Source organism: Devosia sp. (assembly GCF_028290625.1).
GTDB lineage: Bacteria > Pseudomonadota > Alphaproteobacteria > Rhizobiales > Devosiaceae > Devosia.
Genome location: NZ_JAQGJM010000027.1, coordinates 166,191 through 278,605 on the forward strand (window position 1 = coordinate 166,191; position 112,415 = coordinate 278,605).

General features: G+C 63.0%; 111 protein-coding genes and 1 pseudogene (2 of these 112 cut by a window edge). 52 read left to right on the forward strand and 60 right to left on the reverse strand.

All coding sequences use genetic code 11. From position 1 onward, the window contains the following. From JWR51_RS15100 to JWR51_RS15165, 14 genes are all read right to left on the reverse strand, one after another. Positions 1-400 carry the 5' end (the start) of an urease accessory protein UreD gene (locus tag JWR51_RS15100; RefSeq protein ID WP_299749061.1) on the reverse strand. The gene continues 467 nt to the left of window position 1, outside the view, so 400 of the gene's 867 nt are visible here — the first part of the coding sequence; its start codon is at positions 398-400; its stop codon lies off the left edge, out of view. Next, positions 397-1,041: an urease accessory protein UreG gene (gene ureG / locus JWR51_RS15105; RefSeq protein ID WP_299749064.1), complete on the reverse strand. Its 645-nt coding sequence runs from the start codon at positions 1,039-1,041 to the stop codon at positions 397-399. The genes JWR51_RS15100 and ureG overlap by 4 nt, the downstream gene beginning before the upstream one ends. Continuing rightward, a complete protein-coding gene (gene ureC / locus JWR51_RS15110) occupies positions 1,038-2,744 on the reverse strand; it encodes an urease subunit alpha (RefSeq protein ID WP_299749066.1) in 1,707 nt (568 codons plus the stop codon). Before ureC ends, ureG begins: the two co-directional genes overlap by 4 nt. Positions 2,745-2,752: 8 nt before the next feature. Further along, positions 2,753-3,448: an urease subunit beta gene (gene ureB, locus JWR51_RS15115; protein ID WP_299749069.1), complete on the reverse strand. Its 696-nt coding sequence runs from the start codon at positions 3,446-3,448 to the stop codon at positions 2,753-2,755. Positions 3,449-3,465: 17 nt separating this feature from the next. Further along, positions 3,466-4,143, reverse strand: a complete 678-nt coding sequence (locus tag JWR51_RS15120; RefSeq protein ID WP_299749072.1) for an urease accessory UreF family protein — start codon at positions 4,141-4,143, stop codon at positions 3,466-3,468. Beyond that, positions 4,136-4,585, reverse strand: coding sequence for an urease accessory protein UreE (ureE, locus tag JWR51_RS15125; protein WP_299749074.1), 450 nt, complete (start codon positions 4,583-4,585; stop codon positions 4,136-4,138). The genes JWR51_RS15120 and ureE overlap by 8 nt, the downstream gene beginning before the upstream one ends. 10 nt (positions 4,586-4,595) lie before the next feature. Beyond that, positions 4,596-6,284, reverse strand: coding sequence for an asparaginase domain-containing protein (locus JWR51_RS15130; RefSeq protein WP_299749077.1), 1,689 nt, complete (start codon positions 6,282-6,284; stop codon positions 4,596-4,598). 11 nt (positions 6,285-6,295) lie between these two features. After that, positions 6,296-7,237 (reverse strand): acetamidase/formamidase family protein, encoded by a 942-nt coding sequence (locus tag JWR51_RS15135; RefSeq protein ID WP_299749079.1) that lies wholly within the window; start codon positions 7,235-7,237, stop codon positions 6,296-6,298. 141 nt (positions 7,238-7,378) lie between these two features. Next, positions 7,379-8,275, reverse strand: coding sequence for a DMT family transporter (locus tag JWR51_RS15140; RefSeq protein ID WP_299749082.1), 897 nt, complete (start codon positions 8,273-8,275; stop codon positions 7,379-7,381). Positions 8,276-8,355: 80 nt separating this feature from the next. After that, a complete protein-coding gene (locus JWR51_RS15145) occupies positions 8,356-9,420 on the reverse strand; it encodes an ABC transporter ATP-binding protein (protein ID WP_366525598.1) in 1,065 nt (354 codons plus the stop codon). After that, entirely contained in the window at positions 9,417-10,526 is a 1,110-nt protein-coding gene (locus JWR51_RS15150; protein WP_299749085.1) for an oligopeptide/dipeptide ABC transporter ATP-binding protein, read from the reverse strand. The genes JWR51_RS15145 and JWR51_RS15150 overlap by 4 nt, the downstream gene beginning before the upstream one ends. Before the next feature lie 17 nt (positions 10,527-10,543). Next, positions 10,544-11,446: an ABC transporter permease gene (locus JWR51_RS15155; protein ID WP_299749088.1), complete on the reverse strand. Its 903-nt coding sequence runs from the start codon at positions 11,444-11,446 to the stop codon at positions 10,544-10,546. A gap of 13 nt (positions 11,447-11,459) precedes the next feature. Beyond that, positions 11,460-12,416, reverse strand: a complete 957-nt coding sequence (locus tag JWR51_RS15160; protein ID WP_299749091.1) for an ABC transporter permease — start codon at positions 12,414-12,416, stop codon at positions 11,460-11,462. Positions 12,417-12,501: 85 nt separating this feature from the next. Further along, a complete protein-coding gene (locus JWR51_RS15165; protein WP_299749093.1) occupies positions 12,502-14,094 on the reverse strand; it encodes an ABC transporter substrate-binding protein in 1,593 nt (530 codons plus the stop codon). A gap of 330 nt (positions 14,095-14,424) precedes the next feature. On the opposite strand from JWR51_RS15165, the gene JWR51_RS15170 reads away from it, so the two are divergent. Genes JWR51_RS15170 through JWR51_RS15185 form a run of 4 tightly spaced genes read left to right on the forward strand, consistent with a single transcriptional unit; the run spans position 14,425 to position 18,894 of the window. Further along, positions 14,425-14,625 carry a hypothetical protein gene (locus tag JWR51_RS15170; protein ID WP_299749096.1) on the forward strand — a complete coding sequence of 67 codons (201 nt, stop codon included), beginning with the start codon at positions 14,425-14,427 and terminating at the stop codon, positions 14,623-14,625. A 3-nt stretch (positions 14,626-14,628) separates the two neighbouring features. After that, the gene (locus JWR51_RS15175; RefSeq protein ID WP_299749099.1) at positions 14,629-16,053 is read left to right on the forward strand and encodes an amidase; all 1,425 of its coding nucleotides are present in this window, start codon (positions 14,629-14,631) and stop codon (positions 16,051-16,053) included. Position 16,054: 1 nt separating this feature from the next. Further along, complete coding sequence (locus JWR51_RS15180) at positions 16,055-17,467, forward strand: amidase (RefSeq protein ID WP_299749102.1); 1,413 nt, start codon at positions 16,055-16,057, stop codon at positions 17,465-17,467. 23 nt (positions 17,468-17,490) lie between these two features. Then, a complete protein-coding gene (locus JWR51_RS15185) occupies positions 17,491-18,894 on the forward strand; it encodes an amidase (RefSeq protein ID WP_299749105.1) in 1,404 nt (467 codons plus the stop codon). Positions 18,895-19,034: 140 nt separating this feature from the next. On the opposite strand, the gene JWR51_RS15190 is transcribed toward JWR51_RS15185, so the two are convergent. Both JWR51_RS15190 and JWR51_RS15195 read right to left on the reverse strand, forming a co-directional pair. Continuing rightward, positions 19,035-19,454, reverse strand: a complete 420-nt coding sequence (locus JWR51_RS15190; RefSeq protein ID WP_299749108.1) for a MarR family transcriptional regulator — start codon at positions 19,452-19,454, stop codon at positions 19,035-19,037. A 219-nt stretch (positions 19,455-19,673) separates the two neighbouring features. Continuing rightward, positions 19,674-20,720: a substrate-binding domain-containing protein gene (locus tag JWR51_RS15195; RefSeq protein ID WP_299749111.1), complete on the reverse strand. Its 1,047-nt coding sequence runs from the start codon at positions 20,718-20,720 to the stop codon at positions 19,674-19,676. 275 nt (positions 20,721-20,995) lie between these two features. Between JWR51_RS15195 and JWR51_RS15200 the strand changes: the two genes are divergently transcribed. The 6 genes from JWR51_RS15200 to JWR51_RS15220 all read left to right on the forward strand — a co-directional run bounded on the left by JWR51_RS15200 (position 20,996) and on the right by JWR51_RS15220 (position 27,026). After that, positions 20,996-22,426, forward strand: a complete 1,431-nt coding sequence (locus tag JWR51_RS15200) for an amidase (RefSeq protein ID WP_299749114.1) — start codon at positions 20,996-20,998, stop codon at positions 22,424-22,426. A 24-nt stretch (positions 22,427-22,450) separates the two neighbouring features. Further along, positions 22,451-23,146 carry a cysteine hydrolase gene (locus tag JWR51_RS15205; RefSeq protein WP_299749117.1) on the forward strand — a complete coding sequence of 232 codons (696 nt, stop codon included), beginning with the start codon at positions 22,451-22,453 and terminating at the stop codon, positions 23,144-23,146. Between the two features lie 95 nt (positions 23,147-23,241). Next, positions 23,242-24,819: an amidase gene (locus tag JWR51_RS15210; protein WP_299749120.1), complete on the forward strand. Its 1,578-nt coding sequence runs from the start codon at positions 23,242-23,244 to the stop codon at positions 24,817-24,819. An 85-nt stretch (positions 24,820-24,904) separates the two neighbouring features. After that, positions 24,905-25,492 carry a HupE/UreJ family protein gene (locus JWR51_RS15215; protein ID WP_299749121.1) on the forward strand — a complete coding sequence of 196 codons (588 nt, stop codon included), beginning with the start codon at positions 24,905-24,907 and terminating at the stop codon, positions 25,490-25,492. A gap of 221 nt (positions 25,493-25,713) precedes the next feature. After that, a complete protein-coding gene (locus JWR51_RS24055; RefSeq protein WP_366525599.1) occupies positions 25,714-25,959 on the forward strand; it encodes a PilZ domain-containing protein in 246 nt (81 codons plus the stop codon). Positions 25,960-26,201: 242 nt separating this feature from the next. After that, positions 26,202-27,026 carry a transglutaminase family protein gene (locus tag JWR51_RS15220; protein ID WP_299749124.1) on the forward strand — a complete coding sequence of 275 codons (825 nt, stop codon included), beginning with the start codon at positions 26,202-26,204 and terminating at the stop codon, positions 27,024-27,026. Positions 27,027-27,193: 167 nt separating this feature from the next. Here the strand turns inward: JWR51_RS15220 and JWR51_RS15225 are convergent, their stop codons facing one another. Beyond that, a complete protein-coding gene (locus JWR51_RS15225; protein ID WP_299749125.1) occupies positions 27,194-27,586 on the reverse strand; it encodes a pyrimidine dimer DNA glycosylase/endonuclease V in 393 nt (130 codons plus the stop codon). 95 nt (positions 27,587-27,681) lie between these two features. On the opposite strand from JWR51_RS15225, the gene JWR51_RS15230 reads away from it, so the two are divergent. Both JWR51_RS15230 and JWR51_RS15235 read left to right on the forward strand, forming a co-directional pair. Continuing rightward, on the forward strand, positions 27,682-27,819 hold the full coding sequence (locus tag JWR51_RS15230; RefSeq protein ID WP_299749128.1) for a hypothetical protein: 138 nt from the start codon (positions 27,682-27,684) through the stop codon (positions 27,817-27,819). Between the two features lie 133 nt (positions 27,820-27,952). After that, positions 27,953-28,063 (forward strand): annotated as a pseudogene (locus JWR51_RS15235) (SDR family NAD(P)-dependent oxidoreductase); the annotation flags it as partial. Between the two features lie 72 nt (positions 28,064-28,135). Here the strand turns inward: JWR51_RS15235 and JWR51_RS15240 are convergent. From JWR51_RS15240 to JWR51_RS15255, 4 genes are read right to left on the reverse strand one after another with little or no spacing between them, the layout of a single operon-like run. Next, the gene (locus JWR51_RS15240; protein WP_299749131.1) at positions 28,136-30,697 is read right to left on the reverse strand and encodes an FAD-dependent oxidoreductase; all 2,562 of its coding nucleotides are present in this window, start codon (positions 30,695-30,697) and stop codon (positions 28,136-28,138) included. 45 nt (positions 30,698-30,742) lie between these two features. Then, on the reverse strand, positions 30,743-31,600 hold the full coding sequence (gene purU, locus JWR51_RS15245) for a formyltetrahydrofolate deformylase (RefSeq protein WP_299749134.1): 858 nt from the start codon (positions 31,598-31,600) through the stop codon (positions 30,743-30,745). 23 nt (positions 31,601-31,623) lie between these two features. Continuing rightward, entirely contained in the window at positions 31,624-32,553 is a 930-nt protein-coding gene (locus JWR51_RS15250) for an FAD-binding protein (RefSeq protein ID WP_299749137.1), read from the reverse strand. A gap of 20 nt (positions 32,554-32,573) precedes the next feature. Next, a complete protein-coding gene (locus JWR51_RS15255) occupies positions 32,574-33,323 on the reverse strand; it encodes an electron transfer flavoprotein subunit beta/FixA family protein (RefSeq protein ID WP_299749140.1) in 750 nt (249 codons plus the stop codon). Between the two features lie 123 nt (positions 33,324-33,446). Between JWR51_RS15255 and JWR51_RS15260 the strand changes: the two genes are divergently transcribed. The 6 genes from JWR51_RS15260 (at position 33,447) to JWR51_RS15285 (ending at position 40,266) form a co-directional block, all read left to right on the forward strand. Beyond that, complete coding sequence (locus tag JWR51_RS15260) at positions 33,447-34,502, forward strand: GlxA family transcriptional regulator (RefSeq protein ID WP_299749143.1); 1,056 nt, start codon at positions 33,447-33,449, stop codon at positions 34,500-34,502. A gap of 108 nt (positions 34,503-34,610) precedes the next feature. Next, the gene (locus JWR51_RS15265) at positions 34,611-35,864 is read left to right on the forward strand and encodes a sarcosine oxidase subunit beta family protein (RefSeq protein WP_299749146.1); all 1,254 of its coding nucleotides are present in this window, start codon (positions 34,611-34,613) and stop codon (positions 35,862-35,864) included. Positions 35,865-35,875: 11 nt separating this feature from the next. Continuing rightward, positions 35,876-36,178, forward strand: a complete 303-nt coding sequence (locus JWR51_RS15270) for a sarcosine oxidase subunit delta (RefSeq protein ID WP_299749148.1) — start codon at positions 35,876-35,878, stop codon at positions 36,176-36,178. Further along, the gene (locus JWR51_RS15275; RefSeq protein ID WP_299749151.1) at positions 36,175-39,168 is read left to right on the forward strand and encodes a sarcosine oxidase subunit alpha; all 2,994 of its coding nucleotides are present in this window, start codon (positions 36,175-36,177) and stop codon (positions 39,166-39,168) included. The genes JWR51_RS15270 and JWR51_RS15275 overlap by 4 nt, the downstream gene beginning before the upstream one ends. Positions 39,169-39,178: 10 nt before the next feature. After that, positions 39,179-39,736: a sarcosine oxidase subunit gamma family protein gene (locus JWR51_RS15280; protein ID WP_299749154.1), complete on the forward strand. Its 558-nt coding sequence runs from the start codon at positions 39,179-39,181 to the stop codon at positions 39,734-39,736. A 20-nt stretch (positions 39,737-39,756) separates the two neighbouring features. Beyond that, positions 39,757-40,266, forward strand: coding sequence for a prolyl-tRNA synthetase associated domain-containing protein (locus tag JWR51_RS15285; protein WP_299749156.1), 510 nt, complete (start codon positions 39,757-39,759; stop codon positions 40,264-40,266). On the opposite strand, the gene JWR51_RS15290 is transcribed toward JWR51_RS15285, so the two are convergent. After that, on the reverse strand, positions 40,263-41,165 hold the full coding sequence (locus JWR51_RS15290; RefSeq protein ID WP_299749158.1) for a GlxA family transcriptional regulator: 903 nt from the start codon (positions 41,163-41,165) through the stop codon (positions 40,263-40,265). The genes JWR51_RS15285 and JWR51_RS15290 overlap by 4 nt on opposite strands. A gap of 197 nt (positions 41,166-41,362) precedes the next feature. On the opposite strand from JWR51_RS15290, the gene JWR51_RS15295 reads away from it, so the two are divergent. Beyond that, the gene (locus tag JWR51_RS15295) at positions 41,363-42,619 is read left to right on the forward strand and encodes an aromatic ring-hydroxylating dioxygenase subunit alpha (protein WP_299749160.1); all 1,257 of its coding nucleotides are present in this window, start codon (positions 41,363-41,365) and stop codon (positions 42,617-42,619) included. Positions 42,620-42,623: 4 nt separating this feature from the next. Next, the gene (locus JWR51_RS15300) at positions 42,624-43,736 is read left to right on the forward strand and encodes a hybrid-cluster NAD(P)-dependent oxidoreductase (protein WP_299749163.1); all 1,113 of its coding nucleotides are present in this window, start codon (positions 42,624-42,626) and stop codon (positions 43,734-43,736) included. An 18-nt stretch (positions 43,737-43,754) separates the two neighbouring features. Here the strand turns inward: JWR51_RS15300 and choV are convergent, their stop codons facing one another. From choV to choX, 3 genes are all read right to left on the reverse strand, one after another. After that, entirely contained in the window at positions 43,755-44,804 is a 1,050-nt protein-coding gene (gene choV / locus JWR51_RS15305) for a choline ABC transporter ATP-binding protein (RefSeq protein ID WP_299749166.1), read from the reverse strand. A gap of 4 nt (positions 44,805-44,808) precedes the next feature. After that, the gene (gene choW, locus JWR51_RS15310; protein WP_299749167.1) at positions 44,809-45,642 is read right to left on the reverse strand and encodes a choline ABC transporter permease subunit; all 834 of its coding nucleotides are present in this window, start codon (positions 45,640-45,642) and stop codon (positions 44,809-44,811) included. 71 nt (positions 45,643-45,713) lie between these two features. Beyond that, positions 45,714-46,640 (reverse strand): choline ABC transporter substrate-binding protein, encoded by a 927-nt coding sequence (gene choX / locus JWR51_RS15315; RefSeq protein ID WP_299749170.1) that lies wholly within the window; start codon positions 46,638-46,640, stop codon positions 45,714-45,716. A 113-nt stretch (positions 46,641-46,753) separates the two neighbouring features. Between choX and betI the strand changes: the two genes are divergently transcribed. From betI to betA, 4 genes are read left to right on the forward strand one after another with little or no spacing between them, the layout of a single operon-like run. Next, positions 46,754-47,347 (forward strand): transcriptional regulator BetI, encoded by a 594-nt coding sequence (gene betI / locus JWR51_RS15320; RefSeq protein ID WP_299749173.1) that lies wholly within the window; start codon positions 46,754-46,756, stop codon positions 47,345-47,347. Next, entirely contained in the window at positions 47,340-48,857 is a 1,518-nt protein-coding gene (gene betC / locus JWR51_RS15325; protein WP_299749176.1) for a choline-sulfatase, read from the forward strand. Before betI ends, betC begins: the two co-directional genes overlap by 8 nt. Beyond that, entirely contained in the window at positions 48,857-50,317 is a 1,461-nt protein-coding gene (gene betB, locus JWR51_RS15330; RefSeq protein WP_299749178.1) for a betaine-aldehyde dehydrogenase, read from the forward strand. Before betC ends, betB begins: the two co-directional genes overlap by 1 nt. A gap of 10 nt (positions 50,318-50,327) precedes the next feature. Continuing rightward, complete coding sequence (betA, locus tag JWR51_RS15335; protein WP_299749181.1) at positions 50,328-51,989, forward strand: choline dehydrogenase; 1,662 nt, start codon at positions 50,328-50,330, stop codon at positions 51,987-51,989. Positions 51,990-52,132: 143 nt separating this feature from the next. On the opposite strand, the gene JWR51_RS15340 is transcribed toward betA, so the two are convergent. Then, entirely contained in the window at positions 52,133-52,390 is a 258-nt protein-coding gene (locus JWR51_RS15340) for a hypothetical protein (protein ID WP_299749184.1), read from the reverse strand. 56 nt (positions 52,391-52,446) lie between these two features. Between JWR51_RS15340 and JWR51_RS15345 the strand changes: the two genes are divergently transcribed. Then, positions 52,447-52,719 carry a hypothetical protein gene (locus tag JWR51_RS15345; RefSeq protein ID WP_299749187.1) on the forward strand — a complete coding sequence of 91 codons (273 nt, stop codon included), beginning with the start codon at positions 52,447-52,449 and terminating at the stop codon, positions 52,717-52,719. 18 nt (positions 52,720-52,737) lie between these two features. Here JWR51_RS15345 and JWR51_RS15350 read toward each other — a convergent pair whose 3' ends face one another. After that, the gene (locus JWR51_RS15350; protein WP_299749190.1) at positions 52,738-54,072 is read right to left on the reverse strand and encodes a HAMP domain-containing sensor histidine kinase; all 1,335 of its coding nucleotides are present in this window, start codon (positions 54,070-54,072) and stop codon (positions 52,738-52,740) included. A 2-nt stretch (positions 54,073-54,074) separates the two neighbouring features. Then, positions 54,075-54,731, reverse strand: coding sequence for a response regulator transcription factor (locus JWR51_RS15355; protein ID WP_299749193.1), 657 nt, complete (start codon positions 54,729-54,731; stop codon positions 54,075-54,077). A gap of 131 nt (positions 54,732-54,862) precedes the next feature. Between JWR51_RS15355 and JWR51_RS15360 the strand changes: the two genes are divergently transcribed. The 3 genes from JWR51_RS15360 to JWR51_RS15370 are packed head-to-tail and all read left to right on the forward strand — an operon-like array spanning position 54,863 to position 58,559. Continuing rightward, the gene (locus tag JWR51_RS15360; protein ID WP_299749196.1) at positions 54,863-55,333 is read left to right on the forward strand and encodes a DUF2271 domain-containing protein; all 471 of its coding nucleotides are present in this window, start codon (positions 54,863-54,865) and stop codon (positions 55,331-55,333) included. A gap of 18 nt (positions 55,334-55,351) precedes the next feature. Then, entirely contained in the window at positions 55,352-57,568 is a 2,217-nt protein-coding gene (locus JWR51_RS15365) for a PepSY domain-containing protein (protein WP_299749199.1), read from the forward strand. Next, complete coding sequence (locus JWR51_RS15370) at positions 57,558-58,559, forward strand: FAD:protein FMN transferase (protein WP_299749202.1); 1,002 nt, start codon at positions 57,558-57,560, stop codon at positions 58,557-58,559. The genes JWR51_RS15365 and JWR51_RS15370 overlap by 11 nt, the downstream gene beginning before the upstream one ends. 2 nt (positions 58,560-58,561) lie before the next feature. Here the strand turns inward: JWR51_RS15370 and JWR51_RS15375 are convergent, their stop codons facing one another. Then, positions 58,562-59,167 (reverse strand): NAD(P)-binding domain-containing protein, encoded by a 606-nt coding sequence (locus JWR51_RS15375; RefSeq protein WP_299749204.1) that lies wholly within the window; start codon positions 59,165-59,167, stop codon positions 58,562-58,564. Positions 59,168-59,306: 139 nt separating this feature from the next. Between JWR51_RS15375 and JWR51_RS15380 the strand changes: the two genes are divergently transcribed. From JWR51_RS15380 to JWR51_RS15405, 6 genes are all read left to right on the forward strand, one after another. Continuing rightward, the gene (locus JWR51_RS15380) at positions 59,307-60,473 is read left to right on the forward strand and encodes an ROK family transcriptional regulator (RefSeq protein ID WP_299749207.1); all 1,167 of its coding nucleotides are present in this window, start codon (positions 59,307-59,309) and stop codon (positions 60,471-60,473) included. Continuing rightward, positions 60,470-61,246, forward strand: coding sequence for an ATP-binding cassette domain-containing protein (locus JWR51_RS15385; RefSeq protein WP_299749210.1), 777 nt, complete (start codon positions 60,470-60,472; stop codon positions 61,244-61,246). The genes JWR51_RS15380 and JWR51_RS15385 overlap by 4 nt, the downstream gene beginning before the upstream one ends. Positions 61,247-61,296: 50 nt before the next feature. Next, positions 61,297-62,313, forward strand: a complete 1,017-nt coding sequence (locus JWR51_RS15390) for a sugar ABC transporter substrate-binding protein (RefSeq protein WP_299749384.1) — start codon at positions 61,297-61,299, stop codon at positions 62,311-62,313. A gap of 118 nt (positions 62,314-62,431) precedes the next feature. Next, positions 62,432-63,427 (forward strand): ABC transporter permease, encoded by a 996-nt coding sequence (locus JWR51_RS15395; protein WP_299749213.1) that lies wholly within the window; start codon positions 62,432-62,434, stop codon positions 63,425-63,427. Continuing rightward, positions 63,424-64,200: an SDR family oxidoreductase gene (locus JWR51_RS15400; RefSeq protein ID WP_299749216.1), complete on the forward strand. Its 777-nt coding sequence runs from the start codon at positions 63,424-63,426 to the stop codon at positions 64,198-64,200. The genes JWR51_RS15395 and JWR51_RS15400 overlap by 4 nt, the downstream gene beginning before the upstream one ends. 22 nt (positions 64,201-64,222) lie before the next feature. Continuing rightward, entirely contained in the window at positions 64,223-64,591 is a 369-nt protein-coding gene (locus JWR51_RS15405; protein ID WP_299749218.1) for a YciI family protein, read from the forward strand. 53 nt (positions 64,592-64,644) lie between these two features. On the opposite strand, the gene JWR51_RS15410 is transcribed toward JWR51_RS15405, so the two are convergent. Beyond that, positions 64,645-65,061, reverse strand: a complete 417-nt coding sequence (locus JWR51_RS15410) for an organic hydroperoxide resistance protein (RefSeq protein ID WP_299749387.1) — start codon at positions 65,059-65,061, stop codon at positions 64,645-64,647. A 141-nt stretch (positions 65,062-65,202) separates the two neighbouring features. On the opposite strand from JWR51_RS15410, the gene JWR51_RS15415 reads away from it, so the two are divergent. Continuing rightward, on the forward strand, positions 65,203-65,670 hold the full coding sequence (locus JWR51_RS15415; RefSeq protein ID WP_299749221.1) for a MarR family transcriptional regulator: 468 nt from the start codon (positions 65,203-65,205) through the stop codon (positions 65,668-65,670). Between the two features lie 130 nt (positions 65,671-65,800). Continuing rightward, complete coding sequence (locus tag JWR51_RS15420) at positions 65,801-68,044, forward strand: excinuclease ABC subunit UvrA (RefSeq protein WP_299749224.1); 2,244 nt, start codon at positions 65,801-65,803, stop codon at positions 68,042-68,044. 131 nt (positions 68,045-68,175) lie between these two features. Here the strand turns inward: JWR51_RS15420 and JWR51_RS15425 are convergent, their stop codons facing one another. The 5 genes from JWR51_RS15425 to JWR51_RS15445 form a co-directional block, all read right to left on the reverse strand. Then, positions 68,176-69,066, reverse strand: coding sequence for a hypothetical protein (locus JWR51_RS15425; RefSeq protein ID WP_299749227.1), 891 nt, complete (start codon positions 69,064-69,066; stop codon positions 68,176-68,178). Beyond that, on the reverse strand, positions 69,063-69,956 hold the full coding sequence (locus tag JWR51_RS15430; RefSeq protein ID WP_299749230.1) for an ABC transporter ATP-binding protein: 894 nt from the start codon (positions 69,954-69,956) through the stop codon (positions 69,063-69,065). Before JWR51_RS15430 ends, JWR51_RS15425 begins: the two co-directional genes overlap by 4 nt. Before the next feature lie 5 nt (positions 69,957-69,961). Continuing rightward, positions 69,962-70,333, reverse strand: coding sequence for a GntR family transcriptional regulator (locus tag JWR51_RS15435; RefSeq protein ID WP_299749233.1), 372 nt, complete (start codon positions 70,331-70,333; stop codon positions 69,962-69,964). 110 nt (positions 70,334-70,443) lie between these two features. Then, entirely contained in the window at positions 70,444-72,111 is a 1,668-nt protein-coding gene (locus JWR51_RS15440; RefSeq protein ID WP_299749236.1) for a TadG family pilus assembly protein, read from the reverse strand. Continuing rightward, entirely contained in the window at positions 72,108-72,536 is a 429-nt protein-coding gene (locus JWR51_RS15445) for a TadE/TadG family type IV pilus assembly protein (RefSeq protein WP_299749239.1), read from the reverse strand. Before JWR51_RS15445 ends, JWR51_RS15440 begins: the two co-directional genes overlap by 4 nt. A gap of 251 nt (positions 72,537-72,787) precedes the next feature. On the opposite strand from JWR51_RS15445, the gene JWR51_RS15450 reads away from it, so the two are divergent. Further along, complete coding sequence (locus JWR51_RS15450; RefSeq protein WP_299749242.1) at positions 72,788-73,447, forward strand: aquaporin; 660 nt, start codon at positions 72,788-72,790, stop codon at positions 73,445-73,447. Between the two features lie 111 nt (positions 73,448-73,558). Here the strand turns inward: JWR51_RS15450 and JWR51_RS15455 are convergent, their stop codons facing one another. Further along, a complete protein-coding gene (locus tag JWR51_RS15455) occupies positions 73,559-74,140 on the reverse strand; it encodes an SH3 domain-containing protein (protein ID WP_299749244.1) in 582 nt (193 codons plus the stop codon). Between the two features lie 95 nt (positions 74,141-74,235). Here JWR51_RS15455 and JWR51_RS15460 point away from each other — a divergent pair, with 95 nt between their 5' ends. The 4 genes from JWR51_RS15460 (at position 74,236) to truB (ending at position 77,416) form a co-directional block, all read left to right on the forward strand. Next, positions 74,236-75,261, forward strand: a complete 1,026-nt coding sequence (locus tag JWR51_RS15460) for a D-glycerate dehydrogenase (RefSeq protein WP_299749247.1) — start codon at positions 74,236-74,238, stop codon at positions 75,259-75,261. 154 nt (positions 75,262-75,415) lie between these two features. Next, on the forward strand, positions 75,416-76,075 hold the full coding sequence (locus JWR51_RS15465) for a hypothetical protein (RefSeq protein WP_299749250.1): 660 nt from the start codon (positions 75,416-75,418) through the stop codon (positions 76,073-76,075). A 31-nt stretch (positions 76,076-76,106) separates the two neighbouring features. Further along, on the forward strand, positions 76,107-76,517 hold the full coding sequence (gene rbfA / locus JWR51_RS15470; protein WP_299749252.1) for a 30S ribosome-binding factor RbfA: 411 nt from the start codon (positions 76,107-76,109) through the stop codon (positions 76,515-76,517). Continuing rightward, positions 76,514-77,416, forward strand: a complete 903-nt coding sequence (gene truB, locus JWR51_RS15475; protein ID WP_299749255.1) for a tRNA pseudouridine(55) synthase TruB — start codon at positions 76,514-76,516, stop codon at positions 77,414-77,416. The genes rbfA and truB overlap by 4 nt, the downstream gene beginning before the upstream one ends. Before the next feature lie 143 nt (positions 77,417-77,559). Here the strand turns inward: truB and JWR51_RS15480 are convergent, their stop codons facing one another. The 10 genes from JWR51_RS15480 to JWR51_RS15525 all read right to left on the reverse strand — a co-directional run bounded on the left by JWR51_RS15480 (position 77,560) and on the right by JWR51_RS15525 (position 88,910). Then, positions 77,560-78,450, reverse strand: a complete 891-nt coding sequence (locus tag JWR51_RS15480) for a hypothetical protein (RefSeq protein ID WP_299749257.1) — start codon at positions 78,448-78,450, stop codon at positions 77,560-77,562. A gap of 420 nt (positions 78,451-78,870) precedes the next feature. After that, the gene (locus JWR51_RS15485) at positions 78,871-79,845 is read right to left on the reverse strand and encodes an ABC transporter substrate-binding protein (protein ID WP_299749260.1); all 975 of its coding nucleotides are present in this window, start codon (positions 79,843-79,845) and stop codon (positions 78,871-78,873) included. A 28-nt stretch (positions 79,846-79,873) separates the two neighbouring features. After that, positions 79,874-80,716, reverse strand: a complete 843-nt coding sequence (locus tag JWR51_RS15490) for an ABC transporter permease (RefSeq protein ID WP_299749390.1) — start codon at positions 80,714-80,716, stop codon at positions 79,874-79,876. 245 nt (positions 80,717-80,961) lie between these two features. Next, entirely contained in the window at positions 80,962-81,834 is an 873-nt protein-coding gene (locus JWR51_RS15495) for an ABC transporter permease subunit (protein WP_299749263.1), read from the reverse strand. After that, positions 81,831-82,634 carry an ABC transporter ATP-binding protein gene (locus tag JWR51_RS15500; RefSeq protein WP_299749393.1) on the reverse strand — a complete coding sequence of 268 codons (804 nt, stop codon included), beginning with the start codon at positions 82,632-82,634 and terminating at the stop codon, positions 81,831-81,833. The genes JWR51_RS15495 and JWR51_RS15500 overlap by 4 nt, the downstream gene beginning before the upstream one ends. Before the next feature lie 125 nt (positions 82,635-82,759). Next, positions 82,760-84,211, reverse strand: coding sequence for a dihydropyrimidinase (gene hydA, locus JWR51_RS15505; protein WP_299749266.1), 1,452 nt, complete (start codon positions 84,209-84,211; stop codon positions 82,760-82,762). Beyond that, complete coding sequence (locus JWR51_RS15510) at positions 84,208-84,726, reverse strand: endonuclease domain-containing protein (protein WP_366525600.1); 519 nt, start codon at positions 84,724-84,726, stop codon at positions 84,208-84,210. Before JWR51_RS15510 ends, hydA begins: the two co-directional genes overlap by 4 nt. Before the next feature lie 91 nt (positions 84,727-84,817). Next, on the reverse strand, positions 84,818-86,068 hold the full coding sequence (locus tag JWR51_RS15515) for a Zn-dependent hydrolase (RefSeq protein WP_299749269.1): 1,251 nt from the start codon (positions 86,066-86,068) through the stop codon (positions 84,818-84,820). A gap of 23 nt (positions 86,069-86,091) precedes the next feature. After that, positions 86,092-87,585, reverse strand: coding sequence for a CoA-acylating methylmalonate-semialdehyde dehydrogenase (locus JWR51_RS15520; protein WP_299749272.1), 1,494 nt, complete (start codon positions 87,583-87,585; stop codon positions 86,092-86,094). Then, positions 87,585-88,910 (reverse strand): aspartate aminotransferase family protein, encoded by a 1,326-nt coding sequence (locus JWR51_RS15525; RefSeq protein WP_299749275.1) that lies wholly within the window; start codon positions 88,908-88,910, stop codon positions 87,585-87,587. Before JWR51_RS15525 ends, JWR51_RS15520 begins: the two co-directional genes overlap by 1 nt. Before the next feature lie 131 nt (positions 88,911-89,041). Here JWR51_RS15525 and JWR51_RS15530 point away from each other — a divergent pair, with 131 nt between their 5' ends. Further along, on the forward strand, positions 89,042-89,749 hold the full coding sequence (locus tag JWR51_RS15530; RefSeq protein ID WP_299749278.1) for a TetR family transcriptional regulator C-terminal domain-containing protein: 708 nt from the start codon (positions 89,042-89,044) through the stop codon (positions 89,747-89,749). Between the two features lie 76 nt (positions 89,750-89,825). Further along, the gene (locus JWR51_RS15535; RefSeq protein WP_299749281.1) at positions 89,826-90,428 is read left to right on the forward strand and encodes a dihydrofolate reductase family protein; all 603 of its coding nucleotides are present in this window, start codon (positions 89,826-89,828) and stop codon (positions 90,426-90,428) included. Here the strand turns inward: JWR51_RS15535 and JWR51_RS15540 are convergent. The 6 genes from JWR51_RS15540 to JWR51_RS15565 form a co-directional block, all read right to left on the reverse strand. Beyond that, positions 90,425-91,132, reverse strand: coding sequence for a glutathione S-transferase (locus tag JWR51_RS15540; RefSeq protein WP_299749284.1), 708 nt, complete (start codon positions 91,130-91,132; stop codon positions 90,425-90,427). The genes JWR51_RS15535 and JWR51_RS15540 overlap by 4 nt on opposite strands. A gap of 40 nt (positions 91,133-91,172) precedes the next feature. Beyond that, a complete protein-coding gene (locus tag JWR51_RS15545; RefSeq protein WP_299749287.1) occupies positions 91,173-91,577 on the reverse strand; it encodes a DUF4260 domain-containing protein in 405 nt (134 codons plus the stop codon). A 97-nt stretch (positions 91,578-91,674) separates the two neighbouring features. After that, positions 91,675-92,307: a LuxR C-terminal-related transcriptional regulator gene (locus tag JWR51_RS15550; RefSeq protein WP_299749290.1), complete on the reverse strand. Its 633-nt coding sequence runs from the start codon at positions 92,305-92,307 to the stop codon at positions 91,675-91,677. A gap of 117 nt (positions 92,308-92,424) precedes the next feature. Further along, complete coding sequence (locus JWR51_RS15555) at positions 92,425-92,889, reverse strand: carboxymuconolactone decarboxylase family protein (protein WP_299749293.1); 465 nt, start codon at positions 92,887-92,889, stop codon at positions 92,425-92,427. 11 nt (positions 92,890-92,900) lie between these two features. Beyond that, positions 92,901-93,407 (reverse strand): Rrf2 family transcriptional regulator, encoded by a 507-nt coding sequence (locus tag JWR51_RS15560; protein ID WP_299749296.1) that lies wholly within the window; start codon positions 93,405-93,407, stop codon positions 92,901-92,903. Between the two features lie 77 nt (positions 93,408-93,484). Next, on the reverse strand, positions 93,485-93,856 hold the full coding sequence (locus JWR51_RS15565) for a DoxX family protein (RefSeq protein ID WP_299749298.1): 372 nt from the start codon (positions 93,854-93,856) through the stop codon (positions 93,485-93,487). Positions 93,857-94,327: 471 nt separating this feature from the next. On the opposite strand from JWR51_RS15565, the gene JWR51_RS15570 reads away from it, so the two are divergent. After that, complete coding sequence (locus tag JWR51_RS15570) at positions 94,328-94,684, forward strand: septal ring lytic transglycosylase RlpA family protein (RefSeq protein WP_299749301.1); 357 nt, start codon at positions 94,328-94,330, stop codon at positions 94,682-94,684. 52 nt (positions 94,685-94,736) lie between these two features. Here the strand turns inward: JWR51_RS15570 and JWR51_RS15575 are convergent, their stop codons facing one another. Continuing rightward, positions 94,737-95,702: an aldo/keto reductase gene (locus JWR51_RS15575; RefSeq protein ID WP_299749304.1), complete on the reverse strand. Its 966-nt coding sequence runs from the start codon at positions 95,700-95,702 to the stop codon at positions 94,737-94,739. A 16-nt stretch (positions 95,703-95,718) separates the two neighbouring features. After that, the gene (locus tag JWR51_RS15580) at positions 95,719-95,937 is read right to left on the reverse strand and encodes a hypothetical protein (protein ID WP_299749307.1); all 219 of its coding nucleotides are present in this window, start codon (positions 95,935-95,937) and stop codon (positions 95,719-95,721) included. Between the two features lie 177 nt (positions 95,938-96,114). Between JWR51_RS15580 and JWR51_RS15585 the strand changes: the two genes are divergently transcribed. From JWR51_RS15585 to JWR51_RS15605, 5 genes are all read left to right on the forward strand, one after another. Further along, the gene (locus tag JWR51_RS15585) at positions 96,115-96,993 is read left to right on the forward strand and encodes a LysR family transcriptional regulator (protein ID WP_299749310.1); all 879 of its coding nucleotides are present in this window, start codon (positions 96,115-96,117) and stop codon (positions 96,991-96,993) included. A gap of 112 nt (positions 96,994-97,105) precedes the next feature. Then, the gene (locus tag JWR51_RS15590; protein ID WP_299749312.1) at positions 97,106-97,657 is read left to right on the forward strand and encodes a hypothetical protein; all 552 of its coding nucleotides are present in this window, start codon (positions 97,106-97,108) and stop codon (positions 97,655-97,657) included. 163 nt (positions 97,658-97,820) lie between these two features. After that, entirely contained in the window at positions 97,821-98,987 is a 1,167-nt protein-coding gene (locus tag JWR51_RS15595) for an MFS transporter (protein ID WP_299749315.1), read from the forward strand. Continuing rightward, positions 98,984-100,165, forward strand: coding sequence for an MFS transporter (locus tag JWR51_RS15600; protein WP_299749319.1), 1,182 nt, complete (start codon positions 98,984-98,986; stop codon positions 100,163-100,165). The genes JWR51_RS15595 and JWR51_RS15600 overlap by 4 nt, the downstream gene beginning before the upstream one ends. After that, positions 100,158-100,619 (forward strand): MmcB family DNA repair protein, encoded by a 462-nt coding sequence (locus JWR51_RS15605; RefSeq protein ID WP_299749322.1) that lies wholly within the window; start codon positions 100,158-100,160, stop codon positions 100,617-100,619. Before JWR51_RS15600 ends, JWR51_RS15605 begins: the two co-directional genes overlap by 8 nt. A 189-nt stretch (positions 100,620-100,808) precedes the next feature. Here JWR51_RS15605 and JWR51_RS15610 read toward each other — a convergent pair whose 3' ends face one another. Next, the gene (locus JWR51_RS15610; protein ID WP_299749325.1) at positions 100,809-102,461 is read right to left on the reverse strand and encodes an MBL fold metallo-hydrolase; all 1,653 of its coding nucleotides are present in this window, start codon (positions 102,459-102,461) and stop codon (positions 100,809-100,811) included. Positions 102,462-102,619: 158 nt separating this feature from the next. On the opposite strand from JWR51_RS15610, the gene JWR51_RS15615 reads away from it, so the two are divergent. Beyond that, positions 102,620-102,967: a DUF1428 domain-containing protein gene (locus JWR51_RS15615; protein ID WP_299749328.1), complete on the forward strand. Its 348-nt coding sequence runs from the start codon at positions 102,620-102,622 to the stop codon at positions 102,965-102,967. Here the strand turns inward: JWR51_RS15615 and JWR51_RS15620 are convergent. Next, the gene (locus JWR51_RS15620) at positions 102,964-103,515 is read right to left on the reverse strand and encodes an ActR/PrrA/RegA family redox response regulator transcription factor (RefSeq protein WP_299728353.1); all 552 of its coding nucleotides are present in this window, start codon (positions 103,513-103,515) and stop codon (positions 102,964-102,966) included. The two genes, JWR51_RS15615 and JWR51_RS15620, sit on opposite strands and share 4 nt — an antisense overlap. A 319-nt stretch (positions 103,516-103,834) precedes the next feature. Then, positions 103,835-105,145 (reverse strand): ActS/PrrB/RegB family redox-sensitive histidine kinase, encoded by a 1,311-nt coding sequence (locus JWR51_RS15625; protein ID WP_299749396.1) that lies wholly within the window; start codon positions 105,143-105,145, stop codon positions 103,835-103,837. A gap of 169 nt (positions 105,146-105,314) precedes the next feature. On the opposite strand from JWR51_RS15625, the gene JWR51_RS15630 reads away from it, so the two are divergent. Together JWR51_RS15630 and JWR51_RS15635 are read left to right on the forward strand one after the other, a co-directional pair. After that, a complete protein-coding gene (locus tag JWR51_RS15630; RefSeq protein WP_299749331.1) occupies positions 105,315-105,800 on the forward strand; it encodes a DUF2852 domain-containing protein in 486 nt (161 codons plus the stop codon). Positions 105,801-106,090: 290 nt separating this feature from the next. After that, the gene (locus JWR51_RS15635; RefSeq protein WP_299749333.1) at positions 106,091-106,828 is read left to right on the forward strand and encodes a SprT family zinc-dependent metalloprotease; all 738 of its coding nucleotides are present in this window, start codon (positions 106,091-106,093) and stop codon (positions 106,826-106,828) included. 6 nt (positions 106,829-106,834) lie between these two features. Here JWR51_RS15635 and JWR51_RS15640 read toward each other — a convergent pair whose 3' ends face one another. From JWR51_RS15640 to gyrB, 3 genes are all read right to left on the reverse strand, one after another. Next, a complete protein-coding gene (locus JWR51_RS15640) occupies positions 106,835-107,290 on the reverse strand; it encodes a GNAT family N-acetyltransferase (protein WP_299749336.1) in 456 nt (151 codons plus the stop codon). An 8-nt stretch (positions 107,291-107,298) separates the two neighbouring features. After that, positions 107,299-110,022, reverse strand: a complete 2,724-nt coding sequence (locus JWR51_RS15645; protein WP_299749339.1) for a PBP1A family penicillin-binding protein — start codon at positions 110,020-110,022, stop codon at positions 107,299-107,301. 265 nt (positions 110,023-110,287) lie between these two features. After that, a protein-coding gene (gyrB, locus tag JWR51_RS15650) for a DNA topoisomerase (ATP-hydrolyzing) subunit B (RefSeq protein ID WP_299749342.1) crosses the window boundary here: on the reverse strand, positions 110,288-112,415 show its 3' portion. Its footprint extends 299 nt past the window's final position; the window shows 2,128 of its 2,427 coding nt (coding positions 300-2,427); the start codon falls outside the window, past its right edge; its stop codon occupies positions 110,288-110,290.

The following is a 112,415-nucleotide window of genomic DNA, read 5'->3' on the forward strand; positions in this document are numbered from 1 at the left end:
CGATATCGATGGTCTGGTCGAGCGCCGCGCCAGGAAACAGGATGCGAGGTTCGGGCAGGTATTCGAGGAACGCCTCGGGTTCAACGACGATATCGACCGCCTCCCGGGCAATCATGCCCGGATGAGCCCTGTGCACTGGAGAAGCACCCTGGGTCGTCAGATGGGCGGCCGCGCCCCGCCCCAGGTGAATACGCTGGGTGAGCCGGTCCTCGCCGTGCAGGGCGCTGCTGCTGGTCTGGATGATGACCGTCCGCATATGGGCGGGAACGGGATCGAGCAGGAAGGTGCGGGTCAACACGAACGGCCAGGCAAACAGCCGCCGCTCCAGCACCGTGCGATCGCCGCGGCGGACGAAGCTCAAATCCAGCGCGGCGGGCCGAAGCGGCACAAGCGCGTTCACGCCCGGAACAACACTTCGCGCTCGATGATGTCGACCACGGCCTCGATGCCCTCGCCGCGCCGACAATTGGTCATCAGCACCGGACGGTTGTCGCGCACGGCGAGAGCTTCGCGGTGCATGCGATCGAGATCGACGCCGACATAGGGCGCCAGATCGGTCTTGTTGATGACCAGCACGTCGGAGCGAATGACGCCGGGCCCCCGTTTGCGGGGGATATCGTCCCCACCGCCGACATCGATGACGAACATCCAGAAATCGGTGAGATCGCGGGAGAAGGTGGAGGCAAGGTTATCGCCACCGCTTTCCAGCAGGATCAGTTCGACACCGGGAAAGCGGCGTTCAAGTTCGTCGGCAGCTTCGATATTGAGCGTCGGGTCTTCGCGGATGACCGTATGGGGACAGGCGCCGGCCTCGACGGCGGACACGCGTGCCGGATCGATCAGGCCGGACCGGCGGATACGCTCGGCGTCCTCTGCGGTGACGAGATCATTGGTGATGACGGCGATATCGATGCCACGCGCCATCAACGCGGGGATAAGGCGTTCGACGAGGGCCGTCTTGCCGGAGCCGACGGGCCCGCCGATGCCGACACGAGCGGCGGAAATACGGGCGGGTTTGGTGGGGGTGAGCATCTGCTTCATCGCAGCATGTACCTCCGCGCCAGGGGAACCTTGGTGGCGGGCGGACACATCAGGAGCTCGCCGTCAGCGCGAACCTCGAAGGTTTGCGGATCGACTTCGACATGGGGCATTGCCGCGTTGTGCACCATATCGGTCTTGCGCAGGCCGCGTACATTCTTGATCTGCACCATCTGCTTGCCAAGGCCGAGCCTCTCGCCCACGCCGGCATTGATGGCGAGCTTGGAGACGAAATTGACGCCGAGATGCTTGGGTGCGTCGCCCAGTGCGCCCCACATGCGCTTCTGGATCATCGGCTCGGCCAGCCCAAGACTGCCATTGCCATCACCCATGGCGGCCCAAACGATAAAGCCAGACTTGATGACCATATAGGGCTTGATGCCGAACGAGGCGCGCGGCCACAGCACGAGGTCGGCCATCTTGCCCACTTCCACCGAGCCGACATGGGCGTCGATGCCGACGGCGATGGCCGGGTTAAGGTTGAGCTTGGCAATGTAACGCTTGATGCGCTCGTTATCGGCCATCGCAGTGGTTTCCTGCGGGAGCCGGCCGATGCGCTCCTTCATGACGCTCGCGAGTTGCCAACAATTGGCGACGTTTTCGGCCAGTCGGCCCATGCCCTGGGTGTCGGTGCCGAAGATCGAGATAGCACCCATATCGTGGAGGAAATCCTCGGCAGCCATCGATTGAGCACGTACGCGGGCTTCGCCAAATACAACATCTTCGGGCGTATTATAGTTGAGCTGATGGGCGATCATGGTCATCGGCACGCCCTCCTCCATCCCATAGCTGGTGTAGGGATTGGTGGGGTTGGTCGAAGAGGGGATGACATTGTCGTAGGAGACGACCTTGAGCAGGTCCGGAGCATGGCCGCCGCCAGCGCCCTCGACATGGTACATATGAATGGTCCGGCCCTCGCAGGCGGCCATGGTGTCTTCGCAAAACCCGAATTCGTTGATCGAGTCGGTGTGCAGATGCACGGCAAAATCATTGCGATCGGCGGCCACAAGACTCTGGTCGATCACCGAGGGCGCGGCGCCGAAATCCTCGTGGATTTTCACCGACATGCCGCCGGCGGCCACGGATTCTTCAACGGCCTCGGCGTTGGAGGCACCGCGTCCGAACAGGGCAAAATTGAGCGGGGAGAATTCGCAGGCCTGAAGAAACCGGCCAAAGGTGGTGGTGCTGCCGCTGCCCACGTCGAACAGCGGGCCGGGACCATTGCCGATCATGGTAGTGGTTCCCCCTGCAAGTGCGTGATCGGATTGCTCGGGGGAGCCCAGGTGGGCATGGGATTCGACGGCGCCGGCCGTGACGATGAAACTGGCTCCCGAGACCGGCGAGGTGGTCTGGCCGACGATCATGTCGGGGTGGATACCGGGCATGATGTCCGGATTGCCGGCCTTGCCGATGCCGACGATGCGCCCGTCGCGGATGCCGATATCAGCCTTGATGATGCCGGCGACCGCATCGATGATGGTGGCGTTCTTGATTACGATATCGAGGATCTTGTCGGAGGATTTGAGGTGCCCGTTGATGCCCTCGCCGTCGCGCAGGTTCTTGCCCGCGCCGATCAGCAGTTCGTGACCGTAAGTGGTGAAATCGTGCTCGATCTCGGCGAAAAGCTCGGTATCGCCGAGGCGAATGACGTCGCCCTTGGTGGGGCCGTAGAGATCGGCATAGGCGCGGCGGCTGATACTGGCCATGATGGCTCCTATGCTCCGAGATAGCCTCGGGCGCGGGCGAGTTCGAGTGATTTTTCCTTGGCGCCTGGGGCGTCGAGCGCGCCCATGACCAGGCCAGCGGCGCCCCGGATCAGGCGGTTGCCATCGATAGGGACAAGGCGGACTGATTTGACCACGCCGGGCTCGAAGCGGATGCCGGTGCCGGAGGGCCGATCGATCTTCATGCCATAGGCGACGGCACGGTCGAACTGCAAGGCGCGGTTGGTTTCAAAGAAATGGGTGTGGCTGCGCACCTGGATATCGCGGTCGCCGGTATTGGTCACATCGATTGTCACAACGGGCAGGTCGGTGAACATCTCGATGTCGTCCGGCGGTGAAATGATCTCACCGGGAACGACCGTATCGAGCAGCGGCTGCTGGCCGCGCTGGATCGGCTCGAACAGCGCCATCACCTTGGTGCCCTCGGCGAACATGCATTCGATATAGAGCATGGTGACCATCTCGGCGACGCCGGGCTCGACATCGTCGGACGTCAGCAGGCGGCTGGCCATGTCGCGAATCTGCGAATAGGGCATGTCCCGGCGGGCCGCGACCAGCACCTCGTCGGTGAGGAAAGCGACGGCCTCCGGATGGCTGAGGCGGATACCGAGACGGCGATTGCGGCGCGCCACTTCGGCAGCGGTGAAGATGATCAGGCGATCCATCTCGGTGGGCGACAAGTTCATCATGGCGGCGCCTCGCGCTAGGTGGAAAACATGCGGACGTGGCGCGAGGGACCGCGCGACACGGCAATATCGATGAGCGGAGTGAAGCTGGACGGCTGGACGTCGGAGTCGGGCGTTTCGGCCAGCAAGGCTTCGAGCACGTGGCGCGCAGTCGCCAGGCTCTGCTGGGCCTCGATATGGCCGATAACGCCGAGACGGACGGCGGCGCTGACGAGGCCGGTGACGAGCGTCCAGCCCGAGAGCAATTGCGCGGCCTCGAATCCGATCCCGGCATCGCGATAGACGATGGCTTGCACGACCGGCAGGTGACCGAGCCGGGCGTCGGCCGACAACATGGCGCGATAGGCGATGGCGAGCGATCCACCCAGGCGAACGGACACGCCAAGCAGGGCGCGGCCGGCGCGGTGCGAGCCGTCGCGCATTTGCGCGGACGGGGTCGCAGCCTCGGCGGTGCGATCGGCAGCAGCGATCGCATCGAGGTCTGCGGCGATGAAGGCGCGCCGCAGCAGAATACGGTCCATGGTGTTCCAGCGGAACGCCAGATGCTCGAATACAAGATCGTCGAGGTCGACCTGTCCAGAGAGCAAATCATCGGCGGACAACCCTTCGACGCCCCAGGAAAAGGCGAAGCCGCCGGCCGGATAGGCGCTATCGCCATATTGCAGGAGGGCCAGGGCCGCTTCTGTATCAAACATGGTCGAGTTCCACGACATCGCCCTCGTCCAGCAGCGGCATGATACGGGCGCGATAGGTGTGGAGCGGGCCATCGAGCAGGATGGCAAGGCAATAGTCCTCGAAGCGGACACGCCAGTGCAAATTGCCGGCGTTCCAGCCGAGCTTGAGCGCGGCAGCTTGGTCGCGCGGACGCAACCGCCAGACCGCCTGCTCGCCGAAACGCGCGATGATGGCGCGCTGCGGATCGATATAGAGCACCGCGCCGTCGGTCAGTTGCTGATCGCGATCCATGCTGACGGCACAATCGGTGCCGCGATCGGTTAGCAGGCGAAAGCGCTTGCGGCTGGCGTCGGCGGGCGGCACGAACAGCAGCTCGATACCGTCGACATGCTCCAGCTCGTGCAGCATGGCACGATAGGTCGGGTCCTGTTCGGTGCCGATAATGCCATGCAGCCTGAGCAAGCGCGTTCTCCTAATGCGTGTTGAAGACCTGCTGATAGGGCACCATGGCGGCGCGCAAGGCCGCTACCTCCGCCTCGGTCGGATTGGTCGGATCGAGAGCGGCCGGCAGGGCACCGAACTTCATCAGACATGCCATCAGCAGCAGGCGGGCCTTGGTCGAGGTCAGGTTCATGCCCGAAATGGTCCAGGCCTCGGGATCGGAGAAGCCTTCGGGATAGCCGCGACCGGTGCGGGCGACGGGAATGCCCGAAAGGCTGGCGACGCGGAGCATCTGGCCGCGCAGCTCGGAGGTGATGTTGCCGTAAGGAACCAAGCCTTCGATGACAAACCCGCCTAGCCGACCAGACGCAAGCTTGTGCTTGATCTGGAAATCCAGGTCCGCCTCGGGCGCCGGATCGTCGCCGAAATTGTCGGCGAAATAGCCACCCTCCTTGATGATCGAAACCGAGGGAATAGCGTCGGCCAGCAACTTGCCGGCGGCATCCTTGATCGGGAAATCGAAAGTCTCGACACCGCCCGAGCCAAGTCGGGTGGCCTTCACCGATGCAGGCAGCCTGCTGATGTTCACGTCGGAGCTGGAGGTATGCTTGTAGGCAGGAATATACATCAGGTATGGCGTGCCCATATGGGTGACCTGGCCCAAAATGCCGCCATGGCCACCGGTCGCCACATAGCCGCCGGGACGGGCATCGACCTTGGCGACCTCGCGAGCGGCGAAAAATTGCTGCTCCTGGATGACGACGGTGCCGGCACGGTTGCCGCCATTACCGTCCTTCCAGATGCCGGATTCGATATAGGTCACCGAGTCGACGATATTGGCGGGACCATCATTGCTGATCTGACCCTGAGGACGCTGTGCGGCGTTGCAGGCGATCGGCAGCTTGGTATCGATCAGCAGGTTGAACCAATAGGCGCTTTCCTCGACCTGGGGAGAACCCTGGGTCCAGATGGCGCCGTCATACTTACCCGACGACATGATGGCCTGCACGTCATTGGTGATCTTGGCCAGCAAAGGCCGCGGCGGTGACTTGGCCAGGTGCCAGGGTTTATAGCCAAAAAACTCGAAGCCCATCTTCTCGGCAGGCGTATCGCCCTCGCCGGTATCGGCGCGCTCGGCATTGGCCTGGCCCTTGGTGAAGCCGCCCGGTGGGGCAACACGGTAGAAATCGACCTCGGCGCGGCCACCGATGAGATTGACCTTGCCATTGGCGTCGATGGAGAGGCGGTCGATCTCCTCAAAACTGCGCGAACCATCGGGGAAAAAGCCCTGGCGGGCGAGTGGGCTGCCGGGATAGGTGGCCTCCTCCTCCCAAGGCTGGCCGTCCTGCTGCATGGCCATGTAGGGCAGTGGATAAAGGCCGTCCTCAGGCGTGAGTTCGATCTCGTAGACGGCCTTGTCGCCGTCGGACTTGCGCTCGGTGCTAAAACTGCCATCGGCACCGATATAGCCGTCGGGCTGGTCGTAGAGTTCGGCGGTATCGGCCTCGAGGGGATGGGCGGAGAACTGTTCGACATAGACCTTGACCGGCGCAGCGAGCTTTTGCGCACGGAGCGGATCGAAGGCGGCGGCATTACCGTTGCCCGCCGTGAGCGGCGGCAGCCCCTTGCGCAGCCGAGCCTTGTTGGAGGTGACCAGCGGCGGGGTATTCTGGATGGTGGCGGTGGGGCCGGCCATGTGGGCGATGCGGATCTTGCTCATGTCTATGTCTCTCAGGCCGCCACGAAGTTCTTTTTGTCCATCATCATGTGGACGCCCTTGGAGCCGTTCACCGTCTGGGTGATGTGCAGGTCACCAGCCAGGCTGCACAGCATGTAGGCGTCTTCGCTCGGCAGGCCGGTCTTCTCGCCGAGCAGCACGATCATGTCGCGCAGGGCGCGAATGGCGCACTGGTCGAGGTCAGGATCCATGCCCATGGTGATGTGATGCGTGGGCGTCTCGGCGCGTGGATAGGTGAAGGTGAGATCGTCGCGGACGATGAATTCGAACTTGCCGCGCAATGCCGTCTCGATGGCGGTGATGCACACTTCGCCATCCCCCTGAACGCCATGGCCGTCCCCGCAGGAAAACAGACCGCCCTCCTCGAACACAGGCAGATAGAGGGTCGTGCCGGCGATCAGTTCCTTGTTGTCGAGGTTGCCGCCTGTGGCTTGCGGCGCAACCGAGTTCATCCGACCCCAGCCCTTGGGCGGCGCCAGCCCCATGACGCCGAAGAACGGCGCCAGTTCCAGTTCCAGGCCCCAGGGCATGATGCCCTTGTTGCGCTCGATATCGATGGGAATGTTGACCAGGCGCCCCTGGGCATAGTCATAGGGCAGCGTGCCAAGCAGCGGGATGATGACATTGAAGCCCCAATCCTGCAGCACGGAGACCTCGTGGATGCGCACTTCGAGCACATTGCCGGGCTTGGCCCCCTCGACATAGACCGGGCCGGTCAAGATATGGGGCCCAACCGGGGTCAGTCCGTTGAGAATGCTGTCAAGCTCGGGCGGAATGAAGAACTTGGTCGGATCGGGCAGCACCTCCTTGTTGCCGGTCACGGTATCGATAGTGACGATATCGCCGCTCTTGACGCGCAGGACCGGCTTCTCGGTGGCGTCGAAATAGCCCCAATGGCAGGTGTCGACGCTGGGTTTAAGGTGATGCTCGGCCAATCTGGTGCCCCTTGCCTGCCGCTATGGACGGCGACCTGCCGGTCGGATGCCGGCTGCTGTTGCGACTATCGCGTCACCACGACAGATAGTCAATATTTCAACTAATGATTTTTCGATTATATCGATGTGAATTACATAAGTCTATGGAAGTGCTGGGACTTCCTGAATTTTCAGCGCTGAGTTGGCGCGAATTGTATAGAGCGTCGTGGCCACGATGATGAGCATGCCGGCGATCAGCGAGGGCTCCAGATGCTCGTCGAAAAACACGAGACCTGCCGCGGCGATCAGCACCAGACGCAAGAAATCTAGCGGGGCCAGCCGGGCGGCCTCGGCATGGCGATAGGCCCCCACCAGTGTCCATTGGCCAAGCGTGCCGATGATGCCAATGGCCAGCAGCGCGAGCCACTCGTTGGGCGTCGGCATTTGCCAGGTCAAGAACAGCGGCACGATCAGCGCCGGCAAGATCAGGATGCCCTGATAGGTCAGCACGGTGCCAACGGATTCGGCGGGATCGAGGCCTCGAACCGACAGGATCATGCCGGCCGAAAGGACGGCGCCGGCGATCGCCAGCAGGACGAAGGGCATGCTGCCCTGCTCGGTCGGACTGAGCATGATATAGACCCCGACCAGGCCGATCAGGGTGGCAGCCCAGGTCTTGGGGGCGACATGCTCTTTAAGGAAAACCGCCGCGCCGATAGTGACAAACAGCGCCGTTGTGAAGCTGATGGCGCTGGCCAGCGCCAGCGGTAGGTAGATGAAGGTGACATAGGTGGCGACGGTGGAGCCCAGCGCGAACACGGCGCGCCAGAGCTGAAGCCGCAGGCTGTTGGTGCGCAGGATGGTGCGTACGCCCCGGCCCGCCTGCGCGAAGATCACCAATTGCATGACTACTTGGCGAGCGACGATAACCAGGACCACCGGCACGGCTTGGCCGACCACGCGGATCAGCACCAGCAGAATGGAAAACGAGACAGCCGAGAGCAGCATCAGGATCGTGCCCTTGAGAATTGGGGGGCTGGCGTTCCATCGATCAAACATGAACATTGCCTTCGCCCGGTCGGTCCGTGGCGTTATCGCGTGTGCGGGACAGGCGCAGGCCGAGGCGGCCGCGCAATGGATCAGGCGGGCTCGACGATGTGTGGGTCGAAAGCCAGAAGGCCGTTGGTGGTGCCGACCTTGAAGCAACGCGCCATATGGCCGCGCGCGTCGGTGACGGGGGGCGGCATGGTCACCGCGCAGTCGGGGCCGGCATATTTGCAGCGTGGCGCGAAGCTGCAGCCATCGGGCAAGGCTCGCAAATCCGGTGGGGTGCCGGCAATGGCCTCGAGCGGGGCACCACGACGCTGGTCCTTGATGGTGGAGGCCAGCATGGCCTTGGTATAGGGGTGCTGCGGATTGACCAGCACGTCGCGCGCCTCGCCATATTCGATGATGCGGCCGGCATACATCACGGCGACCTTGTCGGCGATCTGGGCGGCGACGCCGAGATCGTGGGTGACGAAGATCATCGACATGCCCATGTCGCGCTGCAGCTTGCGCAACAACACCAGCACCTGGATCTGCACCGATGCGTCGAGGGCAGTGGTTGGCTCGTCGGCCAGTAGCAGGCTGGGGCGGCAGGACAGCGCTACCGCAATCATGGCGCGTTGGCGCAGGCCACCTGAGAGCTCGTGCGGATAGGCCTTGAGCCGGCGTTCGGGCGACGGAACGCGGACCAGTTCGAGCAATTCGAGAGCGCGTTTCCAGGCGGCGTCGCGATCCAGCTTTTCGTGGCGCATCACGGTTTCGGCGATCTGATGGCCGATGGTGTAGAGCGGATCAAGCGCGGTCATCGGCTCCTGGAAGATCATCGAAATGGTGGAGCCACGCAACTCGCCCATGGTCTTTTCATTGACCTCGGTGATGTTGTGCTCGCCCACCATCATGGTGCCTTCGATGACGCTGCGCTTTTTGGGATGCAGGCGCAGCAGCGAGCGCATCATCACCGATTTGCCGGAACCGGATTCGCCGATGACGCATAGCACCTCGCCCTTGGCCAGATCGAAGGATACCCCGTTGACGGCCTTGACCGTTGCTTCACGGCTGACGAAGCGGACCTTGAGATCGTCGACATGCACGAAGGGATCGGCGGGCTTGGGATGGCGCCGGATCAGCGCCAGATCGGGAGATTTCATCTCGTTCATAGCGTTACTCCAAGATTGGCCCACATCATCGCATCGGCAGGCTTGGGCGCTTTGGTGTGGCCGGAACCGGCGTGGACCATGTGGCAGGCGGCCAGATGCGTGTCGGGCGTGGATCTGAGCACGTCACCCAGCGCCGGCGCCTTAGACATGCACACCTCCTCGACATGCGGACAGCGGGTATGGAAACGGCAGCCGGAGGGCGGATTGACCGGATTGGGCGGATCGCCCGCCAGCGGCGCGACTTCGACGCGGTCGGCGGGATCCATGCTCAAGCGGCATTCGAGCAGCGCCCGCGTATAGGGGTGCTTTGGCGCATCATAGATCTTGTCGACCGGGCCGATCTCGACCACCTGCCCCAGATACATCACCAGCACCCGGTCCGAGATGTAGCGGACGACGTGCAAGTCGTGGGAGATGAAGATGTAGGTGAGGTTGAGTTGCTCCTTGAGATCGCCGAGCAGGTTGAGGACCTGGGCTTCGACGGACTTGTCGAGCGCAGAGACCGCCTCGTCGAGAATGAGCAGGCGCGGATCGAGCGCCAGGGCGCGGGCGATGTTGACGCGCTGCTTCTGTCCGCCGGACAGTTCGTGCGGATAGCGCTGGCCAAAGCGGTCGGGTTTGAGACCAACCTTGTCCAGCAGCGCGCGAGCCTGTTCCTTGGCCTGCTTGGACGAGGCGCCCTGCACCTTGGGACCGTAGGCGATGGATTGCTCTATCGGCAGCCGCGGATTGAGCGATGAATAGCTGTCCTGAAACACCATCTGCAGCGACCGGCGCAGTCCATCGAGGGCGACGCCGAGCTTTTCGCCAACCGGATCGCCATCGAGGATGAGATGGCCTTCGTCCTTGTCGATCAGATACATCAGCAGCCGCGCCAGGGTGGACTTGCCGCAGCCGCTTTCACCGACGATGCCGAGGGTTTCGCCCTTGAGGACGTAGAAGGATATGTCGTCGACGGCCTTGACCTCCGCCACCTGGCGATTGAGCAGCCCGGCGCGGATCGGGAAATACTTCTTGATGTTCTCCACGATCAGCATCGGCTGGGCAGGACCACCGCGGTCGCGGCTATCGGGACTGGCGTCGATTGCGTCGATCAGATCGGTCATTTTCGGGTTCCTTTCGATCAAGCCTTGACGTCCATGGCCTGGCGTAAGCCATCGCTCACCAGGTTGAAGGCAATGGAGGTGATGAGAATGGCGACGCCGGGGACGGCCGTTACCAGCGGCTCGACATAGATCGACTGCCGCAGGGTCGAGAGCATCAGGCCCCAGTCGGCGGTCGGCGGGGAGACGCCGAGGCCGAGGAAGGACAGGCCGGAGGCAAGAATGATGGAGACCGAGACCAGCGTGGAGGCATAGACCAGGACGGGCGAGAGAATGTTGATCAGCACATGTGTACTGATAATCGATGCCGTGGAGGCGCCACTGGCGCGGGCGGCATCGACGAAGTCCATAGTGCGGACCTGGCTGGTAGCGGTTTCGGCGACGCGGCAAAGCGGCGGGATCAGCACCACGGTCAGGGTCAGCATCTGGTTGGTGATGCCGCCGCCCAGGCTGCCAGAGATGGCCACAGCCAGCAGAACCGATGGGAAGGCGAAGAACACGTCCATGGTACGCATGATCACCATATTGACCTTGCCGCCGTAATAGCCGGCGACGACGCCGAACAAGCCGCCGATGGTGGTGGCGAGGACGACGGGCATAATACCCATCAGCAGCGAAACGCGGCCGCCATAAAGCATGCGGCTGAGGAGATCGCGGCCCTGCTCGTCAGTGCCGAGAAAGTATTTGGGATGGAAGATCGGGCGCAGGCGGTTGGCCATGCTGGATTTGTCCGGATCCATCGGCGCGAGCCAGGGCGCAAACACCGCCGAGAGCACGATCAGGATGATCAGGGCCAGGCAGAACAAGGTGACGTAATCATAACGCAGGCGGTTCCAGACGCTCCCCCAATAGCTGCGCACGCGTTGGGACGGAGCGGCTTGTGTGGCGGGGATCGGGATCAGATTGGCTGGGATATCGGACATGGACTAGCCTCCGTCAGGCGCGTTTGATACGGGGATCGATCACCGACTGGGCAAGATCGACGACGAGGTTGATAAGGACGAAGACGGTGGCGAGCACGAGGATGGTGCCCTGCAGCAACGGGATATCGCGGGTCAGGATCGCCTTGTTGAGGAGGAACCCGGTGCCCGGCCAGGTGAAGACGGTTTCCACCAGCACCGAACCGCCGATCAGGTAGCCAAGCTGCAGGCCCAGCATGGCGACCGCTTGCGGCATGATGTTGCGCACCGCATGGAACATCACGGCCGTTTCGCTGAGCCCTTTGGCCCGCAAGGTTTGCACGAAATCCTGATTGAGGATTTCGGCGAGCGAGGCGCGTGTCGTTCGCGTCATGATGCCGAGCGGTGGCAGTGCCAGCGCAATGATGGGCATGATGGCGAACTTGAAATCTTCCCAATTGAAGTAGTTGAAGGTTTCCGAGCCACTAGCGCCCATGCCTGTGGCCGGAAGCCAGAACATGTTGACCGCGAAGACGATAACCAGCACCACGCCGAGCCAGAAGGTCGGCACCGAGATGCCGAACACAGCGACGGCGGTGATCAGCTTGTCGACGATGCTGCCGGAGCGATAGGCGGCGATGACACCGAGGATCATCGACAGCACGAAGGCCAGCGCCACGGAGATCAAGGCGATGGTGATGGTGTTACCGAAAGCGCGGAACACCTCGGTGGCGACGGGAGCATTATTAGCGATAGACATGCCCAGGTCGCCGCGCAGCACCTTGGCGATCCAGATGAAATATTGGATCGGCAGCGGCTGATCGAGGCCGTAGGCGGCGCGCAGACGATCGGCGTCTTCCTGCGAGGCGGTGGGGGACAAGAGGTTCTGGATGGGATCGCCGGGGGCGATCTGGACCAGGGCGAAGCAGATGACCGTGACCCCAAACAGGATCGGCAGGGTCAGGACGAGGCGCCGGAGCGCGTAGAGCCACATCTCATGTCTCCAATAAGTCGGTTTGCTGCAATCTTCCCTTAGAAGCCGCGGGCGCCAAAGCGTCCGCGGCTGTCATGCCGATCGGTTATGGTGCAACCACGATCGGAGTGAGGTCCTGGAACCAGCTCTGCGCCTGCACGAAGCCCGAGAGCTTGGGCGAGAGGGCGCGCGGATTGAGGTCGTGCACGATGTAGAGCTCGGAGGCATCGGCCACGACGGTCTCGTTCATCTTGGTCAGCAGCGCGTCGCGCTTGACCGGATCGAACTCTGCGATCGCCTGTTCACCGAGGGCATCAACTTCGGGATTGTTGTAGACGCCCCAGTTGCAGCAGTTCGGGGACGCATTGCCGCTCATCCATTTCTTGAGCACGCCCTGCACGGCATCGATCGGGGCCATCGAGAAGTTGATGGCGTTGTATTCGGTGCCATCGGCGCCGGCGAGGAAGACGCCGATCAACGCGTTCCAATCCATCGGGATCAGCTCGACCTGGAAGCCGGCCTCGTCCAACTGTTCCTTGACCAGTTCGTTCATCGGCAAGGGCTGCATCTGGCCGGACCCGGACGTCGATATGCCAACCTTGATGACGCAGGGTATGCAGCCGGCTTCGGTCAGCAGTGCCTTGGCCTTCTCCGGATCGTATTCGTATTTGACCGGGTTACCGTACCATTTCTGTGACGGGATCAGCGTTTGGTCCGCTGCGGTGGCAACGCCTTGCAGCATATCGACCATATCCTGCCGGTTCACCGCATAGTTCGCCGCCTGGCGGACGCGCAGATCATTGAACGGGGGCACGTCCATGCGGAACATGTAGTCCCAGTTATGCGGATAGGGCACGGTGATGATCTGCATGCCGGCACTCTTGAGGCGCGGAATGGTATCGGGCGATGGTGCTTCGACAAAATCGACCTGACCCGAGAGCAGCGCGGCGGCGCGGGTCGAGGCTTCCGGCATCGGCAACAGCACGAGACGATCATGCTTCGGAATCCGGTCCGGATTCCAGTAATTCGGGTTCTTGACCAGTTCGAGCCGCTCATGCGGCGTCACGCTGTCGAACATATAGGGGCCGGTGCCCGAAGGATGGGCGCCGTACTTGACGTAGTCGTTGCCGGCAGCGGTCACTGCGCAGTCCGAGATCATATAATACATCGCCATTTCGTAGGGAAACAGCGAGCTCGGCGCCTTCGTATTGATGGCGATGGTGTAGTCGTCGACCTTGTCGATGCTCTCGATCTGAGCCGTATAGGTGCCCATGCCGCCGACATGGCGCGGATTGAACTGCGGCGCTGTCGGATCCATCACGCGGGCGAAGTTCCAGATCGCCGAATCGGCGTTCCAGTCGCAGCCATCGTGATATTTGACCCCTTCGCGCAGGTGATAGATCCAGCGCTTGTTATTGGCTGGATCGATCTCCCAGCTGGTGGCAAGACCGGGCATGATGTCGGCGGCCTTGTCCGAGCTGGATAAGTCCCACAGCGCCAAGCCGTCATAAAGCGTGTATCCGGCGAAGCGGTAACCTTCATAGCCCTGGTCGGGCGCCCCGGTGAAATCTGGAATATCGGCGGCGGTCATGGCTACGCGCAGAACGGACTCCGCGAAGGCGGATCCGGCAAAGCCGGCGCTGGCAAGTGCAGCAAACGCTGCGGCCTTGAACACGCCTGGCATTCTTGAAGATTTCATCGTGCTTTTCTCCTGCAAGCGGACGCGCCGGGGAAAGGCGCTGGCAAACCACGTTGCAAAGGCCATGCCAGCTTTCGCCCCTACGCCCCACCTCGAGACGACACGATTGCTAAAATGTTCAATATAAAAGGATTTTGGTTTCGCATTGGAGCTATGCACGCCAATACGGCTCCAAAAACATGCTTTGTAGGCAATATGATAGCCGCAAAGTCCTAGCCAATTCGCGCAAAAATTGAGCAACTCGGCTAATATTTTGCCATTCTATATTATCGTTTTCAAATATCAAATAATGCACTATAACGACCTTGGTTCCCCCAAGGATGTTCGCCAATGAGCCAGCCCAGCCCCCTCCCCGATACCAGCGAGATCGAACAGCGCTTGCGCAATGCCGGCATCGTGCCGCCCGCCGATCGGGCGGCAGGCACCTATGCCAGCGCGCAACGCCTGCTGGCGGTGGTGCATTGGTTGCGCCAACCCCGCACCGTCGCCGCCGAGCCCTCCAACACCTTCACCCTCGCCAGCAAGGATTAAGCGATGAGCATTTCCCGCCCCCTCAACCATTTATCCATTGCCGAGGCCGGCAAGGCGCTGCGCGCCGGCGAGGTGACCGCGTTGGCTTTGACAGAGGCTGCGCTGACCCAGATCGCCGAAGTGGATCCCGAGGTGCATGCCTTCGTGCTGCTGACGACGGAGCGGGCGCTGGCCGATGCCAGCAAGGCGGATGCCGCGTTTGCCAGCGGCGTGGACAAAGGACCCATGCAGGGCATTCCCTATGCGCTCAAGGACATCTATGGCACGGCCGGGATCCGCACGACGGCGCATTCGAACCTGCTGCGCGACAACGTGCCCTCAGAAGACAGTGTTGTGGCGGCAAAGCTGGCAGAGGGCGGCGGCGTGCTGCTCGGCAAGGTGGGAACCTTTGAATTCGCCATTGGCGGACCCAGCTTCGACCTGCCGTTCCCACCAGCGCGCAACCCATGGAATCTCGATCATTTTACCGGCGGCTCGTCGTCGGGTTCGGCCGCTGCGGTCGCCGCAGGGATGATGCGGATGACGATGGGTTCCGACACCGGCGGCTCGATCCGCGGGCCGGCCGCATTTTGCGGCACGGTCGGGCTCAAGCCGACCTACGGCCGCGTTTCGCGGCGCGGCGTTTTACCTCTCGCCTATTCGCTCGATCACTGCGGGCCACTGTCCTGGAGCGTCGAGGACAGCGCACTGACCATGCAGGTCATCTCCGGCTACGACCCGCTCGACCCCGCTTCGGCCAAGGTCCCGGTGCCAGATTTCACCGCATCGCTGGGGCAGGATCTAGCCGGGCTCAGAATTGGCTACACCCGCAAATTCTATCTCGAAAACCCCTTCCTCGATCCAGAAGCGACCCAGGCGCTCGATGCTGCGGCCCAGCAGATGGCGGCGCTCGGGGCCTTGGTCGAGGAAGTCGACATGCCCCCCTTCGAGCAGTTCGATGCCGCCTGCCGCGTGATCATGTTCGGGGAGGCCTATGCCATCCACGAAACCGACATCAAGACGCGGCCGCATGCCTATGGGCGCTATGCCTATCAGCACCTGATCTCGGGCGCCGTCCTGTCGGCGGCCGATTATGTGCAGGCGCAGCGGCTGCGGCGCGAACTGACGGCAGCGGTCAACCAGGGATTGCTCGGCACTTTTGATGCGCTATTGGCCCCCAATGCGCTCGGTACCGCCGCGCCGTTCTCGGACTTCGGGCCTGATGCCGGGCGCTGGGGCGGCATGCTCACCGGCCCGTTCAACGTCACCGGCAATCCGGCCCTGGCCCTGCCGATCGGCTTTGCCAGCAACGGATTGCCCCTGAGCGTACAGATCGTCGGGCGGCCGTTCGACGAGGTGACCGTATTGCGGATCGGAGCCGCCTACGAGGCCGTTGCCGGCGTCACCCAGCAGCGGCCGCAATTTGCCCTCCAGGCCAAGGCAGCGTGAGATGCTCTACAATTTGCCCGACGAAGACCTGCACTACGCCTCCCTGGTCGACGTCGCCGGCCTGATCAAGACTGGCGACCTGTCACCGGTAGCGCTGACGCAGATGATGCTCGACCGCATCGCCACGGTCGATCCGGCGCTCAATTCCTATCTCTCGGTGACCGGCGAAACCGCGCTTGCCGAGGCCGAGACTGCCAAAGCGGAAATCGAATCCGGCCGCTATCGCGGACCACTGCACGGCGTCCCGATTGCCATCAAGGACCTGTTCCACACCAGGGGCGTGGCCTCGACCTTTGGTTCGCTCGCCTACAAGGATTTCGTCGCCGACAAGGACGCGACTATCGTGCACCGGCTCAAGATGGCTGGCGCCATCATTCTCGGCCGGCTGCACCTGCATGAGGGTGCGTTTGGCGAGCACCATCCGGCGCTGGGGCGCTGCATCAATCCCTGGAACAAGGATTATTGGCCCGGCGGTTCGTCCTCAGGCTCGGGGGCGGCGACGGCTGCCGGCCTCTGCTTCGGCAGCCTCGGCACCGATACCGGCGGCTCGATCCGCTTCCCGTCGGCCGCCAATGGCGTCACCGGGCTCAAGCCCACCTGGGGCCGCACCAGCCGCTATGGCGTATTTCCGCTGGCCGACTCGCTCGACACCATCGGGCCGATGACGCGCAATGCAGCGGACGCCGCGGCGATGTTCAGCGCCTTCGCCGGCTCCGACCCGATGGACCCGACGAGCCTTTCCGCCCCGGTGCCCGATTATCTGGCGGCGCTCGATGGTGTTCTCGGCGCCCGCGGCTTTCGTCTCGGCGTCGACGAGGCCTATCTAGAAACCGGCGTCGATAGCGAAACCGTGGCGGCGATCAAAGGCGTCATCGCGGTGTTCGAGGCGCTGGGCGCACTCATTGTGCCGGTCAAAGTGCCGGAGCGCCGCGAGGCGACCATGGCGCAAATGGTCATCACCGACACCGAAAGCGTCTATTTCCACAAGCCGGTCTACCAAGCCGACAAGTCATTGTTCGGACCGCAACTGGCAGCAGCGATGGAGCGTGGCCTGGCCTATGATTCCATGACGCTGGCCAGGGCCTACATCACCCAGGATCGCTTCAAGGGTGAAATCGCGCGGATGTTCAACGGCATCGATGCGCTGATCTCGCCGGTCTATCCGGTGGTCGGCGCACTCTACGACAAGATGGACGAGCATCTCGGCGATCTGCAGAACTTTCTCGGCTTCACCTCGCCCTACAATGTCGCCGGTAGCCCGAGCATCACCATGTCCTGCGGCATGGCTTCGGTCGGCATGCCGCTCGGCGTGCAGCTGATCGGGCCGCATCTGAGCGAGGCCAATCTGCTTAAGGCCGCCCATGCCTATCAGCAGGCCACCGACTGGCATTTGCGTCGGCCCCCGATTTCCTGATTTTTACAACGGAGCACGAGTTCATGTCTCTCGACGACATCCATTATCAATCGCTGACCACGGTCGCCAAGCATATCGAGAACCGCGATATCTCCTCGCTCGAGGTGACCGAGGCGATCCTGTCGCGCATCGAAACCTACGATCAGGGCCTCAAGGCCTACACCACCATCACCTCGGATCTGGCGATCGAGCAGGCCAAGAAGGCCGACAGCGAGCTTGCCAAGGGCATCTATCGCGGGCCAATGCACGGCATTCCCATTGCCGTGAAGGATCTCTGCTTTACCAAGGGCATCACCACGACGGGCGGCATGACTATCTATGCCGATTTCAAGCCCGACCATGATGCAACCGTGGTCGCCAAGCTGGCCGATGCTGGCTCGGTGCTGCTCGGCAAGCTGCACATGACGGAAGGCGCCACCCTCGAGCACCATCCAGATATGCCCGAGCCGGTCAATCCGTGGAAATCGGACCTCTGGACCGGGGTCTCCTCATCCGGCTCCGGCGTGTCGGCGGCGGCCGGCATGGCCTATGCGACGATCGGTTCGGACACCGGCGGCTCGATCCGCTTTCCCTCAGCCTGCAACGGGCTGACCGGCGTCAAGCCAACCTGGGGGCTGATCAGCCGCTTCGGCATTTTCGACCTCGCCGCGACCTACGACCATCTGGGGCCGATGGCCCGTTCGGCGGCGGATGCCGCGGTGATGTTGCAGACCCTGGCCGGCTGGGATGCCAAGGACAGCACGACCCTGACGGCACCGATCCCGAACTATCTCGACGAACTCGACGGCATCTATGGCGCCCGCGGCACCAAGATAGGGCTGGATTGGGATTTCGTCGCGACCGATGCCGATCCGGTAACGATCGGCTTTTTCAAGGACGCCGTCGACATGCTGGTCGAGATCGGCGCCACCACCAAGCCGGTCAAGTTTCCCTCGGTCGATGCACTGCTCGAGAACAATATGGCCATGACCATGGCCGAAACCGCGGCGCATCACGACAAGACCTATCCATCGCGCAAGGACATGTATGGTCCGGGGCTCGCCGCGATGATCGATAGCGGCCGCAACGCCACCGCGCTCGATATCGGCAAGGGCATCATCGAACGCTATAAATTCCGCGGCGCCATGATGGCGATGTTCCAGGACATCGATGTGTTCGTCATGCCGGTCTTCCGCCTGGGCACGCCCACCTGGAGCGAAGTGCGCGCCTCCGTGGCCGAGAGCTTCGACAATATCGGCAAGTTCACCTCGCCGATCAACGCCACCGGAAATCCCACCGTGACGCTGCCCTGCGGCTATACCGAAGATGGACGGCCAGTCGCATTCCAGCTCGTCGGCAAGCATGGTTCGGAGGCAATGCTGCTCAAGGTGGCACATGCCTTTCAACAGGCCACCGACTGGCACACCCGCCGCCCGCCCGGGTTCTGAGGCCCGGTCTCCCGACCGCCGGCGGGTAATGACCGCCGGCTTCCTCGCACTCGGCACCAGGTGTCGGGTGCCTTTTTGTGCAACGCCAAAAGCGCCGGTCCGCGGGGACAGGCGCTTGAGCTTGACGGCAAGCTAGCGGCCTACTGGATTAGTTCGCGCAGCAGGTTGCGCAGTTCGGCCGCACCGTCCGATTCGAGCAGTTCGACGATGCGCTGCTCCTGGGCGCTGGAGACGCCGCGCAGGCGCTTGAACAGGGTCTTGCCTGCCGGAGCCGTAAGGATGAGCACGCGCCGGCGATCATGCGGATCGGGCGCACGATAGACCAAGCCATCAGCGACCATCTTGTCGATGATCTTGGTCAGCGTCGGCGGCTCGATCAGCGACTGGCCGGCGATCTCCCCCATGGCGCAGGGTTCGCTGGCATCCAGCACTTCGAGAATGCGGAACTGCTCGATCGGCACGCCACCTGGGCGCAGGCGCTCCTCCAGCTCGTTCTCGAGCTGACGGTTCACGCTGGCAATCATATAGGCTAGCTGATCCTTCATGCGCATCGCGGCCATAGCGCCCTCCTCCTTTGTTTCTTGTTAGTTCCAGTTTCTACCAAATCGCCCGACAGCCAATTCCGAAATTCAAAAACGACATCCCTGCCGGCTGTTACCGTCCAGGCGTCGAATTTGCTCCCCGGCGGAATCGACGATGCGATTCGTAGCACGAGATAGCACCACGACTAGATACTGACAATATTTCATTTTCAATTAATTGCGACGCTGGGGATGAGATTAATGCGTCAGCGAGGCAACCACCTGGAGCGTCACGCCGTCCGCGCGCCCCATATAAACCAATGGCCACTGGCCGACCGGCTTGTCGTCGAGCATATGGCGGGCCGTTGGGCGCGGCATCGGGCGATGCAGGTGATGCGCCAGCGCGCGGCTGTTGCGGGTTTGCAGATCCCGAGCCAGTCCCGCCAGTACGTGCAATCCTTCGTAATATCCGACACTGCCGGCCGAAACTGGCGGCGCCAGCGCCCCGAACGCATCGTGATAGCGTTCGAGGAAGTGGTCGTTGGAGCGCGAATGATGATCGGCGAAATAGCTGGCGGCGGTAAAGAGATTGGCCGATGCATCCGAGCCGATGCCGCAGATCACCGTCTCGTCGACGATCAACCCGAAGCGGAGCATTTTCTGATCAAGCCCCGCCGCGGCGAAAGCGCGGTTGAACTCGACGGAGCTCAGGCCGATCAGCGCCTGGATAACCACCTGCGCACCGCTTTGGGCAATCTGCTTCAGCAGTTCGGAATAATCGGCAACCTTGATCGGCACGATAGCCTGTCCCACCAGATGCGTGCCCTGCTCCCGCATCAGCCGCCGCGTCGTGGTCAAAGCCATCCGGGGCCAGATATAGTCGTTGCCAACGAAGAAAAAGCGCTCGGCCTGCTTCTCGCTGCGCAGCCATTGCAGCGCCGGTGCCATCAATTCATGGTCGGTACTGCCGATCGCGACGGTGGAAGGGCCACAGGCAATTCCCTCGTATTGGGGCGTGTAGATGTAGGGCACCTTGCTGGCCACGCGGCGGCTGACTGCGTCGCGCACGTTGCTCGCATGGCCGCCGATAATGGCGTCGACGCCATCGATGTCGATCAGGGTATCGACTGCGTCCAATGACTCGCGAACGGAAAAGCCGCAGTCGCCGAACACCAGTTCGATCTCCTCACCAAGGATGCCGCCGGCCGCATTGATTTCGGCAGCACCGACCAAGGCCGCGGCGTCCATCGAGGGGGCCCACATGCCGGCGACGCCGCTTCTCGCATGCAACAATCCAACCTTCATCGTCCGCCCCTTCCAGATGAGCCCCGCTTCACGGGATCCGATGACCCCGTCGATCGATAGGCAGGACACGTGGAAAACAATTGCCTGGGCAATAATTTGTGTTTCCGCCTCGATACACTGCAACGCGGTTTCCACCATGTCAAACGCTTGATGCAATTTTCATCTACCGCACAACCTGCCTATTTTGTATGCATATACCACTTCCAATAATATGCTTGCTATTTCGATATTTTCATATTTGACTATCTGAATTGAACGTTAATCGGGAGATTCTGATGGATGCCAGGGCGCCAGCTGCGTTGGGAACGGCCGATGACCTGCATTATCTCAGCCTGACCGCGGTATCGGATTTGATCCGGTCGGGCGCCGTCAGTCCGGTTGAAGTGACCGAGGCCATGCTGGCGCGGATCGAGGCGATCGACGGCGAGCTCAAGAGCTACACCACGGTGTTGCCGGAGCATGCTCGTGCCGCTGCCAAGCGGGCGGAGCAGGAATTGCAGGCCGGCATCTGGCGAGGTCCGCTGCATGGCGTGCCGATCGCCGTCAAGGATCTGTGCGACACCACGTTCGGGCCGACCAGCGCCGGCATGTTCATCCACAAGGATCACATGGCCGCCGCCAACGCCACGGTGATCGAGCGGCTGCAAGGCGCAGGCGCGGTGATCCTGGGCAAGCTGTCGATGACCGAGGGCGCCATGTCCGGCCATCATCCCAAGATGAAGACCCCGGTCAACCCATGGCTGGCCGAGGCCTGGACCGGGGCATCCTCGTCCGGCTCCGGCGTGGCCACCGCCGCCGGCCTCTGCTACGGCGCGCTGGGCTCGGATACAGGTGGCTCGATCCGCCTGCCATCGACCGCCAATGGCCTTGTCGGGGTCAAGGCGACCTGGGGACGCGTGAGCCGGGCCGGCGTCTGGGCCTTGGCCGACTCGCTGGACCATGTTGGCCCGATGACCCGCTCGGTCGCCGACGCCGCAGCCATGCTCGCCGTCATCGCTGGCCATGATCCGCGCGACCCGACCAGCCTAAACGATCCCGTTCCCGATTACCTGGCGGCCCTTGGTGGCTCGATCGCCGGCCTGCGCATCGGCATCGACGAAAACTACATCTTCGGAGATGTCGACCCGCAGGTCGCGGGCATGATGCGCGATACCATCGCCACCTTCCAAGCCCTTGGCGCCGGGCTGGTGCCGGTAAAATTCCCCTCGCTGGCCGGCCTTGGCGACTACTGGATGCAGATCTGCGCCGCCGAATGCGCGGTCGCCCATATGCCGACCTTTCCCAGCCGCGCCGACGAGTACGGCCCGGTATTGCGCGGCATCATCGAGCACGGCCGCTCGCTTTCAGGCGTCGAAGTCGCCGCCGCGCTGCAATACCGCCTCAAGCTCAACGGCGCCGTTGCCCGCGCCATGCTCGATTGTGACGTCCTGCTGGTGCCGGGCATCCCTGGAACGGTCGACGAGGCCACAAAATGGAGCGGCACCGACAGCGCCAGCAAAGTCGGCGACGTGGTCCGCTTCACCGCCGTCTTCGATATGACAGGGCAACCAACCCTATCGCTGAATGGCGGGTTCGATACGCGCGGCGTGCCGATGGGGTTCCAGCTTGTCGGTCGCCATCTCGATGAGGCGCTGCTGTTCAAGGCCGGCCATGCCTTCCAGGCCGTCACCAGCTGGCACAGCCACCACCCTTCCCTGCTCTCGTAGCCACGCCAACCCAAGGAATTTGCCATGCACCAGGTTTCCATTCCCCAGCACATTATCGACCGCGTCCGCGCCGTGCGTGGGCGGGACCATATTTTCGATCACATCGACATGAGCAAGACCGCTCATGTCATTGTCGACATGCAGGTCGGCTTCGTGGCGGAAGGTGCGCCGATCGAGGTGCCGATGACGCGACAGATCAGCGACACCATCAACACCATCTCCCGGGCCGTCCGCCAGGGCGGCGGGGTCAATGTGTTCACGCGTTACACCTACGACCCAAGCGAGAAGCTGAGCTGGGACCATTGGTTCAGGACCCTGGGCGTCACCCAACTCGCTGCCCAGGCCAAGATGGGCCCGGGCATGCCCGATTGGGAGGTCGATCCGTCCATGGAGGTCGAGGGCGGCGACATCGTCGTCGACAAGACGCGTTTTTCGGCGATGATTCCGGGCACTTGCGACATGGACGAGCAACTCAAGGCGCGCGGTGTCGATACCCTGATCATCACCGGCACCCTGACCAATTGCTGCTGCGAGAGCACGGCGCGAGACGCGCAGCAGATGGGCTACAACATCATTTTCATGAGCGACGCCAACGCGACCCTGAGCGACGAAGAGCATCTGGGTACGCTGCTCAGCATGTACACGATTTTCGCTGACGTGATGGACACCGAATATCTGCTCGGCCTGATCGACAAGTCCGCCCAGGCCGAGGCCGCCTAGGCCATTCCCGAACAAGCAGCCGGCGCCGTCCTGGTGCTGGCCGCATTCACTTTCGCCCACGGGATCGCGGGGCGGCACACTTCAAAGGTCACACCATGAATGCTCTAGCCCAGACTGTAGAGGCGGCGGAAATCGACGTCGTCGAACTGACGATCGCCGACGTACAACGGGGATTTGCCGATGGCAGCTTCACTTCGGAAACGCTGACCTTGGCATTTCTGGCGCGGATCGAGCGTTATGAGCCCTATTACAACGCTTTCACGTTCATGAACCCCGGTGCGCTGGCCGATGCCCAGGCAATCGATGCGCGGCGTGCTGCCGGCGAGACGCTGGGCCCGCTGGCCGGCGTTCCGGTGGTGATCAAGGAGGCAATGGATTTCGTCGGCCTGCCCTCGACCGCCGGTTGGGCGCCGCTATCGAGCGCGGCCGGCGGGTTTGACCTGATGCCGGAGCGCGATGCGCCCGTGGTGGCGCGGCTCAAGGCCGCCGGCGCGATTATTCTGGGCAAGACCAATATTCCCGCCTTCAGCCGGGATGGCACGCGCGCCAATACCAGTTGGGACGGCCCCACCTATAACGCGGTCGATCGCGCTATCGCGCCCGGCGCCAGTTCCAGCGGCACGGCGACCGCGATTGCGGGCAGCTTCGCCGTCGTGGGCCTCGCGGAGGAAACCGGCGGCTCGATCCAGAACCCGGGCGCGGCGCAGAGCCTGATCAGCGTCAAGCCGACCTTCGCGCTGATTCCCAATAGCGGCGTGGCGCCGCTGGCCGGCTCGACGCGCGATGTGGTGGGTCCGCATGCCAAGACCGTCACCGACGCCGCGCTGCTGCTCGATGTGCTGGCCGGCTATACGTCCGAAGACCCCAAGACGGTGGCCTCCATCGGCATGATCCCTGAGGCCGGCTATACCAGCAAGCTGAGCCGGACTGCGCTCAACGGAGCGCGCGTTGGATTATATGGCGCCGGCTGGCGCACCAAACCCTTGTCGGCAGAGGCGCAGACCCTCTATGCCGCAGCCATCGCCGAAGTCAAAGCGCGCGGCGCCATCCTGATCGAGGACCCTTTCCTCGGCACCGATTTCTCCAGCCTCGCGTCGGGTGATGAATTCGATCTGCGCGGCCTGGAATCGATGCCGCATGATTTCGAAAATTTCCTGCGCCGCATGGGCCCGTCGGCCAAGGCCAGTAGCCTGGCAGCGCTGGCGGCCTTGCTGGAGGTCAATCCATTTTCGCCCGAGGGTCCGCTTGGCATGCATCTGGTTCAGCCGGTGCTGAAGAAGTCGCTGGAGAACCCGGCGCTGCCGCCGGACTTGAGCGAGTTCCTTGCGGCGCGGGTCGCCTACCTCAAGACGTTCAACAGCGTGATGAAGCAGCACAACCTGGACGTGCTGATCTTCCCGCAGATGTCGGCCGAATTACCGGGCATTTTCGGCACGGAAGATTACCCCGCAACCACGGTGTCGGAAATCAACATTGCCGGACTGCCCGGCGTCACCGTTCCGGCCGGCAAGTTCGCCAACGGCTCGCCCTTCGCGCTGATCCTGATTGGACCCATGTGGAGCGAGGCCGAGCTTCTGGGCTACGCCTACGACTACGAGCAGGCGACCGCGCATCGAATCGTCCCCGCGCTGGAAGAGACTTTCTATGCCGACGCACCGAGGGCCGTTGAATAGCCGCACTACCGAGCCGCCGGGAGCTCCTGCGGCTTCGTCCTTGCAACACCGACCACCATTGGGGCAGCCGCCCCGAAAGGGCATCATGCGCAGACTCCCCATTATCATCGCAGCCTTGCTGGTTCCCACTGCCGCCTTCGCGCATCCCGATATCAGCCATGCGGCCGGGCTGCTGAGTGGCTTTGAGCACCCGCTGGGCGGCATCGACCATGTCCTGGCCATGATGGCGGTCGGTGTGTTCGCCTTCGTGTTGGGCGGTCGGGCGCTCTTTGTGGTGCCGCTGAGTTTTGTCGGCATGATGACCGCTGGTTTCCTGCTTGGCGCCGGCGGCGTCGAACTGCCGTTCGTGGAACTGGCCATTGGGCTATCTAGCGTGATCATCGGGGGTGCGGCCGCCCTGAGCCGCCCGATGTCGACGGCCGGCGCCGCGGCGCTGGTCGGCGTCTTCGCCATATTCCACGGTCATGCCCATGGCGCAGAAATGCCCGCGAACGCTGGTGGAGTGCTTTACGCCGCCGGCTTCGTTGCCGCCACAGCATTACTACACGTTGTCGGTATCGGCGCTGCAGGCGGCAGCTCCAAATTGGTCGGCAAATTTGACGGGCTCGTCGCCCGAATCGCAGGCGGCAGTTTTGCGGTCGGCGGTGTCGGTGTGCTGCTGGGCTGGATCTAAGCGCTATCGAATCTAACCGACCCGTTGGTGCTTGCTTTTTCTGTTAGCCTTCCTGTTCCACCTTCGTCCTGCAAGGATGTTTCTGGACGCCTGTTCGATGGGTGCTCTATCCGCGCGGCAAGTAAGCCCTCGACCGCCCGAGCGGCCTCCTCCATTCGTTCGATAAGAATTTTACCGACCTCGTTGAGCAATTTGAAGTACCGGCATCCTATAAGGGAAGAATGGAACCCGACCGCCGCAGGCAAGTGAGACATCCCGTGAAAATCAGCGCTACGCTGGTTGCTGGCCACGGACTTGACCGCATGGCGGTGGCGATAACCGATATCTCCGACGCAGGGGCCGGCCTCGCATTTAGACCTTCCTCCCCACTCCATGGGGAGATTTACATGCTGATTCCGGACAATACCCTGCAGCCTTGCCGCCTTGTGTGGCACCAGGACGGACGTTTTGGCCTAAGCTTCCTTTAGCGGCCACTGGGGTACATTCAAGGCCAGCCAGCAGTCGCCCCTCACTACGCCCCCCGCATTGGCGCTCCTGCGGGCGTGACGACGATTTTGTCCCCTTGATGTTCCCTGTCCGCGTCGTGTCCGGCAGCGTCCCGCGCGACGATGCCAAGAAGTGGAGACGCAGCTCCAAATAGCGCCGTCCTGCGGAACCTGCCGGCACCTACGACATTGGATGCGCAAAGAAGGTGTGAGGCGACCATATAATGCAGATCAAGGCCGGATTCTCGCTGACCTACGACTGCCCCCAACCGACCCCGATGTTGCTGACCCTGAACATCCACCCATCGCGCCGCGGAGACCTACTCACTCCGCAGTTATTGAGCTTCTCACCGGAGGTAGAGCCCTGGGAATATCTGGATGTTTACGGGAACGTCTGCACCCGAATAACCGCCCCGGCAGGTCAGTTGACGATCTCCACGGAGTTCGAGGTTTATGACGCTGGCCTGCCTGACATTGTGCCCTTGGATGCTCGGCAGCACGATATCCGCGACCTCCCCGATGACACCCTGATCTACCTGCTGGGATCCAGGTACTGCGAGACCGATAAACTAACCAACATCGCCTGGAATCTCTTCGGTCAGTCTCCCCTGGGTTGGCCGCGCGTCCAAGCTGTTCTCGATTTCGTGCATCAGCACATTGCGTTCGACTATCAGAAAGCAGACCGCACAAGGACAGCGTACGGGGCTTACATGGATCGAACCGGAGTATGTCGCGACTTCGCCCATCTGGCACTGACGTTCTGCCGGTGCATGAATATTCCGGCCAGGTACTGCACCGGGTACCTGGGAGACATCGGGGTGCCATTGAACCCGGACCCGATGGATTTCTCCGGATGGTTTGAAGTCTATCTAGGCGGGCACTGGTATACGGCAGACGCTCGCCACAATGAACCGCGAATTGGGAGGATCCTGATGGCTAGAGGGCGCGACGCCACCGATGTTGCGCTGTCCACCCAGTTTGGTCCGGCGATCCTGTCGAGCTTTGCCGTCACAACCTACCAGATGCCTGATACGATCGACCAGCGATGACGGAACATCGACCTATCGTTCCTCGAGGGCCCCTGCCTTCTGAAAGCTTTTTGTTGCCGCGATCGAAACATCCTGAGGCCTAATGACCCGGGTAACAGCGGCACGCTGCGAGGGAGCCCACCAGAGCCCCCACGCTACCGGCTTCCTCGCAGCGCCAGTACGACGAACTACTGAGATTTCGCCCTACTCGCCAATCGTAGCGATATGCGAGCACGGTTGAGTGCAATCGCCTCCTCGGTCGGCTCCCAGTCTTGGCACCAAGCTTCGGGGAAGCCATCGAGCAGCTGGCCTGTGTCGACGAAAAGCGGCTGGTAGCCGCGCGCCTTCATCTCGGCGACAAGGGCAGCCTGACGCCGAGCCAGGAACCCAAGCCGACAGTAGAAAAACCGGACGTGCCCCGTGCCCAGCAGATATTGGGGCGGGTTTCTTGAATCATCGGGCATCTCATTGCGTGCGATAGCCGCACGAACGAGGGCGAAGACCCTGGGGAGTTCTCGGTATTCAGCCACCAGGTGCTGCCCCGAGAGCTCACTGGGTGGAATGCAGTTGATGCGCGTCATTGAACCGTCTTGAAGATAAGCAGCGAAAGCGCGTTAACCCGTGAACCATCTCGGCCGCTGCGGCTTGTGTCAGGAGTGCCAAACAGGAGCTCACCATGACTGATACGAAATCGAAACCAGCACCGCTCGAAACAGAACCCGGCAAGCAGATGGACGATAACATCGATGACTTGGGACGCAAACAAGATGGCTCCAAGCAAGAGCAACCCGGCAAGGCTAAGCCATCGAAATAGCACAGCTAGCGCAGCGGCAACGCGGGTGCTCGGGGCGGAGCTGGACGCGTAGCCGAGCTGGAGGTCCGCCAGCATAGGTGCCGCTTTCCTTCATCGGACCAAGTCAGGTCGCGCGACTTCCTGCCGCTAGTGCGCCTACGGTGCCAGCAAGGCAGCGCTGAACAATCTGTGTGAGGCGCTGCAGCCTGATCTGGCACGCCATGGCGTGAGGCTGTCGGTGATCACTCCAGGCTTCGTCGACACGCCAAATCCCGATTGGAAAAGAAGTCAACGACGCCTTCTCCCCCACAGGATGCCAAGAATAGCGGCAAGAGCTTCAGCTTCTCGGTTTGAGGTTTTCGGGGTCGTAGAGGGGCTTGTAGCCGACGCTGGCGACTTCGGCGCGGTAGGTTTCGCCAAAATATTCCAGGGTCAGTTCCCGGCCCACCTGGCAATAATCCCATGGCAGATAGGCCAGGGCGATGTTCTTGCCGATGGTCGGACCATAGGCGACCGAACTGGTGAAGGAGCGACGGCCAAGGGCGTCGACCAGGGTCTCTCCCGTCGCCGGGTCCATGACTGGCATGATGCCGACCGGGAAGCGAGCCACGCCCTTGCTGTCCACATTATCGGTCATGACCAGCGTGCAGAGCATGGCCGGCTGGTGGTCGCGCTCCTTGTATTCGATGTGCTTGGCCTTGCCGCGGAAGTCAGCTTCCTTGACCTTGGGGCGGGCCAGGTCGGCTTCCATCAGGTTGTATTCGGTCAGGAGGTCGGCGTTCTGCAGGCGCAGGCTCTTTTCCATGCGGCGGGTATTGGCATAGGTCTCGACGCCCACGGCGATGACGCCGGTCGAGCGAAGGGCGTCCCAGACGGCAAGCCCATCCTCGTAGGCCATGTGGAGTTCCCAGCCCTGTTCGCCCACATAGGAAATCCGGAACGCGGTGACCGATTTGCCGGCAATAGTCAGCGGCTTGATCGCCGCAAAGGGGAAGTTTTCCGGCAGCAGGACGCTGGGGTCTTGGAGCAGCTTGCTCAGGTTTTCGCGGGCATTGGGGCCCCAGATGCCGACGGTGATGTACTTTTCCGATACATCGGTAATGGTGACGTCGAGGCCGCGATCCTGGGCAATGCGGCGCATATAGTGATAGTCGCGCGGGCCGGCGTCGGCGCCGTTGACCATGCGAATACGGTCGGCCATGCGGATGATCGTGAAGTCGGCACGGACCATGCCCTCATCGTCGAGGAAGTGGGTGTAGATGCCCTTGCCGATATTGGCGTCGCCGCCGATTTTTGCGGCGCAGAGCCACTCCATCAGCGCGACGTGATCCGGGCCCTCGATATCGCAGATGGCGAAGTGCGAAAGATTGATGATGCCGCAATTTTCGGTCAGTTCGAGATGTTCGGCATTGGACACGCGCCAGAAGTGGCGGTTGTCCCATTCGTTTTCTCGCAACGGAACGCGATCACCGTATTTTTCCAGCAGGTGCTCGTTGGCCGCATAGCCATGCGCCCGTTCCCAGCCGCCCAGCTCCATGAAGTAGCCGCCAAGTTCTTTTTCGCGCTCGTGGAACGGCGAGCGGCGGATGCCGCGACCGCCGGCAAAGGGTTCGCGCGGATGAACCGGCGGGTTGTAGATCTTGCGCGCCGTCTCGGTGCAGCGCTCCTCGATGAATTTCTCCTCCAGCTGGAAGCTGCTGAAGCGGGCGTAGTCGATCTTGTTGTGATCGATCGCGGTGCGGCCGTCGGTCATCCAATCGGCGATGAGCTTGCCCATGCCGGGGCCATCCTTGACCCAGATGCCAACCGCGTACCACAGGCCGCGCACCTTCTGGCTTTCGCCCATTGAAGGGCCGCCATCGGTGGTGGTCTGCAGCAGGCCGTTGAAGGAATGCCCCTCGTTGTAGCCGAGTTCGCCCAGGATCGGCGTCAGCTCCATGGCGCGCTCGAGCGGCTCGATCACCTGCTCCATTTCGAGGTCGCGCTGCGAGGGAGACAGGCGCGCCTGCTCCTTTTCGAGCAACTCGCGCGGATGCACCAGGCGCGGATTGTGCTCCTCGTAATAGCCCCACTCGATCTGGCCGCCTTCGGCAGACTTCGGATCGCCAGTATCGCGCAGATAGGCGGAATTGCCCTGGTCGCGCAGCAGCGGATAGCCGATCTCCGCGCCGGTATCGGCAAAGGCGTTGTATGGGCCGAAAAAGGTCAGCGGATGGTCCACCGGCATGACTGGCAGGTCTTCCCCCGCCATCTCAGCAATCAGCCGGCCCCAGAGACCGGCGCAGACGATGACATGGTCAGCCAGAATCGTGCCGCGGTCGGTGACGACACCCTTGATGCGACCTTCTTCGATGTCGAGCGAGCGGGCCGAGGTATTGGCAAAGCTCTGCAGCTTGCCGGCGTCCACGGCCTGGTCCACCAGCCTGCCGGCTACGGTCTGCGAGCGCGGAATGACGAGGCCCGCATCGGGATCCCACAGCCCGCCCTGGATCAGGCTCTCCTCCACCAGCGGCATCTTCTGCTTGATCTCGGCCGGATCGATCAGCCGTGCCCGCGTGCCAAAGGCCTTGCCCGAAGCCACCTTGCGCTTGATCTCGTCCATGCGGGCATCATCGCCGACGCGGGCGACTTCGAGGCCGCCGACGCGGGCGTAGTGGCCCATCTTGTCGAAGAAATCGATCGAATAGAGCGTGGTCCAGCAGCTCAGGAAATCATGGCTGGTAGCGTAGCAGAAGTCGGAAGCATGGGCGGTCGAGCCGATATCGGTGGGAATGCCCGATTTGTCGATGCCCACGATATCGTCCCAGCCGCGCTCGACCAGATGGTGCGCAATCGAAGCGCCCACAATCCCGCCCAGGCCGACGATAACGACCCGTGCTTTTTCGGGAAACGGTGCCATTTTGAAATCACTCCGAATTGGTGGGCAAGGCAGACGGCTACGCAATCACTGCGTGAAGACGACGGTCCGATGATGGTTGAGCATGACTCGGCCCTCAAGGTGAAACTTCACCGCGCGAGCCAGCACACGCGATTCGATATCGCGACCGGCGGCGACGAAATCTTCCGTCGTCATGGCGTGGCTGACGCGCTCGGTTTCCTGCTCGATGATCGGGCCTTCGTCGAGATCGGCCGTCACATAGTGGCCCGTCGCGCCGATCAGCTTCACGCCGCGTTCGTGGGCCTGATGATAGGGCTTTGCGCCTTTGAAGCTCGGTAGAAAGGAGTGATGGATGTTGATGATCATACCAAACAGCCGGTTCGACAGGTCATTGGACAGAACCTGCATGTAACGCGCCAGAACCACCAGCTCGGCGCCGGTTTCCTTGACCAGTTCTATCAACTGCTCTTCACGCTCGGCCTTGTTCTCCTTGGTCACCGGCCAATAGTGATAGGGAATGCCTTCATGCTCGGTCGTAGCGCGGGAATCCTCGTGGTTGGACACGACACCCGCGACCTCGGCATTCAGCCAGCCGACCTTGATCTGGTAGAGGATGTGCAGCAGGCCGTGATCGAACTTGGAGACCATGATGATGATCTTGGGCCGCCGCGACAGGTCCTCGATCTTGAGTTTCATGTCAAAGCGATCGACGGCCGGCTTCAGGGCCAGCTCCAGCATATCCCTGGTCGTCGCAAGGGGTACCGCAAAGGCAATGCGCAAGAACAGTTGGTTGATCGGGCGGTCGCAGAACTGGTTGGATTCAAGAATGTTGGCGCCACGCGCGGCCAGTGCGGTGGTTATGGCTGCCACGATGCCCGGCTGGTCAAGACAGGTCAGTTTCAGGATGAACTTATGCTCGGTCATCGTGGGTTCCAGTCGGATTGGGGCTAGAGCTGGCGCTCGAGTTCGGGAAGCAGCTCAAACAGGTCACCCACAAGGCCGTAATCGGCGATCGCGAAGATCGGGGCATCTTCATCCTTGTTGATGGCGACGATAACCTTGGCGTCCTTCATGCCCGCCAGATGCTGGATGGCACCCGAGATGCCGACGGCAATGTAGAGGTCTGGCGCCACGATCTTGCCGGTCTGCCCGACCTGCCAATCGTTCGGCGCGTAGCCGGCGTCGACGGCAGCGCGCGAGGCGCCGACGGCCGCGCCGAGCTTGTCGGCAATCGGCAGGATGAACTCGCGGAACTTCTCCAGCGAGCCCAGGGCGCGGCCACCGGAAATGACCACCCGGGCCGAACCAAGCTCGGGGCGTTCCGTCTTGGCGATTCTGTTCTCGAGGAATACGGAAAGCCCGCGATCGGCAACCGCCGCCACCGCTTCGACCGAAACTGCCGCTCCGGTGCCGGCGGCCGCAAAGCCTGCGGTGCGGACGGTGATGACCTTCTTGGCATCGCTCGATTGGACGGTCTGGATGGCATTGCCGGCGTAGATCGGCCGCTTGAAGGTGTCGGTCGATACGACCTCGACGATTTCGGAAACCTGCATGACATCGAGCAGGGCGGCGACACGCGGAAATACGCTCTTGCCCGTGGTGGTCGCGGCCGCCACGAACACGTCATAGCCCCCGGCCAGCGAAACAATCAGGTCGGCCAGCGGCTCGGCCAATTGATTTTCCAGTGCATCGCTCTCGGCCAGCAGCACCTTGCGCACGCCAGCCAGCTTAGCGGCCGCGTCGGCGGCCCCTTGGGCGCCCTTGCCGGCCACCAGAATATCGATATCGCCACCAATCTGCGCGGCGGCGGTCAGCGCACGCGCCGTCAGGTCGGAGACGGTTGCATTGTCATGTTCGGCGAGAAGTAGGATAGCCATGTTTGTGTCCTCGCTCGGGATCAGATGACGCGGGCTTCGTTGCGCAGCTTGTCGACCAGTTCGGCGACGCTCCCGACCTTGATGCCTGCCTTGCGCGTACCGGGCTCCTCGGTCCTGAGCACCTTGAGCCGTGGCTCGACGTTGACGCCGTAATCGGCGGCGGTCTTTTCTTCGAGCGGCTTCTTCTTGGCCTTCATGATATTGGGCAGCGAGGCGTAGCGGGGCTCGTTGAGGCGCAGGTCTGCGGTGACGATCGTGGGCAGCGACACCTCGATGGACTGCAATCCACCATCGACTTCGCGCAGCACCACGGCCTTGTCGTCGCCCAGTTCGAGCTTGGAGGCGAAGGTCGCCTGCGACCATCCCAGCAGCGCCGACAGCATCTGCCCGGTCTGGTTGGCATCATCGTCGATCGCCTGCTTGCCCAGGATGACTAGACGGGGCGCTTCCGCCTCGACCACGCCCTTGAGCAGCTTGGCGACCGTGAGCGGCTCCACGGCACCATCGACTTTGATCAGGATGGCACGATCTGCGCCCATGGCGAGGGCCGCCCGCAGCGTGTCCTGCGCCTGCGCAGGACCGATGGAGACCACCACGATCTCGGTGACCTTGCCGGCTTCCTTGAGACGGATGGCTTCCTCGACGGCGATTTCGTCGAAGGGGTTCATCGACATCTTCACATTGGCCAGGTCGACGCCTGAACCATCAGCCTTGACGCGGATTTTCACGTTGAAGTCGACCACGCGTTTGACGGGCACCAAGACTTTCATTTGCAATCCATTCTGACGGTCTTGCAGGGAGCATTGCGACACTTTTTGCGGCTTGCCCAGAACGTTTGCGTCAATCCTGGATTAGCGATACGACATGGACGCCATGAAAATCGGGGGAATGCGATGGACGTCAGGACGGGCGGTAACCGGACAAATGCGACGTCTGCCAAATCCTTCAGGCCGCGCCCGGAAGGGCTGCGCCTTTCGGTCGGGTTCATCCTTGCCAAGCGCTTCACGCTTTGCGCCTTCGCCAATTTCGTCGATGTCCTGCGCCTGGCCGCCGACGAGGGCGATCGCAGCCGACCCATCATGTGCGGCTGGACCGTGTTGTCCGATACCATGAACGCCGTGCCCTCGAGCAGCGGCATCACCGTGCAGCCCAATGAACGGCTCGGGGACCCGACCAAATTCGACTACATCGTCGTCATCGGCGGCGTCATGGATGACATGTCGGGCCTGGGTGCCGAATATACTGCCTATCTCGAAAGAGCCGCCGCGGCCGGCGTTCCTCTGGTCGGGGTCTGCACCGGCGGTTTCCTGCTGCACAAGGCCGGCTTGATGAAAGGCTATCGTTGCTGCGTCAGCTGGTTTCACCACGCCGATTTTCTCGAACAGTTCGACGGACTTGACCCCGTCTCCGACCAGATCTTCATCGATGACGGTGCCCGGCTGACCTGTTCGGGCGGCGCCAGTTCGGCCCATCTTGCGGCCTACCTGGTGGAAAAGCATGTGGGCCGTGCCCAGGCCAGCAAGAGCCTCCACATCATGATCATCGACGACGCGTTGCGGCCCGAAAAGCCACAGCCCGGCGTGCCCATGGGGATTTCGACACGCGACCCGATGGTCATGCGCGCGCTCCTGCTGATGCAGCAGAACATCGACAATCCGCTGTCGGTGACTGAGCTGGCGCGGCGCATGGGCAACAGCAAGCGCCAGCTTGAACGCCATTTCCGTGCGGCTCTCGGCGCCTCGCCACAAGCGGCGTTCCTGCAGATCCGCCTGACATTGGCCCATCATCTCATCGAGACCACGGACAAGTCGGTCGCGGCCATCGCTGTCGAATGCGGCTTTTGCGACTCGTCACACCTGAGCCGGATGTTCCGCCAGCGCTTCGACAGCACGCCCCACGAGATTCGCAAGAAAACGCCGGGCAAGATGCGCGAACTCGAATTGGCCTGACCGTCGCAGTCGTCCTGTCGTTTACCTGCGACCCGTTTGACGCAAACGTCCTGTCTTGCCGGCCGCGATGTCGCAATGATACCCCAAGTCTGTCGTCCGAGGTGAGCAATGACCCGCTTTTCGTTTCCGTCACTGCTGGCCAATGCCCTGACGGGCAACAAGAACTGGAAACCCCAATGGCCCGATGCGGAGCCCAAGGCCGAGTATGATGTCATCATCGTCGGCGCGGGCGGTCACGGGCTGGGCGCCGCCTATTATCTTGCCAAGGAACACGGCATCACCAATGTGGCGGTGATCGAAAAGGGCTGGCTCGGCGGCGGCAATACCGGCCGCAACACCACGATCATCCGCTCGAACTATCTCTATGACGAAAGCGCGATGCTCTACGAGCATTCGATGAAGCTCTGGGAGGGCCTCACACAGGAGCTCAACTACAACGTCATGTTCTCGCAGCGCGGCGTGATGATGCTGGCGCATAACGTGCACGACGTGCAGAGCTTCAAGCGCCACGTCCATTCCAACCGCCTCAACGGCATCGACAACGAATGGCTGACCGCTGAGCAGGCGCAGGAATTCTGCCCGCCGCTCAATATTTCGCCTGACGCACGCTATCCCGTCATGGGCGCGGCCCTGCAGCGTCGCGGCGGGGTCGCCCGCCACGATGCCGTGGCCTGGGGCTATGCGCGCGGCGCGACCGCGCGAGGCGTCGATATCATCCAGAACTGTCCTGTCACCGCCATTCGCCGCGATGCATCGGGTAAGGTCATCGGCGTCGATACGGCGCGCGGTTTCATCAAGGCCAAGAAGGTCGCCGTCTCCGCCGCCGGCAACACCTCGGTGGTGATGGACTCCGCCGGCGTCCGCCTGCCGCTCGAAAGCTATCCGCTGCAGGCGCTGGTGTCCGAGCCGGTCAAGCCGATCTTTCCCTGCGTGGTCATGTCCAACACCGTGCATGCCTACATTTCGCAGTCCGACAAGGGCGAACTGGTCATCGGCTCGGGCACCGACCAATATGTGTCCTACAGCCAGCGCGGCGGCCTGCCGCTGATCGAGCACACCGTCGCCGCCATCTGCGAAATCTTCCCGATGTTCACCCGCATGCGCATGCTGCGCAAATGGGGCGGTATCGTCGACGTAACCCCCGATCGCTCGCCGATCCTGGGCAAGACCCCGGTGCCGGGGCTCTATGTGAATTGCGGCTGGGGAACCGGCGGGTTCAAGGCCACGCCCGGTTCGGCCCATGTCTTCGCCCATACCATCGCCCGCGACGAACCCCATCCGATCAATGCACCATTCACGCTGGAGCGGTTCACCACCGGCCGGTTGATCGACGAGGCTGCCGCCGCAGCCGTCGCGCACTAGGAGGGCACACCATGCTGCTGATCCGCTGTCCCTATTGCGAAGCTGAACGCCCCGAGGTGGAATTTACCTATGGGGGGCAGGCGCACATTGCCCGTCCGCAGAATCCATCGGCCACGACGGACGACGAGTGGCGCGACTTTCTCTACATCCGCGCCAATCCGCGCGGCATTCACTACGAACGTTGGCGCCACATGCATGGCTGCGGCCGCTTCTTCAATGCGGTCCGCGACACCGTTACCGACAAGTTCGTGATGACCTACAAGGCTGGGCTGCCACGCCCCGATCAGGCTGAACTCGAGGCCGCGCGCTCATGAGCACTTTCCGCATCCCCGGCAAGGGCCGCGTCGATAGCACCAAGCCGGTGCAATTCCTCTTCAACGGCAAGACCTACGCGGGCTTTGAGGGCGACACCGTCGCCTCGGCTCTGCTCGCCAGTGGCGTGCATCTGGTTGGCCGCTCGTTCAAGTACCACCGCCCGCGCGGTATCCTCTCGGCCGGCTCGGAAGAACCCAATGCGCTGCTCGGCATCGACCACGGCCCCGGCCGCGTCGAGCCGAATACCCGCGCTACGGTCATCGAGATTTCGCCGGGGCTGAAGACCATCAGCCAGAACCATTGGCCATCGCTGGAGCGCGATGTCGGCGCGATCAACGATGTGCTCTACATGCTGTTCTCGGCGGGCTTCTACTACAAGACGTTCATGTGGCCGAAGTCCTTCTGGAACAAGGTCTATGAGCCGATCATTCGCGGCACGGCGGGCCTGGGCAAGTCGCCGATTGTGCCGGATCCCGATATCTATGCCAGCCGTTTCGCGCATTGCGACGTGCTCGTCGTGGGCGCCGGTCCCGCAGGTCTGGCTGCTGCGCTCGACGCCGGCCGCAGCGGCGCAAAGGTCCTGCTGGTCGACGAGCAGGCGGAACTGGGCGGTTCGCTGCTGTCGGAAACCGATGCCGGCGTGGATGGCATGACCGGCTGGGCCTGGCTCAAAGCCAGCGTGGACGAACTGGCCGGCATGTCCAATGTCACGCTGCTGCCGCGCACCACGGCCATTGGCTACTATCACCAGAATTTCGTCGGGCTCTGCCAGCGCATCACCGATCACCTCGCATCGGCCCCCGAAGGGACGCCCCGCGAACGTATGTGGAAGGTCCGCGCCAAGCAGGTCGTGCTGGCGCAGGGCGCCATCGAAAAACCGCTGGTGTTCGACGGCAATGATCGCCCAGGTGTCATGCTGGCCGGCTCTGCGCGTAGCTATCTCAACCGCTACGGCGTCAAGGTTGGCGACAGCCCCGTCGTCGTGACCTCGCATGACAGTGCCTGGCTCGCTGCCTTCGATCTGGCCCGCGCCGGCGTCAAGGTCGCGGCGATCATCGATATCCGTCCGGCCGTTCCGGAACATCTGACCACCAGCGCGTCGGCGCTGGGGATCGAAGTGCTCCTTGGCTGGACAGTCACCGGCACCAAGGGCCGCCTGCGGATCTCATCGCTCCGCGCCAAGCCGATCGACGGTGGCGTTGCCCAGGCCCGCGAATTTGCCTGCGACGCGCTGCTGATGAGCGGTGGCTGGAACCCCAGCCTGCACCTGTTCTCCCATACCCAAGGCAAGCTGGAATGGCGCGAAGATGCGCAGGTGTTCTTGCCCGCCAAGCACATCGAACAGAGCCGCTGCGCCGGTGCCGGTAACGGCAATTTCGGTCTGGCCAAGGTGCTGGCCGAAGGCGCAGAGGCCGGCGTCGCCGCCGCCACAGATGCCGGTTTTTCCGGCACGGTTTCGGCCTATACCGTCAGCGACGAACTGGACATGACCGGCGTCAGCAGCCGCGAACTGCCGACCGACAAGAACCCGTCGACGGCCAAGGCTTTCGTCGATTTCCAGAACGACGTTACTGCCAAGGACATCCGCCTGGCCGTGCGCGAAGGCTTCAAGTCCATCGAGCACATCAAGCGCTACACCACCACCGGCATGGCGACCGATCAGGGCAAGACATCCAACATCAATGGCCTCGCCATTGCCGCCGACGCCGTGCAGCGCCAGGCGCCTGCCGTCGGTCTCACCACGTTCCGCCCGCCCTATACGCCAACCACCTTCGGCGCTTTCGCGGGCTACAGCCGCGGTGGCCTGTTCGATGTTACCCGCAAGACCGCGATCGACGCCTGGGCGCAGGAGCGGGGGGCCGTCTTTGAGCCGGTCGCCCTCTGGCGCCGTGCCTGGTATTTCCCCAAGCCCGGCGAAGACATGCATGCCGCGGTGGCGCGAGAATGCAAAGCCACCCGCGACTCCCTCGGCATCTTCGATGCATCCACCCTGGGCAAGATCGAGATTGTCGGCCCCGACGCCGCCGAGTTCCTCAATCGCATGTACACCAACCCCTGGAGCAAGCTGCAGCCCGGCCGCTGCCGCTATGGCGTGCTACTCGGCGAAGATGGCTTCATTCGCGACGACGGCGTTATCGGCCGCCTGACCACCGATCGCTTCCATGTGACCACGACCACGGGCGGCGCCGCCCGCGTGCTCAACATGATGGAAGACTATCTGCAGACTGAGTTCCCAGACCTCAAGGTCTGGCTCACCTCGACCACCGAGCAGTGGTCGGTCATCGCCATCAATGGCCCCAACGCCCGCAATCTTCTGGCGCCGCTGATCGAGGGCATCGATCTGTCCGAAGAGGCCTTTCCGCACATGTCGGTCGCCACGGGCCGCATCTGCGGCGTGCCGACCCGGCTGTTCCGCATGAGCTTTACTGGCGAACGCGGTTATGAAGTCAACGTGCCGGCCCGCTATGGCCGGGCGATCTGGGAAAAGCTGATCGCCGAGGGACAAGCCTATGGCATCACGCCCTACGGCACCGAGACCATGCATGTGCTGCGCGCCGAAAAGGGCTACATCATCGTCGGCCAGGACACCGATGGGACGCTGACCCCCGATGACGCCGGCCTCGGCTGGGCCATCGGCAAGGCCAAAGCCGACTTTGTCGGCAAGCGTTCGCTGGCCCGTCCGGACATGCTCAAAGCCGATCGCAAGCAACTGGTCGGCCTACTCACCGCCGACCCGAAGGTTGTGCTGGAGGAGGGCGCCCAGATCGTGCTCGATCCCAACCAGTCGGTGCCGATGAAGATGGTTGGCCACGTCACGTCCTCCTATTGGAGCGTGTCGCTGGGCCGGTCCATTGCCCTGGCAGTAATCGAGGGTGGCAATGCCCGCATGGGCGAGACCGTTCACATTCCGATGCCGGATGGCACGCTGCGCGCCGAAGTCACAGGCACCGTCTTCGTCGATCCCGAAAACACGCGCCTCAGCGCTTAAGGAGCACAGAATGATGCAGACCCATCATCCTCTGGCCGGCCGCGCACTGCCCGGCGCACAGGGCCGCGTCAGTATCCGCCCGGTCGAGGATTGCACCCGCTTCATCCTGCGGATCGACCCGCAAAACCTCGGTGCAGCATCGAGCGTGTGGGGCGCCAACCTGCCGCCGACCATCGGCGGTCTGGTCTCCGGCTCCGGCCGCATCGCCACCTGCATCGGTCCCGATGAGTGGTATCTCATCGCCCCGCTCACCGAGCAGGACGCCATCGAGAGCGCCTTTGCCGCGCTTTACGCCACCACGATCCACAGCCTCGTTGATGTCAGCCACCGCGAAGTCGGCATTGCGGTCGATGGTCCCGATGCAGTCCTCGCGCTCCAGGCCAGCATCGCCTTCGACATTGCCGCCATGCTGGTCGGCAGTGGTTGCCGCACCATCATCGACCGGGTGCAGATCATCCTGCTGCGCGAGGGCCAGGACAGTTTCCGCGTCGAGGTCTGGAATTCGTTTTCCGACCACGTCTGGAACCTGCTGGCCGGCATTTGCCGCGAAATCGAGCTTGGCGTCTGACGCCTTCAGAAGGAAAACCTATGACGACCGAAGCGCGCGCTGCCCTCGATGCCCTTTTTGCCGAGCTTGGGATCACGCCCATCGCTATCGAGCATCCTCCGGTTCACACGGTGGAGGAAGCTCTGCCCTTCTGGTCTGCGCTCGAGGGCGTGCACACCAAGAACCTCCTGCTGAAAGGCGCCAAGGGCGGCCTCTGGCTCGTCTGCGTCCCCACCGATCGTCGCCTCGACCTCAAGGCCCTGGCGGCCCATGTCGGCGCCAAGAAATTCTCCTTCGCCAGCGGCGAGACGCTGCTTGAGGCGCTTGGCGTGGTCCAAGGCTCGGTCAGCCCACTCGCGCTGATCAATGACAAAGCCAATGTGGTGCAGTTGGTCCTTGCCAAGGACATGCTGGCCCAGCCCCGCATCACCGTCCACCCGCTGACCAATACGGCGACCGTCTCGCTGACCAGCGACGAACTGGTCAAAGTCGTCACCACCACCGGCCACCGCCCGGAAATCGTCGACTTCGACACGCTGGCCAGCGCCTAGGCCGCGGCCTTGCGCTCACTGCTCGGGCTGTGTCCGAAATGGTCGAGATAGCTCTGTGAGAAATACGACGCCGAATTGAACCCGCTCGCCATCGCCACGTCGAGAACGGGCATGCGCGTCTGCCGCAACAACTGGCCGGCGTGGTCGAGCCTGATCTTGATATAGTGCCGGTTGGGCGAGGTGCCCAGATGCTTGAGAAACAGCCGCTCAAGCTGCCGCGGCGACAGCGCGACGCCGCGGGCAAATTCCGCGATGGTCAGTGGCCGCTCGATCGAACGCTCCATCAGCGAGATGACGCGCAGCAGCTTGGGATCGGCCACGCCGAGCCGCGTCCGCATATCCATGCGCTGCCGCTCGCTCGCTTCGCGAATACGATGGTGGATCAACTGGTCGGTCACGGCGCTCGAGACCGCCTCGCCGTGATCGCGCTTGATCAGCGACAGCATCATATCCGCCGCCGCCACGCCACCAGCGCAGGTGAAGCGGTCCCGGTCGATCTCGAACAATTCCTCGCCAATATCGAGGTCGGGGAAATCCGCCCGAATTCCCGGGCGATTTTCCCAGTGGATGGTGCAGCGATAGCCATCCAGCAATCCGGCCTGCGCCAGCACATAGGTACCGGTACAGACCGCCCCTGGCGATGCTCCGAACTTGGTCAGCCGCCGGACCACCGAGATGAGGTCGCGGTGGTCGATCAGTTGCACATCGACGCCGGCGCAGACCACCACCGCATCCATGTTCGGCGCGTCGCGAAACGACTGTTCCACATTGACGCGCACGCCATTGGAGGCCTCTGCGGTGAGCCCGTCCGCTGAGTACAGATGCCACTCATAGAGCTTGCGTCCGGTCGTGCGATTGGCCAGCCGCAGCGGTTCGATCGCTGCGGTAAAAGCGATCATCGAAAACTGCTCGGTGAGCATGAAGCCAAAGACCTGGGGACCAGAACCGCTATGCACCATGACACCCAACAAATATATAATGTCGCAAAATCTAAAGCAGCTGTCGCCCCGCATCAAGACAGCTTGGAAAAAAGCGAGAATTCTGTTCCATCGACAGCGGCCTTGCGCGCCCCATCTCGGTTGAGGAGAGTTCAGTCATGCTCGATAAGGTGCCATCGCTCGAAGCGCTCGTTCACGGACGAAAACCCGGCCACAGCCTCGATGCCCCCTTCTATACCTCGCCCGAGATATTCGAGGCGGATATGGACATGATTTTTTCGCGCCACTGGCTCTATGTCGGCGTCGAACCCGATGTGCCTGAGCCCGGCGACGTGATGACCATCGACATCGGTAGGAGCTCGGTGCTGATCGTCCGTGACGATGATAACAACGTCAAAGCCTTCCACAATGTGTGCCGCCATCGCGGCGCAAGGCTGATCGACGAGGAAAAGACGACGGTCGGGAACCTGGTCTGCCGCTACCACAGCTGGACCTATGATCTCGACGGCAATCTGGTGCACGCGCCGCATATGGGCGCGGATTTCGATAAGTCCTGCAAGGGCCTCAAGCCGGTCAACCTGCGCTCGCTCGAAGGCCTGCTGTTCATCTGCCTCGCCGACAATCCACCGGAAGATTTTGACGAGGTTGCCGCCCGCATGGGGCCCTACATCGCGCCGCATAAGGTGCGCGACACCAAGATCGCCTATCAGAGCGACCTGATCGAGATGGGCAACTGGAAGCTCACCATCGAGAACAATCGCGAGTGCTATCACTGCGAGGCCAACCATCCCGAACTGACCGTGCCGCTGTTCGCCTATGGCTTCGGCTTCTCACCCGAGGAGATGGACCCGCTCGATCTCGAAAACGCGCAACGCTATGATGCTCTGCGCCAGACCAGCCATGCCGAATGGGAAAGCATGGGGCTGCCGTCGCGCGAGATCGAGGAACTCGATACGCGCGTCACCGGCTTTCGCACCGAACGCCTGCCGCTGGACGGCGATGGCGAGTCCCATACCATGGATACCCGCGCCGCCTGCCGGCTGCCGCTGGGGGCCTTTACCAATGCCAAGCTGGGCGGCCTCTCCTTTTGGACCCAGCCCAATTCGTGGCACCACTTCCTCGGCGACCATATCGTGACATTCGCCACGTTCCCGCTCGATGCCGGGCGCACGCTTGTTCGCACCAAGTGGCTGGTCAACAAGGATGCCGTCGAAGGGGTCGACTACGACCTCGCCAACTTGATCGAAGTGTGGACCGCAACCAACCAGCAGGACGCGGCACTGGTCGAAATGTGCCAGAGGGGCGCAATGAACCCGGCCTACGAGCCCGGTCCATATTCGCCAAATACCGAAATGCTCGTCGAGAAATTCCAGCGTTGGTATATCGGCCGCATGGCCGAGCATCTGGGTGCCTGAAGCCATGACCTCGTCCCTGGGCGACGCGAACCGACTTGAGCTTGCGTCCAACGCGTGGGACAGCGAGCAGGATGACACTTTGGTTTGCCGCGCCGTGCGGCAGGAGACGCATGACGTCAAGACCTTCGTGTTGTCCCCTGCGACTCCGGGGCGGTTCAGCTATCAGCCGGGTCAGTTCATGACCTATGCCTTTGACATCGGCGGGGAGACCATCCACCGCTGCTACACCATCTCGGCGGCGCCGACGCGGCCCAACGCCATCTCTCTCACGGTCAAGCGCGTCCCCAACGGACCGGTCTCGAACTGGCTGCATGACAATCTGAAGCCCGGCGTTTCGGTGAAAGCCTTGGGACCGATGGGCAGCTTCACCTGCTTCGCCCATCCAGCATCGCGCTATCTGTTCCTGTCAGGCGGCAGCGGCATCACTCCGCTGATGTCGATGGCGCGGACCTATCACGACCTGGCCGAGCCCAAGGATATTGTGTTTGTCCACTCAGCCCGTACCGTGACCGACATCATCTTCCGCGAAGAGCTGGAACTGATGGCGCGGCTATCGCCGAGCTTCAAGTTTGCGCCGATCTGCGAGGCGGCCAATCCGCTGGCGCCCTATTCCGGGCTGATGGGCCGGTTGTCCCTCGACCAGCTCAAGGTCATCGCGCCCGATTTCATGAGCCGCGAGATCTTCGTCTGCGGGCCGGCACCGTATATGGCGGCCGTGCGCACCATGCTCGGCTCCGCCGGCTTCGATATGGCGCACCACCACGAGGAGAGCTTCAACTTCGAGACGCTCTCGGCGGGGGAAAAGACAGAAGCGATCGAGGGTGAGATCGCCCTCGATGCGCCGGAAGCGGCCAAAACCTACACCGTCGAGTTCACCAAGACCCGCCGTTCCATCGAAGTTCCCGAAACCATGACGGTGCTCGAAGCCGCCAAGCGTGCGGGCATGCGCCTACCCTCGTCATGCACGCAAGGCCTTTGTGGCACCTGCAAATCAAAGAAGGTATCGGGTAGCATCGTGATGAACCATCAGGGCGGTATTCGTCAGCGCGAAATCGACGCCGGCATGATGTTGCTGTGCTGCTCCAAACCCACCAGCAACCTGGTGATCGAACGCTAGGCTGAAACGCACTGCATCTTAGTGCACGCCACTCCCGGCGCGCACTGGCTTGCTGCGCAGAGCAGCGACGACGTTCTGATTGAAGATGCTCCCGACCAGTTGCCCGTCCGCCCCCCTGACACAAACCGATGGTGCCCCCGCGGACAGCTGTTCGATAACGGCGGCAAGCGGACTATCGGCGGGCACCGCATTCACCCCGCTGCCGATTTCCGGCGACATGATGTCCATGGCTCGCAACACGTTGAGCGGGTTCATATGCGCCACGAAGTCCTCGACGTAATCGTCGACCGGGCTGGCGATGATCTCCTGCGGCGTGCCGCATTGCACGATCCGCCCGCCCTCCATCAGCGCGATGCGGTCACCCAGCTTGAACGCTTCGTCGAGATCGTGGCTGACGAAAATGATGGTGCGTTTCAGCTTGGCCTGCAGATCCAGCAGCTCATCCTGCAGCCGCGCGCGAATCAGTGGGTCGAGCGCCGAGAACGGCTCGTCCATCAGCAGGATCGGCGCATCGGTGGCAAAGGCCCGCGCCAGCCCGACGCGCTGTTGCATGCCGCCGGAGAGCTCGCTCACATGGCGCTGGGCCCAGTCGGTCAACCCGACGAGTTCCAACTGCGTGCGCACCTTGTCCTCGCGCTGTGCTTTGGGCATCCCGTCCAGTTCAAGGCCCAGCGCGACATTGTCCAGCACGGTACGCCACGGCAACAGGCCAAACTGCTGGAACACCATGGCCACCGTCTTGCGCCGCAGCCGCAGCAGGTCCTGGCGCGAACACGCCGCCGGATCGACACTCCAGGCGCCATCGTTGATCCGCACCGCGCCGCGCACCACCGGATTGAGCCCGTTGACCGCCCGCAGCAACGTCGATTTGCCGGAGCCGGACAGGCCCATCAGCACCAGGATTTCCCCGGTCCTGACGGTCAGCGAGCAATCGTGGACGCCCAGGATTTGTCCGGTCTCCTTGCGGATGTCATTCCGGGTCATGCCCTTGTCCATCAGCGGCAGGGCCAGTTCCGGATTGGGGCCGAAGACGATATTGACCCGATCGAAGATGACGGCGTCGTCCATGGGTCTACCTCTGTTTGATCCGCAGCATCCGATCGAGGATGATGGCCACCACGACGATGATGAAGCCGCTCTCGAAGCCGAGGGCAGTATTGACCGAGTTGAGTGCACGCACCACCGGCACGCCGAGGCCATCGGCACCGACGAGCGCCGCCACCACCACCATCGATAGCGACAGCATGATCGTCTGGTTCAACCCCGCCATGATCTGCGGCAGGCTATAGGGCAGTTCGACCTTCCACAGCTTCTGGCTCGGCGTACCGCCAAAGGCGTCGACTGCTTCGAGCAGCGCCGGGGGTGTCGTTGAAATGCCCAGGTAAGTCATGCGGATCGGTGCCGGCAGCACGAAGATCACCGTGGCGATCAGGCCGGGCACCATGCCGATACCGAAGAATACGATGGCGGGAATGAGATAGACGAATGTCGGCAGCGTCTGCATCAGGTCGAGCACCGGCTGCGTCGCTTGGTAGAGCCGCGGCCGATGGGCCAGTCCAATCCCGATGGGAACGCCGATCGCCATGCAGACGATGCAGGCCGAAATCACCAGCGTCAGGCTCTCGGTGGTCTCTTCCCAATAGCCCTGGTTGAGGATGAACAGGAACCCGATCAGCACCAGCAGGCACGTGCTCCACTTGCGTTGCAAATACCAGGTCAGCGCGAGAAAAATGGCGATGATCACCAGCGGATGCGGCGCCTGGAACAGCCAGAGCAGCGCGTTGATCAGGCCCTCGGCACCATAGGACAGCGTATCGAAGAACCCTGAAAAGTTGTCCTTTAGGAAATTGAAGACCGCGCTGGCCCATTTGCCGACTGGGATCTTGTTGTCTGTCAGCCAATCCATGCCGCGCCCCCGGTATTGCAGGCTAGAAACAAATCAGCCCGGTCGCAAGACCGGGCCGATGATTGCTTGGCTTAGACGCCGAGGGCCGCTTTGACGGCCGCGACACCGTCGCCACCATCTACCGTCGTCACGCCATCGACCCAGCCCAGGACCACGTCGGAATTGGCCTTCATCCAGGTCATCGTGGCTTCGTCCGCTTCGACGCCGTCATCGAGAATCTTGCCCATGATCTCGTTTTCCATCGGCAGCGAGAACTTGAGGTTGGTCAGCAGCTTGCCGACATTGGGGCATTCAGCTGCATAGCCCTTGCGGGTCACGGTGTTGACCACGCCTTCGCCGCCGAAGAAGTCTTCGCCGCCGGGCAGGTATTTCAGCGGGAACTTGGCATTCATCGGGTGGGGTTCCCAGCCCAGGAACACCACGTCCTTGTTGTCCTTCACGGCGCGATCGACTTCGGCGAGCATGCCCTGCTCGGAGCTTTCCACCACCTTGAAGCCGCCCAGATCGAACTTGTTGGCATCGACCAGACTGATCAAGTAGCCATTGCCTTCATTGCCGGGCTCGATGCCGTAGATGGTCTTGTCGAGCTGGTCGGCGAATTCGTGGATCTTGGAATAGTCGGTCAGGCCCTTGTCATAGGTATAGGCCGGCACGGCCAGGGTATAGATGGTCCCGGTCAGGTTGGTCGCCACGTTCTCGATTTCGCCGCTGTCGAGATAGGGCTGGATCGCGCCGGACTGGGCCGGCATCCAGTTGCCGAGGAAAATATCCACATCATCGCTGTCGAGCGACGCATAGGTCACCGGCACCGACAGCACCTTGACGTCGACTTTGTAGCCGAGCGCTTCCAGGATCTGCTTGGTGGTCGAAGTCGTGGTGGTGATGTCGGTCCAGCCGACATCGGAGAATTTCACCGTGCTGCACTCGGCGGCGTGCGCAACGCCCGCGAGCAGCGACAGCGCGATCGCGCTGGTCAGAGTAAGGCTGGTCTTTTTCATAGTCCGTCTCTCCTGATTGCGGGTTTTGGGCGAAAGTCTTTTTCTTGATTGACGGCTCAATCAAAAGCGAGACAATCACAAATGTAAACTCAAATTGTGAGCAGCCCACGTAAATGCCGAAAATCGGTGCAGAGGCAGTCCGCCGAAAAGCGATGATCGAGGCGGCCATCGTCGAGATCGGCGAAGCCGGCAGCCTCGACGTCACGGTCAGCCAGATCGCGCGCCGCGCCGGCATGTCACCGGCCCTGGCCCACCACTATTTCGGCTCCAAGGACCAAATGTTCCTGGCTGCCATGCGCCACATCCTCAAGCTCTATGGCGAGAGCGTGCGGCACCGCACGATCGGCCTCCGCACGCCGGTCGAGCGCCTCCACGCCATCATCGATGCCAGTTTCGCACCCGACCAGTTCCAGCCCGAAGTCGTCGCCTCCTGGCTGACCTTCTACGTCCGCGCGCTCCAGTCGGAGGAAGCCAGCCGCCTGCTGCAGATTTACGCCAGGCGGCTGCATTCGAACCTTGTGTTCAACCTGCGCCAGATTTTCGACCCCGATACCGCGCAGTCTGTGGCGCAGGGCATGGCCGCCCTGATCGACGGTTTTTACATTCGCCACGCCCTGCAGGATTTCGCCCCGGCCCAGCCCGAGGTGCGCGCGCTGGTGATGGATTATCTAGAACTTTATCTCGCTAGGAACGCAAAGCATGGCTGAGCGGCCCAATATCCTGATCGTCATGGTCGACCAGCTCAACGGCACGCTGTTTCCCGATGGCCCGGCCGAATGGCTGCATGCGCCCAATCTCAAGGCTTTGGCGGCCCGCTCGGCACGATTCGCCCACACCTATACCGGCTCGCCGTTGTGCGCGCCGGGCCGTGCCAGCTTCATGTCCGGGCAATTGCCGCATCGCACCCGCGTCTACGACAACGCCGCCGAGTTCACCTCGGATATCCCCACTTATGCCCATCACCTGCGCCGCGCCGGCTATGCCACGACGCTGTGCGGCAAGATGCATTTCGTCGGCCCCGACCAGATGCACGGCTTCGAGGAGCGCTTGACCACCGACATCTACCCCGCCGATTTCGGCTGGACGCCGGACTATACGCGGCCGGGCGAGCGCATCGACTGGTGGTACCACAACCTCGGCTCGGTGACCGGCGCAGGCGTGGCCGAGATCACTAACCAGCTCGAATTCGACGACGAAGTCGCTTTCAACGCCGTCCGCAAGGTGCACGACCTCGGCCGCCGCCTCGACGCGCGTCCGTGGATGCTGACCGTCAGCTTCACCCACCCCCACGACCCCTATGTGGCGCGCCGGAAATACTGGGACCTCTACGAAGACTGCGAGCACCTGACGCCTGAAGTCGCGCCCATGGCGTATGAGGATCAGGACCCGCATTCCCGCCGCCTGCTCGACGCCAGCGATGCCCAATCCTCGCCACTGACCGACGATGACGTCGCCCGCTCCCGCCGCGCCTACTTCGCCAATATCTCCTACATCGACGACAAGATCGGCGAAGTCCTCGCCGCTCTCGATGGCACGCGCCAAGCCGAAAATACCATCATCCTGTTCGTCTCCGACCACGGCGACATGCTTGGCGAGCGCGGCCTGTGGTTCAAGATGAACTTCTTCGAAGGCTCATCCCGCGTGCCGCTGATGATCGCGGCGCCGCAGCTGCCGCCCGGCCGCATCGACGTACCGGTGAGCACCATGGACGTCACGCCCACGCTCTGCGACCTCGCCGGCATCGCCATGGGCCCGGTGCTGGCCTGGACCGATGGCGAATCGCTGGTGCCCCTCGCCAATGGCGCCGCGCGCTTCTCGCCCGTCCGCATGGAATACGCCGCCGAAGGCTCCATCGCCCCGATGGTGGCCCTGCGGCTGGAGCAGTGGAAATACATCCACTGCGAAGTCGATCCGCCGCAGCTGTTCGATATCGCCGCCGATCCGCACGAGTTGAACAACCTTGCCGCCGACCCGACGCATGCCACCACGGCCGCGTGGTTCGCCGTGCAGGTCGCCGAGATCTGGGCGCTGGCAGCTTATGACGCCGATGTCCGCGCCAGCCAGGCCCGCCGCCACCTCGTCTACGAAGCCCTCCGCAACGGCGACTATTACCCCTGGGATTTCCAGCCGCTGCAAAAGGCATCCGAGCGCTATATGCGCAACCACATGGACCTCAACGTCCTCGAAACCTCCAAGCGCTACCCGAGGGGCGAATAATGCGCGATGTCCAACCCGCCGGCAGCCATTTTGTCGATGGCCACTATATCGATGATCCCGCCGGCCGCCTGATCGAATGCATCTATCCGGCCACCGGCGAAGTCGTCGCGCGGCTGCATTCGGCCACCCCCGCTATCATCGAACTGGCACTCGCCTCCGCAGTCCGCGCCCAAAAGGAATGGGCCGCCCTCCGCCCCGTCGTGCGCGGCCGCGTCCTCCGCAAAGCCGCCGATATCCTGCGCGAGCGCAACCAGGAACTCTCCGAGCTCGAAACCATCGACACTGGCAAGCCCATCCAGGAAACCCTGGTGGCCGACGCGGCCTCGGGCGCCGATGCGCTCGAATATTTCGGCGGCCTGATTGCTTCCGACACCGGCGAAACCATCCCCCTGGGCGGCGATTTCGTCTACACGATCCGGGAAGCGCTCGGCGTCTGCGTCGGCATCGGCGCCTGGAACTACCCCACCCAGATCGCCTGCTGGAAAGCCGCTCCGGCGCTCGCCTGCGGCAATGCCATGATCTTCAAGCCCTCGGAAACTACGCCTCTCGGCGCGCTCAAGCTGGCCGAGATCCTGATCCTCGCTGGCGCCCCCGCGGGCCTGCTCAACGTCGTGCAAGGCTATAGCGACGTCGGCGGCGCACTTGTCACCGATCCGCGCGTGGCCAAGGTCTCCCTCACCGGCTCCATCGGCACCGGCCGCAAAGTCTATGCCGCCGCCGCCGACGGGATGCGCCACGTCACCATGGAACTGGGCGGCAAATCGCCCCTGATCATCTTCGAGGACGCCGACATCGACTCGGCCGTCAGCGCCGCCATCAACGCCAATTTCTACTCAAGCGGCCAGGTTTGCTCCAACGGCACCCGCGTCTTCGTCCACGATGCCGTCCGCCCCACCTTCCTCGCCAGGCTGGTCAAGCGAACCGCCAATGCCATCATCGGCGACCCGCTCGACGAGGCCACCCAAGTCGGCCCGCTGGTCTCCGAAGCCCAACGCAACAAGGTTCTGGGTTACATCGAAACCGGCAAGACCGAAGGCGCCAAACTCCTGATCGGCGGCCGCGTCCCACCGAGCCAAAACTCAGGCTTCTACATCGAGCCCACCATCTTCGCCGACGTTACCGACGACATGACCATCGCCCGCGAGGAAATCTTCGGCCCGGTTATGTCCGTCCTCGGCTTCACTGAGGAAACCGACGTCATCACCCGCGCCAACGCCACCCAGTTCGGCCTTGCCGCCGGCGTCTTCACCGCCGACATGGCCCGCGCCCATCGCGTCATCGCAAAACTCGAAGCCGGCACCTGCTGGATCAATACCTACAATATCACCCCGGTCGAAGCCCCCTTCGGCGGCGTCAAGCTCTCCGGCGTTGGCCGCGAGAATTCCCGCGCCGCGCTGGATCACTATAGCCAGATCAAATCGGTCTATGTCGCCATGAGCCCCGTCGCGGCCGCCTACTAGGAGCCTGCCCATGGAAGCCGACTTCGTCATCATCGGTTCGGGCTCGGCCGGCGCCGCCATGGCTTCGCGCCTCAGCGAGGACGGCAAGCATTCCGTCATCGTGCTCGAATTCGGCGGCACCGATGCCGGCCCGTTGATCCAGATGCCGGCCGCGCTCAGCTACCCGATGAACATGCCGCGCTACGATTGGGGCTTCGTGTCCGAACCCGAGCCGCATCTCGGCGGGCGCACCCTGGCCGTGCCGCGCGGCAAGGTCATCGGCGGCTCGTCCTCGATCAACGGCATGGTCTATGTCCGCGGCCATGCCGGCGACTACGATCATTGGGCCGAAAGCGGCGCCACCGGCTGGGGCTATGCCGATGTCGTCCCCTATTTCAAGCGCATGGAAAACTGGCATCCCGGCCCCCATGGCGGCGATCCCGATCGGCGTGGCAAGTCCGGCCCGCTGCACGTCACCCGCGGCAAGCGCGACAATCCGCTATTTCAGACCTTCGTCACCGCCGGCAAGCAGGCCGGATTCGAGCTCACTGACGATTACAATGGCGAGCAGCAGGAAGGCTTCGGTCCGATGGAACAAACGGTCTGGCAAGGCCGCCGCTGGTCTGCCGCCAATGCCTATCTCAAGCCCGCCCGCAGCCGGCAGAACCTCACCATAGTCCGCTGCTTCGCCCGCAAGATCGTTATCGAAAACGGCCGCGCCACCGGCGTTGAGATCGACCGCAATGGTGTGGTCGAAGTCGTGCAAGCGCGAAAAGAGGTCATCGTCGCCGCTTCTTCGATCAATTCACCCAAACTTCTCCTGCTCTCCGGCATCGGCCCTGCTGCCCAACTGTCCGAACACGGCATTCCGCTGGTCGCCGATCGTCCCGGCGTCGGCGCCAACCTGCAAGACCATATGGAGCTCTATATCCAGCAGGCCTCCATCCAGCCGATCACGCTCTACAAATACTGGAACCTGTTAGGCAAGGCGCTGATCGGGGCGCAATGGCTATTGTTCAAGAACGGCCTCGGCGCCTCCAACCAGTTCGAAAGCGCGGCCTTCATCCGCTCCAAAGCCGGGGTCAAATACCCCGATATCCAGTTCCATTTCATCCCCATCGCCATCCGCTATGACGGGCAAGCGGCGGCCGAGGGCCATGGCTTCCAGGCCCATGTTGGCCCCATGCGCTCGGCGTCGCGCGGTGCCGTCACCCTGCGCTCGGCCGACCCCAAGATCGCCCCGCGCATCCAGTTCAACTACATGAGCGACCCCAAGGACTGGGCCGACTTCCGCCACTGCATCCACATCACCCGCGAAATCTTCGGCCAAAAGGCCTTCGATCCCTATCGCGGCAAGGAAATCCTGCCGGGCGACAAATACCAAACCGACGACGAACTCGACGACCACATCCGCCGTCACGCCGAAAGCGCCTACCACCCCTGCGGCACCTGTCGCATGGGCCGCGCTGACGATCCGATGGCCGTGGTCGACCCGGAATGCCGCGTCATCGGCGTCGAGGGCCTCCGCGTCGCCGATAGCTCGATCTTCCCGCGCATCACCAATGGCAACCTCAACGGCCCCTCCATCATGGTCGGCGAGAAAGCCTCCGACCACATCCTCGGCAAAACCCCGCTGCCGCCCAGCAATGACGTGCCCTGGATTAATCCCCGCTGGCAGACCTCGGACCGCTAGGATCGCCAACCGGCCATGCCTGTCCCGAAACAGCGCTCGGATGCGACGACACTATATTCTGGTGCCGCCTGCTGCTCCGATCGCATAGGCCCATGCCTTTGGTGGCGATAGCTTGGGGCCTTGATGGGGTCCAATCGCCAACGTTACGCGCGCGGCTCGTCGCTGGGCCGATCTCGCCGAGAAAACGCTGCGACGTTCGCCGCCTTTCGGGACTGCTGCACTATATAACCGGCGAGTAGGGATTGGACGGTGAGTTCAGGCGCCACCGAATAGATGACAGGAAGGCGCTTAATACTGCCCCCTATGTTGGCATGAATAATGCCGTCCTCGACGAAATATGTCGCCTGATGCCTCTTGCCGGCCTGCTCGATTTCGACAGCTCGAATTGTGGTATGTTCCATTTTTTGCTTGGTCCTCCCGGGGGGATCATGCTCTCGATGTGCCGAGATTCAAGCGAGTGCTGCTGACATATCATGGCTCAATTCCTGCGGCCGTCATCGCGACCCAGTTGAGCATGCTGTCTGCCTTCCTCGATGATACCGAGGATTGCATCGCAGGTCATGCCGCGCGCCGGCCTGCCGATCAATTCGAACACCTGCTGACAATCACAAGCGATAGCGACCTGCCTGAGGTTGTGGTCGAGGGGCCCCAGCGCGACGATATCGTTCGTACACAGGTCCACTCGCCGGCACGGCCGGCAATGATCGATTTGCCAGCCATGAAGGTTTAACACCGATTGCGAGCCAACCTAGCTTGCTGCCTGGTGGGCGGGGAGCGTCAGTATGGCCTCGAACCCGTCCGTCGCGCCAGTTGCGGGAGAGTGGAGGGCGAGGCCGCCACCTGTCTGCTCCATGATGGAGTCGACGATGGACAGGCCGAGGCCCGTTCCGCTTGCCGATGTGGCGCCACGCACGAAGCGCTCACCGATCCGGGCCAGGACATCGGCCGGAACAATTGGCCCGGCATTGACGACGCTTATCGTGCGGTCCGGCCGCGCCGTAACCTCGACGGGACCATCGAGGGCGCCATGGATCAGGGCGTTTTGAATGAGGTTGCGAACCGCGATGGCGAAGGCGTCCATATTGATCGCACCGACCAGGGCGGTTCCCTCCTCGACGCTCAAATGCACTCGGGCTCCTGCTATCGCCTGGAAGTCGCGCACCACAAGCCGGAGCACCGGCAGCAGATCGATGTCGACATCGGATTGGGCGAAGCCTGCATCCAATCGCGAGAGTTGCAGGAGCATTTCGGCAAGATGGGCCAAATGCCGCAACGCCTGTTCGATCTCCTTGAGGCGCTGGCTGCCGGGGCGGTCTGCGAGTTCGATCGCCAATTGCTGCGTCTGGGCCAGTGCGCCGGCGATCGGGGTGCGCAACTCGTGGGCACTGCTGGCGGCGAAGGAGCGCTCAGCGTTCATGGCGGCGCGCAGGCGCGTCAGCAGGCTGGCCACGGCTTCGGCAATCGGCGCGAGCTCCGTCGGGTGCCCTTCCGAGATCAGCGGCGACAGGTTCCGGCTATCCCGCGAGGCTATGTCCCGCCGCAACCGCTCGAGCGGACGCATGGCAAGGCGAATGGCGAACCAGATGCCCAGCGCGATCAGGGGAATGAGCGCCAGCAGCGGCCAGGTGAGCGCCGCCAGGCTCCTGCCCAGCGCCGCCCGACGATGATCGGTGCGCTCGATGACGACGATGCCATAGCCGAAACGATGGTCGGTTATGGAAAACAGGCGCTCGCCCTCGATCTCCGAGAAGCCGTCGCCGGCAGGGATCGATGTGACGTCATCGGCTAGACCGGCAGACCGCACGACGATTGCCCCCGTCCGATCCCGCACATAGTAGCTGAAGTCCCCCTGGTCTTCGGCTAGTCCCGCGATCTCGAGATCATTGCCCTCGCGGGGTTCGCGCAGGCCGTGGGTAACCAGCGGCAACAGGCGAAACGCGCTTTGCCTGAGGGTTTCGTCAAAGGCGGCATCGAGCTGGCGCTGCATCACGGTGCCGGCGATCGAGGCGGCGCCGATCCACAACAGGGCCGTGCCCGCCGTGAGGCCAATGGCAAGACGCAGGGCAATCGAGTGTGGCGCCACGATCAGGCCTCGACCTGATAGCCGAGGCCACGCGCGGTGCTGACAAAGTCGCGCCCGAGTTTCTTGCGCAGCCGGCTGATATAGACTTCCACCGCATTGCTCTCGATCTCGGCGCCGAAGGCATAGAGCGAATCCTCGATTTCGCCCTTGGTCACAATGGCGCCGCGATGGCGGACCAGCCGCTCGAGCACCGCCCACTCGCGTCCTGTCAGCGTGGCGGGCTTGTCGCCGACGATGACGATCTTGCGGCCAAGATCGATCGAAACCGGACCGATACTGATCGCGGGGGACGGATTGCCCGCATAACGCCGGGCGACAGCGGAGACGCGCGCGCTCATTTCGCTCAGATCGAAGGGTTTGACGAGGTAGTCATCGGCGCCCGAATTGAGCCCTTCGATGCGCACAGCGATCTGATCCTGGGCGGTGGTGATGATCACCGGCACCCGATTAAGCGCCGCCCGCAATTCGCGCAACAGATCGAGGCCGCGCCCGTCGGGCAGGTTGAGGTCGAGCAGAACCAATTCGTAGGCAACGTTGGCCAGGGCCAGCTTGGCCTCATCGATGCGTTTCATCCAGTCGACGCCGTGACCGCTGGCGGCGATATGGTCGCGGATGGCGCCACCCAGCACGTAGTCGTCTTCGATCAGCAATACGCGCACGGTCCACCTCTGCGCCGGGTTTAGCACCGTAACCTGACACCAGGCTGAAGAGATTTCTGGCCCCACTTCAGGGTGGCGTCAGCTTCCCATGACACTTCTGCCGTCCTCGATATCACCTTTGAGGAACTGTCATGAAAAAGCTCGTCGCCATTCTGATGCTGGCCACGGCGATCGTCGCTCCCGAAACCGCCTTTGCCAAGGACCTTTCCATCACCGCGCAGATGGGACCTTACAGCGGGCGGCCCGCTTATCTCGCCATCTATGTCACCAAGCCGGATGGCTCCTATGATTCGACCCTTTGGATCGCAGGGCAAAAGACCCGGTTTTACCAGGACCTGCGCAACTGGTTCCGGGGAATCGCCGCCAGCGGCGAAACGATCGACGGCATCACCGGGGCCAGTGTGGGCAGCGGACAAACTCTCAGCGTAAACGTCACCCTCGCCGATGCGCTTATTGATGCGGGCTACCAGTTGCACGTCGACAGCGCCGTGGAAGACGGCGGCTATTATCCCAACGACGTCGTCCTGCCCTTATCGACCGCCAGTTCGGGCAAGCCGGTTTCCGGCTCCGGCTACGTTCAGTCGCTCACCGTGACCATGTGACTTGCAGAGGTCCCGATCGTGTTGCGCCGTCTGCACTCCCTTCCCGCGTTGATCGCCGCGCTCGTCGTCAGCTTCATGGCGTTGACCGGGGCCTTCCTGTCGCTCGACCCCGCCATCCAGCATTTCGCGGCGAGCGGTACTCAAACCGCCGGAGTTAATGCCGCGGAACTGGCAAGCAGCGTTGCGGCCAACTTTCCGGGGGTCGAACGCATCGTCAAGTTGGCCTCCGGATCGGTCATTGCCTATTATTCCGATGGTGCCGGACAAGTGGCGGCCACTATCGACCCGCAGACCGGCAATAGCCTTGGCGCCTACGCGCCCTCGCCCGTCTTCGGTTTCATGACCGAGCTGCACCGGTCGCTCTTCCTGGGAGAAGGCGGACGTGCCGTCGCGGGGATCGGCGCGTTTGCGCTGGTGATCCTTTCGATATCGGGTGGCCTGCTGCTGGTGGCGCGCCTGGGCGGTTGGGCCAAGGTGTTCAGTGCGGCACGTGGCACGTTCACCCAGCGCCTGCATGTCGATATCGGCAGGATTGCCATTGCGGCCCTGCTGCTGACCGCGACGACCGGCACTTACATGTCGCTGGTCAATTTCGGTTTCATCAGCGACGGGTCCGGGGCCCTGGCGGCCTTTCCCACCAATGTCGATGGCGGCAAGCCGGCTGCCATCGCCGATCTGGCAGCGTTGCGGGCGACGCCCCTGGGCGATCTGCGCGAACTGGTATTCCCGTTCCGGGGCGACCCGACCGATGTCTTCACGCTGACCACCAATGCCGGCCAGGGCTTCGTCGATCAGGCGACCGGGACGATGCTGTCTTTCACGGCCAACAATTTTGGCCAATCGGTCTATGAGGCCTTTTATACCCTCCACACGGGTCAGGGCGTCTGGTGGCTTGGTCTGCTGCTCGGAGCCGCGGCACTCTGCGTTCCGGTCATGGCCGCCAGCGGCACGGTAATCTGGTGGCTGCGGCGCCGCAATCTGCCGAAGCTGAACCGTAATGTAGCAGCACGCGCCGCCGATACCGTCATTCTGGTCGGCAGCGAGGGCAATTCGACCTGGGGCTATGCCGCCGCGTTGCACGAGGCTTTGACGCAGGCCGGCCATCGTGTCCACACCTCGGCGATGAACGGGATTGCGCGCGACTATGGCCGTGCACGGCAGATGTTCATTCTCACCGCAACCTATGGCGACGGCGGCCCCCCGGCATCGGCGAACCGCTTTCTCGCCCGTCTCGCAAAACTGGAAACGCCCGCGCTTTCCTTCGCCGTTCTGGGCTTCGGGGACCGGAGCTTTGCGCATTACTGCCAGTTTGCCGCCGATGTCGAGACAGCGCTGGTGGCGCGCGGCTGGTCGCCCTTTCAGCCGGTTGGCACCATCGATCGCCAGTCGTCCCAGACGTTCGCGCAATGGGGCGCTGCGACCGCCGCGCGGATCGGGACACAATTGCACCTGGTGCACACGCCTGCCCGGCCCCGCACCACCGATCTGACGTTGCTCACGCGCGTCGATTATGGCGTCGAGGTCCAGGCGCCGACGACCGTATTGCGGTTTGGTGTTGCAGAAAGCGCGCGTGGCGGCTTGTTTGGCCTGCTTGGCGGCAGACGCTTGCTGCGCTTCGAGGCCGGGGACCTGGTGGGTATACTGCCTCCGGGCAGCTCCATTCCGCGCTACTATTCACTCGCCTCCTCGTCCAGGCAGGGATTTCTGGAGATCTGCGTTCGCAAACTGCAGGGCGGGGCCTGCTCGGAATATCTGCATGCGCTGGCGCCGGGCAGTACCATCGAGGCCTTCGTCAAGCCCAATCCCAATTTCCGGCCCGCTTCGGGCAGGACGCCGGTGATCATGATCGGCGCTGGAACTGGCATCGCCCCACTTGCCGGCTTCATCCAGGGCAATACCAGGCATCGCCCCATGCACCTCTATTTCGGCGGGCGCGATCCGCATTCCGACTTCCTCTACGAGGACGCCATGGCCGCGTGGCTTGAGGACACCCGCCTGACGCGCCTGGTCACGGCATTCTCGCGCATCGTCGATGGCGCCTATGTGCAGGACAGGGTGCGCGAGGATGCCGAACAAATCCGCACGCTCGTCGCGCGCGGCGCGCAGATCATGGTGTGCGGCGGCATCGACATGGCGCGCGGCGCCAGGGAGGCGATCGACGAAATCATATCGCCGCTCGGTGAAAACGCGCTCACGCTCAAGGCAAAGGGACGGTATCTCGAAGATGTCTATTGAGCAGTATTCGGTGGTCCCCAGCGTCGCCTGGCAGCCATTTCCCATGTCCGCCCCGCTGCAGCGCTATGCCCTCAACGAGGCCACTATGGGGACGCGCTACTCCGCCATTTTCTTCGCGGCGGCGGGTCTTGATACCACGCCGATTGCCGACGCCTTGCAGGCGGCCGTGGATGAGGTCGACAACCAGATGTCGACATGGAAACCGGCCTCCGACCTCTCGCGCGTCAATGCCGCCCCGGTTGGGCAATGGGTCGAGATTCCGCACGATCTGGCAAATGTCCTCGCTGCCTCGCTGGAAATCGGCCGGGCCTCCGGCGGCGCCTTCCACATTGGCGTCGGCGACCTGGTCAATGCCTGGGGCTTCGGCCCAACCGGCGCGCAACCCCACACCGCGCGCATCGCCGAGCTGGCGGCTCAACCCCGGTCTGCGATGGACGATATGCTCGATCTGGACGCGGCCGGTGGCAGGGTGCGCAAACGCGCTCCGGTTACGCTCGACCTGTCGGGCATCGCCAAGGGTTTTGGCGTCGATCAGCTTGCACGTTGTCTCGATGGCTTTGGTATCGCTCACTATCTGGTCGGCATCGATGGCGAGATGCGCGCCAGTGGGCACAAGCCCGGAGGCGGGCCCTGGGTTCTGGCGGTCGAACAGCCCGACCAGGCGGCACGTGATGTCGCGCGGCTCATCAAGGTCACCGATTGTGCCATCGCCACATCGGGCGACTACCGGCATCGGGTGGAGATGGACGGCCACACTGCCTCGCACACAATGGACCCCGCGAGTGGCCGCCCGCTATCCAACAATCTCGCATCTGTCACCGTCCTCGCGGCCGACTGCATGCACGCCGATGCCTGGGCCACCGCGCTGATGGTCCTCGGCGACATTGAGGGCCCCGCGTTCGCTGCGCGACGCGGCATGGATGCGCTGTTCATCGTCCGCGACGGAAATGGCTTCCGGGAACTGGCGGTGGGCGCGTTCCGGCAGGGCTGAACTCAGGCCGGTGGCCGGGCGACGGCGAGATTGAAATCGGGGCCGCCATAGAGCTTTTCGAGCTGTATCCACATCGGGACCAACTGCTCCATGGCGCGGCAGGCGGTGAGATCGCCAAGGTCGAGGATGTGCTGCCAGCCGAAGCTGCGGAGCAGGTCGGTGACTTCGGCCTTCGCGCCGGCATCATTGCTGGCGATGAAGACAGTGTGGGCGGCGCCGAGGCTTGCCGGGTCGACCATCAGATGGGCGCTGACGCTGTTGAGGGTCTTGACCAGCCGCACTTTTGGGAACGCCGCCTGAATGGCTTCGCCCAGTGGGATAGCGATGGGCTGGTCGACGGCAAACTCGTAATTGCCTATGTCGATGAGGATTTTACCATCGATGTCGCAGCCGCGCAGGCTTTCGATGGCGTGCTCGCCCGGCATGGCATCGACGATCCATTCGCCGTGTTTGGCCGCCTCGGCATGCGTGCCGATCTTCAGGCCGAGTTTCCTGGCTTTCTCGTCATCGGGCTCGCGCGAACCCAGCATGACATCGTGGCCCAAGGCGGCCAGTTTGCCCGCTATGGTGCTGCCGACTTGTCCGGTACCCATGACACCAAATCGCATGATCGATCTCCCTCGGTTTCAGCTTACCAACACGCCGCGGCGGCTGGCGTTCCATGTTGTTCCCCGCACATTGGCATTTTTGAAATCCATTTGACATAATAAATGCCCGGTGCAAGTCTCCCCCATGAAGGGGACTGAGATGGTGTTGAGGGGCACAAATCAGGAGCAGGCGCGGCCGTACAATCGGCGCATCGTGCTGGAGTGCATCCGCAATGACGGGGCGGCCACGCGCGGCGATATTGCCGAACGCGTTGGGCTCACCGTGCAGACCGTTTCCACCATCGTGCGCGAACTGGAAGAGCAGGGCTATCTGCTGTCGGTGCGCGAAAAGCCCAAGGGTCGCGGTCTGCCGCCGACGACGCTGCACCTCAATCCGGACGGCGGCTATGTCATCGGCATTTCGGTGACGCCATTGGGCGTCGATGCCGCCTTGCTGAACCTCGTCGGCGACATGCTGGGCAGCGCGGCACGCGACCGTCCCCATCCCACCCCCAACGACGCCTTTGGGCTGATCGCCGAACTGGTCGCCGAAATGCGGGCACTGCGTCCCGATGGGCGGATGCTCGGCGTGGGCTTTGCCATGCCGGGGCCGTTCGACGTACAGGCGATGAGCTTTGTGGGACCGACGACGCTGGATGGCTGGTCCGGCGTGCCGGTGCGGGCACGGCTGGAGGAAGTCACCAAGCTGCCGGCCTTTATCGCGGTCGATACGGTGGCGGCGGCGGTGGGCGTACGGCTCTATGGCGAGGGCGCAGGCCTAGGCCAGTTCTACTATCTCCACCTCGGCGTGGGCCTGGGCGGCACCATGATGCAGGACGGCATGCCGGTGCGCGGCGCCTGGGGCAATGCCGGCGAAATCGGCCATATTCCGGCGGTGCCGGGTGGCCTGCCCTGCCCATGCGGCAATGCGGGGTGTCTGGAGCGCTATCTGTCGCTCGATAGTTTCAGCAAGCGGCCCAAGGGGCAGAGCCAGGCGGAATGGGTCGAGGCGGTGACGCCGATTTTTCACAGCGCGGTGCGGACGATCGAGAACCTGTTCGACCCACAGACCATCGTGCTTGGCGGTATCGCGTCGGACGAACTGATCGCCGCGCTGGTGGCAACCACCGACACCCTGCCGACCTCGATTTCCAGTCGCTACGACCGCACGACGCCTCGGGTGACCGCTTCTGTGGGGCATCAATCGGTGCTGCGTGGCGCCGCGGCTTTGGCCGTGTCCGGCGTGTTGTCGCCCCGGCAGGATTTGCCAGTAACATCGGATCGCGTGCGCAAGCGCGATCCGTTCTCGAACGGAATGGCCGCATGACCGAACCCCTGCTCGTTCTCGACAACATCACCAAGAACTACGGCGCCGTGCAGGCGCTGCAGGGCGTGTCCTTCTCCATCGCCAAGGGCGAGGTGATTGCCCTGCTCGGCGACAATGGTGCGGGCAAGTCGACGCTGGTCAAGATCATCTCGGGCGGACTTGAGGCAAGCTCGGGCAGCATGACCTTCGAGGGTAAGGAGTTTCGCCCGAAATCGCCATCGCAGGCCAAGGCGGCGGGGATCGAGACGGTCTACCAGGACCTGTCGCTGTGCACCAATGTGGATGTGGTGGCCAATTTCTTCATGGGCCGCGAGCTGACCAAATCGATGCTTGGCATCAAGGTGCTGGATGAAAAGCGGATGGAGGAGCAGGTCGCCAAGGCGATGGCCAATGCCGGTACCCGCATTCCCTCGCTGCGCAGCAAGGTGGAGCATCTGTCGGGCGGCCAGCGTCAGGCGATCGAGCTCAATCGTTTCGTGCATTGGGGCGGCAAGCTGGTGCTGCTGGACGAGCCTTTCGCGGCGCTCGGCGTGGAGCAGACCAAGCGCGGGCTGGAAATGATCCGCCAGGTGGCGGCACAGGGTATCGGCGTCGTCATCATCACCCACATCATGCAGCAGGCCTTTCAGGTCGCCGACCGGATGGTGGTGATCCGCCAGGGCGTCGTTGCCGGTGACGTGCCACGCAAACAGACAAACGCGGACGCAGTGATCGGCATGATCACGGGCGAGACCCTTGCCGGTACCGGACCGGGCATGGGCGCGGGGCAGTAACGATCCGGTTTCAGAGGAGCGACGAATTGAGACACTTGTTGAAATACGGCATGGTTCTCCTGGCCGGAATGGCCGCCTTGCTGCACCCCGCCTATGCCCAGGATAAGGGCAAAGTCTACTACATGGTCCCTACCCTGATCGATGAGTTCCAGACCGGCTCCGTCAGCGCGATCGAAATGTTCCTCAAGCAGGTTGGCTACAGCGTGACCACGCTCAATGCCGACAACAAGACCGACCTGCAGCAAAGCCAGATGAACGACGTCATCGCGCTGGCGCCCAAGGCGATCATCCTGGCGGCAGTGGACTTCAATGCGCTGGCACCGTCGGTGGAGGCCGCTCGCGCCGCCGGCATTCCGGTGATCGAATTCGATCGCCAGATTTCCTCGACCATGTCGGACTTCACCTCGGTGGCCGGCACTGTGGAGATCGGCTATGTGGCCGCCGAGCAGGTGCAGCGCCTGCTGACCGAGAAGAATGGCGCGGTGAAGGGCAAAGTCTTGCAGGTGCTGGGCGACCCAGGCGACCCCTACACCCTCGATATCCAGAAGGGTTTTGAGGAACGCATGGCCAAGTTCCCCGAAGTGACCATCATCAGCCAGCCTGCGATGCAGTGGGAAGCCAGCAATGCCGGCACCATTGTGTCGGATCAGCTCCTGGCCAATCCCGATATCGACATCGTCTTCAGCCACGCAGCCCATCTCTCCGTGGCAGCCGTTGCCTCGCTGGAAGCGGCTGGCAAGAAGCCGGGCGACGTCTATGTGATGAGCTCGAACGGGGCGCCGGTCGCGCTCGACCTGATCCGTCAAGGCTGGATGCAGGTGGAAGTAGAGCAGCCGCTCTACGCCCAGGCCGCCGCCATCGCGATGTTCATGGACAAGCTGGTGGCCAAGACGAAGATCGAGCCGGGCGAATATGACGTGCTTGGCTTGAAGTCGACGGTTACCGACGAGGCCTGGGGACCGACGATCAAGATCCCAGGCGCCGCGATCACCAAGGACAATGTCGATGATCCGTCGTTCTGGGGCAATCTCAAGCCGCCCGCAACGCCGGTAACCTCGGTCCCGTAATCGCCATCCGCTCCTCCCGTTCGCGGGAGGAGCCTCCATTCAGTCTTTTTTGGTCGCGCTTTCGAACCGGAAAAGTGAAGCCACTTTTCTTGAAAACGCTCTAGCAGATGAGTCCGCGATGTCGCCACGCCAACGCAAAGTGCTCGAATTCGTACTCGATAATCTCGTCTGGTTCATGCTGCTGGTCGTGCTGGCGATTTTTTCGGCCACCATTCCCAATTATTTCCAGCCGGGCATTTTCGCCAACGTCATCGAGCAATCGAGCGTTTTGGGGGTGATGTCGATCGGGCTGGCGCTGGTGATCATCGCCGGCCATATGGATCTTTCTGTGGAGTCGGTGGCGGCGCTCAGCGCCATGGCCACGGGCATCCTGTTCGCATCATCGGGCATTGGCCTGGGGATCACGCTGACGCCGGGCTGGCTGGTGGTGCCGGTGTCGCTCGTGATTGGCCTCGCCGTCGGCGCCGTCATCGGTGCGCTCAACGGCTATCTGGTGATCAAGATCAAGATGAACGCGTTCATCGTGACGCTGTCCAGCTACATCTGGGTGCGCGGCTTGGTGGTCGCATCCTCGGGCGGGCGCTCGGCGCAGAACCTGGCGCCGGACCTGCGCTTTCTCGGCATTCAGCGCTTTTTGGGCATTCCACTCACCGCCTATATCGCCATTCTGTGCTTCGTCGGCTTCTCGTTCATGATGGCCAAGACCCGGTTCGGGCGGCACCTGATCATGATCGGCGGCAATGAGGCGGCGGCGTTCCGCGCCGGTATCAAGGTCGACAAGGTCTTGATGATCGCCTTCGTGCTGTCGGGTGCCATTGCGGCGCTGGCGGGGTGGATATTGGCGATCCGCACTTCGGGCGCCACCGCCAATCTTGGCACCGGCCTGTTGTTCAACGCCTTTGCGGCCGTGGTGATCGGCGGCGTCAGCCTCAAGGGCGGCGTCGGCGCGCTACCCGGCGTTTATGCCGGCGTGCTGCTGCTGTCTTCGATCAATACGGCGATCAACCTGATGGGGCTGCCGGCGCACTACACCCAAGTCATCCATGGGCTGTTGGTGCTGGCCGCCGTGCTGCTCGATACGCTCAAGCAAACTATTCGAAAGAGACTGGCATGACTGGACGGCTGGCGGGAAAGACCGCGCTCATCATCGGCATGGCGCAGGGCATCGGCAAGGGCATTGCGGTGCGCTTTGCCGAGGAAGGCGCCAACCTGGTGCTGGCCGACTGGGAGGAAGCGGCCGGGCGCAAGACTGCCCACGAGTTGGGCGCGCAGTTCATCCACACCGACATTTCGAAGATGGCGGATGCGGAGGCGGCGGTGGCCTTGGCGCTGGCGAAATTTGGCCGGCTCGACATTATCGTACAGAATGCCGGTATCTATCCGTGGCAGCTGATCGAGGACACGTCGTCCGAGGACTGGGACCGGGTGATGGGGGTGAACCTGCGCGGCAGTTTTCACGCCGCCAAGGCCGCGCTCAAACCGATGCGGGCGCAGGGCTATGGGCGGATATTGTTCACCTCATCGATTACCGGCCCGCACGTGACCAGCCCCGGCCATGGGCATTATTCTGCGACCAAGGCGGGGATCAACGGGTTCATTCGCTCGGCGGCGCTGGAATTTTCGGGTTTTGGCATCACCGTCAATGGCGTCGAGCCGGGCAATATCATGACCGAGGGCATCCAGGAGCATCGCGGCGACGCGCACATTGCGTCGATGGTCGCGGCGATTCCGCTCGGCCGGCTGGGTAGCGTGCGCGACGTCGCCAATGCCTTCCTGTTCCTCGCCTCTGACGAGGCCAGCTACATTACCGGCACCACGATAGTGGTGGATGGCGGGCAGTTGCTGCCCGAGGGTAATGATTTTAGGATCGTGCCCACGGGCGTATGAGGGCGCCAAGGAGGGACAATCCATGCACTACGCCATCCTGGCCTATCACGAAGAGGGCGTGGTCCAATCCTGGACCGAAGAAGAAGACAAGGCGCTGATGGTCGACCTGCTCGAGGTCAACGATCGCCTGGTCGCGCAGAAGAAGCTGGGGCCGGCCGCACGGCTTGGTCCGACGCAAGGCGCCGTGACCCTGCGCGGCAAGGGTGCGGGCATGGTCACCGATGGCCCCTTTGCCGAAACCAAGGAGCAATTGCTCGGGTTTTACGTCGTTGATTTTCCCACGATCGAGGATGCGATCGCGGCGGCACGGGACTTGCGGCGAGCCAATCCGACGGCGGTCTACGAAATCCGGCCGATCCTGCTCTACGTGCCCGGCGCGCCGCTGGGATAGCGGAGGACAGCTGGCCCGGCCCGCCATGCGGGCAGGCCAGCTGTATGGTCGACTTAGACCAGGTTGATGGTCACATCGATATTGCCGCGAGTGGCCTTGGAATAGGGGCAAGTCTGGTGCGCCGCATCGACCAGCTTGCGGGCCGTCTCGCGATCGAGGCCGGGCAGGCTGACATTGAGGCGAGCCTGGAGCTGGTAGCCGTTCTCATTGGTGCCCAGATCGACTTCGGTATCGACGGCCAGATCGGGCGGCAGCGTGACCTTGAGGCTGCGGGCAGCACCGCCCAGCGCGCCAATATAGCAGGCCGACCAGCCAGCCGCGAACAACTGCTCGGGATTGGTGCCAGCGCCAATGCCGCCGGGCGTGGACAGCTTGATATCGAGACGACCGTCGGAGCTGGCCGAGGCGCCGTCGCGGCCACCGGTGGTGTGGGTCTTGGCGGTATAGAGCACTTTTTCGATCGCAGTGATGGTCATGGCATTGGTCCTTCGGGCTTGGCTGGCTATTTACTTATCGTGATAATTATTATCGCGATGCAGCTTGTGTCACAGACCGGACGGACCTACAAGTGAGAAAATGATTATTGTGATAACTATTTTGGGAGCCAGCGAATGAGTGCCGTCAGAACCAGCCTGGGGGAAGCCAGCCCGCTCTCCGATTTCCTGTGCTTTTCGATCTATTCGGCCAACCTGGCCTTCTCGCGGGTCTATAAGCCGGTGCTCGAGGAGCTTGGGCTGACCTATCCGCAATACATTACGCTGATTGCGCTGTGGGAAGAGGACGGCCAGACCGTCAAGGGCCTGAGCGACCGGCTGTTCCTCGAGCCCAGCACGATGACGCCGATGCTCAAGCGGCTGGAGGCGATGGGCTATGTGACGCGGACGCGCGGCGTGGAGGATGAGCGGATCGTGCGCATCAGCTTGACCGAAGCGGGGCGGCTGGTGCGTGAAAAGGGCATTCCCCTCGCCGCGGTGACCGCCAAGGCATCGGGGCTGAACCGGGACGAGTTCGCCATCCTGCAAAAGGGTATCAGCAATCTGCGGAGTAACCTGATGGCGTCGGCCCGGGCGGACGCCTAATGCCTCGTAGTTGCGAATAATTTGCCTGCAAATGTCGAAACCGTCTCTCCTCCTTCGTCACCGGGTAGGCAATTGCCAATCGGCGATAGGGCCAGCATCATTGCGGCTCATCTGAAAGCGGGGACACGGCATGTATGGTTCGATTCTGATCCGCGGGGCACGCGAGAACAATCTCAAGAACGTGTCGCTGGATATTCCCAAGCGGGCGATCACGGTGTTTACCGGGGTTTCGGGATCGGGCAAGAGCTCCTTGGTGTTCGGCACTATCGCGGCGGAAAGCCAGCGGCTGATCAACGAGACCTATCCGGCCTTCGTGCAGCAATTCATGCCGCATTACGGGCAGCCGGACGCGGACCTGCTGGAAAACATCTCGGCGGCGATCATCGTCGACCAGCAGCGGCTGGGCGGCAATTCGCGCTCGACCGTGGCCACGGTGACGGACGCGGCGCAGATGCTGCGGGTGGTGTTTTCACGGCTCGGGGAACCGCGGCTGGGGTCGCCGGGGCTTTATTCCTACAATGATCCGCGCGGCATGTGCCCCGATTGCGAAGGCATCGGGCAGGTGGCGGCGATGGATATGAGCGCGGTGATCGACGAGAGCAAATCGCTCAATGAAGGCGCGCTGCTGCCCAAGGATTACGCGGTCGATACCTGGTATTGGGAGATCTACAAGAACTCCGGCCTGTTCGACATGGACAAGCCGATCGCCAGGTTCACCGCCGAGGAGCGGGAAAACCTGTTCACCCTCGATGATGGCCGTAAGATCAAGGTCGGCAAGATCGGGCTGACCTATGAGGGCATCGTCACCAAGCTCAAGAAGGGGCTCGGGAGCAAGGACCCCGAAAGCCTGCAGCCGCATGTGCGTGTCGAATATGACCGCATTTTCACGCGTGCCACCTGCCCCGCCTGTCATGGCGCGCGGCTAAATGCGGCGGCGCTGGGCAGCACGGTCAATGGCAGGAATATCGCCGAATGCTCGGCCATGCAGGTGTCGGACCTGGCGGTGTGGGTGCGGCAGATCGATGCCAAGAGCGTCGGTCCGATGCTCAATGCGCTGGCGCTGCGGCTGGAAAACCTCGTCACCATCGGGCTGGGCTATCTGAGCCTCGACCGCGAGAGTTCGACCCTGTCGGGTGGGGAGAGTCAGCGGGTCAAGATGGTGCGGCATCTCGGCTCATCACTTACGGACATCACGTATGTTTTTGATGAGCCCTCGGTGGGCCTGCATCCGCATGATGTCGGGCGCCTGGCCGGGCTGATGCAGCAGTTGCGCGACAAGGGCAATACGGTGCTGATCGTCGAGCACAAGCCCGACATGATCGCCATTGCCGACCATGTGGTGGATATGGGGCCGTTCGCCGGCAGCAAGGGTGGCGAGATCGTCTATCAGGGCGACTACGCGGGCCTGCTCACCTCCGGCACGCTGACCGGCAACCACATGAAAAAGCACCAGGAGATCAAGACCAAGCTGCGCAAGAGTGAGGGCGTGCTGGAGATCAAAGGCGCCAAGCTGAACAATCTCAAGGACGTGTCGGTCAAGATTCCGCGCGGGGTTTTAACAGCGGTGACGGGAGTGGCTGGATCGGGGAAATCGTCGCTGATCCAGGGCTGCCTGCCGAGCGCCTATCCCGATACGGTGATCATCGACCAGAACCTCAGCCGCGGCTCGACCCGCTCGAACACCGCGACCTATACGGGCATCCTCGATACCGTGCGCAAGGCCTTCGCCAAGGAGAATGGCGTCGAGGCCGCGCTGTTCTCGGCCAATTCCAAGGGGGCGTGTCCCGACTGCAAGGGGCTGGGAGTGATCTACACGGACCTCGCGCATATGGACCCGGTGGCCAGCGTTTGCGAGACCTGCGAGGGCAAGCGTTTCACCGACGAAGTGTTGCAATATCATCTGCGCGGCAAGACCATCAGCGATGTCTACACTTTCGCCGTGGACGAGGCCGTGGGGTTCTTCACCGAGCCGGCTATCGCCAAGATTTTGAAGGGTCTCGATGATGTCGGGCTGGGCTATTTGACGCTGGGGCAGCCGCTATCGACGCTGTCGGGCGGAGAGCGCCAGCGGCTGAAGCTGGCGGCGGAACTGGGCAAGAAGGGCAATATCTACGTGCTGGACGAGCCCACGACGGGCCTCCACATGAACGACGTCGATACGTTGATCGGGCTGTTCGACCGGCTGGTCGATGCTGGCTCCACGGTCATCGTCATCGAGCACAATCTGGATGTGGTGTCGCGGGCCGATTGGGTGATCGATATGGGGCCGGGCGCCGGCCAGGATGGCGGCACGGTGGTGTTCGAGGGGACACCGGAGGGGCTGGCGAAGGATAAGGGGCTGACGGGAAGGGCGTTGGCAACAAGGGGTAGTTGAAGAACCCCTCACCCCACCCCTCTCCCCGGAGGGGCGAGGGGGCTGTCTGGTGAACGTCGTATATGTTGCCAAGCACCGGATGTGTCCCCTCGCCCCTTCGGGGAGAGGGTTAGGGTGAGGGGCCTTGGACGTCAGTTGTCGTTCACCCGGCGGCGGTATTCGCTGGCCAGGTAAATCGCCACGATTGCAAACACCGCGCCCAATCCGATCTGCACCCAGTCGGTGCGGGCGATGAGGTCGTTGGCGAAGGCGGAGACGCTGAACGGGACGTCGGTGCTGAACCAGTTTTCCAGATAGCCTTGGCTGACCTGGAAATCGGCGCGGTAGGACAGGTATCGCCAGGTATTGGTATGGACGGGGCTGAGGCCGCCCAGCACAACCCATTCGGCCACCGCGACTAGGCCCGGCAGCAGCAGCGACAGCGGAATAGCCCAGCGGCCGACGACTGTCGCCATGGCGCCCACCAAAGCGGTGAACGGCAGATACCAGAGCAGACCGATCACCAGCACCAGCAGGAGCGCCAGCGCGATCTGCAGATAGACCAAGCCGACATGGCTCAGCATCACCAGGCCCCCGGCGCCGCTGAACGACGACGACACGAAGGCGATGGCGAACAGCAGCAGGGCGCTGAGCAGGGCTGTGGCGTAGATCATTGCCGGCAGGATGGTCAGCGTGGCGGTCAGCTTGGCCAGCAGCATCTTGAAATCGGAGACCGGCATCGACTTCCAGAACAGCATGGCATTGTTGCGCTTGTCGGCCGAAAAGCCATCGGCGCAATAGAAGAACAGCACGCCGATCAGATAAAGGCACCAGGCGCCACCGAAGGCCAGGAAGCCGAATTCGTAGACGCGCATGGGCGCCGCGGCGAACAGGAAGCCGGTGAAGCGGCCATCGACGCGGCCGGTGGCAAACGAGATCAGCGTGGGCACGAACATGACCGCGACCAGGATCAGCGGCGCCAGGACGAAGGCGCCGCGATGCTCGATCAGTTCGCGGTGGACGAGGGCGACGAAGGCCTTCATTTGGCGGTCTCCGGATTGGCGGTCGGGCGCTGCATCAGCGCGACGAACAGGTCGCTGAGGGTCGGGGTCGAGATATTGCCCAGCCCTTCGAACTGGCTGCGGGGGACACCGTCGAAGATCATCACGGTCTGCCCGAAGCGAGTTTCCTCGTAGACCGGGCCCAGCGCGCGAGCCGCGGCCTGCTTGCTCGGATCATTGACCACGAGCTGGGTGAACTTGTCGTTCACGGTCTCCATCTGCATGTGGAGGATCATGCTGCCATCGCGGATGAACATGATGTCGGAGAGCATGAACTCGATCTCGTCCACCTGGTGGGTGGTGATGATCAGGGTGCGCTCCTCGGTCATGTAATCCTCGAGCAGGCGCCGGTAGAAGCGCTTGCGGTAGGTGATGTCGAGGCCCAGCGTCGGCTCATCGAGAACCAGCAGCTTGGCGTCGATGGCCATGACCACGGCGAGGTGGAGCTGGGCGATCATGCCCTTGCTGAGATGCTTGATCTTGAGGTCCGGCTTGAGGTCGGTGCCTTCGAGAAAACTCTGCGCCTTGGCTTGCGAAAAGTTCGGATGGATATTGGAGAGCAGCGCGAACAGTTCGCGCACCCGCAGGAACCGCGGCAGGCTCGCCACGTCGGAAATGAAGGCGACGTTTTCCATCAGGTGGGCGCGGCGGGCGAAGGGGTCTTCGCCGAGCACGCGGATGGTGCCCTCGCAATTGGTCAGGCCCAGCATGGCATTGAGCATGGTGGTCTTGCCGGCCCCGTTATGGCCGATGACGCCATAGATGCGGCCGGGGGGAATCTCGAAATCCAGGCCATGCAGGACTTCCTTGCGACCGAAGGATTTCTTGAGGCCGTGTGCCGAGACGATCGGCGGGAGGATGGTAGTGGACATTTCGGTCATTGCTGTGGACCTTTGTTGGCTGGCACCTTGGCCAGGAGCGTGGTGGCGTCGAGTTCGAGCGCGGCAATCTGCGCGGCGATCCTGGGCCAGTCCTCGGTGAGGAATTTTTCGCGTTCATGCGCGAGCAGTTCGCCTCGCGCTCCGGTTTTGACGAACATGCCCAGGCCCCTGCGTTTTTCGACTATCCCAATATCCACCAGGGCTTCGAACGCCTTGGTGACGGTCAGCGGGTTGACCGACAAATCCCCCGCGATCTGGCGGACCGATGGCAGGGCATCGCCCTCGCCCACCGCCCCGCGCAGGATCATTTCGATAAGCCGCTGCCGGATCTGCACGAAGATCGGCTGGCTGGTGTGAAAGTCATCCATGTGGCTTGCTCTTGTAGTGTGGTGGTTTTGTAGCACACTAATATCGTATGTCAAGCGGGTTTGTGGACGGCCTATAAACCCGGTTGGTGCGCTACAGCGGAAGAAGCGCGCTAGCCGACCAGCACCGCATGGGTGCAGCGAACGCCATAGACCTGCACATCGGCTTCGCCGAGCGAAAGGCCGAGGGTTTCGAGCAGGATCGAGATGACGAGGTCGAGCGTCGGCGTCAGCGGCATGAGCAGGGCTTCGAGCAGCGGGCCGATAATCCCCAGCCCGATGCCGGCCACGGTCAGTTGCAGATCGCCGAGCAGGGAGCCGACGAGGGAGCCGGTGAAGCTGGTGGTCTTGGCGGTCTTGAGCGTCCCGGCGGCGATTTCGGCGGGGGAGAAGCTGAGATTGACCGGGGTGGTCTGGGCGATCTCGGCATTGGCGAGGCCGGTGACCTTGATGCCCAAGGCATTGAGCAGCGTGGCGGTGCCGATGGCGGGGGCGGTGTTGAAGGCGCCGAAGGTGCCGGCATTGACCTCGCCCAGGATCAGATGGACGACGCCGGGACGGGTGGCGATGATGGCGGAGCCGGACGTGTTGGTGCCGGTTGGACAGGTGGCGGAGGCGACGGTCGCCTCAGCATTGGCGATATCGAGATAGAGCGGCAGGCGCACGTCCAGCAGCGGCAGCAGGAGCAGTTGCAGCTTGAGGCTGGCGACGATGCGCAGCCGGATCTGGCTGGTGCGAACGACGGTGTGTTCGGGGCCGACGGCGTACCAGCTGCCGCCCTGCATCGGCTCGCCGATGGCGAGGGTAACGTCGATGCCGGTGAGACCGGGCACGCCGGCGGTGAGCCCCAGGGCGACCTGGTGGGTGCCGTCGCTGAGGCCGGCGCTGACTGAGAGCAGTTCGAGCGCCGAGATGTCGGCGAACAGATTGCTGCCGGCGCTGCCGAGGCTGGCATCCCCTAGTGCGCCGAGATCGAAGAGCTTGCCGATCAAAACCTTGCCATTGCCGCCCGCCGCATTGGCGATCTTGAGGGCGGCGGTCTTTTGCGCGCCGGTAAGAAGCGTGGCGATGGCCTTGCCGATCTGTCCGTGATCGGCGCTGACGGCGAGAATGTCATTATAGGTACCGGCGGTGATGCCCAGTTGCAGCCCGAGGGCATCGAGAAAGGCCAGCGCGTCCACCTTGGCGCTGGCGAGTCCGTTATAGTCCACCGCGGTCAGCGCGATGCTGGTGCCGAGCAGCTTGTTCAGTAGCGCATTGGCAATGCCGCCATTGAGGCTGGCCAGCCGCGAGCCGACGGAAAACGCCACCTGCGGCGTGACGGTGGCGACGGCAGCGGCGCCGATGGTGGGGACCGGGCTCCAGGAGCGAGCGAAATAGAGCGTGCCCGCCTGCTCGAACTGCACCCGCACGGCATTGACCGGGCTGCCGCCGGCGACGAACCGCAGATTGGGCGCGATGGCGGGATCAGCAGCATAGTGGCCCTGCTGTGCCTGGAGCGGATTGGGACCGGGCAGGGCTTCGAGCGCGGCCAGGGTCAGGGCGGGGTCGATCACGCCGGCATCGACCAGCACGTCATGGGCGATCGACAGGCGGTTGGCCGGATCGGCGGCGGCCGCAATGGCGGCCATGTCGACATTGCGCTGCAGCCCACGGCGTTCATTGTAAAGCGAGGCGCCATCGACCGCCAAGGCGGACACCACCGCGACCAGCCCGATGGTGCCGGCGAACAGGACGGCGAAATTTCCGCGCGTATCAGCCCAGAAGCGGTGCCAGCTCATATGCCGCCCCGGCGGATGACGGACGTATAGGTAATGACCGGGCTGGGCAGCGGCAAAGGCAGGTAGAGATTCCAAATCGGCAATTGAGAGGCGTCGTAGCGCACCGTCACCCGGTATTGCGTGGGATCGCCGGGCTTGTCGCCGATGGTGAAACTGACCCGGGCCTGGTCGATCAAGAGGTATTCGCCGGCATTGTTGGTGAGGAAGGCGCCGACCAGACGGTTACGCTCAGCCTGGTCGAGACCCGCAACGGCCGTGCGGGCGGCGTCGGCGGTCAATTGCTGGATCGAATTGGCGGCACCGAAATAGATGCCATAGGCCATCATGCCGGTGAGCATCAGCAGGAACACCGGCATCAGGATGGCAAATTCGACGGCTGCGGTGGCTCGTGTGTCGCGCACCCAGCCAGACAGCAGACACTCCATGACCGGCCTCCCGCTGCGACAAGCGTTCAGCCACCCTCCGCCCGCAGGCTTACCCCGCGATGATCGCGCGGCAGCGGAACAGCCCGCAGCACGGATGGGAGGATTGCGCAGGCCCGGTAGGCAATAAGCCGGAGTGCCCGGCCGCCATCATCATGGTTAACGCAGGGTTAATAATTGCGTGACAATCCTGCGACGGGGGCGTCGGCATGTCGTGCCAATGCGGCAGGGCGTCCCGTTGGGGGACTTCCATCATGAACAAGCTTATCGCGGAATTCTTCGGCACGGCGGTGCTGGTGCTGATCGGGTGCGGGGCCGCCGTGCTGGGCGGAGATGCCATCGGGCAGGTCGGCATTGCCTTTGCGTTCGGGCTGGCCATCGTCGCCATGGCTTACGGCATCGGCCCGATTTCGGGGTGTCACGTCAACCCGGCGGTTAGCCTCGGTGCCTATCTGGCCGGCCGCATGCCGCTCAACGAGATGATCCAATACTGGATCGCCCAGTTTGCCGGCGCTCTGGTCGGCGCGCTGATCCTGCTCGCCATCGTCGGGAGCAATGCCAGCGGGCTCGGCTCCAATGGCTGGGGTCCAGGATATCTGGGCGAATACTCGCTGCTTTCGGCGCTGATCTTCGAGATCGTCTTCACCGCGATCTTCGTCGTGGTCATCCTGGGCTCGACCGGAGAGAAAGCTTCTCCCCACTTCGCCGGCCTTGCCATCGGCTTGACGCTGGTCGCCATCCACCTGGTGGGCATTCAGGTTACCGGCGTCTCGGTCAACCCGGCGCGCAGCTTTGGCCCGGCCGTTCTGGCGGGCGGCAATGCGCTGGTCCAGCTCTGGCTGTTCATCGTGGCACCACTGGTTGGCGGCGCGATCGGCGGGGCGCTGTTCCGGTTCAAGATTCTCAAGGTCTAGTGGCGTTGACCGGCCGGGCAGTCGCGCTGCCGGCCTGACGATTTTCAGACGCACAGTTGCGGGCCGGCGTTGGTTTCACACCAGCCCCGGCCCGCAACTTTTTGCCGAGCTCTAGTCGAACTTTTCGTCGGGATAGACGCCCCAGAGCTCTTCCTGATGCAGGAAGCCCGAATAGCTGGCGGAGCGTTCACCCTCGATCTGCTGGCTGGCGGTGACTTCGCACCAGTCGCCGTCGCAGGACTTGATGGTGACGCGGAGGCCCGCGCCCAGCGTGGCGCGCGTGCTGCTGCCGTCCGAGGCGCCCGAATGCAGGATGATCTCGCCATTGGCCATTAGCGGGGTGACGTAGCCGGCACGGCCGCCCTGCAACAGGTTCTGGTGCACCCAGCCCTCGGAGCCATCGACATCGCGAATCTTGCGCCAGGTATCGAATTCCTGGACGATTTCCACCGGTACGCCGTCCTTGAGATATTCCCAGGCAACTTCGTATTTCACGCCGGGGCCGACGCGCACATTGATCGGGCTGGAGCGGGTGGTGACGAAGCGCGGCAGCTTGAGGCCGCTGGGCGTATTGGTCTGGGCCCAGGCCAGGTCGGGCAAAGCCAGCGCCACGATCGCGCACAGCATGATCAGCGGACGCAGGGCCTGCCGGCAAAAGCGTGCGAAATAGGCGCCTCGGGGGGATTCAAACATGACTTTGCAGATGGGTTGGATTTGCCCTATCACTACCGCACGAACCTTAATGGTCGCTGAAAGGGCCAATGGCCCCTCCTCCCGTCCCGGACCGCATGACCACGACCAAACCGAAAGTTCTTGTCACCAGGCGTCTGCCCGCGACGATCGAGGCGCGCATGGCGACGCTGTTCGAGACCGATGTCAATGAGGGCGACGTCACCCTGACCGCCGACGATATCATCGACGGGCTGGCGGGCAAGGACGTGCTGGTCTGCTCGATCACCGACACCGTCGATGCCGCACTGATCGCCCGGCTGCCCAAATCGGTGCGGATGATCGCCCAGTTCGGCAATGGGGTCGACAATATCGACGTGGAAGCGGCGCTGGCGGCGGGCCTGACGGTGACCAACACGCCCAGCGTTTTGACCGAAGACACCGCCGACATGGCGATGGCGTTGATGCTGGCGCTGCCGCGACGGCTGGTCGAGGGCATGCAATTGCTGGTGCGCGACGGGGTCTGGGCCGGCTGGTCGCCGACCTGGATGCTAGGGCATCGCCTGCGCGGCAAGGCCCTTGGCATTGTGGGCATGGGCCGGATCGGCACAGCGGTGGCGCAGCGCGCGAAAGCGTTCGGGCTCAATATCCATTATTTCTCCCGCGCCCGCCGGCCGCCCGGCGTCGAAGAGCCGCTGGAAGCCACCTATTGGCATGACCTCGACGCGATGATCGCGGCGGTCGATATCGTTTCGCTGCACACGCCGCACACCCGCGAAACCTTCCACATCCTGTCGGCCGAGCGGTTGGCGCGGATGAAGAAGGGCAGTTTCGTGGTCAATGTGTCGCGACCTGAGCTGATCGACGAGAACGCGCTGGTCGACCAGATCGAAAGTGGCCACCTGAGTGGGGCGGCGCTCGATGTGTTCGAGAACAAGCGTGGCATCAATAGTCGGCTGCTGGCGCTGGCGGAGGCCAACAAGGTGGTGCTGACTGCCCATATGGCTTCGGCCACGCTGGAAGCGCGGATCGAGATGGGCGAGACGGTGATCGTCAATATCCGCGCCTTCATGGATGGACACCAGCCGCCGCATCGCGTCCTGCCCGATGGGCCGCAGGCGCCGGGACGTCCGGCCCGTCCCTGAGTGTTGCGCTAAATACCCAATGAGGACGGCATCTGGCGTTGCCCCTCTCTGCCCCCTTGCTATGGCGAGGACTTGGCACCTACTTCTGCTGCATTGCGGCATGCCGGGGGGCAGCGCGCCGCGTCGGTGAGTTCTGGGCAAGGGTAACGGCCTGATGATGACATACGCAAAACTCCCCCTTGCCGGCCTGTTGTTGGCGGCCTTGGCCATGCCGTCCTGGGCGCAGGACGCCAGCCAGCCGCCCTTGGCTGAGGCCGACGGCGTGCTGACGCTGGACCGGCTTGGCCATCACCTGACGATGCCGATGCCCGACTGGCTGCAAGCACCATCGGGCCCGATCGAATCGCAGCTCGAAATCCGCTATGTGGGCGACGATCGCCAGGCGGTGGTGGAATTGCGGCCCAAAGGCGAGACCGAGGCGCTGTGGAACACCCTTTATGGCGCGCGGATCACGCTGGGGGCCACGCGGCCGCTGGCCCAGTTCCGCGCGGCGGTGATGGCGGGCTATGCGGCCACCTGCAAACCCGAGAGCACCGGCTTTTTCCAGTTGCAGCCCGACCAGGGCGAAGTGCTGGCCCCACTCGGCTTCATCTGCGGCGGCTATCGCGACGACCTCACCGGCTATAGCGGGCTTGGGGAGGTGGCGGTCATGAGCTTCAAGAAAAGCACCACCGGCGTCGCCATCGTGTTCCAGGAATGGCGCGGCAAGAGCTTTGATCCGAAGACGCCGTCAACCTGGCCGGTCGCGACGGACGTGGTGCAGGCTCGCGCCACCCAGCTGCAAGACCAGGCGGCACTGACGCCCACGGATTGACGCGAGGGCCCCGAGCGCTTAGATCGGGCCAATGAGCAAAGACCAAAAATTAGGCCCCAACCAGCGCTCGCTGCGTGTCGGCGAACTGGTGCGCCATGCGCTGGCGGCGATTTTCGCGCGCGGCGATGTCGAGGACGACGCGCTGCGCGGCGTCATCATCACCGTGCCCGAAGTGCGCATGAGCCCCGACCTCAAGCTGGCCAATGCCTATGTGATGCCGCTGGGCGGCCAGCGCGCCGAGGCCATCGTCGAGGCGCTGAACCGGCACCGCAAATTCATCCGCGGCCGCGTAGCGCCCCAGATCAACATGAAGTTCGCCCCCGAAGTGAAGTTTTTCGTCGACGACACCTTCGAGGAAGCCGGCCGCATCGACGCGCTGCTGCGCTCCGACAAGGTGAAACGTGACCTCGCCGCTGGCGACGAGGACGAGAAAGAAGTTTGAGCGCGCCCAAACGCGTCAAGCGCGCCATTTCCGGCTGGGTTGTGCTCAACAAGCCCTATGACATGACCTCGACCCAGGCCGTGGGCAAGGTGCGCTGGCTATTCGGCGCCGCCAAGGCCGGCCATGCGGGCACACTTGATCCGCTGGCCACGGGCATATTGCCGATCGCGCTGGGCGAAGCCACCAAGGCCGTGCCCTATGTGCAGGACGGCACCAAGATTTACCGCTTCGCCATAAAGTGGGGCAGCGCCACCGCGACCGACGATGCCGAAGGCGCGGTGATCGCGACCTCCGACGTGCGGCCCGACCAGGCGGCGCTCGAGGCGATCCTGCCGCAGTTCACCGGCACGTTTCTGCAGCTGCCGCCGATCTATTCGGCGCTCAAGATCGATGGCGAACGCGCCTATGACCTGGCGCGGGCCGGCGAAGTGGTGGAACTGGCCAAGCGCGAGATCCGCGTGGATTCGATCGCGCTGGTCAGCCACGGCAGCGATCAGTCGGTGCTGGAAGTCAGCTGCGGCAAGGGCACCTATGTGCGCTCGCTAGCGCGCGATATCGCCGAGCAGCTTGGTACGCGCGGCCATGTCTCGATGCTGCACCGCGCGGCGGTTGGGCCGTTCAGCGATGCCGATGCCGTGACCATCGATGCACTGGAAGCGTTGCTGGCCGAAGAGCGCGATACCTTCATTCGCCCGGTCGCCGAAGCGCTGGATGGCGTGCCCGAATTGCGGCTGAACCCGTCGCAGGCGGCCTCGGTGCGGCATGGCAATGCGGTATTGCTGACGGGAGCCGGGGCGCCGGTGAGCATGGACGATTGCTGGGCCAGTTTCGCCGGTGTGGTGTTGGCGACCGGTTTCGTGCAGTTCGGCCAGTTCCAGCCGCGTCGCGTGTTCAACTGATCGAATGAAAAAGGCGGGGATTGCTCCCCGCCCTGGCTTCATCGATGGATGAAGAAAACAATGATCAGTACCAGCCAGATCGGCACGCCGAGCAACCAGAGACCTAAACCGCGTAGCATGATGTTCTCCTTTGTTGGTGAGCGTTAAAAGCGGCGGAACACGTCGGCGAAGACGGTTTCGTCATCGCGATGATTGCCGCCCTTCTGGGCCGCCCAGTAAGCGCCGATAGCCGAGATCAGCAGCGAGGCGGCGATCAAGAAGGCGCCGATAATGCCGGTATTGCGGGCAATACGGGCAGTTTCGATGGCCTTGAGGCGCGCATCATTGACAGCAGCGGCGACCTGATCGACACGGGCGCTGGCTTCTTCGGGCGTCAGGCCCGTATTAGCGGCAACCACATTGGCCAGGTAGGTCTTGTCATCGGCCGCGATGGTGCCATCGCCGAGCGCAGCCTGGGCGAAGATGCGGCCGGCTTCATCACGAACAGCGCTGATATCGCCGCCAGCCGCCGGCTGGTTCGAGCGGAACAGCGTATCGATGAAGTAGGCGTTCGGGTCAACGCTGACGTCGGCCGCGTTGGACGCCGCATTGGTGGCGGTGGCGACGACATTACCGGCCGTGCTGACCGCGGCCCCAATACCGCCGATAGCGATGATGGTGCCGAGGACGGCGGCGCCGGCCCAGACCAAGAGGCCATGGGCGCCATCGCGCACGTCGCTTTCATGCTCGGTGGCGTCGAAATGACGGCGACGCAGCCGGCCGGTGAGATAGCCGCCGGCCATGAAGCTGGAAATCTGCACCCAGAGGAACCAGGACGCCGCAGCTATCGCGATCCAGATCGGGGACGCGCCTTCACCGTCAAAATCGAGGAAGTTCAGCCCGATGGCCGAGCCAAAGGAAATAAAGACCACAGAGATGGCCGAGGCCAATAGAATTCCGGCGAAGATTGCGGGCCAGTCGACATAGGACACGTCGTCTGTAGTTGAAGCCGCGCCGCTAACGACAGTTACGCCCGTCGGGGCATCGATTGCCATGATAGTGCCTCCAAGAATTGTTGTGATTTAGGCTTAGTCGTGCGTTCAGTGCAGACCGACGAACGACAATACGGCCATCACGACCACGACGAGACCGACGAGATAAATGATCGAATTCATGACAGAGCCCTTCTTGTTGTTTGTAACGCAGAGAGTGCGAGACAAAACCTCCATCGCGGCATTTGGTTGCGGGGCTGCGCAAAAATGCGGCAGGTTTTGGGAGATGGTCTGGTTTGTACGGAGGTGGTGGGCGTCGGTGAGTTCTGGGCTTGGGACGACACCCCCTCCTACCTCCCCCATCTAGGGGGAGGTAGGAGGGGTGAAGCCGCTTGCGCGAAACCTTGATGCTCCCCCAAGGGGAGAGCCAAAAAAGGAAAAGGCGGGGATTCCTCCCCGCCCTTCCGCCGTGACTCGTCAGGCTTATTTAAGCCCGTCGGTAATGGCGGTGGTGAAAGCGTCCTTGGGCTGCGCGGTGATGATCTTCTGGTCGAGCAAGGCCTTGACGGTGCGGTCATACACCGCTTGATCCAGGGCCGGGTCGGCCGGGTCGACCAGCTTGCTGACCTCGCCCACCATGTAGAGCTGATGATCGAGCGTGGCGGCACCGGTTTCGTCGCTATCGACGACGATCTGGGCGGCTTCGGCGGGATTGTCGAGGGCGTACTGCCAGCCTTTCATCGAGGCGCGCACGAAGCGCGTATAGGCATCGGCCTTGGCGGGATCGGCCAGCGTGGGTTCCATGACATAGAGGCCGTCTTCGAGCAGGTCATTGCCCAGTTCGGTGTAGTTGAAGATGGTCAGGTTGTCCGGGCCATAGCCGGCATCGAGCGCCTGGCCATATTCGTTATAGGTCATGACCGAGATGCAGTCGGCCTGCTTCTGGATCATCGGCTGAATGTCGAAAGACTGCTGCAGCACCTTGACGTCGCCGCCTTCGGCGGTGCTGAGCCCGAGCTTGTTCATCCAGGCGAAGAACGGATATTCATTGCCAAAGAACCACACGCCGAGCGTATGACCCTTGAAGTCGGCTTCCGTCTTGATGCCGGTTTCCTTGGGGCAGATCATCATCAGGCCCGAGCGCTTGAAGGGCTGGGCGATATTGACCAGCGGCACGCCTTTTTCGCGCGCCGCCAAGGCACCGCCCATCCAGTCGACGATGATATCGGCGCCACCGCCGGCGATCACCTGTTCGGGGGCCACATTGGGGCCGCCGGGCAGGATGGTAATGTCGAGATTTTCGTCGGTATAGAAGCCTTTTTCCTTGGCCACGATATAGCCGGCAAACTGCGCTTGGGTGACCCATTTCAGCTGCAGCTTGAGAGCGTCCTGCGCCCAGGCAGACGATGCCGAGAGCGCCATGGCGCCAGCGGCCAACACGACTAGAAGTTTTTTCATTGTTGTTCCCTTTTTCCCTTTTTCCCTGTTATGCCCGCCCGCGAACGGACGGATGCCAGAACGTGACCGATCGCTCCACCAGAGCGATCACGCCATAGAAGGCAGACCCCGCGACCGCCGCCATGGCGATCTCTGCCCAGACCAGGTCGATATTTAGGCGGCCGACCTCGGTCGAAATCCGGAAGCCCATTCCCACAATGGGCGTCCCGAAAAACTCTGCGACGATGGCCCCAATCAGGGCCAGAGTCGAATTGATCTTGAGTGCGTTGAAGATGAAAGGCGCGGCCGCCGGCAGCCGCAACTTGAACAGCGTCTGCCAATAGTTCGCCGCATACGTCCGCATCAGGTCGCGCTCGATGGATGAGGCCGCATTGAGCCCGCTGACTGTATTGACCAGCATGGGAAAGAACGTCATCGCCACGACGACGGCTGCCTTGGACTGCCAATCGAAACCAAACCACATGACCATGATCGGCGCGATGCCGATAATGGGGAGCGCCGAGACGAAATTGCCAGTGGGCAGCAGGCCGGCCTTGAGAAAGGGCGAACGGTCGACCAGGATCGCCACGGCGAAACCGGCGGCGCAGCCCATGATATAGCCGGCCAGCACCGCCTTGAGGAAGGTCTGCTGGAAATCGGCCCACAGCGTGGGCAGCGAGGCGATGAGCCGCGTCCAGACCTGGGAGGGCGGCGGCAAGATGACCTGGGGCACATGGGTGCCGCGCGTCACCACTTCCCAGAACAGCAGGATCGACACGCCGAAGACCAGCGGGATCAGCATGCCGAAACCCGTTGCGCGCCCGGCGCGAATGGCGGCCGCCAGGCGCTCGACGAACAGCCAGGCAAACAACCAGGTCGCGATCAGCGCCATCCAGAAGAACGGCGGCGCCGGGTCGAGCGCGGCAAGACCGGCCAGGACGGCGACAGCACCGAGGGCAGCCACGGCGCCATCTGCCCACAAGCCGAGCGGCAGGGTGAAGCGCAGCAGGCTGAGGAAGCCGAGAGCCAGGAACGCCTTGAGCACCAGCGCTGTTTCGAGCGGCGTAGCAAAACTCAGGGCCAAACCCGCCGCGCAGAGGCCGCCGGCAACCAAAGCCAGATAATACTGCAGCTGGCTCATACGGGACGCGCTCCCATGCGGGCATTGACCAGGCGCTCGAGGACACCAACGGCGATGACCAGCACTGCGGCAAGGGCGGCCGCGATAAACAGGGCGGCCCAAATCTGCACGGTCTGGCCATTGTAGGAACCGGTGAGCAGGCGCACACCCAGCCCGCCGCCAGCATTGTTGGACAACTCGCCCACCACCGCGCCAATCAGCGAAATGGCAATGCCCACCTTCATGGACGCAAACAGGAACGGCATGGCAGAGGGCCAGCGCAGCTTGGCAAAGACCTGCCACGGCGTGGCGTTATAGGTTTGGAGCAGATCGAGCTGGATGGCTTCGGGGGTGCGCAGGCCCTTGACCATGCCGACAACGACCGGGAAAAAGCTGAGATACATCGAGATCAGGGCCTTGGGCAGCAGCCCGGTGACGCCGACGGCGCCAAAGCCGACCACCACCATGGGCGCGACGGCAAGGATCGGCACGGTCTGGCTGGCGATGATCCAGGGCATCAGCGATCGGTTGGCGGCATCGTTGTGCACGATGGCGACGGCGAGAGCGATGCCCAGCGCAGTGCCCAGCACGAAGCCGAACAGCGTGCCCGACAGCGTGATCCAGGCATGATAGGCCAGCGAGCGGCGCGAGGTCGGCGCGATGGCGATCGCCGCGTTCCAGATTTCGCCAAACACCTGATGGGGCGCGGGTAGCACCGGCTTGTCCTGCGCCCAGCTATCGAGGACGAATTGCTGCACCGGAACATCAACGAGACCGGCGCGGGCATAAAGCATGCTCTGCCAGGGCGCGTTCATCCAGATGGCGGCCGCGTACCAAAACAGCACGATGGCAAGCAGGACGATGAGGATGGGCAGCACGCGGCCCCTCATACCACGTCCTCATAGGAATGCCCGGCACGCAGCCCATCGCGTACGCGCGCCGCAATTGCCAGGAATTCCGGTGTCTCGCGGATATCCAGCGGACGCTCTTTCGGCAGCGTGCTCTCGATCACGTCGGTCACGCGGCCGGGGCGCGGCGACATGACCACGATCTTGGTCGAGAGATACACCGCCTCTGGGATGGAGTGGGTGACGAAGCAGATGGTCTTGTTGGTGGCGGCCCACAGCTTGAGCAGCTCGGAATTGAGATGATCGCGCACAATTTCGTCGAGCGCGCCGAAGGGCTCATCCATCAGCAGCAGGTCGGCATCGAAGGCGAGCGCGCGGGCGATGGAGGCGCGCTGCTGCATGCCACCCGAGAGCTGCCAGGGAAATTTCTGCTCGAACCCGGCCAGGTTCACCAGTTCCATGGTGCGAGCGATGCGCTGAGCCTGCTCCGCTTTGGGATAACCCATGATTTCCAGCGGCAGGGCGACGTTCTTTTCGATGGTGCGCCACGGATAGAGCGCTGGCGCCTGGAACACATAGCCGTAGGCTCGGGTTTCGCGCGCCTGGCGCGGCGTCATGCCATTGATCGACAGCGTGCCGGAGCTGGGCTGTTCCAGATCGGCGATGGTGCGCAGGAAGGTGGTTTTGCCGCAGCCCGATGGGCCGATGAACGAAACGAACTCGCCCTTGGCTATCGTCAAGTTGACGTCGCTGAGCGCGTGGACCGGGCCATCATTCGTGCCGAAAGTCAGGCTGAGATTTTGCGCGGAGACCACCGCCTGGGGCGGCGGGCCCTTGTCCATGTTGGCGGCAGATAAATCGGTCGTCATGGACAAAGGCGAAACCTTTCACTCGGAATAGAGGCGGCGGCGTTTGGCGCTTAATGCGACAGTCAGTGTCAACACGATGCTAGCCTATTGCTCACCATTCAGACCCCCGTCGCCGGAATGCCGGTCCGTTCGATCTTGCGGGGCGCCACGATATCTTTCCACTGCGACAGCGCGCGGTTCACAGGGTTTTTTGGCTCGCGGGCGACAAATTTGCCGTGGCCCTGCTCGGCCTTGATGTCGTTTTCCACGATGGAGACCTTGCCCCGACTCAGCACGAAACGCGGCAAGCCGGTGACTTCAAAACCTTCGAAGACGTTGTAATCAATCGCCGATTGCTGCTTGGCGGCGGTGATGGTCTTGCCGCGCTTGGGATCGAGCACCACAATATCGGCGTCAGCGCCGACCAGGATGGCGCCCTTCTTGGGATAGCAGTTCAAAATCTTGGCGATGTTGGTGGAAGTGACCGCTACGAACTCGTTCATGGTCAGCCGCCCGGTGGCGACGCCCTTGGTCCACAGCACCGGCAGACGATCTTCCAACCCCCCGGTTCCATTGGGAATCTTGGCGAAATTGCCGATGCCGTTGCGCTTCTGCGCCGTGGTGAAAGCACAGTGATCGGTGGCCACCACCTGCAGCGAGCCGGCAGCCAGGCCCGCCCATAGCGAATCCTGATGCAGCTTGTTGCGGAATGGCGGGGACATGACGCGGCGGGCCGCATAGTCCCAATCGGGATTGAAATATTCGCTTTCGTCCAGCGTCAGGTGCTGGATCAGCGGCTCGCCATAAACCCGCATGCCCTGCTGGCGCGCGCGGCGAATGGCTTCATGCGCCTGCTCGCAGGAGACGTGGACCACATAGAGCGGCACCCCGGCCATGTCGGCCAGCACGATGGCCCGGTTGGTGGCTTCGCCCTCGACTTCGGGCGGGCGCGAATAGGCATGGCCCTCGGGACCATTATTGCCCGCATCGAGCAGTTTTTGCGTCATGGCGGCAACGATGTCGCCGTTTTCGGCATGCACCAATGGGAGCGCGCCCAGTTCGGCACAGCGCGAGAACGATGAGAACATCTCGTCATCATTGACCATCAGCGAGCCCTTATAGGCCATGAAATGCTTGAAACTGGTAATGCCGCGATCCACCACCTCGGCCATTTCGCGCCAGACCTGCTCATCCCACCAGGTGATCGCCATGTGGAAGGAATAATCGGTGCTCGCCTTCGAGGTTTTGTTGTCCCACATCTGGAGGGCTTCGAGCAGGCTCTGGCCCGGATTGGGCAGGCAGAAATCCACCACCATGGTGGTGCCGCCAGCGAGCGCCGCGCGGGTGCCGGATTCGAAATCATCGGAGGAATAGGTGCCCATGAACGGCATTTCCAGATGCGTGTGGGGGTCGATCCCGCCGGGCATGACGTAGCAGCCGGTGGCGTCGAGCGTGGTATCGCCGGACAGGTTAGGACCGATCTCGATGATGGTTTCGCCATCGATGAGCACATCGGCGGCATAGGTGAGATCGGCAGTGACGACGGTGCCGTTTTTGATGACTGTGGTCATGGGATGGGCCTTTCGTGGGAAAGCGCACCCTCACCCGTCTCGCCCTGCGGGCGATCCACCCTCTCCCCGACGGGGAGAGGAATAGAAAGGTGTCGTGCGGCTATTGATGCGGCGGCGGCTCTGGCGCCTCTTATTCCTCTCCCCGTCGGGGAGAGGGTGGCCGGAGCGTAGCGGAGGTCGGGTGAGGGTGTCTGCTCTATGACGCGAGTGATGGCATCGAGAACGCCGTCGCGATTCTCAAGCACTTCGTTGTTCCAGAAGCGCAGGACAGAGTAGCCTTGGCTATTCAGGTAACCTGTTCGAGCGATATCCGATTGCGACCCATCATGTTGGCCGCCATCGACTTCGATAATCAGCATATGCTCACGACAGGCGAAGTCTGCGAAATATGGGCCGATCGCGAGCTGTCGAACAAATTTGTTGCCGCCCAATGCGCGACTGCGGAGCGAATACCAGAGCCGGTTTTCGGCATCGGTTCCGTCTTGTCGCAAAAGGCGGGCGCGGCGTTCGATCACAGGGCACCCTCACCCGTCCCGGCTGCGCCGAGCCACCCTCTCCCCGACGGGGAGAGGAATGGAGGCCAGCATCGATGCCTTGCGGAAATCATCACTCCACAATCCCCGCTGTTTCTACCACCGCGTGAAACAGCACATCCGCCCCCGCGGCCGCCCATTCCTTGGAGATATCTTCCGCCTCGTTGTGGCTGAGCCCGTCCACACACGGACACATCACCATCGCCGTTGGTGCAACGCGGTTGATCCAGCATGCGTCGTGGCCGGCACCGGAGATGATGTTTCGGTGGGAGTACCCCAGCCGCTCAGCGGCGTTGCGGATGGCGGAGACGCAGCCTGGATCGAAGGTCACCGGATCGAAATGGCCGACCTGCTCGATCTCGGCACCGATATCCATGTCCGAAATGATGGCTTCGATGCCGGTGCGGATGGTCAGGTCCATCTCGTCCAATGTCGCCTTGCTGGGCGAGCGAATGTCGATGGTGAAGACCGTCTTGCCGGCGATGATGTTGCGCGAGTTGGGATAGACCTCGATATGGCCGACGGCGCCAACGGCATCGGGCTGGTGGCTCATGGCGGTGTGGTGGACGAGTTCAATGACGCGGGCCATGCCGAGGCTGGCATTGCGGCGCTTGGGCATGGGGGTGGAGCCGGTATGGGCTTCCTTGCCGGTCAGGGTGACCTGGAGCCATTTGAGGCCCTGGCCGTGGGTCACGACACCGATGTCGATGCCTTCGTCCTCAAGGATTGGGCCTTGCTCGATATGCAGTTCGAAGAAGGCGTGGATCTTGCGGTCGCCGACCTTCTCGCTTCCCTTCCAGCCGATGCGGGCGAGCTCGTCGCCGAACTTTTTGCCGTCCTTGTCGGTGTGGGCATAGACGTCGGCCTGGTCGAGCACGCCGGCGAAGACGCCCGAGGCCATCATGGCGGGGGCGAAGCGGGCGCCCTCCTCGTTGGTCCAGTTGGTAACGACGATAGGGTGGCGCGTCTTGATGCCCAGATCGTTGAGGGTGCGCACGACTTCGAGGCCGCCCAGCACGCCCAGCACGCCATCATATTTGCCGCCGGTGGGCTGGGTATCGAGGTGGGAGCCGACATAGACGGGCGCGAGGCTTGGATCGGTGCCTTCGCGGCGGGCGAACATGGTGCCCATTTCATCGACGCCCATGGTGAGGCCGGCGGCCTCGCACCAGGATTGAAACAGGTGGCGGCCTTCGCCGTCGGCGTCGGTCACCGTCTGGCGGTTGTTACCGCCAGCAATGCCGGGGCCGATCTTGGCCATGTCCATGAGACTATCCCAGAGCCGGTCACCATTGATCCGAAGATTTTCGCCGGGAGAGGACATGGGACTACCTATATGACTAGAGGCTATTTGTGGGTCGGGAAGGAGAATTCCGCGCCGCCCTTGATGCCGGCGGGCCAGCGGGTGGTGACGGTTTTCAGCCGCGTGTAGAAGTGCACGCCTTCGGGGCCGTAGATGGAGTGATCGCCGAAGAGGCTCCGCTTCCAGCCGCCGAAGGAGTGGTAGGCGACCGGGACCGGGATCGGGACGTTGATGCCCACCATGCCCACTTCGATCTTGTCGGCAAACTCACGGGCGGCGTCGCCGTCGCGGGTGAAGATGGCGGTGCCATTGCCGTATTCATGGGTGTTGATCAGATCGACCGCCTCGGCATAGTCCTTGGCGCGGACCACCGACAGAACGGGGCCGAAGATTTCTTCCTTGTAGATGGTCATGTCGCGGGTGACGTTGTCGAACAGCGTGCCGCCGACATAATAGCCGCCTTCATAACCCTGCAATTTGAAGCCACGGCCATCGACGACGAGTTCGGCGCCCTGTTCCACGCCGGCGTCGATATAACCGAGGATCTTGTCGCGGTGCATCCTGGTGACGACCGGACCCATTTCGGCGTCCTTGTCGGTCGCCGGACCGATCTTGAGGGCTTCGACGCGGGGCTTCAGTTTTGCGACCAGCGCATCGGCGGTTTCCTTGCCGACCGGGACAGCCACCGAGATGGCCATGCAGCGTTCGCCGGCCGAGCCGTAGCCGGCGCCCATCAGGGCGTCGGCGGCCTGGTCGAGATCGGCGTCGGGCATGATGACCATGTGGTTCTTGGCGCCGCCGAGAGCCTGAACGCGCTTACCGGCCTTGGTGCCGCGCTGGTAGACATATTCGGCGATCGGGGTCGAGCCAACAAAGGACACGGCCTTGATATCGGGATGGTCCAAAATGCCGTCGACCATTTCCTTGTCGCCGTGAACGATATTGAGCACGCCTTCGGGCAGGCCGGCGTCCATGATCAGGTTCCAGGCCAGCATGGAGGCCGAGGGATCGCGTTCGGAGGGCTTCAGGATGAAGGTATTGCCGCAGGCGATGGCGGCTGGATACATCCACATCGGCACCATGGCCGGGAAGTTGAATGGGGTGATACCGGCAACGACGCCCAGCGCTTGGCGATCCGAATGGGTATCGATCGAGGGGCCGACATTGCGCGAGAATTCGCCTTTGAGCAGTTGGGGAATGCCGCAGGCGAAATCGACGCAGTCGATGCCGCGGGCAAGTTCACCCAAGGCATCGTCATGCACCTTGCCGTGTTCGCTGGAAATGGCGCGCGCCAATTCGTCGGCGTTTGCTTCCAGCAATTGCTTGAACTTGAACATGACGCGGGCGCGCTTCATCGGCGGGGTATTGGCCCAAGCCGGCCAGGCTTTTTTGGCCGAAGCGACGGCGTCGTTGAGTTCGCTCAGCGTCGATAGCGGCAGCTCGGCCGATTGCTCGCCGGTGGCAGGATTGAACACGGGCACCCGACGGCCGGTGGAGACATAGCGTTTGCCGGCTACGGCGTTTTCGATGATGTCCATTATTCGATGCTCCTCAGCACGGCGCGGATGCCGTCGACCAATTCATCGATCTGCGACTTGGAGATGATCAGCGGCGGGCTGAGGGCGATGATATCGCCGGTGGTGCGCACGAGGAAACCCGATTCATAGGCGGCCAGGAACGCCGAGAAGGCGCGCTTGGTGGGCGAGCCGGCAATGGGTTCGAGTTCGATGGCGCCGATCAGGCCGATATTGCGGATATCGATGACGTGCGGCTCGTCCTTGAGCGAGTGCAGCGCATCGGCCCAATAGGGCGCCAGTTCGGTGCCGCGCGTCAGCAGGTCTTCCTGCTTGTAGGTTTCGAGCGTGGCCAGCGCCGCCGCCGAGGCCACCGGATTGCCCGAATAGGTATAGCCGTGGAAGAACTCGATGACGTGTTCGGGGCCACCCATGAAGGCGTCGTGGATGTCGCCGGTGACCAGAACCGCGCCCATCGGGATGATGCCGTTGGTCAGGCCCTTGGCGGTTACCAGGATATCAGGGGTGACGTCGAAGTAATCGGCGCCAAATGGGGTGCCGAGGCGGCCGAAGCCGGTGATGACTTCGTCGAAAATCAGCAGGATGCCGTGCTTCTTGGTGATCTCGCGCAGGCGCTTAAGGTAGCCGACGGGCGGGATCAACACGCCAGTGGAACCGGCGACCGGCTCGACGATGACGGCGGCAATGGTGGACGCGTCATGCAAGGTGACGATGCGTTCCAGCTCATCGGCCAGCTCGGTGCCGTATTCGGGTACGCCCTTCGTGAAGGCATTCTTGGCCAGGTTATGCGTGTGCGGCATGTGATCGACGCCGCCCAGCAGCGTGCCGAACATCTTGCGGTTGGTGACGATGCCGCCCACCGAAATGCCGCCGAAATTGACGCCGTGATAGGCGCGTTCGCGGCCGATCAGGCGGGTGCGGGCGCCCTCGCCCTTTACGCGGTGATAGGCCAGGGCGACCTTGAGCGCGGTTTCGACAGACTCGGAGCCCGAATTGGTGAACAGCACATGGTCGAGCCCCTTGGGCGAAATATCGACCAGGCGATTGGCCAGCTCGAACGCCTTAGGATGGCCCATCTGGAACGCGGGCGCATAATCGAGTTCGGCAGCCTGCTTGGCGATGGCCTCGACGATGAGCGGACGCGCATGGCCGGCATTGACGCACCAGAGGCCCGCCGTGCCATCCAGAACCTGGCGGCCGTCGGACGTGGTATAGTGCATATCCTTGGCGGCCACGAACATGCGCGGCGCTTTTTTGAACTGCCGGTTCGCGGTGAACGGCATCCAGAATGCGCTCAGATCGTTGGGCACTGCATTGGAATTTGACACGGTGTCTGGCTCCCTATTGGTCGATGACTTTTTCGGTCTTGTTGATTGGCTCTTGACGTGGGAACGCAAACCCAAGAATTTTGACCAGTTGGAAAAATGTTAGCACTCCCAAACTTTCCCGCAAGGCGAAAATGGTTCCCACCAAGGTGAAAAACGCCGACACGTCCGCACTCATCGAACGAGACGGCAAGCCCCTGGGGAAAGCCGGCGCCAAGCCGCGACCGCTGACCCGCATCCAACGGGAAAAGCAGAACGTGATCCTCGAGGCTGCGCTCGAAGTGTTCGCGGTGCACGGCTTTCGTGGCTCCACCATCGACCAGATCGCCGAGGTGGCGGGGATGAGCAAACCCAACTTGCTGTATTATTTTCCGCGCAAGGAAGAGATCCACCGCCGGCTGATCAGCGAGCTGTTGGTGACCTGGCTGGCGCCTCTGCGCGAGATGGATGCGAAAGGCGATCCGTTCCCCGAAATCCGCTCCTATATTCGGCGCAAGCTGGAAATGGCGCGCGACTATCCGCGCGAAAGCCGGCTGTTCGCCAATGAGATGCTGCAGGGCGCGCCGCATATCATCGAGATGATCGAAATCGATCTGAAGAACCTGGTCGATGAGAAGGCAGGGATTTTGCTGGGCTGGATGGACGAGGGGAAGCTGGCGCGCACCGATCCCTATCACCTGATCTTTTCGATCTGGGCGACAACGCAGCACTATGCCGATTTCGACGTGCAGGTGCGCGCCGTGCTGGGGCCCAGCCGCGGCGGCGAAGGCCGCTTCGAGGACGCGGCGCGGTATCTGGAGCAGTTGTTTTTGTATGGGCTGACGCCAAGGGCGAAGTCATAAACAATTAGGCGTTCGCTTGACAATCGAATGGCACTATCCTATTGGTTAATTAAATACTTAAGTATTGGAGCGGAAAATGGCTCAGCAGGTTCAAGCCCATATGATGCTGTCGCTGGACGGGTTCGGCACCGGCCTCAACCAGACAAGGGAACGCCCGTTTGGGAGCGTCGACCCGTCACAGCTGGGCCGCTGGATGTTCGAGGACGCCGACAACAACCGGGCCGAACTCACCGCCATCACCAATTATGGCGCCTTCATCATGGGCCGGAACATGTTCGCGGCCCCCGGACCGGATGTGTGGGAACTTGAGTGGAAGGGCTGGTGGGGTCCCAATCCGCCTTATCACGCACCGGTTTTCGTGCTCACCCACTATGCGCGCCCAGCCATCGAAATGGAGGGCGGCACGACATTTCATTTCGTCACCGAGGGCCAGGAAGTCGCCCTGGCGCGTGCCCGGGAGGCGGCGGGCGAGCGCGACGTGGCGGTGGCAGGCGGCGTCAGCACCACGCGGCATTATCTCAATAGCGGGGCGATCGAGCAGCTTCACCTGCAGATCGCGCCGGTGATCATCGGCGCCGGCGAGCGGCTCTGGGATGGATTGACGGCAAAGCTCGACCCTGTCGGTGCACGCCCTACGCGGTTCGCCACGCATATGGATTATCGGGTGGTGAAGGCCTAGGCGTCCAGCTCTGGATAGTGCCGAAACAGGTCGTCCTCATTGCCCGGCAGGCGGCGTTCGCTTTGCAGATAGGCCTTGATATTGGGGCGTTCGGCAACGGCATCATGCAAGGCGCGGACTTTTGGGTAGTCCCCGCCGATCCGCGCCATCAGCTTGGGGAAAGCGTAGTCGAGCCCTTCGACAATCTGGAACAGTGACAGGTCGGCATAGCTCAGGCGGGCGCCGACCAGATGGGCCGAACCCCTGGGATTGCGGGCCAGGATGGTTTCGAACCAGTCGAGGAATTTGGGAACGCGCTGCCGGCGGAAATCGGCGGCGCGGCGCCTCGATTCGGGTTTCTGGTCTTCGTAGTAGAAATCGGCACCGAGGGGATGATGCGCGTCGTGCCCCTCGGTCACGAGGTCGGCGATGGTGAGCTGGATCTGAAGGGTCCAGAGGCGCAGACGGGGGTCTTTGGGCGCGAGATCGAGCCGGTCGCCGAGATAGAGCAGAATGGCGGAGGCCTGGCCGAGGATCAGGTCGCCATCTTTGAGGAATGGCGGCGCGAAGGAGGGCGTTTGCGCCTTTTTGGTCAGCGCCTCGATGACGCCATCGCCCTGCTCGCGCGCCATGTCGTGGTAGGGCGCCCCGGCCTCCTCTAGCGCCAGACGGATATATTCGCCGCGGCCCTGGATGCCGGTCCAATAGTAAAGTTCATAAGCCATGGCGGCATAATGGCCGAGCCGCCAAGGCGTTCCAGTGGCGTTAGCGGGCTTTGCCCTTGCGACCGAGATGCGTGTCGCCGAGCCCGGTGCTGAGCTTGAGGCCGTAGCCGATCATGCGGTCCATGCCGATATGGGCGACCCAGATGGCAGCCAAGCCGAAAGCCCAAGGGCCGACGAGCAGTCCGAGCATGGCCAGCAGCGCAGGGCCGACATAGTTGTGCACCAGATTGTAGCTCAGCGTGCCGGCGCGGAAGGAGCGAAGATAGCCCAGCATGGCAAGGTCTGGCGCAAGCAGCAAAACGCCGAAGACCAGCCAGGATTGTCCGAGCCAGGTATAGGCCGCAACGCTGGCACCCAGCATGACGGCGCCTTCGAGGCGCTGGAACCAGATGACGTTGGCATCGAGAGATACAGGCGTTTCGGTAGATGCGGCAGCGAGGGTCATGGCGTGTCCTTTCAGGTGATGACCCGATGTACTCCACACACATATGTTTGGCTTTCCGCCAAATCATCCGGGCTGCCATTCAATTTTGAATATCGCGTCAGGCCGGCCTGGCCTGCGCCATGATGGCGAGCGGACGCCCCTCGGGGTCGGCGAAGAAGGCCATCCATTCCTCGGTGCCATCAGGGTGGGTGTGGATGCGATGCGGGGCGGCGGTGAAGACGGCGCCGCGGGCCGCGAGCGCCGCATGGGCGGCAAGAATATCGGGCACCTGGAAATAGAGCACGGATTCCGACAGCGACGGGGCCGCCTGCTGTTGCAGGTAAAGCCGCAGGCCGCCGCAATCGAAAAACGCCAGGTCGCCATAGGTATAGAGGTGGGGCAGGCCGAGCACGTCGCGGTAGAAGGCGGTGGCGGCCGCAATATCGGCGACGCTGCGCGAGACCTGGCCGATGGGGCCAAGCTGGACGGGATCGGGCATGGGGGTTGTCCTTGCATTGAGGGCGCTGGCGGCGGGCACGGCAAACCAGTGGCGCAGCGCCTGCCGGTCAGCGAGGCCAAGCTTGCCCATGATATTGGCGAGGTGGAACTTGACCGCGTCCAGGCTGATGCCGCGCCGCCGGGCGATCTGGCGATTGCTCATGCCGTGCTGGGCAGCGTGCACCACCCGCCATTCGGCGGGGGTCAGGCGATCATCATGGGGCGGCCTGCCCCGCTGCCGTTTTGGTGCCATGACACATTCTAGCCGATCCGGCGGGTAATTTCCCTCCCCCCGGGGAGGTGTCGTGGCGGCGCGGGGGTCGGGCCGCCACGACAGGCGTCACAAAGCGCCGGCGATAGGTCGAAAAGGTCAGGCGGCGATAGCGGGTTTATCGATCGGGTGCTGGCTGCGCAGGCCGACGGCGAGGCGGTTCCAGACATTGATGGCGCCGATGGCGACGGTGATCTTGGTGATGTCCTCGTCGGAGAAATGCGCCTTGAGGGCCTGGAAATCGGCGTCCGGCGCGCGGGTATCGGCCAGCAAAGTCAGGGCTTCGGTCCAGCCCAGAACGGCGCGTTCCTCGGCGCTATAGACTGGGGATTCCTGCCAGGCGGAGACCAGGTTGATCCACTGCTCGCCCATGCCGCCGCGGCGGGCTTCCTTGACGTGCATGTCAACGCAGAAGGCGCAGCCATTGAGCTGGGAGGCGCGCAGCTTGATCAGGTGGATGAGGTGGTGCGGCAGGCCGCTATCCTTGACCACGTAGCGGTCGAGCGCGGAGACGGCCTTGGTGGCTTCGGGCGCGGCGGCGTAGAAATCGATGCGAGCTTGCATAAGAAAGTCCTTCAGTTGGGATGGGGTTGGCGCCGTTCGTGGCGATCGAGGAAAGCGCAGCTGCGCTGGTTGATGGCGGCGCCGAGCGGGGTGGCCTTGTCGGTTTCGAGATCGGCGAGGCTGACCTTGCGCAGTTCGGCGCGGTAGGCCTGCTCGGCTTTGAGCATGGCGGCGTTCACAGCGCAGGGCGCCTTGGAGAATTCCGGCGCCAGGGGGAACGGGCCGCGCTGGCGGATTTCGGCGCAGCGAAAGGCCGGTGCCGCGCCTTCGACGGCAAGCACGATATCGAGCAGTGAAATCTTGTCGGCGGGCCGAGCCAGGCGGTAGCCGCCCTTGGGACCCGGGACTGACTGCAGAATGCCGGCACCGGCCAGAGCCTGCAGATGCTTGAGCAGATAGCTGGTGGAAACACCGTGATATTCGGCCAGAGCCGCGGCGGCGAGGACACCGTCAGCCGCGAGGCCCGACAATACCAGAACGCTGTGGATGGCTTGTTCGACACCGTCGCCGAGTTTCATGGACATCTCCTATCGTGGATAACTTATATCCACGATAGTGCGAGGCCGTCAAGCCCGTGCCGAGGCGATGCGAAAAACTAGAGCGAGAGGCCGATGATCTGCAGCAGGCCGGCGGCGAGGGTAATGTTGACCAGCACCAGATAGAGATGCGGGTCGCGCTCCTTGCCGTGGAACAGGAAGAGATTGTGGTACATCGCCGTGGCCAGCACGAGGAAGACGATTAGCAGCGCGGCGCCATAGATGGTCCAGAAGCCAAGCACGAGCGACAGCCCGCCGATTAGTTGCATGGCGAAGCCCAGGGCCACGATGGGCGGCGGCAGGTCCCAGCCGTAATTGGTCTTTGACGGAATGCGCGTTTTGAAACCGGCGAAGTTGCGCAGGCCGGCGATCAGGAAAAACAGGCCGAAGACAATACGGCCGATAAGAATGAATGTTGTGGCAAGTGTCATGACGTCCCCCGTCGCTCATTGGCGACTCGGGCGCCATATTGCTTGGAGCAGCGCGGGCGCGGAAGCCGCAATCCACGGTTTTTGGCGTTTAGGCGCCGTAGTGGGCGTCACAATCGTGCCTTATTCAGGCATGGACGGCCCCAAAACTGCCCAAAGTTCTGCTGGAACCTTGCAAAAAGTGCGGGTGGCCGGCCCTAAGCGCGGAACTGTTGCCACAAAGTCGCACGACGCAAATCCAATTTCGCCACGGGCGGAATCCGTGCGCTCCATACGCCGATGGGGTTTGATTTTAGATTCATATCCTGCGCCCAGCAGAGTCTTGGCCGGCATATTAACCAATGGTAACGCGATTTACCGCGCCTTATCGGCAACAGATCGGGGCCGGAGGGTCATTATGGCAATTGGCCCACATTGTGGCCCCGGCCCGCCATTAAGCCTCTGTTCAGGAACAACTGAAGAGAGACTAGACGCTTGATCAAAAAGACCGTGTTCGCCGCTGCACTTGCTGCTGCAGTCCTGACAATGTCCACTGCTGGTGCCTTTGCCCAATGCGGCGGCGCCTCCTGGTACGGCCCCGGCTTCAATGGCCACCGCGCCGCCTCCGGCCAGATCTTCAACCAGAATGCCATGACGGCGGCCCATCGCTCGCTGCCCTTCGGCACCAAATTGCGCGTTACCGACCAGCGCACCGGTAATGCGGTGATCGTGACCATCAACGATCGTGGCCCCTTCCATGGCCGCCGCATTATCGATCTGTCGGCCGGTGCCGCATCCAAGCTTGGCTTCCGCAATCGCGGCACCACTTCGGTCTGCATCGAACAAATCTGAACGAGAATACAGATTATGAATGGGCCGCTCCTTGGGGGCGGCCCATTTATTTTCAGAGGCGCAAACCCAGCGCGTCGATGGCGGCAACCTGCTCGGCATCGAGCGGGCCTTGACGCTCGGCGTCGAGCGCCTGCTCCAGTTCGGCAACGTTCTTGACCCCCAGCACCAGCGTATCGACGCCGTCCACGCCGACGGCATAGCGGTGGGCAATGATGGCCGGGTCCTCGCCCCATTGCTTGCACAGCGCGCGATAGGATGCGGCGCGGTCGAAGTCGGCGCTGGTGGGGCTTTGTTCGGGGCGGTCGATCCCGGACGTCAGGGCGCCAGCCTGCACGGCGCGGACACCCATGACGCCGACGCCATGGGTTTTGGCGGCTGTAATGACGTCTCGTGGGCGCGGCGCGAGGCCAGTGCCGTTCATCTCGCCGGGGCTATCCATCAGATTGGCGATCGCCTGGACCACGGCGGGGCGTGGGCCGGAAGACATTGCGTCCACGGTGGCGGCGGCGTGGTTGATCCCGGTAATGCCCCAGGCGCCGATTAAACCCTCCGAGACCAGCCGCTCGAAAGCTGGCACCACCGCCTGGCGATAGAGGCTGAGGCTCGTGGAGCGGATGTCCTTGGGCGGTTGGCCGGCGCGATATTCGAAATCGTCGGGTCGGATTTCGCTGTGCAGGATCATCAGGTCGACGCGCGGTAGCCGCATGGCGGCAAGGCTCGCGTCGAGCGAAGCCCGCAAGCGATCATAGACCTCGCTCGCCGGCGGCGTGCCCAGGCCATACTTGGTGGTGATGCGCACGCCGTCGGGCAGTTTGCCGCCGAAGGCCTTGGCAACCATCTTCTCGCAATTCTTGTAGCCGGGCGCGGTATCAATGAGGTCGATGCCGGCATCCACCGCGCGGCGCAGCGTATCGACCGAGTCGGTGTCCGAGGCCTCGCCCCAGAGCTGGCCGATGCCGCCGCCGCCCAGGGTGAGGCGGCTGACGGGACCAAATGGGCCGAGTGTGTTGATCTGCATTGTGGTTCTCCTCGTTTCAGGCGACCAGACCACAATCGGCCTCGTCGCAACTGGTTGCAGGGGTCGCGGTACGGGCCTGCTGGGCGGCCTTGGCATTGCGGCGGGCAATGATCCTGATGGCGTCGCGCTCGATGCCCATATCGGCCAGCATCCGGTCGTCGGCGCTTTCGAGGTATCGCGTGGTATCGAGCCGCAATTGCCAGATGCGATAGCGGGCGATGAGGTTTTGCAGCATGGAAAATCTCCTGAATTTTCGGCATGGCAAGGCCAGCGCCGGCCCTGGGCCGGTTTTTCAATAGTGCTGTTTTGCCGGAGATGGTTTGGCGCTGTGTCGCGCCGCAGGGACATACTTGCCCGGATTACAGCGCTACCGCTATGGTCAGGAACGCAATGAGCTTTGCAGAATTGAAAAATGGACTTTGGCTGGGACGACCTGAGGGTGTTTCTTGATGTCGCGCGGCTGGGCGGGCTGAGCGCCGCGACGGCGACCACCGGCCTCAGCGCGGCGACACTGGGCCGGCGCGTCAATGCGCTCGAGCGGCAAATTGGCGAGCCGCTGTTTCACCGCTCGCAGCAGGGCTATCGACTGACCAGCGCGGGCGAAGACCTGCTGGCGCGCGCCGAGGATGTGGAGGCCGCCATGCTGTCGCTGACGCGGTGGAAGGAAGGCAACCTGCGCGACCGCATCGTGCGGCTATCGGCGGGACCATGGACCTCAGCCTTCGTGTCGCGCCATATCGGCAGGGTGTGGACCGTCGCCGACCGGTTCGGGCTGGAACTGGTGACCGCCAATGAGAAGGTGGATATCGGGCGCCGCAATGCCGACCTGGGCATCCGCAATCAGCGGCCGACCGAGCAATGGCTGGCCGGCCGGCAGATCGGCAGCGTCGCCTATGGGCTCTATTCTGGACGTGAACTGATCAATGGCGTAGCCGCCGGCCTGTTCGTCGGCGTGGCTGGCGAGGGAGCCCAGACTGCTTCGGCGCGCTGGATCGAGGCGCGTCATGGCGATCGTATCGGGGTGCGTGGCAATGACGCCATGAGCGTCAAGGAACTGGTGGCGGCTGGCGCGGGGCTGTCGGTGTTGCCGTGCTTCGTGGGCGATAGCGATGAGCGGCTGATCCGGGTGGCACCACTGATCGGCGAATTGCGCACCGACCAATGGCTGGTGAGCCATCACGAGGAGCGCCATAGTCTGGCCGTGCGCACCATCGGCGACCGCATCGCCGCGCTGATGCGTGATAATGCGCCGCTGTTTCGCGGCGAGCGGCCGTTGCATCAGGGCAAATAGCACGCGCGGATTGTCATCCGTGTACAAACCAGCCCGCCTGTTAGCGCGCTCTTAGCAATGGTGGACGTAACGTGCTGGCGGGAACTAAATTTGGTCGGGGACGCGACCTTCAATGCATGCCACCGCTTTCATCATCGGCCCCACCACCGGGGCCGGCGCCGCTTTGGCGGATATCGCGCGAACCCTCAAGTTCGCGGCGGTACTGCCCTATGGGGGCATCGAGGCCGCCGAGAGCCAGGCGCACAAGACGCCGGTCTGCTATTTCCTGTTCGCCCCGGTGGTGCAGATTGCCAGCCTGGGCGAAATTGCCGAGGCAATCCGCTTCTGTCCGAGCCGGCGCGTGCGGTTTTCACCGATGATCTATTTCTCCGACAAGACCTCGGTGGAGGTCATTTCGGCCTGCATCAATCTGGGGTTCGACGACATCATCACCATGCCGTTCACCCAGCAGCGGGTGAGCGAGCGGATCGGGCGGCAGGTGGGGCCGAACTTGACCTATTTCGAAACCTCGAGCTATTTCGGCCCCGATCGGCGCGACCGGGTGACGGCGCCGAACCTGCCCGCCGAAAACCGGCTGGGTGGCCAATTCCGGCGGCTGGAAATCGTGCGCAGCTTCGAGGCGGGCGTCAGCGTGTTGCGGGACGACAGCTACGCGATGGTGTGACGGCGCGCGCCGCGGAGCCTGCGCGCAATTGTAGCCATACGAGCAATTGCCTTTATTCAAACGTTGCAATAAACGGTTTTACAGCATTTGAGACGCTGTTTCGCCGCACGGCGAATCCGGTTAGCGTCGCCTCCAATTCCGGTTCGCGAGTTATTTTTCAGTCATGAAATTCGGCATCGACATGCCCCCGCAATTGCGGGTCTATGCGGCTTTTTTCGTCTATTCATTTTGCATGGGCAGCATTTTCCCGCGCCTGCCGGATATTCAGCGCGCCATGGGCGTGGCCGAGGGTGCACTTGGGCTGGCGCTGATCGGCGCTGCCGTCGGCACACTGATTTCTTTGACATTTGCGGGCGGGTTGATTGAAAAAGTCGGCCATCGCCGCGCGCTGCTGACCGCGCTGCCGCTGCTCGCGGTGTTTTACGCGCTGGCGGTGTGGGCGCCCTCGCCGCTGACTTTGTTCCTCCTGCTGCTGCCGGTCGGGCTGACCATCGGGGTGATCGAGGTCATCGTCAATCTGGAAGCCGACCGCGTCGAGCACGCCATCGGCCGGCGCATCATGAACCGGGCGCATGGCTTCTGGAGCATCGGCTTTTTCAGCGCCGGCCTAATCGGCTCGCTGATCGCCCAGACCGGCCTGTCGCCGCAATTGCACCTGCTGATCATGGTGCCGGTGATCTTTGTCGGCACCGCCGTGATCATGGGCCGCTTCGAGGCGGCCGGGCATCGCACCGGCGGCAGCACCGATGAGGGCCCGCGTTTCGCCCGGCCCACACTAGCCATATTGGTGCTGGTTTGCGTGACCATGGCGGCGGTGATGATGGAGGGTGCCGGCATCGACTGGTCGGCGATCTATATGCGCGACGTGTTCCAGTCCGAGCCGTTCCTCGCCGGCTTCGCGGTGGCTTTGGGCGCAGGCGCGCAGGCACTGATGCGGTTCCTGGCCGACGGGTTCGTCGAGCGCTCCAATCCTGTCACCGTGGCGCGCATATTGCTGGGCGTGCTCGGCGCCGGGGCGCTGCTGGTATTTTTCGCAAATGCGCCGTGGATGGCACTGGTCGGCTTTGCGCTGATGGGCTGCGGCACCAGCGCGATCTTCCCGCTGGCCATGTCGGCGGCGGCGCAGCGCACCGATCGCCCGGCGGCGGTCAATGTGGCGGCCCTGGCGCAAATCTCCTTCGTGGGCTTCCTGCTCGGACCGCCGCTGCTGGGCTTTGTGGCCGAGCATGCAGGCATCCGCTGGGCCTTCGGCATTGGCCTGCCCCTGGTGGTGGTGAGTCTGTTCGCGGCCGGCGCCCTGTCTCCCAAGTTCAAGGCGAAACTGGCATGAAAATCGCGCCGCACTACCGCATCTTCGCCTGCTTCTTCCTGTTCGCCTTCGCGCTGGGCGCTCTGCTGTCGCGCATGCCCGACCTGCAGGAACAATTGCAGGTCAGCAAGAGCGAACTGGGCCTGACACTGATCGGCATGGCCATCGGCTCGCTGATTTCGCTGACCTTTTCGGCGCCACTGATCGACCGGCTGGGTGCGCGCACGACGGCGCTGGTAACGGTGCTGGGGACCGCGGCGTGCTATGCGCTGATCCCGTGGCTGAGCTGGGCGCCGGGCGTGTTCATCCTGCTGTTCGTCGCCGGCCTCTTGGCGGGGGCTCTTGAGATCAACCTCAACGTGCAGACCGACCGGCTGGAGGCGCAGTTCGGCAAAAGCTACATGAACCGGGCCCACGGGATGTGGAGCCTCGGGTTTTTCGTGACCGCGCTCCTGGGTGCATTCGTGCGCGGCGCCGGGATTTCCATCGAAATCCATCTGCTGATCGCGGTGGGCTTGGTGTTCGTCGTCGGACTGTGGATGATGGTGGGCATGACCAATGCACCGGCACGAGCGAGCGCCCATCAGGGCGATACGCCGCGCATCGCCTTTCCCAATTGGGGACTGCTGCCGCTCTGCATGATCGGCATCGCGGCCTTCCTCGTCGAGGGCGCGGGCATCGACTGGTCGGGCATTTACATGCGCGACGTGTTCGCCGTCGATCCGTTCACCGGCGGGCTGGGGCTGACGCTGTTTTCGGGTTTCATGGCCGCCATGCGGCTGTTCGCCGATCCAGTGGTCGATCGGTTTGGCCCTCGCACCGTCGCGATCACGCTGATGGGGCTGGCGATTGCAGGCGCTGTGGCGGTGGCCTTCGCGCCGATCTATTGGGTGGCGTTGGCGGGCTTTGCGATGATGGGCGCCGGCTGCAGCGCGGTCTATCCGCTGGCCGTGTCGGCGGCGGCGCAACGCACCGATAGGCCATCGGCAGTCAATGTAGCGGCGCTTGGCCAGGTGACGTTCATCGTCTTTTTTCTCGGGCCCCCGCTGCTGGGTTTCGTCGCCGAATATCTGGGCATCCGCTCGTCGTACCTGGTGATCCTGCCGGTCCTGATCCTGGGGCTGATCGCCTGCCGGGCGCTGGCGCAAAAGGGGCGCACAGTAACGGCGGGGCTGGAACCCGCATCGAGCCATGGCTGAGCTGCCGCCGATCGTTGACCTGCGCCAATCGGCCACCGCGCTGCGCGTGCAGCGCGGGGTGATGCGGATGCTGCGCGAAGTCTACGACATGGCCTGCTATGCCGAGGTGCCGCTGCGCAATGGCCGGCGCGCCGACGTTTTGGGCGTGGGGCCGAAGGGCGAAATCTGGATCGTCGAAATCAAATCCAGCCTGATCGATTTTCAGGTGGATCGGAAATGGCCGGAATATCGCGAATTTTCCGATAAGTTCTTCTTCGCCAAGCCGCCCGAGCTGGATGCCGCGATTTTTCCCGAAAGCGAGGGGCTGATCGTGGCGGACGGGCATGACGGGGCGATTTTACGCAATAGCCCCGATACCCCCCTGAACCCGGCGCGGCGCAAGGCGCTGATGTTGAAACTGGCACGGATGGGGGCGGATCGGATTCATTTGCTGATGGATCCGAGGCCGAAGTAGGGGGGACGAGAGGCGTATCGAAGACGATAGCCCCGCCTACCGTTCCTTCCCGCGGATTTGATCCGCGGGCCTCCAAAGCACATGCCATCCTGATAGCGGCCCCCGGATCAAGTCCGGGGGAAGGCGCGGTTGTGGGTGGGAGAACATGTGCCACCGCAGGCGTGTTCAATCCCCTCGGGGTGAGGGCGTCTATTCGTCGACGGACTGGCTTTCGCGTGGCGCGGTGAGCGTCGAAACCGGTGGCGTCGTATCGCCACCCAGTTCGGACAACTTCGCCTGCAATTCCTTCATCACCCGCAACTTGTCGACATCGCTGGCGGTGTTCAGCCGCTGGCTGAGACGGATGGTGAAATCGGCGAACTGGTTGTGCCAATCGGTGGCCATCTGCGCCGGATCGATGCGCGGCGTCGCAGGATGAATGACCGCCGCAATGCCGTTGGCGCGCAGTTCGAAAAAGTCATCGAGCTGGGGTAACACTACCTGGTCGCCGGCGAGACCGCTGGTCACCAAAGCGGCGCGCAGGGCGGTGCGCTCCTCGTCCTCGCCATGAGTGAGGAAGATGGCGCCATGAGCAGGTAGGCGCTCCTTGATCCAGGCCATCAGCTCGGAATGATCGGCATGGGCAGAGTAGTTGCCCATGGAGCGAATGCGGGCGCGCACCGGCACCAGCGTACCGTGGATGCGGACTTCCTTGGCGCCGGACTGGATGACCTGGCCCAGCGTGCCGGGGGCCTGGTAACCGACGAACAGCACCGTGGCATTGCCACGCGGCAGGTTGTTGCGCAGGTGATGCTGGATGCGGCCGGCGTCGGCCATGCCCGACGCACTCATGATGATGGCGCCGCCACGGATGGTGTTGATCGCCTTGCTGTCCTCGACCGCCTCGATGATGCGGAAGCGCGGGTCGTTGAACAGTTCGTCGGCGCTGAGTTCGACGTCGTCGAACATCTTTGCGTATTTGCGGTAGACGCTGGTGACCTTGCTGGCCAGCGGGCTATCGAGGAATACCAGCTGGGGCGAGATTTCGCCGGTCTTGATCAGGTAGCCGATGTCATGCAGCAATTCCTGGCTGCGCTCGACCGCGAAGGCGGGGATGACCAGGTTGCCACCACGGCGCAGGGCCTCGTTGATCTCGGTCTTGAGGCTCTCACGGCGCTGGACGAGGGTGTAATCGTCGCGTTCGCGGCCCCCATAGGTGGATTCAGACAGAATGTAGTCGAAGCCGGCGGGGCCTTCGGGCTCCTTGTAAAACACCTTTTCGTCGGGGCCGATATCGCCGGAGAACAGGATGGTGACCGGCTTGCCGTCGGTATCCATGACTTCGACTTCGACCGAGGCCGAGCCGATAATGTGGCCGGCATTCCAGTAGCGGGCGCGCACGCCGGGGCCGGGGGTGATCCATTGCGCATACCCCGTCGTCTCGCGATGCTGCAGCGCCTCGTTGGCATCCTCCAGCGTGTAGAGCGGCTTGGCGGGTTCCTCGCCGCGCCGGGCATGTTTCTTGGTTTCGCGCTCGGCCTCGCTTTCCTGGATGCTGGCGCTATCGGGCAGCAGATATTCGAGCAGGCCTGCGGTCGGCTCGGTCATCCACATCGGGCCTCTAAAGCCCTCGCGATAGAGTTTTGGCAGCAGCCCCGCATGGTCGATATGGGCGTGGGTGAGCAGCAGGAAATCGATCGCCGTGGGATCGAACGGGGTCGGCTTGAGGTTCAGGTCGCGCACCGAGCGATTGCCCTGGAACAGGCCGCAGTCGATGAGGAACTGCCCGCCGGGATGCACCACGCGATAGCAGGAGCCGGTGACGGTGCCCGCCGCGCCGTGGAAGTGCAGGGTGACGCTCATTGCAGGCTCCCGGGTTGATCGGCTGTTGGTAGACTAACGCTTTGACAATACGGCGAAAGGGGGACCGCCTCGTTTTCGCGCAAATAACCGGCAGGGCGATGTCGCAACCGGGACATCTCGTTCGTCATTGAGACAATGTCACCGCAGAGGAGAGCGAAATGACTTACGTGGATGGATTTGTCGCCGCCGTGCCCAAAGCCAACAAGCAGGCCTATATCGACCATGCCCGTGAAGCTGCGGAGCTGTTCAAGGAGTGGGGCGCCACGCGGATCGTCGAGACCTGGGGCGATGATGTGCCGGCGGGCAAGCAGACGGACTTCATGCGCGCCGTGGCGGCCAAGGACGATGAAGCGATCGTGTTTTCCTGGATCGAATATCCGGACAAGGCGACGCGCGACGCCGTCGGGAAGAAAATGATGACCGATGCGCGCATGCAGGCCATGAAGATGCCGTTCGACGGCGCCCGCATGATCTATGGCGGCTTCGACGCTCTATTCGTGGCTTAGCGAGGGGCGCGTTTAGCGAGGATACGCTGCAGCGTCCGCCGGTGCATGTTCAGCCGGCGGGCGGTTTCCGACACGTTGCGGTCGCACAACTCATAGACGCGCTGGATGTGTTCCCAGCGGACGCGATCGGCCGACATCGGATTTTCCGGCGGCTCAGGCTTGTCCTCGCCGGTGGCGAGCAGGGCATTGATGACGTCGTCCGCGTCGGCGGGCTTGGAAAGATAATCGACCGCGCCCAGCTTCACCGCAGTGACGGCGGTGGCGATATTGCCATAGCCGGTCAGCACCACCGCGCGGGCATCGGCGCGCTTGGTGTGCAGCGCCTGCACCACTTCGAGGCCATTGCCGTCTTCCAGGCGCAAGTCGACGACCGCATAGGCGGGTGGGCGCTCGGCGACGGCAGCAAGGCCGGCGGCGACGGTGGCGGCGATGCGCACCTCAAAGCCACGGCGCTGCATAGCGCGCTCCAGCCGTTGCAGGAATGCGGCGTCATCGTCCACCAACAGGAGGGACGGGTCGGTGGCCAGAAGCTCTTCAATCGTGCTCATGGACTTCACATAAGCGTTTGTGGCGGAAACGTCAAAATGCAGATGAACCATGGTGAACCTCCGGGGCTGTGACAGCCGATATCACAGCATTTAGGTCTGGTTTCGGACCCGGTGTCACAAGGGGCAGGATGTCGCAGAGTGGGGCAGACAGTCGGCCTGTGTTTCCGACATGCTCTATGTCCCCCGATACACCGGGTCATCCCCGCGAAGGCGGGGACCTCCGTTGCCAGGCACCCCAAAAAACAGAGGTCCCCGCCTTCGCGGGGATGACCAGGTGGGGATTGGCCGTTCGGGGCAATTCGCCGATCTTGAACGGCAACTACCGCATGCCCGGCTCGATCGCCGAGCGGGGCCACACAATCCGGACCTGGGCATGCCCCGCGGGATCGATGTTCTGGAAGGCTAGGCGCCCCCCGGTGCGTTCGAGCAGGGTTTTGGCGATGAAAATGCCAAGGCCGAGCCCGCCGGGGAGATGCGCGTCACGGGCCTGCGGGTCGCGGGGGCGGCTAGTGAGGTAGGGCTCGCCCAGCCGCGCGATCAGTTCGGGGGCGAAGCCGGGACCATCGTCGGTGATGGTGACACTGATGGCAGAGCGGTCCCAGCTGGATTCGATGCGCACTGTCTGGCGGGCGAAATCGGTGGCGTTTTCGATCAGATTGCCCAGCCCATAGAGCAGGCCAACGCTGCGGTGGAAGACCGGAGGCGGGCCGGCGGCTTTTTCGGAGGCAAAGGCGATGACCTTGCCGCGCCCTTCATGGGGGCGGGCGACTTCGGCGAGCAGGTCGGTCAGCGGCACTTCGGCGAAGGGATCAGCATCGTCGGAGCCCAGATTGCGCAACTTGGCCAAGATGGCGCGGCAGCGGGCGGCTTGCTCGATGATCAGCTCGACATCGTCGGCCAGGTCGCTGCCGGCAGGCGCTTCGCCGCGCATTTCCTTGGCGGCCAGCGCGATGGTGGAGAGCGGCGTGCCCAGCTCATGCGCGGCGGCGGCGGCGAGGCCGTCCAGGGCACTCAACTGTTCGCGGCGCGACAGGGCAAGTTCGGTGGCCGCGAGGGCATCGCCGATCTGGCGGGCTTCGTGGGCGACGCGCATCGTATAGGCGGCGATGAAGACCACGCCGCAGATCAGCGACACCCAGATGCCGATGACATAGATGCGATTGAACACCAGGGCTTCGCTGGGGTCCCAGGGCAGTGGCAGGTGGAACACCGAAAGGACCGTGGCGATCAGCGCCGCGAGCACGCCCAGCACCACCGTAGCCTGCTGCGGCAGCGTGGTGGCCGAGACCGACACCGGGGCCAGCAGCAGAATGGCGAACGGGTTTTGCAGGCCCCCGGTCAGCGCCAGCAGGCACCCGAGTTGCAGCAGGTCATAGGCGATCTGGCCAGCGGCAAAAACCGAGGTGGGCCGGTAGGCCGAGCCGAAACGCCCCACCAGCACGAGATTGACCCCCACCGACAGGCCGATCAGCGCCAGGCACGCCGGCAGCGGCACCGGAAAGCCCAGCCCGAAGGCCACGAACAGCACGCCAATGGTTTGTCCCCCAATGGCCAGCCAGCGCAGCAGCACCAGGGTTTCCAGGCGCAGCGGACGCCACGTGGAAGGCAGCGGCAGACCGTCGGCTTGCATTAGAGTCACGATTTATTCCTCATTCGAAGGCTTGCCGGGTCAGTTTTGGCGCGGCGCATAGGAAAGCCAGCAATCGATTTCAAGACCAAAAAAACCCGGGCACATGCTTGATCCTACCCAGTACGGGGCCACTTTTGGAGAATTCGTGACTGGGAAAGAGATCAACGAAATGAACACAGCGCTTATCAAACCTCAATGGTCGCCGATCACCATCGCCTTGATGGTCATGGGCTTCATCTTCTTCTGGCCGGTTGGCTTCGTCGTGCTCGCCTACATCCTGTGGGGTGAAAAGTTCGGCGGCTCGGTTGACAAGGCCCAGGCCTATTTCAACAAGGGGCGCGACTGGTGCGCGCCCAACCGTAGCCGTCATGCCGGCTTCGGGCGTCACCACTATGCGCAGTCGTCCAGCGGCAATGCCGCCTTCGACGACTACCGCGCCGAACAGCTGCGCCGCCTTGAAGAAGAACGCGCCCGCCTCGATGCGGAAATCGAAGCCTTCCACGAGTACATGGCCAACCTCAACAAGGCCAAGGACCGCGAAGAATTCGATCGCTTCATGAACGAACGCCGCGGCGGCCGCCAGGGCTATACCGAGCCCAAGGACGACAATAACGGCGACAACAACAATGGCTGGGGCAGCGGCGGCAACGCCTGAGCTTTAGTCTCCGAAGTCTCCTCCTGAGGCAGTCGTTTTCCAACGATTGATAACTGGGCGTCCCGCGAGGGGCGCCTTTTTTTATGGGGTACGATGGCACGTCCTCGTGGTTCGAGGCTCGCAAGGGCTCGCACCTCACCATGAGGACTACTGGTAGAACGGCAATTTCCCAGCAGCCCTCATAGTGAGGTGGGAGCGCAGCGATCCTCGAACCACGAGGGCGTGGCGCGATCCATCCCCGTCATCTTACAATGCTCCCATGATTCTCACCGGCTCCGGCCGAAGGTCCCGTGCCCGCAGTGTTTTTCAAAGCCAAACCAAAAATACCCACCAGCACCCAATTGGCCATCGACGGGCGCATGGTGAGCGTGGCGGTGCGCACGCATGCGCGGGCGCGCAGCTATCGGCTGTCGCTGCCCAGCAGCGGGCCGGTGCTGACGCTGCCGCCGCATGGCAAATGGGTCGAGGCGGAAGCGTTCCTGCTGCGGCACAGCAACTGGCTGGCGGCGCGGCTGAAGCGGGCGCCCGAGGCGGTTGAGTTGGGCGATGGCGGCACGGTGCCGCTGCGCGGGGTCGTGCATCGCATCATCGGCACCGGCAAGGTGCGCGGCCGCGTGGAACTGAGCGAAGTGGATGGCGTGCCTGTGCTGCTGGTGCCCGGCGATCCGGCGCACCAGGCGCGGCGGTTGATCGATTGGCTCAAGGCCGAGGCCGCGATCGATCTCGCCGCGCGCACGGCGGTCCATGCCGAGCGGCTCGGCGTGACGGTGCGTTCGATCAAGCTGCGCAGCCAATCGAGCCGCTGGGGTTCGTGCTCGTCGACGGGCAACCTGAATTACAACTGGCGGTTGATCATCGCGCCGCCGCGTGTGCTGGATTATGTGGCGGCCCATGAGGTGGCCCATCTGGTGGAGATGAACCATTCCGACCAGTTCTGGGCCACGGTGAAGCGGACACTGCCCGATATGGAACGCGGGCGTGCCTGGCTCAAGGCGCATGGGCGCGAATTGATGCTGTATGGGGCCTGAGAGTGGTCAGGCGATGGCCACAGGCCGCTGCATGAAGACGATTTTGTAGCCGTTCGCCTCCTCAGTCCCAACTTCGGCAAAACCCAGACGCGCATAGATGGCGCGGTTCCGGGTCATCAATTGGTTGGTGTAGAGGGTGAGCAGCGGCAGGCCGCCATCGCGCGCCTTGGCTTCGGCGAAAGCCAGCAATTGCCGCAGCAGGCCGCGGCCCTGAGCGTCCAGATGAACGGCAATATTGAAAATGTGCAGCGCAGCCGGCTGTTCCTGCGTCAGCGCAATCACCGCCAGCAGCGCGTCATCGTCCTTGCAGACGAAGTTTTCGCCGCGCGCCGTCCGGGCCGCGTGATCGTCCAGCATCGGGCGCGGCTTGCCGCCGATAATGGGCACGTAATGCTGATAGGCGGCATCGATCAGATCGGCGATAGCCGGCACATCTTCCGCCTGGGCCAGTCTGATCGACACCGCCACCGCTAGTTCTGCTGATCGCCGAAGATCAGGTCCATCAGCGTGCGTTGCGAGCCCGGGCTTTGCTGGGGCGTCGGCTGCTGGGCGTTGGGGTCGAAACCCTGCTGCTGTTGCTGACCCACGGTTCCGGGCGGCACCAGGATTTGCTGGCCATTGGCATCAACGCGGACGTCATAGGTTTGACCCGTATTCGGATCGACATATTGTGTCGGCTGCTGGGCCGCGTTGGGATCGACCTGGTAGCCCTGGATAACCTGGCCATTGGCATCATAAATTTGCGTATCGGGCTGGCCCGGTACCGGCTGGCCGGCGCTGGGAATAACCTGCTGGATCGGCATGCCGGTATTGGGATCGATCTGCTGGACCGGCATGCCGGTCGCCGGATCGATCTGCTGCTGTTGCTGGACCGGAAGACCCGTGGCCGGATCGATCTGTGCCTGCGGTTGGACCAACTGGCCGGTATTCGGGTCGATTTGCGCCTGCACCGGCTGACCCGTCGCCGGGTCGATCTGGGCATAGGGCAGGCCGGTGGCAGGATCGATCTGCTGCTGCAATTGCGCGCCGGGCTGGACGGGTTGCCCCGTGGCCGGATCGACATATTGCACCATGGGCTGGCCGGTGGCGGGGTCGATCATCGGCTGGCCGGTATTGGGATCCATGACCTGCTGGGGCACGCCCTGGCTAGGATCGGGCTGATAGGTGCCATTGGGGATCGGCCGAACCTCGAGGCCCTCATGGGCCTTGGTCATGAACTGGCTCCAGATCGCCACCGGCACGTTGCCGCCCGACAAAGTGGTCTTGGTAGCATCGTCGTTGCCGAGCCAGACGCCGGTGACCATGTGAGAGGTATAGCCGACGAACAGGGCGTCCTTGGCTTCCTGGCTGGTGCCGGTCTTGCCGCCAAAGGTCCAGCCATTCAGGTTGGCGCCCTTGCCGGTGCCCACCTCGACGGCGGTTTCCAGCATATCGTTCATTTCGGCCAGCACATGGGGCGCGATAACCTGGCCGGGGCCGGCCTTGCTCGCCTCATACAGCACCTTGCCATCGACGGTCTTGATCGAGGTGATCACATTGGGGATGACGCCCATGCCGCCATTGCCGAAGGGGGCGTAGGCGCTGGTGAGTTCGAGCAGATTCACTTCCTGGGTGCCCAGCGCGATCGAGGGGACCGGGGTCAGCGGGGAGGAAATGCCCATGCGGGTCGCGGTATCGATCACCACCTGGGGGGTGACGTCGATGGCCAGCCGCGCGGTGACGGTGTTGAGCGAATAGGCGAGGCCCTGGCGCAGCGTCACCGTGCCGGCATATTTGCCCGAGGCATTGCGGGGGCTCCAGCCGTTGTAATCGAACTTGGCGTCCTCGGCCAAGGTGTCGGGCGTATAGCCCTTTTCCATGGCGGCGAGGTAGACGAAGGGCTTGAAAGTGGAGCCGGGCTGGCGCTTGGCGGTGACGGCGCGGTTATACTGGCTGGCCTGGTAATCGACACCACCCACCATGGCGCGCACGGTGCCGTCCACGTCCATGGCGACTAGCGCACCCTGCGTAAAGTGACGCTTTGGTCCCTCCGATGCTACCATTTCGCGCACGATAACCTCGGCATCCTTCTGCAGGCGCCAATCGAGCGTGGTGGAGACGATCACGTCGGTATCGACGTCCCCGATATAGGACTGCATCAGGCTCTCGACCCAATCGGCCACATAGGATTCCGAACCCGCGACCTTGGTGCGCACGGTCTGGGACGGATCGATCTGGGCGGCAGAGGCTTCCTCGGAGGTGATGTAGCCCTCGTTGGCCATCGACTGCAGCACCAGCTTCTGGCGGGCGGCGGTAGCGGCGGGATCACCCTTGGGATTGAGCCGCGACGGCGCCTGCAGCGAGCCGGCCAGCATGGCGGCTTCGCCAAGGGTCAGATTGCGGGCGGATTTGCCGAAATAGGTTTGGGCGGCGGCATCGATGCCGGTAGCGCCATGGCCGAAGAAGACGCGGTTGAGATAAAGCTCGAGAATCTCGTCCTTGGAATAGTTCTGTTCCAGCCAAACGGCCAGAATGGCTTCCTGCACCTTGCGGCCCAGCGTCTGGTCGGGGGTGAGAAACAGGTTCTTGGCAAGCTGCTGGGTGATGGTGGAGGCGCCGCGGGTGACCCCGCCGGCCTTGACGCTTTCCAGCGCCACCGAAGCGAGGCCGATGACGTCGACGCCGAAATGTTCGTAGAAACGCCGATCTTCGATGGAGATGAACGCCGCCGGCACATAGGCTGGCAGCTCACGCAGGGTCGTGGCTTCGCCGCCGGTCTGGCCGCGATTGGAGATCAGTTGGCCATCGGCGGCCAAAATACGGATATTGGGGGCGCGATCGGGCACCGCCCAGGTGTTGGAGGACGGCAATTGCATGCCATAATAGACCACGACGCCGATGCCCGCGAGACCAACCCAGATGCCCAGGATAAAGCCCCAATAGAGCAGGCCCATGAGCAAGCCGCCGGTGCGCGAGCGGCGCTTCCTGGGGGCCTTGCCGCGCAGCGGCTTGGCGGTGCCGCGCTTGGGGGCTTTTTTGTTGGATGGCGGTGGCGTCCCCGCGCCGCCCGAGCGTTCGTCATCGACGAAGACCCCGACCGACTGGCCCATGGAGGGTTCGACCCGATCGCGACCGCTTTTGGCTTGTGGCGCGGGCTTGCCGCCCCGCTTGGCCTGAGCGCCGACCCGGTCATCGGGGGAAATGCGAAAATCCATCAATTGAACCCTGAAAGCGGCCTTTGTGCGCCTTGTACTCTGTTCCGCTGAGTCAGGAAACCGAGCTTATCGCATCGTGAAGGCACAATATCGACCGTTTCGCAGAGCGCTCACAGGCAGCATCGGCGCGGTCCCGATCGCTTGTCCGGGCAAAATGTGGCCGGTTTATGGGGGTCTGGGCGGGTTTCCCGGCCGCTGTTGCGGGCGGGGCACAGCGCTGCCAACAAGGGTCATCCCGGACTGGCCGGGATGACACCGACAGGGGCTAGACGTCCAGATTGCTGACGCTGAGCGCGTTGTCCTGGATGAAGTCGCGGCGGGGTTCGACGAGGTCGCCCATCAGGGCGGTGAAGATGGAGTCGGCTTCGTCGGTTTCGCGGATTTCCACCTTGAGCAGGGTGCGCGCATTGGGGTCGAGCGTGGTTTCCCAGAGCTGGGAGGGGTTCATTTCGCCCAGGCCCTTGTAGCGCTGCAAGGAAACGCCCTTGCGGCCCGCATCGGTGACTGCCTTGAACAGAGAGGCGGGCCCGAAAATCTGGGTGATGTCGCCCTTACGGTTGAGCGTGGGGACGCCGCCATAGAGTTCGTCGAGACGCTCGGCGAGCTGGCGCAGCTTGCGGGCATCGGCCGATTGCAGCAGGGCCTGGTCGATCTGGTGGGTTTCGCTGACACCGCGAACGGTGCGCGAGAAGCTGAGGCCCTCCTCGTCGGTGACCAGACCCGTCCAGCCGCGTTCGAGCTCGTCGGAGATACGGTCGAGGCGGTTGGCGACGCGGTCCATCGTGACGTTGATGCGCGCCGGATCGCTGAGGCCTTCGGGATCGAGCCCGCCGACGATCGCGGCCTGTTCGACGAGGCTGCGATTGTAGCGGGTATTGAGATTGCCGATGGCGTGAACGATGTCGCGCGCCTGCTGCAGGATGCTGAGCAGGTCCTGCCCGGCATGGGCGACGCCATCGCGGGTGGTGAACACGGCCTCATCGAGCCCGGTGGTCAGCAGGTAATCTTCCAGCGCGCGCTCGTCCTTGAGGTACTGCTCGGACTGGCCACGCTTGACCTTATAGAGCGGTGGCTGGGCGATATAGATATGGCCGCGTTTGATCAGCTCGATGGTCTGGCGATAAAAGAACGTCAGCAGCAGCGTGCGAATATGGGCGCCGTCCACGTCGGCGTCGGTCATGATGATGATCTTGTGGTAGCGCAGCTTGTCGGCGTTGAATTCCTCGCTGCCAATGCCGGTGCCGAGCGCGGTGATCAGCGTGCCGACCTGGTCGGAGCCGATCATGCGGTCGAAGCGGGCGCGCTCGACATTGAGGATTTTGCCGCGCAGCGGCAGCACCGCCTGGGTGGCGCGGTCGCGGCCCTGCTTGGCGGAACCGCCAGCCGAGTCGCCCTCGACGATGAAGATTTCGCTCTTGGCCGGATCGCGTTCCTGGCAATCGGCGAGCTTGCCGGGGAGCGAGGAGATTTCGAGTGCCCCCTTACGTCGGGTGAGTTCGCGCGCCTTGCGGGCGGCTTCGCGGGCGGCCGCAGCTTCGGCCACCTTGGTGGCGATAATCTTGGCTTCCTGGGGATGCTCCTCGAACCACTGGCCGAGCTTTTCGTTGACGACGTTTTCAACGACCGGCCGCACTTCGGAGGAGACCAGTTTGTCCTTGGTCTGGCTCGAGAATTTCGGGTCAGGGACCTTTACAGACAGAACGCATGTAAGGCCTTCACGGGTGTCATCGCCGTTGAGGGTGACCTTTTCCTTTTTTGAAATGCCCGACGTATCCGCATAGCCGTTGACCTGGCGCGTCAGCGCCCCGCGCAGGCCCGCAAGGTGGGTGCCGCCATCGCGCTGGGGGATGTTGTTGGTGAAGCAGAGCACGTTCTCGTGGTATGAATCATTCCACTGCAGCGCGACTTCGACGGTGATGCCGTCCTTCTCGTGCATGATCAGGATGGGCTTCTCGATGATCGGGCTTTTCGACTTGTCGAGATATTGCACGAAGGCTTCGAGGCCGCCCTCATAGTACAGGTCGATATCGACCGGGTCGGCCGCGCGGCGATCATGCAGCAGGATATGGACGCCCGAATTGAGGAAGGCGAGTTCGCGCAGGCGATGCTCCAGCGTCTTGAAATCGAACTCCACCATGGTGAAGGTTTCGAGCGACGGCAGGAAGGTCACAGACGTGCCGGTCCGGCCCTCATAGGTGCCGGTTACCCCTAACGGCGCGTCGGCGTCGCCATGGGTGAAGCTGATCTCGTGGATCTTGCCTTCGCGGCGAATGCTGAGCTTGAGCCACTGCGACAAGGCATTGACCACCGAGACGCCAACGCCATGCAGGCCGCCCGAGACCTTGTAGGAATTCTGGTCAAATTTTCCGCCAGCGTGGAGCTGGGTCATGATG

What these genes read in the sequence shown, in the direction of transcription:
- ureG (WP_299749064.1), bottom strand. Translation starts at nt 1,041, where the DNA reads ATGAAGCAGATGCTCACCCCCACCAAACCCGCCCGTATTTCCGCCGCT.
- ureC (WP_299749066.1), bottom strand. Translation starts at nt 2,744, where the DNA reads ATGGCCAGTATCAGCCGCCGCGCCTATGCCGATCTCTACGGCCCCACC.
- ureB (WP_299749069.1), bottom strand. Translation starts at nt 3,448, where the DNA reads ATGAACTTGTCGCCCACCGAGATGGATCGCCTGATCATCTTCACCGCT.
- JWR51_RS15120 (WP_299749072.1), bottom strand. Translation starts at nt 4,143, where the DNA reads ATGTTTGATACAGAAGCGGCCCTGGCCCTCCTGCAATATGGCGATAGC.
- JWR51_RS15130 (WP_299749077.1), bottom strand. Translation starts at nt 6,284, where the DNA reads ATGAGCAAGATCCGCATCGCCCACATGGCCGGCCCCACCGCCACCATC.
- JWR51_RS15140 (WP_299749082.1), bottom strand. Translation starts at nt 8,275, where the DNA reads ATGTTTGATCGATGGAACGCCAGCCCCCCAATTCTCAAGGGCACGATC.
- JWR51_RS15145 (WP_366525598.1), bottom strand. Translation starts at nt 9,420, where the DNA reads ATGAACGAGATGAAATCTCCCGATCTGGCGCTGATCCGGCGCCATCCC.
- JWR51_RS15150 (WP_299749085.1), bottom strand. Translation starts at nt 10,526, where the DNA reads ATGACCGATCTGATCGACGCAATCGACGCCAGTCCCGATAGCCGCGAC.
- JWR51_RS15155 (WP_299749088.1), bottom strand. Translation starts at nt 11,446, where the DNA reads ATGTCCGATATCCCAGCCAATCTGATCCCGATCCCCGCCACACAAGCC.
- JWR51_RS15160 (WP_299749091.1), bottom strand. Translation starts at nt 12,416, where the DNA reads ATGTGGCTCTACGCGCTCCGGCGCCTCGTCCTGACCCTGCCGATCCTG.
- JWR51_RS15165 (WP_299749093.1), bottom strand. Translation starts at nt 14,094, where the DNA reads ATGAAATCTTCAAGAATGCCAGGCGTGTTCAAGGCCGCAGCGTTTGCT.
- JWR51_RS15170 (WP_299749096.1), top strand. Translation starts at nt 14,425, where the DNA reads ATGAGCCAGCCCAGCCCCCTCCCCGATACCAGCGAGATCGAACAGCGC.
- JWR51_RS15175 (WP_299749099.1), top strand. Translation starts at nt 14,629, where the DNA reads ATGAGCATTTCCCGCCCCCTCAACCATTTATCCATTGCCGAGGCCGGC.
- JWR51_RS15180 (WP_299749102.1), top strand. Translation starts at nt 16,055, where the DNA reads ATGCTCTACAATTTGCCCGACGAAGACCTGCACTACGCCTCCCTGGTC.
- JWR51_RS15185 (WP_299749105.1), top strand. Translation starts at nt 17,491, where the DNA reads ATGTCTCTCGACGACATCCATTATCAATCGCTGACCACGGTCGCCAAG.
- JWR51_RS15190 (WP_299749108.1), bottom strand. Translation starts at nt 19,454, where the DNA reads ATGGCCGCGATGCGCATGAAGGATCAGCTAGCCTATATGATTGCCAGC.
- JWR51_RS15195 (WP_299749111.1), bottom strand. Translation starts at nt 20,720, where the DNA reads ATGAAGGTTGGATTGTTGCATGCGAGAAGCGGCGTCGCCGGCATGTGG.
- JWR51_RS15200 (WP_299749114.1), top strand. Translation starts at nt 20,996, where the DNA reads ATGGATGCCAGGGCGCCAGCTGCGTTGGGAACGGCCGATGACCTGCAT.
- JWR51_RS15205 (WP_299749117.1), top strand. Translation starts at nt 22,451, where the DNA reads ATGCACCAGGTTTCCATTCCCCAGCACATTATCGACCGCGTCCGCGCC.
- JWR51_RS15210 (WP_299749120.1), top strand. Translation starts at nt 23,242, where the DNA reads ATGAATGCTCTAGCCCAGACTGTAGAGGCGGCGGAAATCGACGTCGTC.
- JWR51_RS15215 (WP_299749121.1), top strand. Translation starts at nt 24,905, where the DNA reads ATGCGCAGACTCCCCATTATCATCGCAGCCTTGCTGGTTCCCACTGCC.
- JWR51_RS24055 (WP_366525599.1), top strand. Translation starts at nt 25,714, where the DNA reads ATGGAACCCGACCGCCGCAGGCAAGTGAGACATCCCGTGAAAATCAGC.
- JWR51_RS15220 (WP_299749124.1), top strand. Translation starts at nt 26,202, where the DNA reads ATGCAGATCAAGGCCGGATTCTCGCTGACCTACGACTGCCCCCAACCG.
- JWR51_RS15225 (WP_299749125.1), bottom strand. Translation starts at nt 27,586, where the DNA reads ATGACGCGCATCAACTGCATTCCACCCAGTGAGCTCTCGGGGCAGCAC.
- JWR51_RS15230 (WP_299749128.1), top strand. Translation starts at nt 27,682, where the DNA reads ATGACTGATACGAAATCGAAACCAGCACCGCTCGAAACAGAACCCGGC.
- JWR51_RS15240 (WP_299749131.1), bottom strand. Translation starts at nt 30,697, where the DNA reads ATGGCACCGTTTCCCGAAAAAGCACGGGTCGTTATCGTCGGCCTGGGC.
- purU (WP_299749134.1), bottom strand. Translation starts at nt 31,600, where the DNA reads ATGACCGAGCATAAGTTCATCCTGAAACTGACCTGTCTTGACCAGCCG.
- JWR51_RS15250 (WP_299749137.1), bottom strand. Translation starts at nt 32,553, where the DNA reads ATGGCTATCCTACTTCTCGCCGAACATGACAATGCAACCGTCTCCGAC.
- JWR51_RS15255 (WP_299749140.1), bottom strand. Translation starts at nt 33,323, where the DNA reads ATGAAAGTCTTGGTGCCCGTCAAACGCGTGGTCGACTTCAACGTGAAA.
- JWR51_RS15260 (WP_299749143.1), top strand. Translation starts at nt 33,447, where the DNA reads ATGGACGTCAGGACGGGCGGTAACCGGACAAATGCGACGTCTGCCAAA.
- JWR51_RS15265 (WP_299749146.1), top strand. Translation starts at nt 34,611, where the DNA reads ATGACCCGCTTTTCGTTTCCGTCACTGCTGGCCAATGCCCTGACGGGC.
- JWR51_RS15270 (WP_299749148.1), top strand. Translation starts at nt 35,876, where the DNA reads ATGCTGCTGATCCGCTGTCCCTATTGCGAAGCTGAACGCCCCGAGGTG.
- JWR51_RS15275 (WP_299749151.1), top strand. Translation starts at nt 36,175, where the DNA reads ATGAGCACTTTCCGCATCCCCGGCAAGGGCCGCGTCGATAGCACCAAG.
- JWR51_RS15280 (WP_299749154.1), top strand. Translation starts at nt 39,179, where the DNA reads ATGATGCAGACCCATCATCCTCTGGCCGGCCGCGCACTGCCCGGCGCA.
- JWR51_RS15285 (WP_299749156.1), top strand. Translation starts at nt 39,757, where the DNA reads ATGACGACCGAAGCGCGCGCTGCCCTCGATGCCCTTTTTGCCGAGCTT.
- JWR51_RS15290 (WP_299749158.1), bottom strand. Translation starts at nt 41,165, where the DNA reads ATGATCGCTTTTACCGCAGCGATCGAACCGCTGCGGCTGGCCAATCGC.
- JWR51_RS15295 (WP_299749160.1), top strand. Translation starts at nt 41,363, where the DNA reads ATGCTCGATAAGGTGCCATCGCTCGAAGCGCTCGTTCACGGACGAAAA.
- JWR51_RS15300 (WP_299749163.1), top strand. Translation starts at nt 42,624, where the DNA reads ATGACCTCGTCCCTGGGCGACGCGAACCGACTTGAGCTTGCGTCCAAC.
- choV (WP_299749166.1), bottom strand. Translation starts at nt 44,804, where the DNA reads ATGGACGACGCCGTCATCTTCGATCGGGTCAATATCGTCTTCGGCCCC.
- choW (WP_299749167.1), bottom strand. Translation starts at nt 45,642, where the DNA reads ATGGATTGGCTGACAGACAACAAGATCCCAGTCGGCAAATGGGCCAGC.
- choX (WP_299749170.1), bottom strand. Translation starts at nt 46,640, where the DNA reads ATGAAAAAGACCAGCCTTACTCTGACCAGCGCGATCGCGCTGTCGCTG.
- betI (WP_299749173.1), top strand. Translation starts at nt 46,754, where the DNA reads ATGCCGAAAATCGGTGCAGAGGCAGTCCGCCGAAAAGCGATGATCGAG.
- betC (WP_299749176.1), top strand. Translation starts at nt 47,340, where the DNA reads ATGGCTGAGCGGCCCAATATCCTGATCGTCATGGTCGACCAGCTCAAC.
- betB (WP_299749178.1), top strand. Translation starts at nt 48,857, where the DNA reads ATGCGCGATGTCCAACCCGCCGGCAGCCATTTTGTCGATGGCCACTAT.
- betA (WP_299749181.1), top strand. Translation starts at nt 50,328, where the DNA reads ATGGAAGCCGACTTCGTCATCATCGGTTCGGGCTCGGCCGGCGCCGCC.
- JWR51_RS15340 (WP_299749184.1), bottom strand. Translation starts at nt 52,390, where the DNA reads ATGGAACATACCACAATTCGAGCTGTCGAAATCGAGCAGGCCGGCAAG.
- JWR51_RS15360 (WP_299749196.1), top strand. Translation starts at nt 54,863, where the DNA reads ATGAAAAAGCTCGTCGCCATTCTGATGCTGGCCACGGCGATCGTCGCT.
- JWR51_RS15370 (WP_299749202.1), top strand. Translation starts at nt 57,558, where the DNA reads ATGTCTATTGAGCAGTATTCGGTGGTCCCCAGCGTCGCCTGGCAGCCA.
- JWR51_RS15375 (WP_299749204.1), bottom strand. Translation starts at nt 59,167, where the DNA reads ATGCGATTTGGTGTCATGGGTACCGGACAAGTCGGCAGCACCATAGCG.
- JWR51_RS15380 (WP_299749207.1), top strand. Translation starts at nt 59,307, where the DNA reads ATGGTGTTGAGGGGCACAAATCAGGAGCAGGCGCGGCCGTACAATCGG.
- JWR51_RS15385 (WP_299749210.1), top strand. Translation starts at nt 60,470, where the DNA reads ATGACCGAACCCCTGCTCGTTCTCGACAACATCACCAAGAACTACGGC.
- JWR51_RS15390 (WP_299749384.1), top strand. Translation starts at nt 61,297, where the DNA reads ATGGTTCTCCTGGCCGGAATGGCCGCCTTGCTGCACCCCGCCTATGCC.
- JWR51_RS15395 (WP_299749213.1), top strand. Translation starts at nt 62,432, where the DNA reads ATGTCGCCACGCCAACGCAAAGTGCTCGAATTCGTACTCGATAATCTC.
- JWR51_RS15400 (WP_299749216.1), top strand. Translation starts at nt 63,424, where the DNA reads ATGACTGGACGGCTGGCGGGAAAGACCGCGCTCATCATCGGCATGGCG.
- JWR51_RS15405 (WP_299749218.1), top strand. Translation starts at nt 64,223, where the DNA reads ATGCACTACGCCATCCTGGCCTATCACGAAGAGGGCGTGGTCCAATCC.
- JWR51_RS15415 (WP_299749221.1), top strand. Translation starts at nt 65,203, where the DNA reads ATGAGTGCCGTCAGAACCAGCCTGGGGGAAGCCAGCCCGCTCTCCGAT.
- JWR51_RS15420 (WP_299749224.1), top strand. Translation starts at nt 65,801, where the DNA reads ATGTATGGTTCGATTCTGATCCGCGGGGCACGCGAGAACAATCTCAAG.
- JWR51_RS15425 (WP_299749227.1), bottom strand. Translation starts at nt 69,066, where the DNA reads ATGAAGGCCTTCGTCGCCCTCGTCCACCGCGAACTGATCGAGCATCGC.
- JWR51_RS15430 (WP_299749230.1), bottom strand. Translation starts at nt 69,956, where the DNA reads ATGTCCACTACCATCCTCCCGCCGATCGTCTCGGCACACGGCCTCAAG.
- JWR51_RS15435 (WP_299749233.1), bottom strand. Translation starts at nt 70,333, where the DNA reads ATGGATGACTTTCACACCAGCCAGCCGATCTTCGTGCAGATCCGGCAG.
- JWR51_RS15440 (WP_299749236.1), bottom strand. Translation starts at nt 72,111, where the DNA reads ATGAGCTGGCACCGCTTCTGGGCTGATACGCGCGGAAATTTCGCCGTC.
- JWR51_RS15445 (WP_299749239.1), bottom strand. Translation starts at nt 72,536, where the DNA reads ATGGAGTGTCTGCTGTCTGGCTGGGTGCGCGACACACGAGCCACCGCA.
- JWR51_RS15450 (WP_299749242.1), top strand. Translation starts at nt 72,788, where the DNA reads ATGAACAAGCTTATCGCGGAATTCTTCGGCACGGCGGTGCTGGTGCTG.
- JWR51_RS15455 (WP_299749244.1), bottom strand. Translation starts at nt 74,140, where the DNA reads ATGTTTGAATCCCCCCGAGGCGCCTATTTCGCACGCTTTTGCCGGCAG.
- JWR51_RS15460 (WP_299749247.1), top strand. Translation starts at nt 74,236, where the DNA reads ATGACCACGACCAAACCGAAAGTTCTTGTCACCAGGCGTCTGCCCGCG.
- JWR51_RS15465 (WP_299749250.1), top strand. Translation starts at nt 75,416, where the DNA reads ATGATGACATACGCAAAACTCCCCCTTGCCGGCCTGTTGTTGGCGGCC.
- rbfA (WP_299749252.1), top strand. Translation starts at nt 76,107, where the DNA reads ATGAGCAAAGACCAAAAATTAGGCCCCAACCAGCGCTCGCTGCGTGTC.
- JWR51_RS15480 (WP_299749257.1), bottom strand. Translation starts at nt 78,450, where the DNA reads ATGGCAATCGATGCCCCGACGGGCGTAACTGTCGTTAGCGGCGCGGCT.
- JWR51_RS15485 (WP_299749260.1), bottom strand. Translation starts at nt 79,845, where the DNA reads ATGAAAAAACTTCTAGTCGTGTTGGCCGCTGGCGCCATGGCGCTCTCG.
- JWR51_RS15490 (WP_299749390.1), bottom strand. Translation starts at nt 80,716, where the DNA reads ATGGCGCTGATCGCGACCTGGTTGTTTGCCTGGCTGTTCGTCGAGCGC.
- JWR51_RS15495 (WP_299749263.1), bottom strand. Translation starts at nt 81,834, where the DNA reads ATGAGGGGCCGCGTGCTGCCCATCCTCATCGTCCTGCTTGCCATCGTG.
- JWR51_RS15500 (WP_299749393.1), bottom strand. Translation starts at nt 82,634, where the DNA reads ATGGACAAGGGCCCGCCGCCCCAGGCGGTGGTCTCCGCGCAAAATCTC.
- hydA (WP_299749266.1), bottom strand. Translation starts at nt 84,211, where the DNA reads ATGACCACAGTCATCAAAAACGGCACCGTCGTCACTGCCGATCTCACC.
- JWR51_RS15515 (WP_299749269.1), bottom strand. Translation starts at nt 86,068, where the DNA reads ATGTCCTCTCCCGGCGAAAATCTTCGGATCAATGGTGACCGGCTCTGG.
- JWR51_RS15520 (WP_299749272.1), bottom strand. Translation starts at nt 87,585, where the DNA reads ATGGACATCATCGAAAACGCCGTAGCCGGCAAACGCTATGTCTCCACC.
- JWR51_RS15530 (WP_299749278.1), top strand. Translation starts at nt 89,042, where the DNA reads ATGGTTCCCACCAAGGTGAAAAACGCCGACACGTCCGCACTCATCGAA.
- JWR51_RS15535 (WP_299749281.1), top strand. Translation starts at nt 89,826, where the DNA reads ATGGCTCAGCAGGTTCAAGCCCATATGATGCTGTCGCTGGACGGGTTC.
- JWR51_RS15540 (WP_299749284.1), bottom strand. Translation starts at nt 91,132, where the DNA reads ATGGCTTATGAACTTTACTATTGGACCGGCATCCAGGGCCGCGGCGAA.
- JWR51_RS15545 (WP_299749287.1), bottom strand. Translation starts at nt 91,577, where the DNA reads ATGACCCTCGCTGCCGCATCTACCGAAACGCCTGTATCTCTCGATGCC.
- JWR51_RS15550 (WP_299749290.1), bottom strand. Translation starts at nt 92,307, where the DNA reads ATGGCACCAAAACGGCAGCGGGGCAGGCCGCCCCATGATGATCGCCTG.
- JWR51_RS15555 (WP_299749293.1), bottom strand. Translation starts at nt 92,889, where the DNA reads ATGCAAGCTCGCATCGATTTCTACGCCGCCGCGCCCGAAGCCACCAAG.
- JWR51_RS15560 (WP_299749296.1), bottom strand. Translation starts at nt 93,407, where the DNA reads ATGAAACTCGGCGACGGTGTCGAACAAGCCATCCACAGCGTTCTGGTA.
- JWR51_RS15565 (WP_299749298.1), bottom strand. Translation starts at nt 93,856, where the DNA reads ATGACACTTGCCACAACATTCATTCTTATCGGCCGTATTGTCTTCGGC.
- JWR51_RS15575 (WP_299749304.1), bottom strand. Translation starts at nt 95,702, where the DNA reads ATGCAGATCAACACACTCGGCCCATTTGGTCCCGTCAGCCGCCTCACC.
- JWR51_RS15580 (WP_299749307.1), bottom strand. Translation starts at nt 95,937, where the DNA reads ATGCTGCAAAACCTCATCGCCCGCTATCGCATCTGGCAATTGCGGCTC.
- JWR51_RS15585 (WP_299749310.1), top strand. Translation starts at nt 96,115, where the DNA reads ATGGACTTTGGCTGGGACGACCTGAGGGTGTTTCTTGATGTCGCGCGG.
- JWR51_RS15590 (WP_299749312.1), top strand. Translation starts at nt 97,106, where the DNA reads ATGCATGCCACCGCTTTCATCATCGGCCCCACCACCGGGGCCGGCGCC.
- JWR51_RS15595 (WP_299749315.1), top strand. Translation starts at nt 97,821, where the DNA reads ATGAAATTCGGCATCGACATGCCCCCGCAATTGCGGGTCTATGCGGCT.
- JWR51_RS15600 (WP_299749319.1), top strand. Translation starts at nt 98,984, where the DNA reads ATGAAAATCGCGCCGCACTACCGCATCTTCGCCTGCTTCTTCCTGTTC.
- JWR51_RS15605 (WP_299749322.1), top strand. Translation starts at nt 100,158, where the DNA reads ATGGCTGAGCTGCCGCCGATCGTTGACCTGCGCCAATCGGCCACCGCG.
- JWR51_RS15610 (WP_299749325.1), bottom strand. Translation starts at nt 102,461, where the DNA reads ATGAGCGTCACCCTGCACTTCCACGGCGCGGCGGGCACCGTCACCGGC.
- JWR51_RS15615 (WP_299749328.1), top strand. Translation starts at nt 102,620, where the DNA reads ATGACTTACGTGGATGGATTTGTCGCCGCCGTGCCCAAAGCCAACAAG.
- JWR51_RS15620 (WP_299728353.1), bottom strand. Translation starts at nt 103,515, where the DNA reads ATGAGCACGATTGAAGAGCTTCTGGCCACCGACCCGTCCCTCCTGTTG.
- JWR51_RS15625 (WP_299749396.1), bottom strand. Translation starts at nt 105,145, where the DNA reads ATGCAAGCCGACGGTCTGCCGCTGCCTTCCACGTGGCGTCCGCTGCGC.
- JWR51_RS15630 (WP_299749331.1), top strand. Translation starts at nt 105,315, where the DNA reads ATGAACACAGCGCTTATCAAACCTCAATGGTCGCCGATCACCATCGCC.
- JWR51_RS15645 (WP_299749339.1), bottom strand. Translation starts at nt 110,022, where the DNA reads ATGGATTTTCGCATTTCCCCCGATGACCGGGTCGGCGCTCAGGCCAAG.